This is a genomic window from Lacrimispora sinapis (genome assembly GCF_043633585.1).
GTDB lineage: Bacteria > Bacillota > Clostridia > Lachnospirales > Lachnospiraceae > Lacrimispora > Lacrimispora sinapis.
Map to the genome: position 1 here is coordinate 1,325,014 of NZ_CP141832.1, position 115,343 is coordinate 1,440,356.

Annotated in this window: 104 protein-coding genes and 2 riboswitches (2 of these 106 only partly in view); of the genes, 73 read left to right on the forward strand and 31 right to left on the reverse strand. The window is 44.2% G+C overall.

Annotated elements, in window-relative coordinates; all coding sequences use genetic code 11:
• The 12 genes from VIG27_RS06020 to VIG27_RS06075 all read left to right on the forward strand — a co-directional run.
• A protein-coding gene (locus VIG27_RS06020; RefSeq protein ID WP_394526057.1) for an AGE family epimerase/isomerase crosses the window boundary here: on the forward strand, positions 1–901 show its 3' portion. 272 nt of this gene lie to the left of the window's left edge; 901 of the gene's 1,173 nt are visible here — the last part of the coding sequence; its start codon lies off the left edge, out of view; the stop codon is at positions 899–901.
• A complete protein-coding gene (locus tag VIG27_RS06025; RefSeq protein WP_394526059.1) occupies positions 891–2,081 on the forward strand; it encodes a glycosidase in 1,191 nt (396 codons plus the stop codon). Before VIG27_RS06020 ends, VIG27_RS06025 begins: the two co-directional genes overlap by 11 nt.
• Positions 2,078–3,124: an electron transporter RnfD gene (locus VIG27_RS06030; RefSeq protein WP_394526061.1), complete on the forward strand. Its 1,047-nt coding sequence runs from the start codon at positions 2,078–2,080 to the stop codon at positions 3,122–3,124. Before VIG27_RS06025 ends, VIG27_RS06030 begins: the two co-directional genes overlap by 4 nt.
• Before the next feature lie 23 nt (positions 3,125–3,147).
• Positions 3,148–5,358 (forward strand): glycosyl hydrolase, encoded by a 2,211-nt coding sequence (locus VIG27_RS06035; protein WP_394526063.1) that lies wholly within the window; start codon positions 3,148–3,150, stop codon positions 5,356–5,358.
• 25 nt (positions 5,359–5,383) lie between these two features.
• Positions 5,384–6,493: an SGNH/GDSL hydrolase family protein gene (locus VIG27_RS06040; protein ID WP_394526065.1), complete on the forward strand. Its 1,110-nt coding sequence runs from the start codon at positions 5,384–5,386 to the stop codon at positions 6,491–6,493.
• Between the two features lie 22 nt (positions 6,494–6,515).
• Positions 6,516–8,237, forward strand: a complete 1,722-nt coding sequence (locus VIG27_RS06045) for a phospho-sugar mutase (protein ID WP_394526069.1) — start codon at positions 6,516–6,518, stop codon at positions 8,235–8,237.
• A 146-nt stretch (positions 8,238–8,383) separates the two neighbouring features.
• The gene (locus VIG27_RS06050) at positions 8,384–8,872 is read left to right on the forward strand and encodes a GNAT family N-acetyltransferase (RefSeq protein WP_394526073.1); all 489 of its coding nucleotides are present in this window, start codon (positions 8,384–8,386) and stop codon (positions 8,870–8,872) included.
• 221 nt (positions 8,873–9,093) lie between these two features.
• Positions 9,094–9,558, forward strand: a complete 465-nt coding sequence (gene tnpA, locus VIG27_RS06055; RefSeq protein WP_394524837.1) for an IS200/IS605 family transposase — start codon at positions 9,094–9,096, stop codon at positions 9,556–9,558.
• Positions 9,559–10,026: 468 nt separating this feature from the next.
• Complete coding sequence (locus VIG27_RS06060) at positions 10,027–11,727, forward strand: methyl-accepting chemotaxis protein (RefSeq protein WP_394526075.1); 1,701 nt, start codon at positions 10,027–10,029, stop codon at positions 11,725–11,727.
• 366 nt (positions 11,728–12,093) lie between these two features.
• On the forward strand, positions 12,094–12,834 hold the full coding sequence (locus tag VIG27_RS06065; RefSeq protein WP_394526078.1) for an SDR family NAD(P)-dependent oxidoreductase: 741 nt from the start codon (positions 12,094–12,096) through the stop codon (positions 12,832–12,834).
• A 20-nt stretch (positions 12,835–12,854) separates the two neighbouring features.
• Positions 12,855–14,792: an FAD-dependent oxidoreductase gene (locus VIG27_RS06070; RefSeq protein ID WP_394526081.1), complete on the forward strand. Its 1,938-nt coding sequence runs from the start codon at positions 12,855–12,857 to the stop codon at positions 14,790–14,792.
• A gap of 58 nt (positions 14,793–14,850) precedes the next feature.
• Positions 14,851–16,335: an NAD-dependent epimerase/dehydratase family protein gene (locus VIG27_RS06075; protein ID WP_394526083.1), complete on the forward strand. Its 1,485-nt coding sequence runs from the start codon at positions 14,851–14,853 to the stop codon at positions 16,333–16,335.
• Positions 16,336–16,425: 90 nt separating this feature from the next.
• On the opposite strand, the gene VIG27_RS06080 is transcribed toward VIG27_RS06075, so the two are convergent.
• On the reverse strand, positions 16,426–17,025 hold the full coding sequence (locus VIG27_RS06080; RefSeq protein ID WP_394526085.1) for a TetR/AcrR family transcriptional regulator: 600 nt from the start codon (positions 17,023–17,025) through the stop codon (positions 16,426–16,428).
• A 261-nt stretch (positions 17,026–17,286) separates the two neighbouring features.
• On the opposite strand from VIG27_RS06080, the gene VIG27_RS06085 reads away from it, so the two are divergent.
• The 11 genes from VIG27_RS06085 (at position 17,287) to VIG27_RS06135 (ending at position 29,996) form a co-directional block, all read left to right on the forward strand.
• Positions 17,287–17,916 carry an NAD(P)-dependent oxidoreductase gene (locus tag VIG27_RS06085; protein WP_394526088.1) on the forward strand — a complete coding sequence of 210 codons (630 nt, stop codon included), beginning with the start codon at positions 17,287–17,289 and terminating at the stop codon, positions 17,914–17,916.
• Between the two features lie 210 nt (positions 17,917–18,126).
• Positions 18,127–18,480 (forward strand): winged helix-turn-helix transcriptional regulator, encoded by a 354-nt coding sequence (locus VIG27_RS06090; RefSeq protein WP_394526090.1) that lies wholly within the window; start codon positions 18,127–18,129, stop codon positions 18,478–18,480.
• Positions 18,481–18,528: 48 nt separating this feature from the next.
• Positions 18,529–20,520, forward strand: coding sequence for a methyl-accepting chemotaxis protein (locus VIG27_RS06095; RefSeq protein ID WP_394526093.1), 1,992 nt, complete (start codon positions 18,529–18,531; stop codon positions 20,518–20,520).
• Between the two features lie 371 nt (positions 20,521–20,891).
• On the forward strand, positions 20,892–22,721 hold the full coding sequence (locus tag VIG27_RS06100; RefSeq protein ID WP_394526095.1) for a cache domain-containing sensor histidine kinase: 1,830 nt from the start codon (positions 20,892–20,894) through the stop codon (positions 22,719–22,721).
• Positions 22,696–24,261 carry a response regulator transcription factor gene (locus VIG27_RS06105; RefSeq protein ID WP_394526099.1) on the forward strand — a complete coding sequence of 522 codons (1,566 nt, stop codon included), beginning with the start codon at positions 22,696–22,698 and terminating at the stop codon, positions 24,259–24,261. Before VIG27_RS06100 ends, VIG27_RS06105 begins: the two co-directional genes overlap by 26 nt.
• Positions 24,262–24,270: 9 nt before the next feature.
• On the forward strand, positions 24,271–25,587 hold the full coding sequence (locus VIG27_RS06110) for an ABC transporter substrate-binding protein (protein WP_394526104.1): 1,317 nt from the start codon (positions 24,271–24,273) through the stop codon (positions 25,585–25,587).
• Between the two features lie 114 nt (positions 25,588–25,701).
• Positions 25,702–26,187, forward strand: coding sequence for a PTS system mannose/fructose/N-acetylgalactosamine-transporter subunit IIB (locus tag VIG27_RS06115; protein WP_394526106.1), 486 nt, complete (start codon positions 25,702–25,704; stop codon positions 26,185–26,187).
• Positions 26,188–26,197: 10 nt separating this feature from the next.
• Positions 26,198–27,067, forward strand: a complete 870-nt coding sequence (locus VIG27_RS06120; RefSeq protein ID WP_394526108.1) for a PTS mannose/fructose/sorbose/N-acetylgalactosamine transporter subunit IIC — start codon at positions 26,198–26,200, stop codon at positions 27,065–27,067.
• A complete protein-coding gene (locus VIG27_RS06125) occupies positions 27,064–27,900 on the forward strand; it encodes a PTS system mannose/fructose/sorbose family transporter subunit IID (RefSeq protein WP_394526110.1) in 837 nt (278 codons plus the stop codon). The genes VIG27_RS06120 and VIG27_RS06125 overlap by 4 nt, the downstream gene beginning before the upstream one ends.
• An 80-nt stretch (positions 27,901–27,980) precedes the next feature.
• Positions 27,981–28,820 carry a carbon-nitrogen hydrolase family protein gene (locus VIG27_RS06130; protein ID WP_394526112.1) on the forward strand — a complete coding sequence of 280 codons (840 nt, stop codon included), beginning with the start codon at positions 27,981–27,983 and terminating at the stop codon, positions 28,818–28,820.
• Between the two features lie 171 nt (positions 28,821–28,991).
• Complete coding sequence (locus VIG27_RS06135; protein WP_394527429.1) at positions 28,992–29,996, forward strand: nitronate monooxygenase; 1,005 nt, start codon at positions 28,992–28,994, stop codon at positions 29,994–29,996.
• An 83-nt stretch (positions 29,997–30,079) separates the two neighbouring features.
• Here the strand turns inward: VIG27_RS06135 and VIG27_RS06140 are convergent, their stop codons facing one another.
• Together VIG27_RS06140 and VIG27_RS06145 are read right to left on the reverse strand one after the other, a co-directional pair.
• Positions 30,080–31,126, reverse strand: a complete 1,047-nt coding sequence (locus VIG27_RS06140; RefSeq protein WP_394526115.1) for a sensor histidine kinase — start codon at positions 31,124–31,126, stop codon at positions 30,080–30,082.
• Positions 31,127–31,164: 38 nt separating this feature from the next.
• Positions 31,165–31,854 carry a response regulator transcription factor gene (locus tag VIG27_RS06145; protein ID WP_394526117.1) on the reverse strand — a complete coding sequence of 230 codons (690 nt, stop codon included), beginning with the start codon at positions 31,852–31,854 and terminating at the stop codon, positions 31,165–31,167.
• Between the two features lie 230 nt (positions 31,855–32,084).
• On the opposite strand from VIG27_RS06145, the gene VIG27_RS06150 reads away from it, so the two are divergent.
• A complete protein-coding gene (locus VIG27_RS06150) occupies positions 32,085–33,617 on the forward strand; it encodes an NAD-dependent epimerase/dehydratase family protein (RefSeq protein ID WP_394526120.1) in 1,533 nt (510 codons plus the stop codon).
• A 2-nt stretch (positions 33,618–33,619) separates the two neighbouring features.
• Here the strand turns inward: VIG27_RS06150 and VIG27_RS06155 are convergent, their stop codons facing one another.
• A complete protein-coding gene (locus tag VIG27_RS06155) occupies positions 33,620–34,009 on the reverse strand; it encodes a MerR family transcriptional regulator (RefSeq protein WP_394526123.1) in 390 nt (129 codons plus the stop codon).
• Between the two features lie 224 nt (positions 34,010–34,233).
• On the opposite strand from VIG27_RS06155, the gene VIG27_RS06160 reads away from it, so the two are divergent.
• The 6 genes from VIG27_RS06160 to VIG27_RS06185 all read left to right on the forward strand — a co-directional run bounded on the left by VIG27_RS06160 (position 34,234) and on the right by VIG27_RS06185 (position 40,584).
• The gene (locus tag VIG27_RS06160; protein WP_394527433.1) at positions 34,234–34,551 is read left to right on the forward strand and encodes an iron-containing alcohol dehydrogenase; all 318 of its coding nucleotides are present in this window, start codon (positions 34,234–34,236) and stop codon (positions 34,549–34,551) included.
• Between the two features lie 210 nt (positions 34,552–34,761).
• Positions 34,762–35,400 carry a TrkA C-terminal domain-containing protein gene (locus VIG27_RS06165; protein ID WP_394526126.1) on the forward strand — a complete coding sequence of 213 codons (639 nt, stop codon included), beginning with the start codon at positions 34,762–34,764 and terminating at the stop codon, positions 35,398–35,400.
• Positions 35,401–35,517: 117 nt separating this feature from the next.
• Positions 35,518–36,654: an ABC transporter ATP-binding protein gene (locus VIG27_RS06170; protein WP_394526129.1), complete on the forward strand. Its 1,137-nt coding sequence runs from the start codon at positions 35,518–35,520 to the stop codon at positions 36,652–36,654.
• A complete protein-coding gene (locus tag VIG27_RS06175) occupies positions 36,651–38,216 on the forward strand; it encodes a glycine betaine ABC transporter substrate-binding protein (RefSeq protein WP_394526132.1) in 1,566 nt (521 codons plus the stop codon). Before VIG27_RS06170 ends, VIG27_RS06175 begins: the two co-directional genes overlap by 4 nt.
• Complete coding sequence (locus VIG27_RS06180) at positions 38,213–38,503, forward strand: hypothetical protein (protein ID WP_394526134.1); 291 nt, start codon at positions 38,213–38,215, stop codon at positions 38,501–38,503. The genes VIG27_RS06175 and VIG27_RS06180 overlap by 4 nt, the downstream gene beginning before the upstream one ends.
• Positions 38,504–38,832: 329 nt before the next feature.
• Positions 38,833–40,584, forward strand: coding sequence for an ammonium transporter (locus tag VIG27_RS06185; protein WP_394526136.1), 1,752 nt, complete (start codon positions 38,833–38,835; stop codon positions 40,582–40,584).
• A 100-nt stretch (positions 40,585–40,684) separates the two neighbouring features.
• Here VIG27_RS06185 and VIG27_RS06190 read toward each other — a convergent pair whose 3' ends face one another.
• Positions 40,685–41,329 (reverse strand): potassium channel family protein, encoded by a 645-nt coding sequence (locus VIG27_RS06190; protein ID WP_394526138.1) that lies wholly within the window; start codon positions 41,327–41,329, stop codon positions 40,685–40,687.
• Between the two features lie 14 nt (positions 41,330–41,343).
• Complete coding sequence (locus tag VIG27_RS06195) at positions 41,344–42,768, reverse strand: TrkH family potassium uptake protein (RefSeq protein WP_394526143.1); 1,425 nt, start codon at positions 42,766–42,768, stop codon at positions 41,344–41,346.
• Between the two features lie 412 nt (positions 42,769–43,180).
• Between VIG27_RS06195 and VIG27_RS06200 the strand changes: the two genes are divergently transcribed.
• From VIG27_RS06200 to VIG27_RS06240, 9 genes are read left to right on the forward strand one after another with little or no spacing between them, the layout of a single operon-like run.
• On the forward strand, positions 43,181–43,501 hold the full coding sequence (locus VIG27_RS06200) for a hypothetical protein (RefSeq protein WP_394526145.1): 321 nt from the start codon (positions 43,181–43,183) through the stop codon (positions 43,499–43,501).
• On the forward strand, positions 43,491–45,470 hold the full coding sequence (locus VIG27_RS06205) for a V-type ATP synthase subunit I (protein WP_394526148.1): 1,980 nt from the start codon (positions 43,491–43,493) through the stop codon (positions 45,468–45,470). The genes VIG27_RS06200 and VIG27_RS06205 overlap by 11 nt, the downstream gene beginning before the upstream one ends.
• A complete protein-coding gene (locus tag VIG27_RS06210; RefSeq protein ID WP_394526150.1) occupies positions 45,467–45,952 on the forward strand; it encodes a V-type ATP synthase subunit K in 486 nt (161 codons plus the stop codon). Before VIG27_RS06205 ends, VIG27_RS06210 begins: the two co-directional genes overlap by 4 nt.
• A gap of 28 nt (positions 45,953–45,980) precedes the next feature.
• The gene (locus VIG27_RS06215; protein ID WP_394526152.1) at positions 45,981–46,571 is read left to right on the forward strand and encodes a V-type ATP synthase subunit E; all 591 of its coding nucleotides are present in this window, start codon (positions 45,981–45,983) and stop codon (positions 46,569–46,571) included.
• Between the two features lie 2 nt (positions 46,572–46,573).
• Positions 46,574–47,494 carry a V-type ATPase subunit gene (locus tag VIG27_RS06220; RefSeq protein ID WP_394526154.1) on the forward strand — a complete coding sequence of 307 codons (921 nt, stop codon included), beginning with the start codon at positions 46,574–46,576 and terminating at the stop codon, positions 47,492–47,494.
• Positions 47,487–47,798 carry a V-type ATP synthase subunit F gene (locus VIG27_RS06225; protein WP_394526158.1) on the forward strand — a complete coding sequence of 104 codons (312 nt, stop codon included), beginning with the start codon at positions 47,487–47,489 and terminating at the stop codon, positions 47,796–47,798. The genes VIG27_RS06220 and VIG27_RS06225 overlap by 8 nt, the downstream gene beginning before the upstream one ends.
• A 45-nt stretch (positions 47,799–47,843) precedes the next feature.
• The gene (locus VIG27_RS06230; protein ID WP_415926617.1) at positions 47,844–49,616 is read left to right on the forward strand and encodes a V-type ATP synthase subunit A; all 1,773 of its coding nucleotides are present in this window, start codon (positions 47,844–47,846) and stop codon (positions 49,614–49,616) included.
• Positions 49,613–51,028, forward strand: a complete 1,416-nt coding sequence (locus VIG27_RS06235) for a V-type ATP synthase subunit B (protein WP_394526161.1) — start codon at positions 49,613–49,615, stop codon at positions 51,026–51,028. Before VIG27_RS06230 ends, VIG27_RS06235 begins: the two co-directional genes overlap by 4 nt.
• Before the next feature lie 5 nt (positions 51,029–51,033).
• Entirely contained in the window at positions 51,034–51,660 is a 627-nt protein-coding gene (locus tag VIG27_RS06240; RefSeq protein WP_394526163.1) for a V-type ATP synthase subunit D, read from the forward strand.
• A 93-nt stretch (positions 51,661–51,753) separates the two neighbouring features.
• Here the strand turns inward: VIG27_RS06240 and VIG27_RS06245 are convergent, their stop codons facing one another.
• Positions 51,754–52,638, reverse strand: coding sequence for a LysR substrate-binding domain-containing protein (locus VIG27_RS06245; RefSeq protein WP_394526166.1), 885 nt, complete (start codon positions 52,636–52,638; stop codon positions 51,754–51,756).
• 145 nt (positions 52,639–52,783) lie between these two features.
• On the opposite strand from VIG27_RS06245, the gene VIG27_RS06250 reads away from it, so the two are divergent.
• The 3 genes from VIG27_RS06250 to VIG27_RS06260 all read left to right on the forward strand — a co-directional run bounded on the left by VIG27_RS06250 (position 52,784) and on the right by VIG27_RS06260 (position 56,668).
• Positions 52,784–54,340 carry a nitrite/sulfite reductase gene (locus tag VIG27_RS06250; protein WP_394526169.1) on the forward strand — a complete coding sequence of 519 codons (1,557 nt, stop codon included), beginning with the start codon at positions 52,784–52,786 and terminating at the stop codon, positions 54,338–54,340.
• Positions 54,341–54,513: 173 nt separating this feature from the next.
• Positions 54,514–55,497, forward strand: a complete 984-nt coding sequence (locus VIG27_RS06255) for a D-isomer specific 2-hydroxyacid dehydrogenase family protein (RefSeq protein ID WP_394526171.1) — start codon at positions 54,514–54,516, stop codon at positions 55,495–55,497.
• A 100-nt stretch (positions 55,498–55,597) separates the two neighbouring features.
• Positions 55,598–56,668: a PQQ-dependent sugar dehydrogenase gene (locus tag VIG27_RS06260; RefSeq protein ID WP_394526174.1), complete on the forward strand. Its 1,071-nt coding sequence runs from the start codon at positions 55,598–55,600 to the stop codon at positions 56,666–56,668.
• 207 nt (positions 56,669–56,875) lie between these two features.
• Here the strand turns inward: VIG27_RS06260 and VIG27_RS06265 are convergent, their stop codons facing one another.
• Positions 56,876–57,733 carry an EamA family transporter gene (locus tag VIG27_RS06265; RefSeq protein WP_394527439.1) on the reverse strand — a complete coding sequence of 286 codons (858 nt, stop codon included), beginning with the start codon at positions 57,731–57,733 and terminating at the stop codon, positions 56,876–56,878.
• Between the two features lie 337 nt (positions 57,734–58,070).
• On the opposite strand from VIG27_RS06265, the gene VIG27_RS06270 reads away from it, so the two are divergent.
• Both VIG27_RS06270 and VIG27_RS06275 read left to right on the forward strand, forming a co-directional pair.
• Positions 58,071–61,118 (forward strand): efflux RND transporter permease subunit, encoded by a 3,048-nt coding sequence (locus VIG27_RS06270; RefSeq protein ID WP_394526176.1) that lies wholly within the window; start codon positions 58,071–58,073, stop codon positions 61,116–61,118.
• 87 nt (positions 61,119–61,205) lie between these two features.
• Positions 61,206–62,882, forward strand: a complete 1,677-nt coding sequence (locus tag VIG27_RS06275) for a S8 family peptidase (RefSeq protein WP_394526178.1) — start codon at positions 61,206–61,208, stop codon at positions 62,880–62,882.
• Between the two features lie 7 nt (positions 62,883–62,889).
• Here VIG27_RS06275 and VIG27_RS06280 read toward each other — a convergent pair whose 3' ends face one another.
• Positions 62,890–63,609, reverse strand: a complete 720-nt coding sequence (locus VIG27_RS06280) for a DUF554 domain-containing protein (RefSeq protein ID WP_394526180.1) — start codon at positions 63,607–63,609, stop codon at positions 62,890–62,892.
• Between the two features lie 206 nt (positions 63,610–63,815).
• Here VIG27_RS06280 and VIG27_RS06285 point away from each other — a divergent pair, with 206 nt between their 5' ends.
• The 6 genes from VIG27_RS06285 (at position 63,816) to VIG27_RS06310 (ending at position 70,547) form a co-directional block, all read left to right on the forward strand.
• Positions 63,816–64,031 carry a hypothetical protein gene (locus tag VIG27_RS06285; protein ID WP_394526182.1) on the forward strand — a complete coding sequence of 72 codons (216 nt, stop codon included), beginning with the start codon at positions 63,816–63,818 and terminating at the stop codon, positions 64,029–64,031.
• A 242-nt stretch (positions 64,032–64,273) separates the two neighbouring features.
• Positions 64,274–64,444, forward strand: coding sequence for a cupin domain-containing protein (locus tag VIG27_RS06290; protein WP_394526184.1), 171 nt, complete (start codon positions 64,274–64,276; stop codon positions 64,442–64,444).
• 322 nt (positions 64,445–64,766) lie between these two features.
• A complete protein-coding gene (locus VIG27_RS06295; RefSeq protein ID WP_394526187.1) occupies positions 64,767–66,995 on the forward strand; it encodes a helix-turn-helix domain-containing protein in 2,229 nt (742 codons plus the stop codon).
• Positions 66,996–67,173: 178 nt separating this feature from the next.
• Entirely contained in the window at positions 67,174–68,112 is a 939-nt protein-coding gene (locus VIG27_RS06300) for an ABC transporter permease (protein ID WP_394526189.1), read from the forward strand.
• Positions 68,112–68,990, forward strand: a complete 879-nt coding sequence (locus VIG27_RS06305) for a carbohydrate ABC transporter permease (RefSeq protein WP_394526191.1) — start codon at positions 68,112–68,114, stop codon at positions 68,988–68,990. Before VIG27_RS06300 ends, VIG27_RS06305 begins: the two co-directional genes overlap by 1 nt.
• Positions 68,991–69,047: 57 nt before the next feature.
• Positions 69,048–70,547 (forward strand): extracellular solute-binding protein, encoded by a 1,500-nt coding sequence (locus tag VIG27_RS06310; RefSeq protein WP_394526193.1) that lies wholly within the window; start codon positions 69,048–69,050, stop codon positions 70,545–70,547.
• Between the two features lie 87 nt (positions 70,548–70,634).
• Here the strand turns inward: VIG27_RS06310 and VIG27_RS06315 are convergent, their stop codons facing one another.
• Complete coding sequence (locus VIG27_RS06315; RefSeq protein ID WP_394526196.1) at positions 70,635–71,501, reverse strand: helix-turn-helix domain-containing protein; 867 nt, start codon at positions 71,499–71,501, stop codon at positions 70,635–70,637.
• Positions 71,502–71,732: 231 nt separating this feature from the next.
• A riboswitch (glycine riboswitch) is annotated at positions 71,733–71,830 on the forward strand.
• Positions 71,831–71,978: 148 nt separating this feature from the next.
• On the opposite strand from VIG27_RS06315, the gene VIG27_RS06320 reads away from it, so the two are divergent.
• The 4 genes from VIG27_RS06320 (at position 71,979) to VIG27_RS06335 (ending at position 77,082) form a co-directional block, all read left to right on the forward strand.
• Positions 71,979–73,370 (forward strand): alanine/glycine:cation symporter family protein, encoded by a 1,392-nt coding sequence (locus tag VIG27_RS06320; protein WP_394526199.1) that lies wholly within the window; start codon positions 71,979–71,981, stop codon positions 73,368–73,370.
• A 231-nt stretch (positions 73,371–73,601) separates the two neighbouring features.
• A complete protein-coding gene (locus tag VIG27_RS06325; RefSeq protein WP_394526201.1) occupies positions 73,602–74,996 on the forward strand; it encodes an MBOAT family O-acyltransferase in 1,395 nt (464 codons plus the stop codon).
• 25 nt (positions 74,997–75,021) lie between these two features.
• Positions 75,022–75,957, forward strand: coding sequence for a GDSL-type esterase/lipase family protein (locus tag VIG27_RS06330; protein ID WP_394526203.1), 936 nt, complete (start codon positions 75,022–75,024; stop codon positions 75,955–75,957).
• Positions 75,958–76,065: 108 nt separating this feature from the next.
• Positions 76,066–77,082: an AI-2E family transporter gene (locus VIG27_RS06335; RefSeq protein ID WP_394526206.1), complete on the forward strand. Its 1,017-nt coding sequence runs from the start codon at positions 76,066–76,068 to the stop codon at positions 77,080–77,082.
• Positions 77,083–77,160: 78 nt separating this feature from the next.
• Here the strand turns inward: VIG27_RS06335 and VIG27_RS06340 are convergent, their stop codons facing one another.
• Genes VIG27_RS06340 through VIG27_RS06365 form a run of 6 tightly spaced genes read right to left on the reverse strand, consistent with a single transcriptional unit; the run spans position 77,161 to position 82,209 of the window.
• Complete coding sequence (locus tag VIG27_RS06340) at positions 77,161–77,721, reverse strand: TIGR03943 family putative permease subunit (protein ID WP_394526209.1); 561 nt, start codon at positions 77,719–77,721, stop codon at positions 77,161–77,163.
• Positions 77,722–77,770: 49 nt separating this feature from the next.
• Positions 77,771–78,889, reverse strand: coding sequence for a metal ABC transporter permease (locus tag VIG27_RS06345; protein ID WP_394526211.1), 1,119 nt, complete (start codon positions 78,887–78,889; stop codon positions 77,771–77,773).
• On the reverse strand, positions 78,873–79,796 hold the full coding sequence (locus VIG27_RS06350; protein ID WP_394526214.1) for a metal ABC transporter permease: 924 nt from the start codon (positions 79,794–79,796) through the stop codon (positions 78,873–78,875). Before VIG27_RS06350 ends, VIG27_RS06345 begins: the two co-directional genes overlap by 17 nt.
• 12 nt (positions 79,797–79,808) lie before the next feature.
• Positions 79,809–80,567: a metal ABC transporter ATP-binding protein gene (locus VIG27_RS06355; protein ID WP_394526217.1), complete on the reverse strand. Its 759-nt coding sequence runs from the start codon at positions 80,565–80,567 to the stop codon at positions 79,809–79,811.
• A gap of 25 nt (positions 80,568–80,592) precedes the next feature.
• Entirely contained in the window at positions 80,593–81,525 is a 933-nt protein-coding gene (locus tag VIG27_RS06360; protein WP_394526219.1) for a metal ABC transporter solute-binding protein, Zn/Mn family, read from the reverse strand.
• 33 nt (positions 81,526–81,558) lie between these two features.
• On the reverse strand, positions 81,559–82,209 hold the full coding sequence (locus VIG27_RS06365; RefSeq protein ID WP_394526221.1) for a metal-dependent transcriptional regulator: 651 nt from the start codon (positions 82,207–82,209) through the stop codon (positions 81,559–81,561).
• A gap of 298 nt (positions 82,210–82,507) precedes the next feature.
• Here VIG27_RS06365 and VIG27_RS06370 point away from each other — a divergent pair, with 298 nt between their 5' ends.
• Positions 82,508–82,870, forward strand: coding sequence for a VOC family protein (locus VIG27_RS06370; protein WP_394526223.1), 363 nt, complete (start codon positions 82,508–82,510; stop codon positions 82,868–82,870).
• Between the two features lie 7 nt (positions 82,871–82,877).
• On the opposite strand, the gene VIG27_RS06375 is transcribed toward VIG27_RS06370, so the two are convergent.
• Positions 82,878–84,305 (reverse strand): amino acid permease, encoded by a 1,428-nt coding sequence (locus VIG27_RS06375; RefSeq protein ID WP_394526225.1) that lies wholly within the window; start codon positions 84,303–84,305, stop codon positions 82,878–82,880.
• Positions 84,306–84,512: 207 nt separating this feature from the next.
• Between VIG27_RS06375 and VIG27_RS06380 the strand changes: the two genes are divergently transcribed.
• The 6 genes from VIG27_RS06380 to VIG27_RS06405 all read left to right on the forward strand — a co-directional run bounded on the left by VIG27_RS06380 (position 84,513) and on the right by VIG27_RS06405 (position 89,442).
• Positions 84,513–85,034, forward strand: a complete 522-nt coding sequence (locus VIG27_RS06380; RefSeq protein WP_394526228.1) for a GNAT family N-acetyltransferase — start codon at positions 84,513–84,515, stop codon at positions 85,032–85,034.
• A gap of 56 nt (positions 85,035–85,090) precedes the next feature.
• Positions 85,091–85,510, forward strand: coding sequence for a DUF488 family protein (locus tag VIG27_RS06385; RefSeq protein ID WP_394526230.1), 420 nt, complete (start codon positions 85,091–85,093; stop codon positions 85,508–85,510).
• Between the two features lie 202 nt (positions 85,511–85,712).
• The gene (gene hcp, locus VIG27_RS06390) at positions 85,713–87,350 is read left to right on the forward strand and encodes a hydroxylamine reductase (protein WP_394526232.1); all 1,638 of its coding nucleotides are present in this window, start codon (positions 85,713–85,715) and stop codon (positions 87,348–87,350) included.
• Positions 87,351–87,483: 133 nt separating this feature from the next.
• Positions 87,484–88,020 carry a flavin reductase family protein gene (locus tag VIG27_RS06395; RefSeq protein ID WP_394526234.1) on the forward strand — a complete coding sequence of 179 codons (537 nt, stop codon included), beginning with the start codon at positions 87,484–87,486 and terminating at the stop codon, positions 88,018–88,020.
• Between the two features lie 218 nt (positions 88,021–88,238).
• The gene (locus VIG27_RS06400) at positions 88,239–88,832 is read left to right on the forward strand and encodes an RNA polymerase sigma factor (RefSeq protein ID WP_394526236.1); all 594 of its coding nucleotides are present in this window, start codon (positions 88,239–88,241) and stop codon (positions 88,830–88,832) included.
• Positions 88,825–89,442, forward strand: a complete 618-nt coding sequence (locus VIG27_RS06405) for a DUF4367 domain-containing protein (RefSeq protein ID WP_394527442.1) — start codon at positions 88,825–88,827, stop codon at positions 89,440–89,442. Before VIG27_RS06400 ends, VIG27_RS06405 begins: the two co-directional genes overlap by 8 nt.
• Before the next feature lie 74 nt (positions 89,443–89,516).
• On the opposite strand, the gene VIG27_RS06410 is transcribed toward VIG27_RS06405, so the two are convergent.
• Positions 89,517–89,660 carry a FeoB-associated Cys-rich membrane protein gene (locus VIG27_RS06410; RefSeq protein ID WP_394526239.1) on the reverse strand — a complete coding sequence of 48 codons (144 nt, stop codon included), beginning with the start codon at positions 89,658–89,660 and terminating at the stop codon, positions 89,517–89,519.
• Positions 89,661–90,011: 351 nt separating this feature from the next.
• On the opposite strand from VIG27_RS06410, the gene VIG27_RS06415 reads away from it, so the two are divergent.
• The gene (locus tag VIG27_RS06415; RefSeq protein ID WP_394526241.1) at positions 90,012–90,614 is read left to right on the forward strand and encodes an FMN-dependent NADH-azoreductase; all 603 of its coding nucleotides are present in this window, start codon (positions 90,012–90,014) and stop codon (positions 90,612–90,614) included.
• 64 nt (positions 90,615–90,678) lie between these two features.
• On the opposite strand, the gene citC is transcribed toward VIG27_RS06415, so the two are convergent.
• From citC to VIG27_RS06445, 6 genes are all read right to left on the reverse strand, one after another.
• Positions 90,679–91,725, reverse strand: coding sequence for a [citrate (pro-3S)-lyase] ligase (gene citC, locus VIG27_RS06420; protein WP_394526243.1), 1,047 nt, complete (start codon positions 91,723–91,725; stop codon positions 90,679–90,681).
• A 165-nt stretch (positions 91,726–91,890) separates the two neighbouring features.
• A complete protein-coding gene (ribE, locus tag VIG27_RS06425; protein ID WP_394526246.1) occupies positions 91,891–92,352 on the reverse strand; it encodes a 6,7-dimethyl-8-ribityllumazine synthase in 462 nt (153 codons plus the stop codon).
• Positions 92,353–92,354: 2 nt separating this feature from the next.
• Entirely contained in the window at positions 92,355–93,566 is a 1,212-nt protein-coding gene (locus VIG27_RS06430; protein WP_394526250.1) for a bifunctional 3,4-dihydroxy-2-butanone-4-phosphate synthase/GTP cyclohydrolase II, read from the reverse strand.
• An 8-nt stretch (positions 93,567–93,574) separates the two neighbouring features.
• A complete protein-coding gene (locus tag VIG27_RS06435) occupies positions 93,575–94,201 on the reverse strand; it encodes a riboflavin synthase (RefSeq protein ID WP_394526253.1) in 627 nt (208 codons plus the stop codon).
• Positions 94,201–95,286 carry a bifunctional diaminohydroxyphosphoribosylaminopyrimidine deaminase/5-amino-6-(5-phosphoribosylamino)uracil reductase RibD gene (gene ribD / locus VIG27_RS06440; protein WP_394526256.1) on the reverse strand — a complete coding sequence of 362 codons (1,086 nt, stop codon included), beginning with the start codon at positions 95,284–95,286 and terminating at the stop codon, positions 94,201–94,203. Before ribD ends, VIG27_RS06435 begins: the two co-directional genes overlap by 1 nt.
• 145 nt (positions 95,287–95,431) lie before the next feature.
• Positions 95,432–95,546, reverse strand: a riboswitch (FMN riboswitch).
• A gap of 76 nt (positions 95,547–95,622) precedes the next feature.
• A complete protein-coding gene (locus tag VIG27_RS06445; protein WP_394526260.1) occupies positions 95,623–96,015 on the reverse strand; it encodes a winged helix-turn-helix transcriptional regulator in 393 nt (130 codons plus the stop codon).
• A gap of 252 nt (positions 96,016–96,267) precedes the next feature.
• On the opposite strand from VIG27_RS06445, the gene nirJ2 reads away from it, so the two are divergent.
• From nirJ2 to VIG27_RS06490, 9 genes are all read left to right on the forward strand, one after another.
• Positions 96,268–97,281 carry a putative heme d1 biosynthesis radical SAM protein NirJ2 gene (gene nirJ2 / locus VIG27_RS06450; protein ID WP_394526263.1) on the forward strand — a complete coding sequence of 338 codons (1,014 nt, stop codon included), beginning with the start codon at positions 96,268–96,270 and terminating at the stop codon, positions 97,279–97,281.
• Complete coding sequence (locus tag VIG27_RS06455; protein ID WP_394526265.1) at positions 97,278–98,222, forward strand: ABC transporter substrate-binding protein; 945 nt, start codon at positions 97,278–97,280, stop codon at positions 98,220–98,222. Before nirJ2 ends, VIG27_RS06455 begins: the two co-directional genes overlap by 4 nt.
• Positions 98,182–99,198 carry a FecCD family ABC transporter permease gene (locus VIG27_RS06460; RefSeq protein WP_394526268.1) on the forward strand — a complete coding sequence of 339 codons (1,017 nt, stop codon included), beginning with the start codon at positions 98,182–98,184 and terminating at the stop codon, positions 99,196–99,198. Before VIG27_RS06455 ends, VIG27_RS06460 begins: the two co-directional genes overlap by 41 nt.
• A 30-nt stretch (positions 99,199–99,228) precedes the next feature.
• On the forward strand, positions 99,229–99,993 hold the full coding sequence (locus VIG27_RS06465) for an ABC transporter ATP-binding protein (protein ID WP_394526270.1): 765 nt from the start codon (positions 99,229–99,231) through the stop codon (positions 99,991–99,993).
• A 92-nt stretch (positions 99,994–100,085) separates the two neighbouring features.
• Complete coding sequence (locus VIG27_RS06470) at positions 100,086–100,502, forward strand: YbaN family protein (RefSeq protein ID WP_394526273.1); 417 nt, start codon at positions 100,086–100,088, stop codon at positions 100,500–100,502.
• Positions 100,480–100,785: a DUF4491 family protein gene (locus tag VIG27_RS06475; RefSeq protein WP_394526276.1), complete on the forward strand. Its 306-nt coding sequence runs from the start codon at positions 100,480–100,482 to the stop codon at positions 100,783–100,785. Before VIG27_RS06470 ends, VIG27_RS06475 begins: the two co-directional genes overlap by 23 nt.
• Positions 100,786–100,861: 76 nt before the next feature.
• Positions 100,862–101,425, forward strand: a complete 564-nt coding sequence (locus VIG27_RS06480) for a TetR/AcrR family transcriptional regulator (protein ID WP_394526279.1) — start codon at positions 100,862–100,864, stop codon at positions 101,423–101,425.
• 109 nt (positions 101,426–101,534) lie between these two features.
• On the forward strand, positions 101,535–103,952 hold the full coding sequence (gene lon, locus VIG27_RS06485; protein WP_394526282.1) for an endopeptidase La: 2,418 nt from the start codon (positions 101,535–101,537) through the stop codon (positions 103,950–103,952).
• Between the two features lies 1 nt (position 103,953).
• Entirely contained in the window at positions 103,954–104,154 is a 201-nt protein-coding gene (locus tag VIG27_RS06490; protein ID WP_394526284.1) for a DUF1858 domain-containing protein, read from the forward strand.
• A gap of 75 nt (positions 104,155–104,229) precedes the next feature.
• Here the strand turns inward: VIG27_RS06490 and VIG27_RS06495 are convergent, their stop codons facing one another.
• The 7 genes from VIG27_RS06495 to VIG27_RS06525 all read right to left on the reverse strand — a co-directional run bounded on the left by VIG27_RS06495 (position 104,230) and on the right by VIG27_RS06525 (position 113,909).
• Complete coding sequence (locus VIG27_RS06495) at positions 104,230–104,619, reverse strand: DUF6483 family protein (protein ID WP_394526287.1); 390 nt, start codon at positions 104,617–104,619, stop codon at positions 104,230–104,232.
• Positions 104,620–104,756: 137 nt separating this feature from the next.
• A complete protein-coding gene (locus tag VIG27_RS06500; protein WP_394526289.1) occupies positions 104,757–106,988 on the reverse strand; it encodes a methyl-accepting chemotaxis protein in 2,232 nt (743 codons plus the stop codon).
• A 372-nt stretch (positions 106,989–107,360) separates the two neighbouring features.
• A complete protein-coding gene (gene lgt, locus VIG27_RS06505; protein ID WP_394526291.1) occupies positions 107,361–108,122 on the reverse strand; it encodes a prolipoprotein diacylglyceryl transferase in 762 nt (253 codons plus the stop codon).
• A 90-nt stretch (positions 108,123–108,212) separates the two neighbouring features.
• Complete coding sequence (locus VIG27_RS06510; protein ID WP_394526293.1) at positions 108,213–109,208, reverse strand: SPL family radical SAM protein; 996 nt, start codon at positions 109,206–109,208, stop codon at positions 108,213–108,215.
• 96 nt (positions 109,209–109,304) lie between these two features.
• Positions 109,305–110,978 carry a S8 family peptidase gene (locus VIG27_RS06515; RefSeq protein WP_394526296.1) on the reverse strand — a complete coding sequence of 558 codons (1,674 nt, stop codon included), beginning with the start codon at positions 110,976–110,978 and terminating at the stop codon, positions 109,305–109,307.
• A gap of 94 nt (positions 110,979–111,072) precedes the next feature.
• Positions 111,073–112,749 (reverse strand): S8 family peptidase, encoded by a 1,677-nt coding sequence (locus VIG27_RS06520; protein ID WP_394526299.1) that lies wholly within the window; start codon positions 112,747–112,749, stop codon positions 111,073–111,075.
• 152 nt (positions 112,750–112,901) lie between these two features.
• Positions 112,902–113,909: an ABC transporter substrate-binding protein gene (locus VIG27_RS06525; protein WP_394526301.1), complete on the reverse strand. Its 1,008-nt coding sequence runs from the start codon at positions 113,907–113,909 to the stop codon at positions 112,902–112,904.
• A 360-nt stretch (positions 113,910–114,269) separates the two neighbouring features.
• Here VIG27_RS06525 and VIG27_RS06530 point away from each other — a divergent pair, with 360 nt between their 5' ends.
• Both VIG27_RS06530 and VIG27_RS06535 read left to right on the forward strand, forming a co-directional pair.
• On the forward strand, positions 114,270–115,079 hold the full coding sequence (locus tag VIG27_RS06530) for a Cof-type HAD-IIB family hydrolase (RefSeq protein WP_394526304.1): 810 nt from the start codon (positions 114,270–114,272) through the stop codon (positions 115,077–115,079).
• A gap of 82 nt (positions 115,080–115,161) precedes the next feature.
• Positions 115,162–115,343, forward strand: the 5' portion of a protein-coding gene (locus VIG27_RS06535) for a YerC/YecD family TrpR-related protein (protein ID WP_394526306.1). 118 nt of this gene lie beyond the right edge of the window; the window shows 182 of its 300 coding nt (coding positions 1–182); it begins with the start codon at positions 115,162–115,164; its stop codon lies beyond the right edge, outside the window.

Below are 115,343 nucleotides of genomic sequence, written 5' to 3' on the forward strand. Positions count from 1 at the left end.
CCTGTACTGGTCCCTGACCTATGACGGAAACGTGGAGGAGGGAATTAAGCATACTTATAATCAGGCCTTTGCAATCTATGCACTTTCTTCCTATTATGATGCGTCAAAGGATGAGGAAGCATTAGCGGAAGCCAGAAAGCTGTTTTTCCTGGTGGAAGAAAAATGCACCGATGAATACGGGTATCTGGAAGCCTTTGATGAAGCCTTTCATGCCATTGACAATGAAAAGCTGTCGGAAAACGGAGTGATGGCAGAAAAGACCATGAACACCCTTCTCCATGTGCTTGAGGCTTATACGGAACTGTACCGGGTTACAAAAGAGGCACAGGTGGGAGCCTGCATCAGGAAAATGTTGGATACCTTCTGTCTTCATGTGTACAACGAAGAACAGGGCCGGCAGGAAGTGTTTTTTGACAAGACCTGGAACACGCTGATTGACCTTTATTCCTATGGCCATGATATTGAAGCAGCGTGGCTCATTGACCGTGGCTGCGAAGTTTTACAGGACCCGGTCTATACGGAGCGGATGTCACCGATTACCAAAAAGATCACGAAAAATATTTATGACAGGGCTTATGTGGATTCCTCGGTGTTAAATGAATCCGAGGGAGGGGTTAAGGACACGACCCGCGTCTGGTGGGTACAGGCAGAAGCAGTGGTAGGCTTTTTAAATGGATATGAAAAGTCACCGGACCAGCAGCAGTACCGGGAGGCAGCAGAAGATATCTGGAATTTTATCAGGACCTGTCTGGTAGACAAACGAAAAGGCTCTGAATGGTACTGGGCGTTGGATCAGGACCGCAAGCCCTTAAAAAAGCCCATAGTGGAGCCATGGAAATGCCCTTACCATAACGGAAGAATGTGTTTTGAAGTCATAAGGAGGTTACAGGATGCTTCATAGCCAATACGCAATCGAATCAGAAAAATATGAAAAGCTGATTAAAAGAAAGAACAAGAAATCAGAACGCTGCAATGGAATTTATGACCGGTATGAATACCCGGTGCTGACAAGGGATCATGCGCCTCTCCACTGGAAATATGATCTGGATGACAGAACCAATCCGTTCTTTATGGAACGCTTGGGCATTAATGCGGTCATGAACTCCGGCGCCATTGAAATGAATGGAAAATTTTATCTGGTGGCAAGGGTGGAAGGAAATGACCGGAAATCATTTTTTGCAGTTGCAGAAAGTGACAGCGGAATTGATGGCTTCCGGTTCTGGGATTATCCGGTGCGGCTGCCTGATACTCATAAAGAGGAAACCAACGTATACGATATGCGTCTGACAAAGCATGAGGATGGCTTTATTTACGGGGTATTCTGTTCGGAAGGCAAGGACCCGGATAGCAAGGATTTGTCAGCGGCCGTTGCACAGGCTGGAATCGTAAGAACCAAAGATTTAAAGACCTGGGAACGGCTTGACAATCTGGTGACCGTACATTCTCCCCAGCAGAGAAATGTGGTACTGCATCCGGAATTTGTCGATGGAAAGTATGCATTTTACACAAGACCAATGGACGGCTTTCTAGAGACAGGAAGCGGCGGCGGAATCGGTTTTGGTCTTTGTGATGATATCTGCCATGCAGTCATTGAAGAAGAGAAAATCATCAGCAAACGGGTCTATCATACCCTTACGGAAGTGAAAAATGGGGCAGGTGCAGTTCCCATCAAGGGCAAAAAGGGCTGGATTCATATTGCCCACGGGGTACGGGGGACTGCGGCTGGCCTTCGGTATGTGCTCTATGTATTTGCGACGGATTTAAAAGATCCCTCCAAAGTGATTGCAGAACCTTCCGGCGTGTTCTTAGCTCCTCTTGGGAAGGAACGGGTCGGAGATGTGTCCAATGTGGTATTTACCAATGGGGCAATTGCGCGGGAAAACGGAGAAGTCTATATCTATTATGCGTCCAGCGATACCAGAATGCATGTAGCGACCACAACTCTTGAGAGATTGGAGGACTATGCATTTCATACGCCGAAAGATCCTCTCCGTTCCGCAGACTGTGTGGCACAGCGCTGTGAGCTGATAGAGAAAAATCTAAAACTGTTAAACAGGAGCAAAATGGAGAACAGCATATGAAAATCGAACTGGACCATGAAAAGCTGCAGTACAGCGGCCGGATTGATGACTCCAATCCCAAAAGGCCGGAATTTATCTTTCCGGCCAGTTCTCTGACCTTTGCTTTTTTGGGGACCGGTGCGGCAGTGGTTGTCTGCAACCGGAAGGCTTATTGGGACAATTACGTTGGGATCATCGTGGACGGGGTACAAAAAAAAGTGCTCTTACCGGAGCAGGGAAGTGCAAGGCTCGTGCTGGCAGAGGGACTTCCGGAGAGGGAACACCAGGTGATCCTTTTTAAAAGGCAGGATGCCTGCCATGAGTTTGCCTTAGAGGAGCTGGAGATTTTTGGAAACGGGGTTCTCCTGGAACCGCCAGAGAAGCCTCACCGGAAGATTGAGGTATACGGAGATTCCGTATCCGCCGGAGAAGTGTCGGAGCTTGAGGAGTATGCAGGAAAGCCTGACCCGGTGCACAACGGGGAGTATTCCAACAGCTGGTATTCCTATGGTGCCATAGCGGCAAGAAAATTGAATGCTCAGATCCACGATATCGCCCAGGGAGGAATCGCCCTGCTTGACGGAACCGGATGGTTTTCGGCACCTGCTTATCCCGGGATGGAATCGGTGTGGGATAAAGTCCATTACTGTCCGGAGTTAGGGAAAATGACGGACTGGGACTTTTCAAAATATACCCCTCATGTGGTGATCGCTGCAATCGGGCAGAATGACAATCATCCGGAGGATTATATGAAAGAAGATCCCAATGGGGAAAAGGCACAGTATTGGAAGAAACGGTATGAAGCCTGGATAAAAAAGATCCGGGAAAAATATCCCAAAGCCGCCATTATTCTTGCGACTACCATTCTGGAACATGACCCTAACTGGGATGCAGCCATTGAAGAAGTGTGTCAGCGGCTGGGGGATGACCGGGTGTATCATTTTCAGTATACCAATAACGGCAGGGGGACTCCGGGACATATCCGAATTTCAGAAGCAGAAAAGATGGCAGAGGAGTTATGCCGGTTTATTGAAGCACTGCCGGGAACGATTTGGGAATCATAAACGGAGAAGAATGGGGAGGGTTTATGCTTAACAAAATGAGAGGGAGCCGGGTGATTACCGGCTTATTGGTTATGGCCATGTTAGTAGGATGCACCGCAAAGGTGGAAAGCACGAAGGGGAATACGGAATCACCGTATAAGCGGATCAACGCATTGCCGGGAGAGGCTACCTTGGTATCGGGTCTTTCTCTCCCCGACAGCGTGCAGCTGGCAGATGAGAATGCATTGCCGCCGGCGGCGGAACTTTTTGCTTATTTAAAGGGGGCAGGGGAAGCCGGTTATGTGCTTTATGGGCACCAGAATGACACGCATCACAAAGGGGGAGGAACGTTTGAGGGATCGTCGCCCTCGGATACCAAGGATTTGACCGGTTCCATTGCTGCAATCTGCGGAATTGATACCCTGTCCTTTACCGGAGCAGAATTGCCGGTTGCAGATGGAAAAAAGGATTCGGCAGAGGAAGCGGCGGGCGTATCCATCGAGGCTGCGGCTCAGGGCGGAATCATTACCCTGTCAGCCCATATGCCAAATTTTTCAAAGGTGGCAGAAAAAGGAAAGGATGAGAATGGAACCTATGATTATTCCGGCTATTCGCCCGATGACACCAGCGGAGCGGTCATGGAACAGTTACTGCCTGGCGGAAAGCTAAACCAGGTATATACCGGATATCTGGATTTGATTGCAAAGTATGCCCTGCTCCTTCAGGAGAAAGATATTCCTGTGCTGTTTCGCCCCTTTCATGAAAATAATGGAAGCTGGTTCTGGTGGGGAGCCGCGTACTGTGAGGAGGAGACCTATAAGAATGTTTTCCGTTATACGCAAGAGTATTTGACGGAGGTAAAAGGAGTCCATAATTTTCTGTATGTGTATTCCCCTAATGGCCCGTTTTCGGATGAGGCTGATTATGAAAGCCGTTATCCAGGGGATGGCTATGTGGATGTGATCGCCTTCGATATGTACCATGACAATCCAAAACAGGAGGATGGCTTTATAGAGTCTTTCCGCAATACGGCAAAGCTGGTGGAACAAATCGCGGCAAAACACGGCAAGATACCGGCTGTCTCAGAGACCGGAATGCGGGTGATGACTTCTCTGGGTGACGGAAAGAACTATGGAGGACTTGCGCCCTTTGGAAATACAAGGCTGAACTGGTTTCAAGAAATCCTTGAGGTGGCAGAGGAGTCAAAAATGCCTTATTTCATGGTGTGGGCTAATTTTGATGGAGTAAACAATTTTTTTGCCCCTTATAAGACGGATGCGGTCCACGGCCATGAGATGGCGGATGGATTCATTGACTTTTATAATGACAAACGAACGGTGTTTGCAGATGGAACCAATTTTTACGGGAAAAGTAAGGCACCTTCTGTCGTATCAAAGGAATGTCTGGGATATTTTTTGAGCCCTGTTTCCGGTTCCAGATTGAATGAGACGCAAACAATTACAGCAAGCTTGAGCAAAGATGCGGGGATCGTACAATTTGTACTTGGGAACCAGGATCAGACGGCAGTTGTTGAATTGAAAGCGGAAAAGAAACAGGATTCAGGCGGGCTGAAGCATCTTTATTCGGCCACCGTATCAGGGGAACAGTTAAAGAAATTGGGAAAAAGCCTGGGGACCATTGAACTGAAGGCAGATGGAAAAACCTTAAACCGCATGAATCTGCTCTATAATGTGGAGGAAGAAAAGCAGGACCCCTCAGTGGTTGATTCTTTTGAAGATTATCTTGGAAATCATGAGCTTCTGGCTAAGAACTGGACGGTCAATTCAGCACCCGGATGCAGTGTTTTTCTCCAACTCTCAAAAGAACACAAGGCAGAGGGGGATTATGGGATGGCATTTCAATATCACATCTCGTCCATGAACGGCAGCGAAGGCTGGGCCGGAACCACCAAACCGCTGGACGCGGACTGGAAGGAGTATCAGGCGTTGCAGCTCTTTGTTACACCGGATGGAAAGGGACAGAAACTGGTGATTCAGCTCACCAGCAATGGAGAAGATTTTGAAGTCTTTCTTCCGGAATTTGCTGCAACCACAGAGTCCCGGTATATTACCATTCCATTTTCTGCCATGAAAGGCAAAAATGGAGGAACGTTTGATCCTTCCGCCATTACCAGTTTTGGTATTTGGTGCAATACCATTGGTCAGACGGAGGTGGAATCCGTGATGTATGTGGATGATATCCGCGGGGTGAAAAGTGATGCAACAGAGGTGACCTATAAAACGGAGAGACAATAGGAATCAAAAAAGAGGCAAATAAACGATGATATTACAGGAACCATATGCAAAAGGAATTGTAAACAGAGGAAATTGGAAACGTCTGAAACAGTGCATGGTACGGGCTTTCAGAGGGGAAAGGATTGTGGTGGGCTTTTTGGGAGGCTCCATCACCCAGGGAAGCCTGGCCACAGATGAAAAACGGTGCTATGCATATTTGGTCTGCCAGTGGTTGAAAGAAACATTTAAGCAGGCAGACATCGGGTATGTAAACGGAGGAATCGGAGGGACTTCCTCTCTGTTTGGTGCTGCCAGAGCGGAAGCGGATGTATTGGAAAAGCAGCCGGATATCGTCTTTGTAGACTTTTCGGTCAATGATGAAGCGAACGGGTTTTTCCAGGAAACATTTGAAGGTGTGATCCGAAAGGTGTACCAGTGGCACACCAAGCCGGCAGTCGTGGTTCTAAACAATGTATTTTATGATACGGGAGCCAATGCCCAGGAGTATCACAACCCAGTTGCCGCTCACTATGGAATCCCCTGTGTGAGCATGAAAGAGAGCATTTATGCAGATATCAGGGCAGGAAGGTATCAGGCTCAGGAACTGACGCCTGATAATCTTCACCCCAATGACAGGGGGCATGAGCTGGTGGCCGGGGAGCTGATAAGGCTTTTGGAACAGGTGTGGGAAGAGCGGGACCAGGAAGAGGAGGAACCCGCTTATCCCAGCCCCTTAACAGCCAATGGGTACGAGCATGCAATGCGGTATCAGAATAAAAACTGTATGCCCGGGCTGTCAGGCTTTTGTGCGGATCATCGGGAAAAAGAAAATAAGTATGATCATTTTAAAGGCGGCTGGATGGGAAGCAAAGTGGGAGATCAGATCGTGTTTCATCTGGAATGCAGCAGCCTGGCGGTCCAATACCGGAAATCGGTAAAGCACCCCACACCGGTGGCGCGGTTGGTGGTGGACGGGGACCTGAAAAATGCGGTCCTCTTAGACGGCAATTTTGAAGAGACCTGGGGCGACTGTCTTTATCTTCAGCCGGTGCTGCACCATGCACAAACACGTGACCATGAGATTTTAATAGAGATTATAAAGGCAACGGATCAGGATGCAGAGCCGTTTTATCTCCTGTCCCTGATCCTTGCCTGAGATAGAAAGCAGGGAGAAAACCATGGAAGCCAGGAAGAACTATCAATTGTGGTGTGAAAGTCCTATTTTTGATGAAAATACAAAAAAGGAGCTGAGGGCCATTGCGGATGACCCAAAAGAAATAGAAGACCGTTTTTATAAGGAGCTGGCATTTGGAACCGGAGGGCTTCGGGGAATTCTTGGAGCGGGAACCAACCGGATGAACATCTATACGGTGCGCAAGGCGACTCAGGGGCTTGCCAATGATATAATTTTGAACAATGGAGAGAAAAAAGGGGTGGCCATTGCCTATGACTCCAGGAACCATTCCAAAGAGTTTGCCAGGGAGGCGGCTCTTTGTCTGGCGGCAAATGGAATTAAGGCTTATGTTTTTGAATCCCTAAGACCCACGCCCGTGCTGTCCTTTGCGGTGAGAGAGCTTGGCTGTATTGCCGGAATCGTCATTACAGCCAGCCATAATCCGGCAGAATATAACGGCTATAAGGTGTACTGGGAAGATGGTGCACAGATTACTGCGCCCAAGGACCGGGAAATCATGGCAGAGGTCAATGCCATAACAGATTATGCCTGTCTCAGAACCATGAAGCTGGAAGCGGCACTTGAACAGGGCTTGTACCAATGGATCGGAACAGAACTGGATGACCGTTACATAGAAAAATTAAAAAAACTGGTCCTCCATCCGGAGATCATCAAAAAGCAGGGGAACGGCATAAAGATTGTATACACGCCTCTTCACGGAACCGGAAACCTCTTGGTGCGCCGGATCTTAAAAGAGCTTGGCTTTGAACAGGTTTATACTGTGCCGGAGCAGGAACAGCCCGATGGGGATTTCCCCACGGTCAGCTATCCCAATCCCGAAGATAAAAAGGCATTCTCCCTGGCGCTAAAACTGGCAGAAACGGTGGATGCTGATCTGGTGCTTGCCACAGATCCGGATGCAGACCGTTTGGGCGTCTATGCAAAGGATGAAACCTGCGGGACCTATCGGCCCTTCACCGGAAATATGTCGGCCATGATCATACTGGAGTACCTTTTATCCCAGAAGCAGGCAAGGCAGGAGCTGCCAAAAGACGGGGTCGTAGTGACTACCATTGTTTCCGGCAAGATGGCAAAGGCAATCACAAACGCTTACGGTGTAAAGCTGATAGAAACGTTGACCGGATTTAAATACATCGGAGAACAGATGAAGTTATTTGAACGAAACAACAGCCCCCAATTTTTATTTGGTTATGAGGAAAGCTATGGATGCCTTTTGGGCACTCACGCCAGAGATAAGGACGCAGTCGTGGCGGTGATGGCACTGTGTGAGGCAGCCGCCTATTATCAGTCACAGGGAATCACCCTTTGCCGTCAGATGGACCGTCTGTATGAGAAATATGGTTATTATATGGAAGATCTTTCCACGGTCACATTAAAAGGGAGAGAAGGGGCGGAAAAAATAAAAGGGATTCTGGAAACCATCAGAAAGAACCCGCCCTCATTCCTCGGGAATTATCAGGTAAAGGCCTTTCGGGATTACAAAACAGGGGTAAGAAAGGATATGGAAACCGGCAAACAGACTGCCATGGCACTCCCTGTCTCGGATGTACTGTATTTTGAACTGGAGGAGGAAGCATGGTGTTGCATCCGTCCGTCAGGTACAGAACCCAAGGGAAAGCTTTATATGGGGGTAAAGGGAAAGAGTAAAGCCGATGGAAAAACGAAGCTGGAAAAACTTACTGCGGCGGTCCAAACTTTGATATAAAAAAAAATGTATAAGTTAGCCATTCGTTGTTACCTTGATAGAAAGCAAATGATATTATATAATATAATAGGATGACAAGGGTGTAGTTTATTCAATATTTACACAAAAGTCAGAAATACAAGGTAGAAAGTGGATGGAGAATGAATATGAATGTTACTTTTCGTACATATCAAAAAGAAGATGTGGAATTATTAAAAGAGATTTGGAATGATATTTTGATGGAGGGGAATGCCTTTCCCGGAGAGAAGCTCTGTGAGAAAGAGGAATTTGAAGAGATGCTTGCGAGCCAGTCCGCAGTCACCTGTATTTTGGTGGAGGATCAAGTGGCGGGCTATTATATTCTGCACCCGAACCATATAGGCAGATGCGGACACGTAGCCAATGCCAGCTTTGCAATCGCCAGGGAGTTCCGGGGCAGAAAGCTGGCGGAGCCTCTGGTGCGCAAATGTATCCAGCAGGCAAAAGAGCTGGGGTTTCAGGGAATGCAGTTCAACGCAGTTGTGGTGGGAAACACGGCAGCTATCCATACCTATCAAAAAATAGGGTTTGAGATCATTGGTACCGTTCCCAGGGGATACCGGTTAAAAAATGGAGAATATTCGGATATGCATATTATGTACCTTGCGTTAAATTAAGGAGAGGGAAAAAGCGGAGAATAAGACTGTCAGGAATTTTGGCAGTCTTTTTTTGTTATGGGCTTTAGCCTGTTGAACATGGGTGAGTTTCTTTTTAAGAGAAATGAATCCATGTGAAATAATAAACCACCCGCTATGCGGGTGCGAGTCAGTAAGTTATACAAAAAATCACCTTTCCGATTATAATAGAGGTGTCCAAGCCACTATTAAAGAAAGGAAAGGTGATTTCATTGGCGAAGAAAGCCAATGAACTGGCACATACGAAATGGATGTGCAAATATCATATCGTCTTCACACCTAAGTATAGACGAAAAGTAATTTATAATCAATACAAGGAAGATTTGAGAGATGTTTTGAAGCAACTATGCAATTATAAGGGAGTACAAATCTTAGAAGGCCATATAATGCCAGATCATGTACATATGCTGGTAAGTATTCCGCCTAAAATTAGCATATCTAGCTTTATGGGTTATCTGAAAGGAAAATCCGCCCTTATGATGTTTGATCGCCATGCAAACCTAAAGTATAAATTCGGAAACCGACATTTTTGGTCGGAAGGATACTACGTAAGCACGGTAGGACTAAATGAGGACACCATCCGAAAATATATAAAGGAGCAGGAGAAAGCGGATATTTTACAAGATAAACTAAGTGTAAAAGAATACGAGGACCCTTTTAAGGGTTAGTCGGTATTACAAAGGCCCCTTCAGGGGTGGCAACGAGTCAAAAGCATAGTGGCTTGAACGAAGTGAAAGCCAGCGCCTTGAGACGCTGGCCTAGTATCAAAGGGTTATACCCTTTTCACAAGCCACCCGTTTTACGGGTGGTCTTGACTTCATGTGATCCAATAAGAGATACACTCCCTGGCTTTCTCTATATGTATCTCCGTTAAGGTTTGGAATCATGAAAATGTTTTGCAGTATCTTTATATTAACAGCCTATTTTAAAGTTTATTATTGCAGAAGGTGATTGTCAATCAGCAATGTAAATTCCTATAAATTCTCATTTTACAAAAAATAGGTTGCAGAAGTAATTACACTATGCTAAAGTCTTTGCTGTGAGTAGTTACAACCCACTTTCATCATTTCTATGCAAATCGCTTGCGTCGATTTAGGGGAAATAAAAATATGCGGTTGTTAGAAAGGATAAAGCAGATGAATACAAAAGTGAAATATGTCAGCGTCAGACATAAGATTTTAGTCCCTGTAGTTATTTTAAATATTATTGCATTTGTTTCTATGGGAATGTGGTTAAGCGGTACGATGAAAAACAACATGACAAAAATTGCAGCAGAACAGGCCCAGGTGGCTGCACAATTTGCAGTGCAGGGGATTGATGCTGATGTACTGAAAACCATTGGTCCGGGAGATGAGGGCACTCAGGCTTATCAGCAGATCGCAGAGCAGCTCAATAAAGCCAGAGAACACACTCTGATCAAATATGTCTACACGCTGACAAGTGACGGGACGACCGTTTCTTATGGTGTGGATGCAGATGGAGAAGAGCCGGTTGGAAAAGAATTTACGGATTCTTATGAAGAACTGAAACCGGCCTTTATGGGAAAAGCCATACAGGATCCAAAAATTGATGATACCGAAGATGGGATGCTGATAACTTCTTACGTTCCTGTCTTAAATGATAAAAATGAAGTTGTTGGCGTACTGGGCTGTGATTACGATGCAGCCGATATTATAAATAAGAGCAACAAAACCACATTCCTGGTTTATCTTATTACCCTGGGAGAATTGTTGGTGCTGATCGGTATCTGTACCGTGATTATATCAAAAACCATGGGTCCGGTTAAAACCGCTGTAGCGATTGCAGAAAAAATGTGCAATTGTGATTTGTCGGAAGCTGCCGGAATCCGTATCCCCAATGATGAGATCGGCCAGCTTACCCAAAGCTTTTTAAACATTTCAGACAATCTGAGATTGATTATCTCTGATATAAAAAGCCAGTTGGAGGAAATGGGGAAAGGCAATTTGCTGGTTACAAGTTCCTGCCCTCAAATGTATCAGGGAGATTACGAGGGAATCCAGACAGCGATGAACAAGATCCGCAAGGAACTGAGTCTTACGCTTTCCGGAATCTATACGGCAGCCCAGCAGGTAGATGCAGGTGCGGACCAGATGTCGGCCGGAGCACAGATTCTCAGCCAGGGGACCACGGAGCAGGCGGCATCCGTGGAAGAACTGTCCGGGGCGCTTCAAGATGTGGAGAAACAGGCGAATGACAATTTTGCTAATGTACGTCAGGCCATCACTCAGGTGGAACAGACGACGGAGCGTGTGAATGATGGAACGGCGCAGATGAAAGGCATGCTTCAGGCCATGGAAAGCATCGGCCAATCCTCCCAGCAGATCACAGGAATTATAAAGGTGATTGAAGATATCGCCTTCCAGACCAATATTCTGGCATTGAACGCAGCCGTGGAAGCCGCTCGCGCAGGAGAGGCCGGAAAGGGATTTGCGGTAGTGGCAGATGAGGTCCGCAATCTGGCAGCTAAGTCGGCGGAAGCTGCAAAGCAAACCACGGAATTGATCTTTGACTCCAAGGAACGGGTTTCCGATGGAATAACCATTGCTTCTGATCTGGAAACCATTCTTTTGGGGATAAGCCAAAAGAATGAAATGGTGAATGATCTGATTCTTCAGATTGATAACGTCACCACAGAACAGGCACAGTCTATTTCCCGTATTACGGAAGGGCTGGAGCAGATTTTAACAGTGGTTCAGACCAATGCGGCCACGGCAGAGGAAAGCTCAGCTTCCAGCGAGGAACTTTCGGCTCAGGCAGCCTTGCTTCGGGAGAAGATCACACAATTTAAATTTGATATGGATCAATACGAGATATAAACGATACTTCATGCATCTTGATCATGCTTTTAGGGCCGATCAAGATGCATTTTTTATGATCAATCAGAGAGTTCTTTCGATCACATAGGAAACAATTTCACTTGCCAGGAAACCCGGTCACGGCTGGAAAGTGCAGCAGCAAAAACAGAATTCATCTCATTGGTTTCCGTTAGAAGAAAAGCCCACAGCCTTATCCGGCATTACAGGTGAAGTAAGGGTGTATCTGGAATAATAAAAATGGAATATTATGGTACTTATGTTTCATATGATACAAGATAATTGTTTCATATGAGATGTACCATATTATTTTAAAACAACTAAAATAAAGGTATTAATTACCGTAAAATGGAAGGGGAGACGAATCACATGAATAAAAAAGTAGTGCTTATTACCGGGTCCTCCAGGGGAATCGGAGCCGGGTGTGCGAAAGAATTTGCACAGGCAGGTTATGATGTTGTGATCCATGGAAACCGGAATATGGAACGTGCTGAAAAAGCAGCAGGTGTGTGCAGAAGTTTAGGGGCAGAGGTTTTGATCCATCAGGCGGATGTATCCCAATTTGAGGAATGCGAAAAAATGGTACAGGCAGCACTGGATAAATTTGGACGTATTGATGTGTTAGTCAATAACGCAGGAATAGAAGCCAACGGTTCGATCGCTGAAACCACATTGGAGAAGTTTGATCAGGTCATGAAGGTGAATACATATGGGGCATTTTATATGTCAAAGCTGGTAGTCCCGCATATGATGGAAAGAAAATCAGGAAGTATCATTTTTATGTCGTCCACCAGCGCACAAACAGGAGCTTCCGCCAGTTCTGCATATGCTTCTTCCAAGTCAGCACTTCACGGGCTGACGAAGACTCTTGCAAGAGATTTGGCCCCATTGGGAATCAATGTAAATGCAATATGCCCCGGCCCCATTGATACGGATATGGTTGCTGATTTATCGGAGGAGGTAAAAGACTGGGTAAAAAGCCGTATATATGCAGGACGGTTGGGAAGTCCGGAAGAAATTGGAGCTACGGCTGTGTTTTTTGCCTCGGAAAAAGCCAATTTCATTTCAGGACAGATCATCACAGTGGATGGTATTTTTCAGTCTTTATAGGAAAGGTATGGAGGTAAAGGATGCCATTTGATAAACTATTCACACCGATTCGCATACGCGATTTAAAGCTTTCCAACCGAGTGATCATGGCAGGAATGGGAACTCATATGACCGGTTGGAATGGCAGAGAAGTTACACAGAAACTGATCCATTACCACGCAGCCAGAGCAAAAGGCGGAGTTGGTATGAATACCACAGAAGTCTGTTCCGTTGACCCGGCCAGTTCACCCAATGCATTTTTAGCCATAAGTGAAGACCGGTATATTCCCGGATTGAAAAAGCTCACCTCGGCGGTACATCAGTCCGGAGGAAGCATATGTGTACAGCTATGGCAAGGCTCCCTGGCAGTATCAATGGACCCTGCGGCAGAAGTTCTCGTTCCATCGGATATGGAGGTATCTGCCGGCTTTACGATTCCGGGAATGACCATACAGCGGATTAACAGCGTGATAGAGGCCTATGGAAATGCCGCAAAAAGAGCGGTTACAGCAGGCTTTGATGCGGTTGAATTTCACTGCGGACATACGTATTTACCCCATTCTTTCTTATCTGGCGGAATCAATCACCGCAAGGATGAGTATGGAGGAGATTTTGAGAAACGCACCAGATTTCCGCTGGAATGTATCCGTTCGATCCGGGCCAATATCCCGGAGGGAATGCCCGTCTTTATGCGGATCGACTGCCATGATGATGAACTTGCCGGAGGTCTGACCATGGAAGAGGTGATTGCATTTTGTAAAATGGCGGGGAAAGAGGGGGTGGATGTTCTCAATATTTCCAGAGGCAATATTTTAACCAGTGCAGTGATGTATGAAACGCCCCCGATGGATTTGCCTCATGGTTTTAATGTGGAGAAAGCTGCCCGTATCAGGAAGGAAACTGGTATGCTTACGATGCCGGCAGGACGTATCAATACTCCGGAATACGCGGAGCAGATACTAAAAGAGGACAAAGCCGATTTGATCGTCATGGCCAGAGCACAGCTTGCTGATCCTGAGTTCTGCAATAAAGCCAGAGAAGGGAAATTGTCTTCCATCAAGTACTGCATCGGCTGTGATCAGGGCTGTTATGATTATTTTGTGGACAAGACGAAGGATCATATTACCTGCTTAAGAAATCCGGCCCTTGGATTAGAGGAGGAATTAAAGCTTACAAAAACCCAATCCCCCAAAAAGGTTCTGATTGCAGGCGGCGGGATTGCAGGTCTGGAGGCCGCCGATATTCTTTTTAAAAGAGGTCACATACCAGTGCTCTATGAAGCAGAGGACCATCTGGGAGGCCAGCTTTTGATGGCAGGCGCAGCACCCAGGAAAGAGGATACGGCGATGGCGGTCCGGATGGCCGCAAAAAATATTGAGGAGCTTGGTATTGAGGTACATTTGAATACAGCGGTTACACCGGAACTGATTGAAGGTGTAAAGCCGGATGCAGTCATTGCTGCCATCGGCGCAGAGCCTTTTATTCCGGACCTGGAAGGCATAGAGGAATCCTATGTAACAAATTTTAAGGAAGTATTACAGGGAACGAAAAACTTATCCGGGAATGTGGTTGTGATCGGCGGAGGGCTGGTGGGATTAGAGGCTGCAGAATATCTCCGGGAAAGAGGCTGTGAGATTACGGTAGTGGAAATGCGGGAAGCAGTAGGAATTGATCTGGGAGATATGCGTAAAATTGCTGTCAATAGGGCAATTGCCCAATCAGGCATTAAAACCGTAACCAACGCAGCCTGTAAAGCAGTCCGGGACCATCAGGTAATCGTTGAAGTGAAAGGAAAAGAGATAAGTCTGCCGGCAGATTATGCCGTAATTGCAGTTGGCTCCCAAAAAAGATCCACGGAGGAGATTATAAACGTATGTAAAAAAGAAAATATTCCATATTATGTGGTAGGTGATGCCATAAAAGCGCGCAGAGCCTTAAATGCTATTTCGGAAGCATACGAGGCAGCCAGATGTATTTAGAAAACGATCATAGAATCATAAATAATTAATCGAAGATCCCACAGGAGGTATCGTGCAGATGAAGAAAATTGTATTTTTAACTGGTGCCACAGGACAAATGGGCATGGAAACCGTCAAAAAGTTTATGGAAAATGTGGATGAATTTACGCTTAGGGTGTTAGCAAGAGAATCGGAAACAAATAAAAAAAAGCTGGCGCCTTTTGACGGCAAATTAGAAATCATCTGGGGAGATTTAAAGGATGATGAAAAACTGGCAGAAGGTGTAAAAGATGCGGATTACGTGCTGCATGTAGGTGCCCTCGTATCTCCATTCGCAGATGAGGAGCCGGAAGAAGCAATGAGAATCAACTACGGCTCCACCTTATCCATGCTGAAAAGTATAAAGGATTTTGGTCAGCAGGATAAAACTCATTTTGTATACATTGGAACGGTAGCTATGACAGGGGATCGCATGCCGCCCATTCATTGGGGGCGTGTCGGTGATCCATTAAAGCCTTCCATCTACGATTATTATGCGATCAGCAAATGCTTTTCAGAGCGTGCAGTAATTGAATCAGGGTTAAAGTACTGGACCTCCATAAGGCAGACCGGTATGGCACCTGTGAATCCGTCCAGCGGAGAATATCCTATTATCAGCCATCAGCCCTATAATAATTGTCTGGAGTGGTCCAATGCAGAAGATTCCGGCAATTTGATGCGCAATGTATGCCTGGATACGGTACCGGATCAATTCTGGAGAAGGGTTTACAATTTAAGCGGGGGAGCCGATTATCGTCAGACCTGTTATACCTTCAGTGCTTCTTTAGGCTCGGATTTACGGGATATTTATGAACCGAACTGGATGGCAGCCGGCAATTTCCACGGACAGTTTTATACCGATGCAGACGAATTGCAGGAGCTGGTGCCGTTCCGCACGAAATCCTTTGCAGAGGTGCAAAAAGAGTACCTTCAGAAAATGGCGTCGATGATAGAAGCAGCAGGACCGGGCTTTGCGATGCCCACAAAAGAGCAGCAAAAGGCAAAAACAAAAGAAATTATCAGCCGTCCCGGCGGCGTTCTGCAGTTTGTTGCGGATCATGATGAAGAAAGAATAAACGTGTGGTTTGGCTCGAAGGAAAAGTATGAAGCAATCCCAAAATCCTGGAATGAAATCGTAATTTCCATTCCCTGCGATTCACCAAGAAAGCTGGACCATGGTTTTGATGAGACAAAACCGGCAAAAGAGCTGGATATAGATGATATGCAGCAGGCGGCAAAGTTCCGCGGCGGAGAATGCTTATCCCGATCCATGGAAAAGGGCAGTCTTTATGCACCGTTAAAATGGAAATGTGCCTTCGGACATGAATTTGCAGCAACTCCATATCTGATTTTATTTGCCGGACACTGGTGCAGGGAATGTGACAGTAAGGAATGGAAGTATGGGGAAATTGCTGATGTGAACCCTTTCTTTGCACAGGTATGGAAACCCCTTCATAAAGGGGAGAAAAACTTCCGTGTAAAGATGGCTGCGGATGTAAAAAAGGTAGAAACGTTATATAAATAAGCATTGCTATCCTCGTGGTCCAAAGGAGCGTTATGATCGGATAACGGGTCTGCAAGTGGATCATGAGGATAGGATCAACGCGTTCTTATCTTATAAAAATGCCCGCATTCCGTATTTTATATTATCAATGATAATTTGGGAGACGTCCGCAGAAGACAGGTTGGGTGCATATTCATACCACCATTTCACCGTTGTCATCGCAGAACTGGAAAACAAACGGACAAACAGCTCCTGCTTCTCTGTTAAGTGAAACTCCGTATTTTGTGTTTGATGAAGAAGATTAGAGAAGTTTTCTCTGGTGCGTTGTTCAAAAATGTGAAGCATATCGTCAAAAACATATAATTCTGTATTTTTGTCCCATAATATGAGATACCATTCCTTATGGTCGTACATAAATTGAAGTTGTTTCCTTAAAAGATCCAGTGAAATATTCACTCTGTTATGCTCCAGATGAAATGGCTCCATATTGATTTGGGCAGATAATTCTTCTAAAGTGGAGGTTATCAGAAAATCCCTTAAATCATATTTATCGTTATAATATTTATAAAACGTGGACCGGTTGATCCTGGCAGCAGCAGTAAGGTCTGTTACCGTTAAATTTGAAAATTTTTTCTGCTTTATGCAGAAAGCAAATCCATTTTTTATACTTTCCAGTGTTTTCACAACCCGTAAGTCTGTTCGATCTTCCATTGGACAACCCCTTTCAACCAACAGTGTGCCTGTTAGCCATTTTTTCTTCTTAATCCATTATAATTGAATTATAACCGATTGAAAATACCTGTTACTGACAAAAATAAAAGTAGAAAATCAATGGTGGAAAGCGTTGGCCGGCTTTGGTTCGCTCTCTATTAGTATCTATTAGTAACCTAGGTAACTAAATGGTTCCTACTTTACGATAATACCATTATACACTATAATGAAATCACAATAGAATGAAAGGAGATATACATTATGAAATTAATGATTATCGGAGCATCGGGAAAACAGGGAAGTCAACTCCTTTTAGAAGCACAGCGGAGGGGGCATGAAGTCGCAGCAGTTGTAAGAGATAAAAATAAACTGCCGAATACAGATTGCAAAATCATTGAAAAGGATTTATTTGATCTTACTTTTGATGATTTAAGGGATTATGAGGTTATCATCAGTGCTTTTGGCACCTGGAATGAGGATACTCTTCTTCATAAAAGAGTTGTAACACACCTTACGGATCTGCTCAGCGGCAAAAGCAACCGTTTGCTGTTTGTAGGTGGTGCAGGCAGTCTCTATGTAGATTCTTCCCATACCAAGAGGCTTATGGATACTCCGGATTTTCCTAAGGAGTACTATCCGACCGCTTCCAAAATGGCACTGGCACTGGATGAGCTGAGGACACATGAGGATGTAAACTGGACATATTTAAGCCCTGCCTCTTTCTTTGATGATAAAGGGGAAAGAACCGGAAAATACCGGCTTGGAGGAGAAGAGTACTTTACAAATGATAAGGGGGAAAGCTATATCAGCTATGCAGATTATGCCATTGCAATGATTGATGAAGCGGAAAAGGGAAATCATATCAAGCAGCGCATTTCTGTCATTTCCTGATAGCAGCTCGATAGAAACTATGAAATACCCCCTGTCCATCTTTCCGTGGACAGGGGGTATTGCGTTTTGAGGTTAGGATTATCTAACCATAAAACGCATCAATGTAATCCGCATTGGTCTTAATTATAATACATTTGGAAATAACCGTAAAGCAGGCACCTTTTAGTGCCTAAGATAACAAGGATAAACTATTGAAAGATGAGGACATATATGATAGAACAACTGCCGGCCTGCCCCGTAGAGCTGACCCTTGTACTGATTGGAAATAAATGGAAGGTTTTAATCGTTCGAGATTTAATGGATGGAACGAAACGGTTTGGAGAGCTTCGCAAATCAATTGGTTCTGTTTCTCAAAAAGTCCTGACGGCAAACCTTCGGGAAATGGAAGACTGCGGATTGCTTTACCGCCGGGCATATGCGGAGGTACCGCCCAGAGTGGAATATACCCTGACAGAGACCGGATACAGCCTTGCTCCGGTTCTGGAAGCAATGCATCAATGGGGAGAACACTATAAAAAAGATGTGCTTCATACCGCTGGAGTACCGGAAGCTGACATCGGTTAGATTGAGGCTATTTAGAAGAATGGATTAACAAAAGATAAAGGAGTTTTTATGAAAAGCATAAAATTTAAGCTTACCGTACTCTTTGGTATTTTAATTATAATTGTTTGTGTGGGTCTGAGCACAATTTCTTACTTAAATTCCCTTCATGCACTGAAAGAAAACTTAAAACTGTTTCTGCCTGAGATCGCAGAGCAGACGGCGGGCAATATTCAGGGAAGAATCGAAGGAGAGATCAAGGTATTGGAAGCCATTGCAGCAAGAACTGATATCCAGGACCCCGAAATTCCTTTGAAGGAAAAGCTTGATATTCTTAAGGAAGAAAATAAGAGATTGGGCGGACTCCGCTTTGGAATCGTGGATTTGAACGGAAACCTTGTTAATACCGATGGGTCCACCGCAGACCTGACCCAATACGATTTCTATAAAAAGGCCCTGGAAGGGAAAACTGTGGTTTCCGATCCTGTCGTTACGGCGGAGGGAGATTTGGTAGTGCCTTATGTGGTCCCTATTAAAAAGGATGGAAAGATCGTTGGAGTCCTGTTGGAAACAAGGGATGGAAATTACTTGAGCCAGTTGACCAATCAGGCGAAGATCGGTAAAAACGGGACTGCGTTTATGATCAATAAAGAGCAGGTGTCCATTGCGGACCCTGATGAAACGCTGGTGAGAGAGAAATACAGCGGCATTGAAGCCGCCAAAAAGGACCCCGAGCTTAAAAAAGTCAGTGAGATCCAGTCCCATATGACTGCGGGAGAAACGGGGATCGGAGAATTCCGGTACAATAAGACCGATAAATTCGTAGGGTATGCGCCGGTTCCGGGAACAGAATGGTCTGTGGGAATTACAATGACGAAGGCAGAAGCCCTGGCTGTTCTGGAACAATTAGAAGCGGATGATATAAAATCTTCTGCTATTTTTGTAGTCGTCAGCCTTTTGGTCGTGTACCTCATTGCGGGTGTGTTTGCCCGGGCTTTAAAATCAGCCTCCAGGCATTTAAAGCACATGGAGGAAGGAGATCTAAGCCGGGAGGTACCACGAAAGAGCCTGAAGCTGAGAGATGAGATCGGGGAAATGGCAAACTCTATGAATGCCATGCAGAAATCCCTGGGAGATATTATCGGCGGAATCAAAAAGAATTCCGTGGATATCAATACCCAGTCGGAAAATTTATCTACTGTTATGGAGGAAATATCATCAGGCTCCCATAACGTTTCAAATATGATTACGGAAATCGCTCAGGGTACCAGTCAGCAGTCGGAAAATTTAGCGATGATCAATTCGATTTTAGAGGAGTTCAGCAGCAGGCTCTCTGCTATGGTGCGGGGTATCCATGTGGTTGATTCCAATTCCAGAGAGATCGGTGTCATGGCTACGGACAGCAATGAAGAGATGAAGAGACTGAGCCAGTCTGTGCTTAACATCAGCAGCAGCTTTCAGGAGTTCTTTGGTAAGATTCAAAATCTGGGTAAATCCATGAATCAGATCCATGAGATCACCGGTTTTATCAACTCCATAGCCGCTCAGACCAATCTGCTGGCTTTAAACGCTTCCATTGAAGCCTCCAGAGCAGGAGAAGCGGGCAAGGGATTTTCCGTGATAGCGGAAGAAGTAAGAAGACTGGCCGCACAGTCAAAGGCATCCTCAGAAAATATCAGTCAGGTAGCAGAAGCAATCTTTGCAGAAACGGAAAGCATTGTAAAGAATTCCACGGTAATGGATGAGGAGTTAAACAACCAGTCCCAGGTGGTTGAGACAGCCTTGGAGTCCTATAAAAAGATTATAGAAGGAATCAGCCAAATGCTTCCGATGATAGATACCATAAAGACTTCAGCCCAGGACATTGAACGCGACAAGGATACGATTATAGATAAGATCGAAGGAATTGCGTCGGCTTCGGAGGAAATATCTTCGGAAGCAGAGGAGATTCTGGCCTCCTCTGAGGAAATCAGTTCTTCAACGGAAGAGGTGGCAGCCGCCTCCCAGGTACTTATGGCAGCAACCGGAAACATGTTAAAAAAGGCGGAAAATTTTAAAGTCTGAAAGGTGTACTTTTTTTTAGCAAAATCGGTTGTTTTTTTAGATGAGAGAATCATTTTGTTGAGCCGGTAAAATAGCTGTGCTAAGATTGATGAAAGTATAGAGTCTGAAAATGGATCACTTTAAAGCGGGATTGCGGCTTTTGGACTAAGACTTTTTGATATGGCAGAGCGGTCATTAGATTCGGACACGATCACATATAGTTGTGAGCCTCCTTACTTTATTTATCATTGTGAGGAGGCTTTTTTTAATAATAAGAATGTCAGCATTGTATTTGCGGCAGAATTCTACTATTATTACAATATAAGGGGAAGATTGGTAAAATTTATGTTTGGCATGAAATAACATAAGAATTTGCGGATTGGGAGTGGCATATGGGGAAAAAAAAGCGGTTTATTGGAATATTTACAAAACTTGCAGTAATATTTGCGGTGATCGGTCTGCTCCCCTATCTGCTGATCAGCCGTTTTTTCTTCTCCACGTTAGTGAACAACGTGGAAGAGGTCATGCTGTCCAATGGGCAGACTACGCTGGATTATTTGGTCAGCTATGTGGATGGAGCGGTAGGGGAATGGGAGTCTCAGATTACAAAATTGTATATACAGCCGGTCAACGAGGACCGTTATTTATGGGAAGTTTTAAAAAATCCGGATGTATCGGGGGATTACAGAGATATTTATATCCGGCGCGCACTGTCTAAAATAGATATGGAGACTTATATTACCAGCATACGTTTTTTGGATAACAGCGGGAATGTATATTATATTTCCGGGGAGGTAGGTAAAATTGCGGACCCTCAGGGGATGAAGCGGTGGAGAGAAGAGGAACTGGAACGGGTAAAAACAGAGCCGGTCAGTCATAATGCTGTCATTTCCCCGGTCCATATGGACCGTTATTTTACCAATATCAACACCGGAGTCATCACCATCCGCCGGGATTTTTTTGATATTTCCAGCTTGAGGTCTGTGGAGGAACGGCTGGGTACCCTGTATCTGGATATCAATGAAAAAATGTTTGAGGATATGATCGGCTCTGTCACTCTGGGAAAGCAGAGCGGATTTTATATCGTGAATCAGAAGGGAGAAACGATATACAGCAATCAGGAGCGGGAACGGGACGATCTTATGCCGCTTCTGCTGGAACGGGCCTCCACAGAGCGGCAGGGAGTGATGGAAACCGACGATTCTTATTACCTATACCGGAAAAACCAGGTGGGTGACTGGATCAGTGTTGTAAAGATCCACAGAAACGATGTGTTGGCCAATGTAGCGAAGAACGAGCGTTATATCCTGATCGTGCTGACAGTCAGTTCTGTGTTTCTGATGGCCATTTATATTTTGTTTTCCTCAAGAATCAGCATTCCCATCCGAAGGCTGAAAGACGGAATGGTGAAAATCCAGCAGGGAAACCTAGATACCCGGGTGGAGGTTACCAGCCAGGATGAGATCGGGATTCTGGCGGAAGGCTTCAATCAAATGGCAAGCCAGTTGAAGGACTATATCGAAAAAGTATATGGAGCGGAGATCAGTCAGCGGGAGGCAGAGCTGAAAGCCATCAAAAGCCAGATCAAGCCTCATTATCTTTATAATACTCTGGACGTCATCCGGATGACAGCTGTGACCAATGATGATTTCCAGACGGCGGATATGATAGAAAGTCTTGCCAGACAGCTCCGGTATTTGATCGGAGAGAGCGGTGACAAGGTGAGTCTCATGGAGGAACTTGCCAATGTAAAGGATTATTTTATGCTCATGAAGATACGGTATGAAGACCGCATCCGAATGACCGTATCGGTCCCTGCGTCTTTGTATGATGCCAGCGTATTAAAGCTTTGCCTGCAGCCGATTGTAGAAAATGCAGTAAGCCATGGGCTGAAAATGAAAAAGGAAGAAGGAACGATCAATGTTTCCGCAAAAGTATTGGAGGGGACCCTGGAGATAACGGTTATGGACAATGGAGTAGGGATCGAATCTGCGGAGTTGGAACGGATCCAGAGTCAACTGTCGCAACCGGATGGAATAGGAAGAAAGACCGAGGATTTGGGAGTGGGTCTGTTGAGTGTTCATCAAAGAATCCGCAAAAATTATGGAATGCAGTATGGAATCCAAATTCTCAGCACCTCGGGGACCGGGACCATTGTGATTGTAACGATGCCATATGAACGAAGGGGAGATTCAGATGATAAGAGTACTGCTGATAGATGATGAAGCCATGATTTTAAAGGGATTGAGAAAGCTGATTGATTGGGAGGCACTGGGAGCCGTTATCATCGGTGAAGCAAAGGATGGTAAGGCAGGATTGGAGCTGATTCACAAAGAACAGCCGGATTTGGTCATTTCTGATATTTTTATGCCCAACCTGGATGGGCTTGCGATGCTCCGGTCGTTAAGAGAAGAATGCAGCAGTGTCCGGGTCGTGTTTTTAAGCGGCTATCAGGAATTTGCCTATGCCAGAGATGCGGTCAAATATGGGGCATTTGATTATCTGCTGAAGCCTGTGGGCAGAGAAGATCTGGCGGCTGTGGTGGGAAAGGCAGTCCAGGACATCCGGGAACAGGGCAGGTACCGTGTGCTGAAAAAGGAAGTAAGTCCGGTAGAGCGCCAATTTATGGAGCTTTTGTCTGCCGGAGGAAAACAGGAGGAACTGTTGGAATCAATGGCGCCCCTGTTTCTTACCGATGGAGGGGCCGTATGTGCGGCTCTCCGCATTTTAAGAAAAAAAGGAATGGCAAACTCGGATGAAAATTTTAATATTCTCAAATTTGAAATCTATGACCAGCTGTCCCGGTATCTGGGCGAACAGAAACGGGGCTGTATTCTGAAAAAAGATTTCGGCACCTGTTTCTTTCTTCTATCCGCCCCTGACAACCGCAAACAGATCCGCAAGCTTGTGGATGAGGCAGTAAAATTCTTAAAGGACCACTATCCCATCGAAATTGTCATCGGGGTGGGGGCCTGGGATTCGGAAGCGGGGCGGTTAAAGTATCTTTACACAACCGCAAAATTTTCGTTGGAGATGTATTATTTCAATGAGCAAAAGTACATTGATTATGACGAGATCCAGAAGAATTATTCCCATTCCCTCGATGAATATGAGGAAAATTTAAGGGAATTAAGAAAAATGATAGTTTCAAATGAGAAAACCGAACAGATCAACCAGCTCATCAAAGAGACCGTTACACTTTTGGGCAGCATTTATTATGGGAACCGGAGTGCTGTATCCAATGGGTGTATCGTGTTTTCAGAAGAACTGTACCGGATGCTCATTGATTGCGGTCTCATTGACAACAGTTACCGGCAGGAGCACGAAGAATTCCTTGACGGACTCCGGAATAAGCCTACCTTTCACGGGCTGAAGGAACTGCTGCTGTCTTACTTTGACCAGCTTCTTCTTCGGATCAGGCTGTTATCCATGCAAAAAGAAAGCGGGGCTACTGCAAAAATCAAGCAATATATGCAGGAGCATTTCGGGGACCCTATTACGCTTGATGAGGTAGCGGGGCATATCGGAATGAATCCGGCCTATCTGAGCGCCTTTTTTAAGAAAGAGACCGGACAGAACTTTAAGAGTTATCTGACAGAATTGCGGATGAAAGAAGCGGTACGGCTGATCCATACCACGGATATGAAAAGCTATGAATTGGCAAAGGCAGTGGGGTACAGAGACGACAGACAGTTCCGGGAAAAGTTCCGGGAGTTCTATGGGGTGTCTCCCCAGAATTTCAGGAAGCAGAAGGAGAAGTAGCGGGAAAATATGAACAGAGGTTATCAAAAAGCGGGTGTGATAGGTTTGGCGGTCCTGATCCTTTGCGTGGTGTTAGGGGCTGCAATCCATAAAAAGCAGAACAGTACCGGTGTGATAAAAAAGCAGGAGGAAACGGTTATTCTGCCGGTGCTGATTTCCGGGGGAGATGCCTCCTGGGAAAATTCTGTGGAGAATACAGCGCGAACGTTTATGGAGAAAAATCCGGATATTCGGGTGGTGGTGAAGGCGGCTGTCAACGCAGAGAGCTTTGATTACCAGCAAAGCCTGAATCTGATGGAGGCGTTAGGTGAATTTCAGGGAATTGTGGAAATGAGAAATGTGGAATTATATGCCGGACTTGGAAAGCTTGCGCCCCTTCCGCCCGAGCTGGTCAGGCTGGCAGAGCACACCAAAACGGTGGAAGGAAAGGTGTATTCCATTCCCAGGTTTTACACATGCCAGGGTGTGATTTATAACAAGAAGATTTTTGACCGGTACGGCTTACAGGAACCTTCCACCTATGAGGAATTTCTTCAGATCTGTAAGACACTGAAGAGACATGGAGTCTATCCTTTAACTGCCGGAATGGGAGATTCCTGGCACTGGGACCTTTTCATCAGCGGATTATTTGCCAATGACGTAAAGAAACAGGAGCCTTTGTGGATCGACAAGAGGAATCACGGTCAGGTCCACTGGACCGATGAGGCCCCCATGCAGATGCTCTCAGATATAAAAGAGATTTTTGATTCAGGGTATGTAGATCATGCATATAAAACAACAACGGACAGTCAGACCGTAGAACGGCTGGTGGAGGAGAAAGCTGCCATGCTTTATTCGGGAAATTGGATGTTTTCCCAGATATATAAGGCACAGCCGGATTTTGACATGGGCTGGTTTCCTTTGCCGGCCAGAGAAGGGGATCCCTATCTGGAATTAAATGGAAATGTAGAGTGGTCCATTACCAATGAGTATGCAAAAGATCCGAAATCATATGAAGCAGCGGTCCGCTTCCTCACTTATTTTTATAGTCCGGAGAATTACCGGGAGGTGCTGTTTGAAATGAACGGAATCTCCGCACTGGCTGAAAAAACAGACAACCCCTTTCTTCCGGTCCAGCAAAAGGCAATGAAGTATGCGGCCAAATATGGGGTGATCCAAAATGATGCCATCAGCTCCGGAAAAACGCCGGAAGGTTTTGCATCCCAGATGTATCTTCAAATGACAGAACTTGCAGAAGGCAGGAGTTCGGTTCAGGAAACAGCAGAATTTTTAGACAGGTTATGGGATAAAAAGCTGCAGCAGAACAAAGAATATAAAAAACAGTAAAGAATTTGGGAAAAGGGGTTGAAAATTTAGATAACCCCGTTTTTTCTTTGAATGAATTTGAATGTTTTGGTAGGATGGAAACCAAGAGGAAAAGAAAATGGAGGTAAAAACGATATGATTACAATGTTAAGAATTGATGACCGTTTAATCCACGGGCAGATCGCAGTGCTCTGGACAAAACAGCTTTCCGTAACCCATATTATTGTAGCCAATGACAAAGTAGCAGCCAATGAGATCCAGAAAGCAAGTCTTAAGATGGCAGCTCCGGCTAATTTAAAATGCAATATCATGCCGGTACAGGATGCCATTGATGTGGTCAATGATCCCCGGGCGAAAGATTTGAAGATACTGGTGATTGTCAATAACACGGAAGATGCCAAGACCATCGCTCTAAAGGCAAATGATTTGCAGCTTTTCAATGTGGGAAATTACGGATTGATATCCGAGGATGTCTCCGGTAAAAAGAAGCTGGGAGACACCTTTTATGTGAATGAGGAGGACGAAGAGAATTTAAAAGCCATTCTCCAGACAGGTGTTAAATCCATTTATCAATTGGTTCCTACAAAGCCGGAAAAACCGATCAGTGAACTGATTAAGTAAGGAGGAGAATATGATAGTACAGGCATTATTAGTTGCATGTGTGATGTATTTTGCAAAGTTTTTTGACTGGATCGGACAGATCGGAATCCGTCCGCTGATTCTGGGGCCTCTTGTGGGTCTGGTGTTAGGGCATCCGGTGGAAGGGGTTCTTCTGGGTGCCAGCCTGGAGCTGGTGTTTATCGGGGCCATCATGATCGGCGGCTCCGTTCCCCAGGACTATATGTCAGGAGCGATTCTTGGAGCAGCCTTCTCCATTCTTTTGAATGAGGACGCCAGCGTTGCCATCACTCTTGCGGTTCCCATCTCTCTGGCGGCAACTTTGATTTTCCAGGCAGAAACCATCGTATGGACGGCCCTGGTTCCCATGTATGATAAATTTTTGGAAGAACATGATTTCAAAAAATATTCCATGCTTCATTACCTTACCTGTTTTATCCATCCGCTGCCATACGCTCTGGTAACGTTCTTAGCGATTGCCTTTGGGACCGGAAGCATCCAGACCTTTATCAACGGACTGCCAGAGTGGGTTATGCATGGTTTCTCCATTGCGTCAGGACTTCTTCCAGCACTGGGCTTTGGAATGCTGCTGAAAATGCTGTGGGACAAATCCGTGGTCTGCTTTTTCTTCATCGGTTTCTTTGCAGTAAAATACATGACTTCATTTATGAATACACTGCTTCCTGCCATTCAGTCCGTAAAAGGAGGAGAGGGTGCCACAGGTTTTTCCGCCACTTCCATGACTATGCCGATGGCCATTCTTTCCGCTTGTATTGCTGTATTCTATTTCTTTGAGGATTCTGCACGGAACAAGCAGGCACAGTCCAGGCAAGTGGTGCAGAATGAACCGGCAAAGAGTGAAAAGGAGGATTTCTTCTCATGAGTGAAACAAGAAAAAATAGTATATTAGTATTGAACAAAGAAGAAAAAAAGACGATGAAATCCCTGTTCTGGCGTCATATGTGGATCATGCAGGGCATCAACTGGGTCCGGATGCAGGGAATTGCCGTGGCATGGATCATGCAGCCCTTTCTGAGAAAGCTGTATAAAAATGACGATCAGTATTGGGCCGCTATGAAACGGCACGCTGTGTTTTTTAATACTACTCCTCAGATGGCACCCTTTATCTTAGGACTGACTCTTTCCATGGAAGAAGAAAACGCTAAAAATCCGGAGAAGTTTGATATCGAATCCATCAATGGCATTAAGGTCGGTTTAATGGGCCCCTTTGCCGGCATTGGAGATTCCTTCTTTGTAGGAACCTTCCGTATCATTGCAACAGGGCTTGCCTTAGGGTTAAGTCAGCAGGGAAGTATTCTGGGACCTATCATTTTTCTGGTTGCGTACAACATTCCGTCGGTTATATTCCGCTGGTTTGGAGGTATCCTGGGATATAAGCTGGGCGGGAACTATATTGCAAAGGCTACCCAGTCAGGGTTAATCGCTTCCATTACCAAGTCTGCCGCAATCATGGGACTGATGATGATCGGTGTCATGTCCGCCCAGTCTGTAAACTTCAGCTTTGCAATCAGTCCAACCATTGGCGGACAGGTGTTAAATGTTCAAAGTTATCTGGATCAGATTTTATTAGGACTGATTCCGGTACTCAGTGTTCTTGGATGTTATAAGCTCTTAAAGAAAGGGGCCAATCCTCTCTATATCATCTGCGGAATCCTGGTGGTGTCCTTTGTTCTGGCATTTTTTGGTATTGCATAAATTACGGTTACTTATGAATAGGCAATGGAAGAATTGGATTCCATTGCCTGTGTTTTATCTTTATTTGAAGGAGGATAATTATGCAGAAAGAAAAATTGAAACTTGGACTCATCCAGACCAAACAGAATAGAAACTATGATTTTCATGATACAGAACCTATGGAAACCATAGAAGAGGCATTGGAAAACCAGAAAGCTATGATCGAACAGACCACCCGGCTCATGGAAGAGGCAGGCAGACAGGGCTGTAAACTGATCGTGACCCCGGAAGCAGTTAATTTTCCGGGATTAAAACGTTTTCACGGGGGAAATCTTCCGGATATGGTTCCGGATGAAAGGGACCCGCTCTGGGACCGGTGGGGAAAAATTGCAGAGCAATACGGAGCCTATGTTGTGGCTGGTGCTTACAATAAGCGAAACGGGGAAAGCGGCAGTTGCCCCTGCTTTAACAGTGCGTTCATCTATGCTCCGGATGGCCATAGGATTCATGTCTATGATAAGGTTCATGCAGGAAGAGACGAAAGCATAGAGCCGGGAGATCATTTTTTTGTATGGGACACTCCTTTTGGCACCATCGGTGTTTGCATATGCTGGGATATGCAGTTTCCGGAAACTGCAAGGACTCTGGCTTTGATGGGGGCAGAGCTGATTGTGGTCCCCACCTGGGGGTGGGAGCATCTTTACGCTCAGGCCAGGGCTTATGAAAACGGGATATTTGTGGCTGCCGCCATGGGGATTCCCTATGAGAAGCCAATCAGCGGAGTGCGCAGTCCCAGCCAGGTCATCGGGCCAAACGGTGCGGTGCTGGCGGAAGCTTCCCGTGATCAGGCAGAGGTTCTGGTCTGTGAAATCAGTCTGGAGGAATGCAAAAGCTTCCGGGAGATACGGCTGGGAGACCGAAGACCGAAGCTTTATCTGTGACCGGATGGAAGAAACGTTGTTGAAAAGGAGAAAGAGACGACTAATAAAACAACAAATGTTGGCAGGAGTGTTGCTTAAACAACACTCCTGCCATTCTTTAATGATTTTATTTTTTGCCGTAATTCATTATAATATTCCTATACAGGATTTAAATGTTTATTTATTAACAAAATACATTTTCATGTAAAAAGGAGAAAAATAATGTCTGAAAACCGTCTTTGTAAAGCTTTGGGAATTGAAAAACCGATCATTCAAGGGCCGATGGCCTGGGTTTCCACGGCACCGTTAGTAGCTGCTGTTTCTGAGAGCGGAGGTCTTGGCGTATTAGGGGTAGGCTTTGCTCCATTGGAATTTGTTAAGGAACAGATTGCCGCCACAAGAAGCCTGACTAAAAAACCGTTTGCCATCAATGTGATCATGGTTCCGGATTTACTGGATCATATCACCAAGATTGTCTCTCAGGAAAAACCGCCTGTCATATATGCGGATACGCTGATAGGGCTTGATTTAGAATTGTCAAAAAAATATTTTTCCATATGGCATGAATTAGGAATTAAAGTTGTTGTAAAAGCAGGAACCATTCAGGATGCGATAACGGCAGAAAAGGCAGATGCGGATGCGATCGTTGTAAAAGGCTGGGAAGGCGGCGGACATACGACCTATGAAGCCACCACAGTCCTTGTACCTCAGGCGGTGGATTGCTTAACAAAGCCTGTGGCAGCCTCCGGAGGCATTGCCGACGGCAGAGGAATGGCAGCCGCCATCGCGCTGGGAGCAGATGGGATCGAGATGGGAACCATTTTCATGTGTGCAGAGGAAGCTGTGGTGCATCCCAATGTAAAAGAAGCCATGATTAAAGCGGGTGATATGGAAACCGTTATAACCGGAACTTGTACGGATGAACCATGCCGGCAGTTAAAGAACAAGCTCTCCGATGAAATGACAGAAATTGAAAATAATTACAGCAAAAAAGAGGCGGCGGTGAAGCTGAAAGAAGTAGCGGAAAGCTCTCTGAAAAAAGCGATGCTGGAAGGGGACGTTACAGAAAAAGGTGCTGTTATGGCCGGACAGATTGTACCTTTGATTAAGGAAGTAAAACGGGTGCAGGATATCATAGATGATGTTTTAAAAGAATACCAATCAACAGTAGAAAAAATAGCAGCGTTTAAACTTTAAGGTTTTAAAAAGAAAAATGGATCGTGGAGGAGTGACGGAGTTATCTCTTAGTCCCTCCTCCCCTGTATTTGTAAGACATCTGCTTACTGTTTCGGGAGTCGGATGGTGAATTCACTTCCCTGCCCCGGTTCGCTTTGGACCTCTATGGTTCCGCCGCATAAGCTGACAATACGGAATACCAGGGATAATCCCAGTCCATTGCCCTCCCGGACCCTGGATTTATCAGCCTGGTAAAATTTTTCAAAAATATGCTTTTTTTCATTTGGCGATATCCCTATCCCGGTATCCATAACGGAAACAGAGACGTTTTTTTCATCATGATCAATGGTTATTCGGATCAGCCCTCCTTCCGGAGTGAATTTAATGGCGTTGGATAACAGATTGGTCCAGATCTGCATCAATAGATCCTCATTGCCGTAAAGGTAGGTTTTCGGTAAATGCAGTTCCAGTTCCAGCTTTTTTTCCGTCCAGGAATTTTCAAGCAGCAATATGGCTTGCCGCAGTTGTTCATCCAGACGGTAGGAGACCTGCCCCGTAATTTTTTCCTGATTTTCCAGCTTGGACAGTTTAAGGATATTGGTGGAAAGGCTGCTTAGCTGTCTGGTGCTTTCAAGGATCATCTGGGTATACTGCATCCGTTCTTCTTCATCTAAATCCCCGTCCTGCAGCAAAGCTGCGAAGCCCTCAATGGCTGCGATCGGCGTTTTGAATTCATGGGATATATTGGCGATAAAGTCATTGCGCATCATTTCTATACCGGAAAGTTCCGTGGCCATTTGATTAAAGTTTGTGAACGTTTCTGTGATTTCTTTTATCTGGCTGGCACTATCCAGCCTGACACTGAAATTTCCTTCAGCGATTTCTCTGGAAGCCTTGTTTAAATTGGTTATGGGAGCCAGGATGCGTTTGCCTACAAGAGATGATATTATGGTGCCGATCAATATGCTGATCGCAAGGATGGTGTTGATGGCAAAAGGGAGGCTGAATGACAGCTGGGACAGCAGGCCGGCATTGATAACGAAGTAAATGATAACGTACATGATCACGGAAGTCATGACCAGTATTCCTAAAACGATCATAACAAAGTATTGCCAAAGGCTTGCCTGCCTTTTTATTCTACGTTTTTTCAACTTTTTTCCTTTCTGACGTGCCGTTGCACACGACCGATTCAATCATTTCTTTGTGTTTCCGGTTTTATCATTTTATATCCCAGACAGTGTACTGTGATGATTTTAATATCAGGGTTGTCCTTGAGCCGTTCCCGAATACGGTTGATATGGACATCGACGGTCCTTTCTTCCGAATCCGTATCCATCCCCCATATTTCTTCCATTAATTTCTGCCTGGTAAAGGTTGTCCCCGGATAGGACATCAGTTTATACAGGATGTAAAATTCTTTTTGGGGCAATTGGACCTCTTTACCGTCATAGCATACAACCAGGCTGTCATAAATGAGGGTGGTGCTCCCCCAAAGGATTTTGTGCTCAGAAACGATTTTCGATCGCCGAATCAGAGCATGTATGCGCAGAATCATCTCATTTACATCCACAGGCTTTACCATATAATCGTCGGTACCCACAAGAAAGCCCTGTTTTTTGTCTTCAAAGCGATCCTTTGCCGTTATCATCAAAACCGGAAGGGCAGAGTCATATTCACGGAGAAGCTTTGTCAGTGCATAACCATCCATGTTGGGCATCATAATATCAGTAATTACCAGGTCAATATGTGCCTGTTCCATGATTTTAAGAGCGATTTCACCGTCCCCGGCAGGGAGAGGATTAAAATGATGCTTTTTTAGAACGCTGCAAAACAAGTGCTGTAACTTCGGGTCGTCTTCTGCTACAAGAATATTAAGCATAATTCCTCCTTGTTCTAGTTTAATAAATATATTATATATTCCTAATGTTAACAATTTATAAACGATATATTTAATATATTAGATATAGGCAGTTGTTTTGCAAAATGATTGGAAGACCCGATAACATACGGTCATCCCGCATAAAAAAAGTTAATAAAAAGTTAAAATCAGGTTGGTATAATCTAGGAATAAAAAGAATGGATGCATCAGCTGTGAAAGGAGATTAAGAAATGAAGAAACAAAGGGTTTTATTGACCGGGGCATCAGGCGGTATGGGTTCTCTGGGATTGAAGGAGTTATTAAAGGATACGGATAAACAGGATATTACCGCATTGGTTATGGATACGGAAGCAGACAGACAAAAGATGAAAGAATTTGAAAACAGGAAGGGACTGACCATTTATTGGGGGGATTTGACCAACTATAAGGATGTCTACGAGTGTGTTAAAAATTCGGATATCATACTCCACGTAGCGGCTCTGGTGTCACCTGCAGCAGATTATAAGCCAAAGCTGGCCATGAAAGTTAATTACGGTTCCATGAAAAATATAATAGACTCCATAAGAGAGCAGGGAAGGATGGAAGAAGTAAAAGTGGTATCCATCGGTACGATAGCCGAAACCGGGGACCGGATGCCGCCGATTCACTGGGGAAGAGTCGGAGATCCTATAAAGCCCAGTATCTATGATTATTATGCCGTGTCTAAAATTGCTGCCGAACGTCTTTTGGTCGAATCAGGCTTAAAATACTGGGTCAGTTTGAGACAGACCGGAATTATGGGTCCGGTTATGAGTAATGTAAAGGATGCCATTATGTTTCATAACTGTCTGGATAATGTGCTGGAATACGTATCTGACCGTGATTCGGGAATACTTCTTGGAAATCTTGCACGTTTTCATTATACGGGTGAGCTTTCCCAGGATTTCTGGGGGCATATTTATAATATTGGCGGAGGAGAAAGCTGCAGGGTAGATACCTTTACCATGTACAAAAAACTGTATGGTGCCATCGGATTTAAGGATTTAAACCATGTCATCAATCCGAAATGGTATGCAACAAGAAATTTCCATGGGCAGTATTATCTGGATTCGGATCAATTAGAAAAACATCTCCATTTCAGACATGATTCCATGCAGTATTTTTATGATAGCTATCATAAGAACCTGGGAATGACCGGCACAATGGCACGAATCCTGTGCAAGCTGCCCGGAGGACAAAACTTTATGGGGAATATGATGAAGAAGATGTTTTTAAAGATAGCCAGAACGGAGCATGGAACGGTCCGCTATCTTGAGGAAAATATGGAGGCCCATATTGATGCCTATTGGGGCAGCAAAAAAGCATGGGAGAAGATTCCGGAAAACATCAACGATTTTGAACACTTTAAAAATTGGGATAAGGTCGTGCATATTTACCATGGTTATGATGAATCAAAACCGGAAGAAGCACTTGATTTGGAGGATGTAAAGGGTGCCGCTGAATTTCGGGGAGGGGAATGTAAATCTCTTACCATGAAGAAAGGCGACTGGAAAAGTAAACTTCAATTCAAGTGTGCCTTTGGCCATGAATTTGACGCCAGTCCCCGGCTTATTTTAGAAGGAGGGCACTGGTGTCCCGAATGCGAACGAAAAAGCTGGAATTATGCAGCCAGAGCAAAGGTAGATCCTTTCTTTGCACAGGTTTGGGATCCCTTACATGATAAAAACGAAATAGAAAGAGAGTATAAAAAGGAAGTTACGGAACTGGATGTATCGTTGCGGTAAGATTAAAATTGACAAACCCCTTTTTCCTCTGTGCCATCAATACGCCCTTTTAGATACTTGATTTTATATTCCACAATGTTTTGATAAGTTTTTAATTCCTTGAGCTGGTGCTCAATAACAATTTTTTGAGATTGAAAAAGTGAAAGCCTTTTTTCCAGTGTGGTATCTCCCTGCATACACCAATCCATGTAAGTTTTAATTTGCTTTAAAGGCATTCCTGTATTTTTCAGACATTGTAACACAGCGATCCATTCGTAGTCGCTTTCACGAAATAAGCGGCTTCCATTGGCTGAATGTTCAATAAATGGAAGCAGCCCTTCTCTATCATAATAACGCAAAGTGTGTATGGAGATTCCTGTTTTTTTTGAAGCTTGTGCGATCGTATCGAACATGTTTATCCTCCTGTTTTCCATGACCAATGAAGAAGTACATTTTATACTTTATAGACCAAGCATACACAATGTCAAGATTTTTTTGGAAATTTAAAAAAAACGAAAATACTTCTTGCGTTTGAGTATACTCAAGGGTTTACAGTATGGGTATCAAACGATTGGAGGTAAGAACCTATGGTAAACTTTGAGTATTATGCCCCTACACGGGTTGTTTTTGGGCAGCAATATGGGGAAGCTGGGCAAGATATGTATTCAAAGAAAATTCTTACAGATTCCTGCAATTTGCTTCCCATGTTTTAAATATCCCTTGTGATTATTCCCAACCAGAAAAGGCGGCACTTGAGGGAATCGTAGCTTTGGAAGAATTTTTTATTTCCCTGGGAATGCCTGTTAAAATAAGTGATTTAAATATAGAATTAACGGAAATGCAGATTGAAGAACTGGCACAAAAATGCAGTTTTGATAATCAGAGAACCATAGGAAACTTTAAGGTACTAAATAAAGAAGACATGAAAGCGATTTACCGAATGGCTTCCCGCTAAAAAACTTCCCCGGCAATAAGATTTCCGTAAAAGTGATTGCATTATTTTGAAATATTAAAAGAGCAGAAAATCACAAAAAACAGGGAAACTATAAGGATTAAATGGACATCTTATAAACAAATCCCCTTCTTCATATTGCCTTGTATTACGTTTTAGGCTATACTGAGTTTGTTTTATAAACATTATACCAGAAAAGGAAACGTGAATTGTATGGCAATAGAGTTAAAAAGTAAAACAGCCATTCCCCGCTATCAGCAGATTGCGGTGGAGGTGGCTGCCAGGATCGCCAATGGGGAGTATCCGGAAGGGCAGAAGATTTATGCCCGTTCCTCCCTTGCCGGTCAATATAGCGTATCTCCGGAAACTGCCCGTCGGGCAATCTGCATCCTGAGTGACCTGGGAATCGTTAGTTCTGAAAAAGGCAACGGGATTATTATCAAGTCCCAGAAAAAGGCGGCGGAATATATTCAGCAGAATGGCAATCGGCAGACCATTGATACCATTAAGGAGAATTTGCTAAAAAGCGTTAGCCGTCAGAAGCAGGAGATGGAGTACTTAAATGATTGTTTAAAGGATCTGATTGAGGCTTCCGTACATTTCCGGTCCTTAAATCCGTTTATGCCCTTTGAGATAAGGATTACCAAGGATTGTGTCTATCTGAATAAGACAGTGACGGAAATACAATTCTGGCAGCGTACAGGGGCTACGGTGATCGGAGTCAGCAGAAACAACACCCTGATAAAATCCCCTGGACCCTACGTGGCTCTTTCGGAAAACGATACCATATTTTTTGTGACCCAGGATGATACGTTAGACAGGGTAAAAGAATTCTTATATCCATCAAAATAAACCGGAATGGTTACGCCTGAAGTGGCAGCACTTCAGGTTTTTTTTTGCTCTAATTTGACAAAGTAACAACTTTCCGCTATAATTAAGTTGTTACTTTGTTGAGAAGGAGGGATAAGAATGATACGATTTGAACGCATTTCAAAACGTTATAAGACAAAACAAGTTCTAAATGAAGTTACATTTACGATAAAAAGCGGCAGCCTTGTAGCTGTTATCGGTGAGAGTGGATGCGGAAAGACAACTCTCTTAAAAATGATCAATCGTTTGATCAAGCCTACATCGGGAACGATCTATATTGATGACAAGAGCATCAACAGCATGGATGAGGTGGCCCTGCGCAGGAGCATCGGCTATGTAATCCAGCAGACAGGTTTATTTCCTCATATGACGGTGAAGGAAAATATTGAACTGATTCCAAAGCTTGAAAAAAGATCTGATGAGAATATTTTAAAAAATACAGAAAAGCTGATGCAGATGGTGGGTCTGGACTGCAAGGAATTTTTGCACCGCTACCCTACGGAACTCAGCGGAGGGCAGCAGCAGAGAGTAGGGGTTGCCAGGGCATTTGCCACGGACCCGGATATTATTCTGATGGATGAACCCTTTTCCGCTTTGGATCCTATGACCAGATCGGACCTTCAGGATGAGCTGGTACAGCTTCAGTCCAAACTGAAAAAAACCATTGTTTTCGTTACTCATGATATGGATGAAGCCATTAAAATTGCAGATATGATCTGTATTATGAAAGATGGTAACATTCTTCAATATGATACCCCGGAAAATATTTTAAACAATCCCAAGGATGAGTTTGTATCAAACTTCGTAGGGAAAAACAGGATTTGGTCTTCCCCGGAATTTATAAAGGTGTCCGACATTATGATCGAGAATCCGGTCACTGCATTCAAAGACCTTCCCGTTTTAAAATGCATTGACAAGATGCGTCAGAACAAGGTTGACAGCCTGTTGATAGTAGAGCGGGAAAGCCGGCGTTTGTCTGGAATTGTAAAAGCCGGGAAATTACGAGGCGTGGAAGACCGGGCAAGACCGGCGGAAGAATATATGTATAAAGATTTCCCGTTTCTGTTACCGGATCAATGTATTTTGGATGCGCTGAAAATCGTGACGGAAAACAACGTTTCCACAGTACCAGTGGTGGATGAGGAAAAGCGTCTGGCTGGCCTGATCACACGAAGCAGTCTGGTAACGACTTTAAGTCAGCAGTATTTTGATTATGAAGGGGGAGAGGCACAATGAGTTTTTGGAATTATATAGGAAGCAATTATCCGCAGATCCTTTCTTTAGTGATCGAACATTTAAAGCTGACTGCCGTTTCGGTAGGACTGGCGATTCTGATTGGAGTACCTCTTGGTATCTTCATTTCCTATACATCAAAAGCCGGAAAACCGGTATTATCCCTTGCCAATGTAATCCAGGCAATTCCCAGCATGGCCCTTTTGGGGTTCATGATCCCTCTGTTTGGGATCGGTACGGTACCAGCCGTCGTTGCGGTAGTCCTTTATTCTTTGCTGCCCATCATTAAGAATACTTATACGGGAATTGAGAATATCAATCCGCAGACGCTGGAGGCGGCCAAGGGAATCGGTCTGACACCCCTTCAGGTGTTGACAAAGGTACAGATCCCTCTGGCACTTCCTGTTATCATGGCAGGAGTGCGTATTGCCTCAGTAACCGCGGTGGGGCTTATGACCATGGCAGCCTTTATCGGTGCCGGAGGTCTGGGATATCTTGTTTTTTCCGGTATTAAAACGGTAAATAATAACCAGATCCTGGCCGGAGCCATACCCGCCTGCCTGCTGGCCCTGACGGTGGATTTCCTCATCGGCCTGGTTGAGAAGCTGGTGACCCCGGTAAGTCTTCAAAAGGGAGATGCAGCCTTAAAGAAAAAAAGGCGTACGGCACAGAAGGCAGGACTCAGCGTGGCTGCCCTGTTTTTGGCTGGAATTTTTATATTTACCTCGGTAGGAGGCAAGATGGATGGCTCCAGATCCATTTCCATAGGTTCCAAAGATTTTACGGAACAGGAAATCCTGGGTAATATGATGGCGGACCTCATCGAGGACCGGACGGATATTTCCGTAAACAGACGAATTAATCTGGGAGGGACCCAGGTCTGCTTCGGCGCGCTTCAAGGCGGCGACATTGACATGTATATTGAATATTCCGGAACCGCTTATACGGATATGTTAAAACACCCGCCTGTCAGTGATATGGAAAAGGTGTATGAGACCGTAAAAGCTGAATTGAAAGAGCAGTACGGCCTGAATGTATTAAAGCAGATGAATTTTAACAATACGTATACGCTGGCAGTCACTCAGGAGACCGCCAGGAAGTATGGGCTTGAGACCATCAGTGATTTGGCTTCAAAAGCCGGCAGCATGACCTCCGGTACCACATTTGAGTTCAGTAACCGTGAAGACGGGCTTGCCGGTCTTCAGAAGGCTTATGGGTTCCAGGTAGGGAATCAGCTTACCTTAGACAGTGCACCCCGCTATCTGGCTCTGGAAAAAGGCGAGGTTGATATGATTGATGCCTTTTCCACGGATGGGCTTTTAAAGAAATTCGATCTAAAAACTCTCGTTGATGATAAGAACTTTTTCCCGCCCTACTATGCCATACCGGTCATTCGGGAGGATGCACTGGAAAAGTTTCCTGAAATCCCGGCACTTATGGAGGAATTGGGACAGCTGCTGACAAATGAGGTCATGATGGAGCTGAATTACAAGGTGGATGAGCTGCAGCAGACGCCTGCTGAAGTTGCCCACGACTTTTTAGTAGAGAGCGGAATGATTTCATGATATTCGGTGTTGGGCTGTTTGCAGTCATTTCCCTGATTTTTTCTGTTCCTGCACTTCAAAAGCTGGCTGCCGGAGAGATGGAATTATCCTGGAAAGAGGAAAAAATAGGCACTCTCTTTGGCCATTATATGGGGGTAGCGGCCGCCCTGATGTTTGTTTTGTGGCTTTTAAGGCCCCTGGGAGTTATTTGGCTGTATGCGGCGGCAGGAGGGCTGTATTTGGTTCTCACCCTTTGTTTTTTCTATAAAGCAGTACGAATATTAAATAAAAAAGAGATTGGATCATAGGTATTGGACATAAAGAGGTCGATCATTACACAATTTTTGTGTTTATTGGAGATTTTAAAGTTTATCTCCTTAGAATAGATAAAATTATTGTAAAAAATAAACGATATATGATTATAACTGTAAATTCAATTATAGTTAAAGTATATGATTGACAATATAATAATCTTTGTATATACTATTAGCAGTAGGCAAAGGGGCCAGGGAAGAAATTCTGGTACCTTTGCTTTTTTATTAGCTGGGAATGAAAAGATGCTCTTCCCTGCACAAAGAGGTGTACTCCATAAATGAGGTGGAGTATGCCTTATTTTTATTTAGAGGAGGAAATTGAGATGAATGTAAGCGATATTCTGACACAGGCAAATTCCAATATGTTCAGCATATGGTTTTTGATCGGCGCGGCCTTTGTATTCTTTATGCAGGCTGGGTTCGCCATGGTTGAAACCGGATTCACCAGGGCAAAAAATGCGGGCAACATTATTATGAAAAACCTTATGGATTTCTGCATTGGAACCGTAGTATTTTTGTTTTTGGGATTTGGCCTTATGATGGCAGAGGATATGGTTATGGGATTGGTGGGAATCCCGAATCTTGACTTGTTCACTGATTTTGCAGGCTTTAACTGGTCCAGCTTTGTTTTTAACCTGGTATTTTGTGCAACGGCAGCAACCATTGTTTCCGGTTCCATGGCAGAACGGACCAAGTTCAGCGCTTATTTGATTTACAGTGCTGTGATCAGTGCCGTGATCTATCCCATCGAAGCAGGATGGATCTGGAATGGAAGCGGGTGGCTCCTTAACCTTGGATATGTTGATTTTGCCGGCTCCAGTGCCATTCATATGGTAGGCGGTCTTTCAGCCTTTATTGGAGCAGCGATCCTTGGGCCGCGTATAGGAAAATACACCAAAGATAAAAATGGAAAGACGCTGGTCAATGCCATACCAGGACATTCCATTACCTTAGGAGCTCTGGGAGTCTTTATTTTATGGTTTGGCTGGTACGGGTTTAATGGGGCAGCCTGTACCTCCGTGGAACAGCTGGCTCAGGTATTTGGTACAACGACCATTTCTGCCGGATTTGCTACGGTGACTACGATGCTGTTTACCTGGTTTAAAAATGGAAAGCCGGATGTTTCCATGACGCTCAATGGTTCTCTGGCGGGACTGGTGGCGATTACAGCCCCTTGTGCCAATGTGGATGCTGCCGGTTCTGTAGTTATTGGGATTGTAGCCGGATTTCTCGTAGTTCTGGCTGTAGAATTCATAGATATGAAGCTTCATGTGGATGACCCCGTAGGAGCGGTGGCGGTCCATGGCGTAAACGGCATATGGGGCACATTAGCGGTAGGCTTGTTTGGGATTTATGACACCGGAGCGGTTACAAAAGGATTGTTCTATGGAGGAGGGCTGCGTCAGTTTGGGATACAGCTGCTTGGAGTTTTCTGTATTCTTCTATGGACCGCAGTGACAATTACCATTGCATTTATAATCATTAAGAAAACCGTGGGCCTGCGGGTATCCCCGGAAGAAGAAATGGAAGGGCTTGATATCAAAGAACATGGGCTTTCCAGTTCCTATGCAGATTTTATGCCGGCAGGCAATCTTTATTACGGTGCCGGAACCGGCATGATTTCTTCCGAAATCCCACCGGCGGCTGAAACATCAGTGCCTCTGGCGCCATCGAAGGCTCCGGCTTCTGAAAATGAGGAAGCAGACACGGCTCCTGGGAAAAAGATATTTAAGGTTACCATCATCACCCGCCAGGATAAACTGGAGGAATTGAAAACTGCGATGAATGAAATTGAAGTGAGCGGAATGACAGTCACTCAGGTCATGGGGTACGGGTTACAAAAAGGTCAAATACAGATTTACCGTGGGGTTCCTGTAGAAACCAATTTGCTTCCAAAAGTTCAGGTAGACATTGTTGTGTCTAAGGTGCCGGTGTCCCAGGTTTTAAATGCGGCAAAGAAAGCACTTTATACCGGTAATATCGGAGATGGAAAGATATTTGTATACCGTGTGACAGATGTAGTGAAAGTAAGAACCGGAGAAACTGGTTATGATGCTTTACAAGGGGATGACTGACCGCAGAAAGGCTGAATAGAGAGGATTAAAAAAGCAGCGGGGGAAGAAAACGCCTCCGCTGCTTCTAATGTGCAGAAATTGTTTTAAGCCTGCCAAACTCCTATAACATTCTCAGGACGATAAGATTATCGGTCTCCTTGATTTCGGTTTGGGGACCTAAAACAGCCATGACCTTACTGTCACGTATGATTGCCAGAATATTGATTCCTTCTGTCTGCCTCAGTGCCAGTTTTTGAAGTGTCTTTCCGATCCAGCCATGTTTGGGATGCATCTCTATGATTTCATATTCGTCTGAGCGGTGAATATATTCCATCGGGTCATTTGTGATAAACTGGTATGCAATCCGTTCGCCCATTTCCATTTCGGGTAGAACAACCCGGTCTACACCGATATTCTCCATGATTTTCTTTTGGCGTGTGCCATTTGCTTTTGCAAGAACAAACGGAATGTTCATTTCTTTTGCGATCATGCAGGTGATAATAGCTGCCTCAAAGTCGGAGCTGAAGGCCACAACCACAGCATCAAAATTCCCCAGCCCCATCTTTGATAAGGAGGAGGGGTCCGTTACATCCGCTTCGATTGCGTAGGTACAATATTCCGCAGCTTCCTGGACCAGGGTGGGATTGATGTCACAGCAAAGTACCTGTAATCCATTTTCATGCAATGTAGCAGCAATACTGCGTCCGAACTTGCCAAGACCCAGAACTGCGATCTGTGCATTTTTATCAAATTTTATTTTATTCATATAGCAAGGCTCCTTTAACCGATTAAAATGTCTTCTTTGGGGTATCGAATCGTATTATTTGCTTTTTCCCCTCTTTTGGATAATGAAATCAATATGGAAATAGGACCGATGCGCCCGATAAACATACACAAAATCAGCAAAAGCTTTCCCTGTGAACTGAGAAATGGAGTGATTCCGGTTGTAAGCCCAACGGTTCCAAGAGCCGAGGCTACTTCGTAGAACAGGTCTACTGTCCCATGGGAATAGGCGTTGTTATACTCTGTCAATGTTAAAATGGCAGTACCGGTACAAAGCAATACCGTCATAATGATAATAATCGTAAGAGATTTTTGCAGCAACTGCAAAGGGATATTTTTGTGAAATACGTCTATGGTATATCTGCCTTTTATGACGGACCACACGCTGCATATAACAACAGCCAAAGTGACCGTTTTGATCCCACCTGCAGTACCGCCGGGGGAACCACCAATAATCATAAACAAACTGGAAATAAATTTTGATGTTTCGCCAAGAGCGCCCTGATCTATGGTTGCAAATCCGGCAGTTCTAAGAGTCACAGATTGAAAGAAGGCTTTAAACATCCTTTCTCCAAATCCATCATTCCCCCAAAGCCGGGTGTTATTGTATTCAGCAGTTAAAAAATACAGGAAACCGGTGAATAAGAGAAGACCTGTGGTGATCAAAACCAGTTTTGTATGGAGGGAAAATTTCCATCTCTTTTTTATTTTTAATGAAAAATAATTTTTTATATTGTATATCAAGTCAACCCAAACTGAAAAACCAATTCCGCCGATTATGATGAGCAGCATAATGGGAATACAAATGAGAAAATTGGTCCCATAAGGAATCAGGCTTTTGTCTCCGATCACGTCAAACCCAGCATTGCAAAAGGCGGAGACTGAGTGAAAAATGCCATAGAACAAAGAAGTAAAGACATCATGTCCCTCCATCAGGAATCCAATAAAAAGAAAAACCGCACCAATTCCTTCAAAAATCAGGGTTCCTCTTATTACGAACATCACCATGCGCACCATACCATGAAAATCAGTATGGTTAAAAGCAGTCTGCAGGGTCAGCCGTTCTTTTAACGTGATTCGCTTTCCAAGGTGAATGCCCAGGTAAGTGATAATGGCAACGATCCCCAGACCGCCAATCTGTATAAGAAGTAAAATGATTATTTTACCAAATAAACTCCATGAGGTAGCCGTTGTCACAGTAACAAGCCCTGTAACGCAAACGGCTGAGGTGGCAGTGAACAGGCAGTCAAGGAATGAAACCGTTCCAGCAGAAGCAGACTGGGAAACAGGAAGTTTTAATAAAACAGAACCTATTAAAATAATCATCAGAAAACTAATAGTAACGATTTGAGACGGTGTCAGTGCAGAGCGAAGTTTCTTTGTTAAGATCAGCCTGCCCGTATTTAATTTGTTTATATCCAAAAATTTCCTCCTACACAAAAGACATTACATATTCAACATCCCTTTGTTAAAAAGCCGTTGCTTATATAATGCCCGTCAGTAACAATTTATTTCCGATCAATGTGATTATAGCATGGGAAATGATGAAATACAATATCATTCCTCTTAAAATCATTCCCGTTTAACAGCGGAAATTTCCAATAAAAATTAGAATCCGAGACATAATAATAATATTGACACAAATAAAATTATATGTTATAAACTATCTAATTAGAAATTTGGTTGTTATCGGTTGGACAGGAAACTGTTACAAGTCGTTTGGGTACTCAGGGGGAAGTACCCAGGCTTCTTGTACTCAGTTTCTTTTTTTTATTTAAAATCAGATAACTGTGATCCAAAGGACTAATAATTTTATTACGTTAGGAGTGATTTCATGTCTATTCGTACCCTATCAGCAATTAAAAATGCAGAAGAGCGATCCATTTCCCTGGTGAAAGAAGCGCAAAAAGAAGCGGAGAGGCAAGTCGGTCAAAACAGAAAACAAAAAGAGGAACTGCGGCAAAAGAAAATGGAGGAGACTTTGTTGCGGGAGCAGGAAATCTTATTGAAGGCAAGGGAGAAAGCAAAAGCCAAATGTTTGGAATTGGAAAAAAGCAATCAGCCTATGATGGAAAAATATGAAAATCCTCCGGAGCCAAAGGTGGAGAAGGCTGTAAATTTGATTGTGAATCGGGTGTTTAAGTATGGCAGTTGAAAAAATGAAAAAGGTTTCCATCACCGCCATTCGTGATCAAAGCGACATGCTGTTAAAAGAGATCCAAAAATCAGGTACCATTCATTTCAAAGAGTTGGAATTGCAGGAGCTGCCCGAGGACTATGTCTTCTTATCTAAAACAGCACCGGTGGAGGATTTTGAGCTAATCGAGGAAAAGCAGGTGATTGATGCAACGTTAAAAGCCTTAAAGCCCTATGTGCCTAAAAAATCCATTACCGCCAAACGTCCCCGGCTGACCTATGAAGAATGCTGTAACTATTTGTGTAAGCCGGAATTAAAGGAAACGCACAGAAAGGTAAAGGAGATCCTGGATAAAAAGGATGCTCTGGCTCAGGAAATAAAAAAAGCAAAATCAGAGAATGTACAGCTGGAGCAATATGCCTTTATTGATTTCAGTACCGCAGATCTGAATGATTTAAAAAAGGTGAAAGCCTTTTTGATTGCAGTGAAGGCGGCAAAGGAAGAAACCTTTCTGGCTTGGAAGGAAGCCTTTCCTGAATTGTATCTAGAACCTTTGGGTAAGGTGAAGCAGGATACGGTCTATCTCGCAGTATCGGAACGGGGAAAATACCAGGAGGTACAGGATTCCTTGAATCAGCAGTCCATTCCCATCTTGGATCTCTCATTTGAAAAACCGCCCAGGGAATTGATTGAATATAACGTAAACCGGTTAAAGAAGGCGGAATCCGAACTGGTCCGGTGCAATGATGCATTAAATACTTTGGGACACAGATACGATGATATTTTGATCGAATTGGATGCGGTAAATACGGTTTTAAGCCGAAACCAGGTGATTGAAAATTTTTTAAACAGCAGACACGTAATATATATGGAAGGATGGGTACCGGAAAAGGATATCCCCGGATTATACAACATTTTGGACCGGATGCTTCCTCAAAGCTATTACCTGGAGGCAGAAGACGTGTCCCCCGAGGATGCAGAAACACCAGTCAAGCTGAAAAATAAGGGGATATTTACTTATTTTGAAAGCATCACGGAGATGTTCAGCCTTCCAGCTTATCAGGAATTAGATCCAACCAGTATACTCACTATTTTCTATCTCATATTTTTCGGTATGATGGTAGGAGATGTGGGGTATGGATTGATATTGACACTTGGCTGCTTTTTCGCGTTGCGATGGATTGATTTTAAGGAAAAGACGAGAAGATCCGTCAAGATGTTTTTCTATCTTGGGATATCTGTAATACTTTGCGGATTTTTATACGGAAGTATGTTCGGTATCACCATTTTTGCTCCTGTTCCTGTGAAGGGAGGGGGATTTAAACCCATCTTGGACACCCAGACCGATATCGTATTTATGCTGGTCTTGTCACTTGTGATTGGCGTGATTCATATCTTCAGCGGTCTGGTCATGAAGGGGTTAAACAGTTATATACAAAAAGATTATGCAGGGATCTTCTGCGATTCGGTTCTCTGGATGCTTACCCTGGCAAGCGGTATATTATTGCTTTTAACTGGTGCAGGAATGCTGGATTTGGGCAGTCCCAAGCTCTTTGGCATCATTTTTGGAATCTGCATCGCAGGACTTGCAGCAACCCAGGGAAGAAGCAGCAAAACCCTTGGAGGGAAAATCGGAGGAGGCCTTTATGGTGTATACGGCCTTACCAGTTATATCGGAGATATTGTTTCCTACACCAGAATCGTAGCACTTGGACTTTCGGGGGCCTATATCGCTTTTTCTTTTAATCTGATGTCCGGACTGATTCCGGGAGTCCTTGGTAAGCTGGTGTTTGGCACTTTGATCGCAGTGTTCGGCCAGGCCTTGAATCTGGGTCTGTCTTTGCTGGGTGCGTATGTCCACAGCTGCAGACTGCAATATGTGGAATTCTTCGGTAAATTTTATAAAGGCGGCGGAAAGGCATACCGGCCTTTTCAAGTAGAAAACGATTATATTTCAATTAAGAGTACAAATCAGGAGGATGAATGATGACAATTTCAAGTTATTTCTTAGAATACGGTGGTTTTATCTTTGCGGCTGCGGGTGCAGCTTTGGCAGTTGGTTTGGCTGGTGTGGGTTCCGCAAAAGGCTGTGGGGTAGCAGGACAGGCAGCGGCAGGAATTATCACGGAGGAACCTGAAAAATTTGGACAAGCTCTGATTTTGCAGCTGTTGCCAGGTACCCAGGGATTGTATGGCTTTATCATTGGCTTTCTAGTTCTGCTGCAGATTGGGAATAATCCAAGCTTGGCCCAGGGACTTTATCTTCTGTTTACCGGTCTGCCCGTAGGACTTGCCGGTTTACTCTCTGGTATTGCCCAGGGAAAGGTAGCGGCTTCGGGTATGCAGATTCTTGCAAGAAATCCAGAGCATAATACCAAAGGTATCATTCTGGCAGCCATTGTTGAGACTTATGCGATTCTTGGTTTTGTAGCATCGATCATTATGTTATTTGTGACCTACCCTAAATAATGGATCTGGGTTGAAAGGAAGTGAGGAGTTGGGCAGCTTAGAAGCATTGACTGAAAAAATAATAGAAGACGGACAGAACCAGGCACAAAAGCTGATTGAGAAAGCTGTGGAGAACAGTAAAAAAGAGCTGGAAGAGGAAATCCGTGAGATAGAGCGCATCTGCGAAAACAGAATAAAAGAAGCCGAAGTAAAAGCGGCTGAACTGTATCACAGGATTTGTGCGGAAAAAGAGATTGAGATCAGAGATAAAAATCTGTTAATAAAACAAAACGTCATGGACCGTGTATTCCATGAAGCACTAATGCAATTAAAAAACCTGGATATCATGGAATATAAGGAGCTGCTGACCAGGATGCTTTTAGATAAGGATTTAAGCAATGATATCCTGATTCTGCCGGAAAAGTATCACAGGCCGGAATATGATATGGATTCTTTTCTTAACGGTCTGGTTGGAAAAGACAAGGCTCCCTTAAAAACAGTTTATCAGCCGTTGGCAGGAGGATTTATCCTGATGAGGGACGGGATAGAAGAAAACTATACGTTTGAAGCCTGGATTGATGTGATCCGTCAGGAAATGGAGCGGGAGGTAGTGGATATCTTGTATGGAGAGGAGACGTGAACTTGAAGGATACTGATTTTATAACTGCATCCAGCTTTATAAGGACACTGGAAAGCAGGCTTCTTACAAAATCCAAATTAGACAGCCTTATTTCACTCCAGCATTTTTCTGATATAGCAAAGGGGCTTTCCCAAGATACGGATTATAACTTGACCGCGGTCAGTACTTTAGATCAGGCAGAGGCTGTTTTAAAAGAAGAATGGGAACGGGTGTGCAACTTGCTTTATAAAGTGTCTCCTCATAAAGCGGCGGTTGATATAGTTTTGTTACCCTATGAATTCCATGCTCTTCGCTGTGCCTTGAAAAAAGCTCTGTCAAAGACAAAAAGTACAGAGCCGCTTTCAGAGGATATGGAGAAACTGCTGGCACAGGCTTCTCTCATGGAAGAGGACAGTCAGAGGAAAGAGATTTTTCTGGATAAAAAAATGTTTGAAGCCATGAAAAGGATCGGAAAAGAATTAAACAGTGAGCTTATAGCGGAACAGGTACAGATGAGGATTGATTTTTATAATATAAAAACAATGCTGCGTGCAAGAGAAATGAATAAGGACTCCGCTTTTTTTGAGTATTGCTATGAACCGGGAGGACGTTTGACCAAAGATGTATTTGTTCAGAACTATTCCCTTCCGTTCTCCGCATTGGCAGCTTCCTTTTCCAACAAATATTGCAACACCGAGGTTCAAAAGGGACTGGAAGCCTATGAGACCCATCATAATTTCTCAGTGCTGGAGACGCTTTTTCGTGATAGCCTGATCAAGCACTTAAAAAAAGCCAAGCTGATTTCCTATGGTCCTGAAATTCTGTATGCATATCTGATGGCAAAAGAAAATGAGCTCCGGCAAATCCGGCTGCTGCTTACTTGTAAGTCCAGAAACATATCGGATCATATCTTAATTGGAAAGCTGGGGGAAAGTTATGTATAAAATGGCGGTAATAGGAGATCGGGAATCTATTTTGATTTTTAAGGCATTTGGTGCCGATATTTTTGCAGCAGACGAAGCCGATGTTATGCAGAATAGAAGGCTTGTCAACCAACTGGCAAAGGACGGGTATGCTATCATTCTGATCACAGAGCAGGTTGCAAGTCATCTTAGTGAAGTTTTGGAGCATTTTGGCAGGGAACCGCTCCCTGCAATCTCCGTCATTCCTTCTATGGAAGGTTCCCATGGACTTGCTGAATTGAGAATGAAAAAGAATGTGGAAAGAGCAGTCGGGATGAATATATGATAGGCTTCGGCCTCCTGAGATTTACTATGAGAGGAGAGAGAAAATTTGAGATTAGGTACCGTAATAAGCGTTGCAGGTCCGTTAGTCATTGCCAAAGGCATGAACACTGCAAAAATATATGATATGGTGACGGTTTCCGATCAGCATTTGATTGGTGAAATTATAGAGATGCGCGGTGACAGAGCTTCCATTCAGGTTTATGAAGAGACCTCCATGCTGGGACCTGGGGAACCGGTTTATGGAGAAGGAGAGCCATTAAGTGTTGAACTGGGACCAGGGCTGTTGGAATCCATGTTTGACGGGATTCAGAGACCATTAAACATCATTATGGAAAAGTCAGGAGATTTTATTAACCGGGGCGTTTCCGTAAAAGCTTTAAACCGGGAGATAAAATGGAATTTTGTGCCATGCCTGAAGGCGGGGGACAAGGTTTTAACCGGCGATGTAATAGGAACGGTAGAGGAAAATTCCATCGTTCAGCATAAAATCATGATACCAAAAGGAATCAAGGGCACGATAAAAAGTATTTCCCAAGGGGAATATACCATTGAAGATACGGTTGCTGTTGTGGAGCAGGAGGATGGAACCCAGGTAGATGTCACCATGCTTCAAAAATGGCCGGTTCGACGTGGACGGCCTTATTATAAAAAGAAGACACCTGAAAAACCATTGGTTACCGGCCAGCGTGTCATAGATACCTTTTTCCCGGTGGCAAAGGGGGGAACTGCTTGTGTTCCGGGACCTTTTGGTAGCGGAAAGACCGTTGTGCAGCACCAGATTGCAAAATGGGCGGATGTGGATATCGTAGTTTATGTAGGCTGCGGCGAACGCGGCAATGAGATGACCGATGTATTAAATGAATTTCCTGAACTGATCGACCCGAAGACAGGGCAGTCGCTGATGAAGCGTACGGTCCTTATTGCCAATACTTCAAACATGCCGGTAGCGGCCAGAGAGGCTTCTATTTACACAGGGATTGCGATTGCAGAATATTATAGGGACATGGGCTATTCGGTGGCATTGATGGCGGATTCCTCCTCCAGATGGGCGGAGGCGTTAAGGGAAATGTCCGGGCGCCTGGAGGAGATGCCTGGAGAAGAAGGATATCCGGCATATTTGGGATCAAGACTCGCAGAGTTCTATGAAAGATCCGGAGAAGTAATATGCCTTGGACAGGAGAAACGAATCGGGACCTTGACGGTCATGGCGGCCGTATCTCCTCCAGGCGGAGATTTATCGGAACCGGTCACACAGGCAACACTTCGTATCGTTAAGGTGTTTTGGGGACTGGATTCCAGTCTTGCCTATGCCCGTCATTTTCCGGCGATTAACTGGTTGACTTCCTATAGCCTGTACTCCTCAAATCTTATGAAGTGGATGGATGAAAATGTGGATCAGGATTATTCCGGATTACAGGGAGAAGCGCTGGCTCTGTTACAGGAAGAAAGCCGGTTAAATGACATTGTAAGATTGGTGGGATATGATTCCCTGTCCCAGGAGGACCAGCTGAAGCTTGAAATAGCAAAGTCATTGAGAGAGGATTTCCTGCAGCAGAATGCCTTTGTGGAGGAAGACAGCTATACCCCTTTAAAGAAGCAGTTTTATATGCTTCAGACAATTTTAAAATTTCATGCACAAGCAAAGCAGGCATTAGAGGATGGGATTTACTTAAAGGATCTCTTACATCTGCCGGTTCGTGAAAAACTGGGACGAATAAAAGAAATACCGGAAGATTCCCTGGAAAAGTTCGGGGAACTTCAGGAAGTCATGGAACAGGAGATCAACAGCCTGATACAGGAGAGGGGGAACAGACGATGATAAAAGAATATCGTACCATATCAGAAATTGTGGGACCTCTTATGGTAGTGGAAAAGGTTGAAAATGTCTGCTACGATGAAATGGTAGAAGTCAGGACGCAAAGCGGGGAAATCAGACAGGGCCGTGTTCTGGAAATTAACGAAAGCAGTGCGGTGATCCAGCTGTTTGAACGGGCAGATGGAATCCTTATGGAAAAAAGCTCCGTTCGTTTTCTGGAAAAACCCCAGCAATTGGGAGTTTCCATGGATATGCTTGGCCGTATTTTTAACGGTATGGGCAAGTCCATTGATGAAGGACCAAAATTACTGCCGGAAAAATATATGGACATCAACGGTGTAGTCATCAATCCTGTTGCAAGGGATTATCCTTCCGAGTTTATCCAGACAGGAATTTCTTCCATTGACGGGTTAAATACCATGGTGCGCGGTCAGAAGCTCCCGGTGTTTTCTGCATCGAGTTTGCCCCATAAAGAATTGGCGGCTCAGATCGCAAGGCAGGCCAAGGTGAAAGGCAGCGAGGGGAATTTTGCCGTGGTATTTGCTGCAATCGGCATTACCTTTGAAGAGGCGGAATATTTCATTGAAGACTTCAGAAAAACAGGTGCCCTGCAGAGAACGGTGATGTTTGTAAACCTGGCGGATGATCCGGCGATTGAACGTCTTTCGACTCCGCGTATGGCCCTGACGATGGCGGAGTATCTGGCCTTTGAAAAGGATATGCATGTTCTGGTTATTATGACTGATATTACAAACTATTGCGAGGCACTTCGTGAAGTAGGTGCGGCGCGAAGAGAAGTACCGGGCAGAAGAGGATACCCTGGTTATATGTATACCGATTTGGCCAATCTGTATGAACGTGCCGGCAAAATCAAAGGGCGGAAGGGTTCCATCACTCAGCTTCCTGTTTTAACGATGCCGGAAGATGACAAGACCCATCCGATCCCGGATCTTACCGGTTATATTACGGAGGGGCAGATCATACTGAGCCGGGATCTGTACAGAAAAAAAATCTGGCCGCCGGTGGATGTGCTTCCATCCTTATCAAGACTAAAGGATAAGGGAATTGGAGCAGGAAAGACCCGTGAAGATCATGCGGATACCATGAACCAGTTATTTTCCGCATATGCCCAGGGGAAAAAAGCGAGAGAACTGTCTGCGATTTTAGGGGAATCCTCGTTGTCGGATACCGATAAATTATATGCCAGATTTGCAGATGAATTTGAACTCAAATACATCGCTCAGGGATTTGATGTAAACCGCAGCATTGAAGAAACACTGAATATTGGCTGGAAATTGCTCTCCATGTTTCCAAAATCTGAATTAAAACGAATCAAGGAAAAATTTATAAAGGAATATTTACCAGATGACCAGAGTGAACATTCCCTTGAGGAGCACCCAGAGAAAGAGGGGTAACAGACATGGAAAAGTTGAATGTGAACCCCAATCGAATGGAACTTGCGGAACTCAAATCAAAGCTTGCTGTTGCCAAACAGGGTCACGAACTGCTCAAGGGGAAACAGGATGAATTAGTTCACCGTTTTGTAGATATGGTTCGTGAGAGTAAAGATTTAAGAGCCAGGCTGACCGAACAGTTCTCCGATCTGTATCAGCAATTTGCACTGGTCGGTGCGGAACTGTCTCCGGACTTTCTGGAGGAAGCGTTCCTCTCTTCCGGAAATTCAGCCAATATAACCGGCTCGGAAGCCTCAATTATGGGAGTTCGTGTACCCCAATTTGATTTTCTTCTGCCAAAGGATGAAATCTCTTATCCTTACAGTTTTTCTTATACGAACAGTGAACTTGATGCTTCTCTCAGGAAATGTCATCGTATGATGCAAGACATCATCCATCTGGCTGAACTGGAAAAAAGCTGTGAGCTGTTAGCAAATGAGATTGAAAAAATAAGAAGAAGAGTCAATGCACTTGAGTTTATGACCATTCCTCAGCTGCAGGAGAGCATCCGTTATATACAGATGAGACTTGATGAGAATGAACGGGGTAATTTAGTCAGACTGATAAAAGTAAAAAATAAAATAAAAAAATAATTCCCTGCTTTTAAGTGGTTGGATGATACAAAAACAGGAGCCAAGGGGGCTGAAGAACCTTCTGCTCCTGTTTTTGTTACGTTTTAGACTTAATCACCCATTCCCCTCAGTTTGAGGCAATCGTTCAATAAACAGTTCAACTGCTTTCGGTAAATTATTTTCATGAATGAGATAGGAAAAATATCTGTAATATTGATTTTCCAGTGGAATGATTTTGATTTCTTTGTTCCTTACGGATTCTTCCACCACCAAAGAGGAAATGAAGCTGATTCCCATATTATTTTTTACAGCTTCTTTAATGGAGTAGTTGCTTCCCAGGGTAATTAAGTTTTTGGGGGATATGCCGTAGCTGTTTAAAAAAATATTTAGATTTTCCCCGGTTCCGGAACCCTTCTCCCGATGAATCCAGGTCTGATTGGATAAGGACTGCTTGAGTTGTGCTCCCTGGTCGTAATGAAAGGACGCGGGGGCAACGATGACCATCCGGTCCTTATAAAAATTGTGATGGATATAATTTTCAACCGGCACAGTTCCTTCGATCAAAGCGAGATCAATGTCATAATTTTTGAATTTTTCATAGATATGCTCCGTATTCTCAATGGTTATTTCCAGTTTTATGTTGGGATATAGCTTCATAAATTCACTTAATATAGAAGGAAGAAGAAATTCTCCAATGGTCATGCTGGCCCCCACTCTTAATGTGCCGCTGGGGGAATGGTCTGTTTGTAAAAGCTCCTCCCTGGTTTCTTCCAAAACCGATAAGATCTGCTTTGCGCGTTTGTATAGGATATCTCCCTGAGCAGTGATGAAAATGTTTCTTTGTTTATTAGAGCGTTCGATGAGCCTGGTGTGAAAATAATGCTCCAGATTGGAGATATGAAGGCTTACGCTTGGCTGGGATATATTAATGGCTGCTGCTGCTTTGGTAAAGCTCTTTTTATCAACCACAGCAATAAATGTTTTTAATTCTTCAATCAAAGGTCCTACCTCGTAATTTCTGTATTTCGGTTATAATCCATTAGAAATATAAATAGGTATAATAAAAAATAAATATTATACTTATTGGTTTAAACACAGTATACTATATCCTAAAATAGGATGCAATGTCAAAAAGGAGCGGTGAATGGTGAAAACATTAGATGAAGTACTGTTAGGAGAAATTGAGGGGTTTAAAGAATTAGGATATCAATTTTTAAATGGTGAAATAAGTAAAATGGATTTTAAGGGAGCCTCCGGGGGGATGGGGGTATATGCCCATAGAAATAAAAAAGATTTTATGGTTCGATTCCGGGTACCTTCTGGGATTGTTCAGTGGAATGTGCTTCAATTCATTCATGATTATGCGGTAAAATACGGTGTGGAACAAGTGCATTTAACAACACGTCAGGCCATTCAGCTTCATGGAATCAGTATGGACCAGATCTGCGAAGTCATAGAAGCAGGAATCAAGCAGGGCATATATACAAGAGGTTCCGGCGGAAATTATCCAAGAAACGTTGCCATATCCCCACTGTCAGGTGTGGAAAAAGGAGAGGCATTCGACGTATCTCCCTATGCATTGGCAGTGGGAGATTATTTCCTCCAAAAGATTTATACATATAAGCTGCCAAGAAAATTAAAGGTCGCATTTTCAAACAGTGAAGAAGATGCAGCCAATACCGGCGCAGTTGATCTGGGATTTCTGGCGGTGGAAGAAAAGGGAAAGAAATATTTCAGAGTTTACTTAGCCGGTGGACTTGGTAGAAATTCCAGGCTTGGAGCAGAGTTTCCGGAGCGGATCAAGCCGGAGGATGTGCTGTACCACGTAGAAGCAGCTACCCAGATTTTTATGAGCGAGGGAGATTATCAAAATAAAAACAAGGCCCGCATGAGATATATCCTGGATCGCATGGGAGAAGAAGAATTTATGAAATGCTACAGGGCCCATCTTTTAAAAGTAAAACAAGGCGGGGACCGGACGCTTTTTGTCACCGGGAAGGAATATAACAAGACAGGGATCAAAACAGACGTCAAAAGCAAGCGCTTGATCGAGCAGAAGCAAGAGGGACTATACAGTGTCTATGTCCATCCGGCTGGAGGACAGTTATCACTAAAGGATATGGAACTTTTATTCGACCATGTAAAGGTAATTCCCGAAGCAGAAATAAGACTTGCCATGTCTGAAGGCTTCTATATTAGAAATTTAAACGGACAGGAAGCCGAGAACATTCTGGAGCTGACCAGGCATATCGGAGGAGAAAACCGTCTGGAACGGTCCGTTGCCTGTATTGGTGTGCCAACATGTCAGATGGGTATACTTGACAGCCAGGAGACACTGAAAGAGGTAATTGGCTATTTTAAGGAAAAGAATTTTACAGAGGATGTTTTGCCTGAAATCCATATTTCCGGATGTCCCAATTCCTGCAGCGCCCATGAGATCGGAAAAATCGGTTTTTGCGGGAAGAGAATCAATATCCAGGGAGAAGCAAAGGATGCCTTTGAGCTGCATCTGGGCGGAAAGCTGGGGGTAGGAAAAGCAAGGCTTGCGGATTACTGCGGTGACATATTAAGGGAAAACGTGCCTGCTTTTTTATATGAGATCGCGTTAGAGCTATCAAAGACAAACAAGGACTTTTATGACTGGATCGAGGAGGACCGGCCCCGGCTGGAGGAGATTTTAAGTCACTATACGATACAATAAGCAATGGCCGCAGGCATGGATGTCTGCGGCCTTGATTTGTGGAGATGCAAACCGGGCTGCGGTTCTTGTTTTCCCCCTATAGACTTGACATTTGGCAGGATTTGTGTGATTGTAAGGTTATAGGATCTGTTGCATCGGAAGGCCGGAAAAACCCAAAAAAGGAGTGAAGATTTATGAAATTGCTGGCATACAACGTCCGTACGGATGAATCAATGTTCTTTCAAACATTTGCAGAACAATATGGGGTGGAGCTTCATACACTGCCTTACAGCCCCACCTTAGAGAACGCGGGCAAGACAGAAGGCTGTGACGCGGTCAGCGTTGTGACCACCTCCATTACCAAAGAGATACTTGAAAAATGGAAAGCAAGCGGCATCCGCTGCGTATCCACCCGCTCTGTCGGCTTTGACCATATCGACATAGAGGCGGCGGACGCTTTGGACATTCCTGTCTCCACCGTCAATTATACTCCGGCCAGTGTGGCCGAGTATACGGTAATGCTCATATTGATGGCACTGCGCAAAGTTAAAACGATTATAATGCGGGGATCAGTACAGGATTATTCCCTTACAAGTGTGAGGGGCCGGGAGCTTCGTACCTGCACCGTAGGTATCATTGGGGCAGGAAGGATCGGAGAGGCTGTCATTCAGCGGCTTCGTGGGTTTGGATGTGAAATTCTGGTACACACCCTGAAACCGAACGAAGCACTTGCTCCCTTTGTTTCCTACGTTCCTTTTGAGAAACTCTTACAGAAAAGCGACGTTATTTCCCTTCATGCTCCTGCGACGGCAGAGACGAAACATTTGATAGGGCAAAAGGAAATGGAGAAGATGAAGGACGGTGTAGTTCTCATCAATGCCGCCCGTGGTACACTGATTGATACTCAGGCCCTGATTGAAGGTCTGGAATCGGGGAAAATCGGGGCGGCAGCTTTGGATGTTTTGGAAAATGAAAAAAAGGTATTTTATAAAGATTTGAAATATAAAGTACTTTCCAACCGGGAGCTCGCCCTTTTGCAGTCTATGCCCAATGTCATCCTCACTCCCCACACTGCTTTTTATACCGAAGAAGCGGTGAGTGATATGGTGGAGTATTCCATATTAAGCTGCAAATATGAGTTAGAGGGGAGGGATAACCCCTGGCGGGTAAATGGATAGCAGGAAAGGAAACAGAACTTCTCATGAGATTTTGATTTCTTCCATATAATGCTAGAAGGAACACGGCTGACAATGCCGTTAAAGCAGGAAGGAAGACAAGATGATGAACGGAAACTTTCCAGGTCCCTTATTTGAGGTCCAGACCATCGCAGAAAATCTCTACGTTCCCTGGTCTGTGGAAGTAAGTAAAGACGGAAGAGTTTTTTTTACGGAGCGTAACGGAACTCTGCGTGTCGTGGAAGATGGCAGATTAAATCCGGTGCCGGTGTATACCTTTGAACCGCCTTTTGTCAGTATGGGAGAAGGCGGGCTTATGGGGCTCGCTTTGGATGAGGATTTTTTATCCAATGGTTTTATTTATCTTATGTATAACTATGAAGACGACGATGGGATTTACGGCCGTGTGGTACGCATGACGATCGACGGAAATACCGCATCGGAAGAGACGATTCTTTTGGACCGCATACCGGCAGACCGTATCCATAACGGCGGCAGGATCAAAATCGGACCTGACGGTTATCTGTATATCACTGCGGGAGATGCCGGCAGACGGGAACTTGCCCAGGATATCAACAGTTTGGCCGGTAAGATTCTGCGTATCGCAACCGATGGAAGTATTCCGCCGGATAACCCGTTTCCAGGTTCTCCGGTTTATGCTCTTGGCCTTCGCAATCCCCAGGGCCTTGCATGGGATGACAGAAACGTTTTATATGCCACGGATCACGGGGACAGCGCGCATGATGAGATTAATCTCATACAGCCAGGCGGCAACTATGGATGGCCTCTGGTAAAAGGAGATGAAGAAATAGAGGGGTATGATTTTATTAAGCCTGTCATACACAGCGGACTCAATACCTGGGCTCCTGCCGGGCTTACCTTTGTGACCGAAGGACCCCGAAGCGGTCAGCTGCTTGTATCCACACTTCGGGGGAATGTACTCCTTGCAATTACACTTGATGAATCGGGAACCCAGGTGGTAGGTGTAGAACGGTTGCTGGACGGACTTTACGGACGTTTAAGGGAAGCCTATGAGGCAATGGACGGTTCCATCTATATTAGCACCAGTAACATGGACGGCAGAGGGATTCCCTACAATGGGGATGATAAAATTTACAGACTGGTGCCAAACAATTTTACCCGGTCAGACTTTTGGTCCAGGCAATCACTTTAGAAGCGTTCCCTTCCGGTTTAGTTTTAGGATCAACAAAAGCAATCTCGCCAATAAACTCATTGTCCGGTATTGCTTTTTTCAGCTTTGCAAAGGAACCGGCCCAAACAGGAGTGCCGAGAATGATTGTGTCATACGGGGTCCGGATCAATGGGGGGATTCAAAAGCTCAGTTCCCAAACCATTGAACCTGTTTGGCTCTTTTCTTTGGTTAAATCAATAGCAGTAAGGTACCAATAACAATCAGAATCAAACCGCCAAAGGATTTACGGCTCAGTTCTTCTTTTAAGATGAAATATGAAAATCCGATGGTAAGTAGTATGCTCAGCTTATCAATAGGAACGACAATGCCTGCGGGGCCCTTCTGCAAAGCCTTATAGTAGCAGAGCCAGGACATGCCCGTAGCCAGGCCCGACAAGATCAGAAACAACCAATTCTTTTTATCAATCTCTTTTATCTCAGACTGCTTTTTCGTTATGATAACAAGAATCCATGCCATAAGCAAGACGATGATCGTACGGATTGCCGTTCCAAGGTTGGAATCCACATCCTGAATTCCGATTTTTCCTAAAATGGAAGTAAGACTGGCAAAGACGGCAGAACCCAATGCGTAAATAAGCCACCGATGGTCTATGGCTTTTTTGGCATCTTCTTTTTTCTCTATCATCATCCAGGTACCTGCACCAATAAGAAAAAGGGACAAAACTTTTATTCCGGTAATGGCCTCGCCTAAAAAGACCATGGACAGAAGCATAGTCAGTACCGTACTGGATTTGTCGATGGGAGTTACCTTATTCACATTGCCCAGCTGGAGCGCCCTGAAATAGCAAAGCCAGGACATGCCGGTAGCCAGACCCGATAAAACCAAAAAAATAATTGTTTTTGGATTCAGCGTGTTTATGGTATGCTGGGCACCGGTGATCCAGACCATGAACCAGGAAAAAATCAAAATCACAATGGTCCGAAGTGCGGTTGCCAAGTTGGAATCCGTGTTTTTAATACCTATTTTTGCCAATATGGCTGTGATTCCGGCAAAAAAGGCGGAGCCGAACGCAAACAATATCCACATCATAGTAACCCCATTTTTCTGTAAATAAAATTAAAGATATGCTTTTTTAAGTATAGTCTACACCGTACCAAGGAATAGATCAATCCGTTCACAGAATCATTTTCATAAAATGCGAAAAAAAGTTGTTTATATTTATTTAATCTTTTCATAATGCATTTTATAGCATGTTTTTCTGGACTTGCAGATAAATTATGATAACACCTCATTTAAGACGACGCCTTATTTCCGGCGGAAGCTATCATAGAATCGAAAGGAGTACAGAACAAAAATCTACAAGGGAGGTGTTTCATTGCTGCACAGCGGTAACTTTTGATTTTCTACAGTGAGGAGGTAGTGTATGGGAATTATAAAAGCTGTTTTAAAGCGCCCTGTTACAATGGTTCTGGCCATTCTATGCCTGTTGGTATTTGGTTTGTCTTCCGTATTTACATCTAAGATGGAGCTGACTCCGGAGATGAATTTCCCCATGATGCTGATCAGCAGCGTCTACGCGGGAGCCAGTCCGGAAAATGTCAATGACCTGGTGACAAAACCCGTTGAAGACGCGGTAGGAACTCTTTCCGGTATTAAAAACATCCAGTCCGTTTCCCAGGAAAATGTTTCTATGGTAATGCTGGAATATGAATATGGCACCAACATGGATAAAGCGTATTCTGATTTAAAGAAAAAGATAGATGCAATAAAACTGCCGGATGATGTGGAAACCCCTACAATAATGGAGTTTAATATCAATGACATGCCTGCAGTTGTACTGGCTGTCAATGATCCGACCCAGCACAACCTGTATAATTTCGTCAATGATACCATCATGCCGGAGTTTGAAAAAATACCTTCCGTTGCCAGTGTGGATATAAGCGGCGGTCAGGAAAACTATGTAAGCGTACGCCTGATTCCGGAGAAAATGAATCAGTACCATTTGACCATGAATTCCATTACCCAGGCCATCAAGGCGGCGGACTTCAGCTATCCGGCAGGAAGTACAGGGGTAGGGAAACGGGAATTGTCCGTGGTTACATCGGTGAAGGTGGATGATGTCAATAAGCTGAAAAAGGTTCCTTTAGTCGCAGGGGCCGGAAAGACGATTTATCTAGAGGATGTAGCTGAAATACAAGAAGCATTGAAAAAGCAGGATACCATTGGACGGTATAACGGTCAGGAGACCATAACCTTATCCATCAACAAGCAGCAGAAAAACAGTGCGGTAGAGGTCTCCAAGGGAGTGAAGGAGACCATTAAAAATTTGAAGTCGGAATATCCCAATGTGGAATTTATCGAAATTAACGATACCAGTGACCAGATCCTGTCTGCCTTAAATGACGTAAAGGACACCATGATCACAGCGGTACTCATTGCTATGGTTATTATTTTCCTGTTCTTTGGTGATTTAAAGGCATCTCTGATCGTAGGAAGTTCCATGCCCATATCCATGCTCATTTCCCTGATCATGATGTCTGTCATGGGGTTTTCCTTGAACTTAATCACGATGAGCAGTATCGTGCTGGCGATCGGAAACATGACGGATGACTCTATTGTGGTCCTTGACAGCTGCTTCAAAGCCCAGAAGGGAAAAGGCTTTAAGGCTTATATGTCAGCAGCGGTTGGAGGTACCAGTGAGGTCTTTGCCGCTATTTTAGGCGGAGCCGTAACCAACAGCGTGGTGTTTATTCCCCTTGCCTTTTTGGAGGGAATGTCCGGGCAGCTGTTTATGCCATTGGGCTTTACTCTAATCTTCACGTCCCTGGCATCGGCAATCTCCGGCCTGACCATTGTGCCCATGTGTTACAGCAGACTGCGCCCTGTAGAAAAGAATGACTCACCGGTAGGGGGCATTGTGAGAGTGGTGCAGGCTGGTTACACAGCCCTTGCCGCAAGGCTTCTCCGTAAAAAAGCCCTTGTCATGATCGTGTCGGTCCTTCTTTTGGCGGCCTCCGCAGTTCTGGCGGGAAAGCTGGGCTTTGAGCTCATGCCTGATACGGATGAAGGCACCATTGCCGTCTCCATCGAGGTAAAACCCGGACTAAAGCTGGAGGAGGTGAATAAGATTCTTCAAAAAGCAGAGGCCGTTGTGACCGGTGAAAAGGACCTGGATTCCTATATGGTAACCTATGGGGGAGGAGGATTGAGTTTAACCAGCAAAAATGTAGGCACTTTAACCGCTTATTTAAAGGATGACCGGATTCTTTCCACCAAAGAAATCGTGAATCATTGGAAAAAGAAAATGAGCCAGATTCCTGATTGCAGCATTACGGTAGAATCCTCTTCCAGCGTGAATATGATGAGCAGCAGTTCAGATTTTGAGGTAATCCTGCAAAGCGCCCAACTGGATAAGCTGAAAAAAATATCGGATCAGATGGTAAACCAACTGTCAGGCCGCACCGAGCTGATCAAGGTACATTCCGATCTTGAAAATGCGGCACCCGTCATTAAAATCAGCGTGGATTCCATCAAGGCGGCGGCAGAAGGGGTGGCCCCCATCCAGGTAGGTGCCGCCATAAACGAGATGTTGAGCGGTGTGGAAGCCACAACCATGGACCGGAATGGAGAGGAGATCTCTGTACAGCTTGAATATGGAGAAAATTATTATGATACCCTGGATAAGGTGAAAGGAATTCTGCTTCCCAACAGTTCCGGTGGTTCCGTTGCCTTGACAGACCTGGCAGATATCGGTTACGAAGACAGTCCTACTGCAATCAATCGGAAAAATAAACAGTATCTGGTTACAATTACCGGTTCCTTTACCGATGAGGTGGAGACGGAGAAAGAAAAGGCTGAGGTGATAAAAAACATCAATCATGAGATGGTTGGAAAATATCTGGATGCTACAGTTACACGGGCGAAGAACAGTGAAGAAGAAACCATGGCCGAAGAATTTAAAAATCTGTTTATGGCCATTGTTACAGCCGTTTTCCTGCTTTTTGTAGTCCTTGCGGCTCAATTTGAATCAGCCAGGATGTCATTGATGGTCATGACTTCCATACCGTTTAGCCTGATTGGAGCCTTTGGGTTAATGGTGGCTGCAAATATCAAGATCAATATGCCATCTCTTTTAGGCTTCCTGATGTTGGTTGGTACGGTAGTCAAATCAGGAATCCTGTATGTGGAAACGGCAAACCAATACTGCGAGACCATGGAAAAAACGACTGCAGTAGTAAAGGCAGGAACCAACCGATTCCGTTCTATTTTAATGACGACCCTTATTGCCATCGTTTCCATTGTGCCTATGGCAATGGGCGGGGGCGATAACGGAGAGATCATGCAGGGCCTTTCTCTGGTCAACGTAGGCGGCCTTACTGCTTCCACGGTTTTGACCCTTCTTCTTTTGCCGGTCTACTATATGATCATGAGCGGAAAGAAAAAAACAAAATCAGACCTCGAGTTTGATTGATATTATTGATATTCTTTCCTATATCCACATAATCGAACTGGTTTTGCATATATATTATTGACTTGCTGAGTAATAAGGGGAAACTGTATGGAAAAAATTCTGGATGAGAATTATTATGATCTGATCATTGAAAATATAGTAAGTTCCACATACAATACGGGTGAGAACGTGACCCCTCTGAACGAGACCTATTCCATATTACATGTCAGGACCGCTGAAATCAATACCTGTGATCAAACCCAAAGTCCTTATTCCTATTTCCCTGAAATATACACTTTGGTATCTCAAGTCAGTGAAGGAATTGCCTACAGTGATGCGATACTTATCAATTCGCAATATGATTTTCATGGAAATGGGATTCTCGCAGGAATAATTGGAACCGGTATCAATTATCAGCATCCGGCATTCATAAACAGGAATGGGACCACCTGCATTGCTTCCATATGGGACCAGACCGTACAGGGAGGCACCATACCCCCTGGATTTACATTTGGCAGTGAATATACGAGTGACAGGATCAATCAGGCATTGGATTCTTCCGACCCCCTGCAGATCGTTCCTTCCGTGGATACCAACGGACATGGAACCGCAGTCGCAAGCGTGATTGCAGGCAGGCGTGACTTTACCCGGAATTTCAGCGGGATCGTACCGGAATCGGAACTTGTGATCGTAAAACTAAAGGAAGCAAAACAGAATTTAAGACAGCTTTACAATATTCCGGATGGCTCGGTATGTTTTCAGGAAACAGATGTGATGCTGGGCCTCCGGTATTTGGTGAATATGTCCCTGAGGTTAAAACGTCCTTTAGTCCTATGCATTGCGTTGGGCAGCAGTCAGGGCGGCCATGATGGGATCAATCCTGTCAGTGATTATTTGGATAATATATCTCGGCTGCTCAATATGGGGATCTGTGCTGCGGCAGGAGATGAGGGAGACAAAGGGAGACACTATTTTAACAGCACTTATTCGGAACCTTTTGTCAATGAATTTCAAATGAACGTAGGGAGAAATGACAAGTTGTTTTCCATGGAGATCTGGCCCTATGCACCATCGTCTTTATCCATCGAGATCATATCACCGCTTGGAGAAACCACGCAAGCGGTTCTTCCTTCTCTGGAATGTAAGGAATTTGTTTTTGAACAGAGTCAAAGCGTTGTATTGGTCCATAATTTTATATTCCGAAGCAGGCGCAGGAATCCTTTGATATTAATCAGTTTTCGTAATGCCTACCCAGGAGTCTGGAGTTTTCGGGTGGTAGATGTGGAGGATACTCCTTTTTCTTTTCATACATGGCTGCCGTCGGATGATCTGATCTCCAACGAAACCTATTTTTATGAGTCCAATCCGGATACCACCATAACTTCACCGGGGAACACCATCAATATTTTAACGGTCACTGCTTATGATCCTGTCACTAACAGCATATTAGTGGAATCGGGAAGAGGCTATACCAGGACCGGAGGTATTAAACCTGATATCGCCGCTGCCGGATCCCTGATTCCCTGTGCAATTTCGGGAAGTGGATACGGGGTGTTGAATGGAACCGGTGCTGCGGTCTGTTTTGCAGCGGGTGCCATCGCTATGATCATGGAGTGGGTCATAAGAACCAATAATGCCGCATTGAATGGAAACCAGCTCCATGGTATGCTGATCCAGAGTGCCTGGAGGGATCCTTCCAGATATTATCCGGATAATGTCTGGGGATATGGAATATTGGATATAAGAGCATTGCTTCGTATGTTATCGGACCAATCCCGGTTATAAACGTAAATTATATTGGAAGCGTATGTATGAATACAATTATAATCAGAGAGGGCAGCAGATTGGCTACCTTAATTTTGGTTTTAAACATTAAATTTGTTCCTACGCAAAAAATTAATGCAGAGCCCACAAAGGATAAATGGCTGATTGCCGCCTCTGTCATAAAGGGCTGTACAAAAGACGCCAGCAAAGTAATGGAACCCTGGAAAAGAAAGAGTGGAATGGCAGAAAAAATAACACCTCTGCCAAAAATGGATGCAAACACCATAACGGTAACGCTGTCTAAGGCCGCCTTGACATAAAGCATGGAAGCGTCACCGGTCAGACCATCCTGCAAGGAACCCACAATCGCCATGGCACCGATGCAGATCGTCAGTGAAGTGGATACGAAACCCTCCACAAAATTATTGTCCTCCGCACTTCCGAATTTCTTTTTCAGCCATTGTCCAAAGGTTTCCGTGTGTTTGTTGATGTTGATAAATTCGCCTAAAACAGCACCAAGCACCAAGGAAATCACCAGTTTCATGGTACCTGTTGTTTCGATGCCTGATTCACTGACTAGAAACATCCCTTGTAAAACTCCGGAAATACCGATGAATATGACGGAAAGCCCCAGTGCATGCATAAGAATTTCCTGATATCTCTTTTTTAAGCCTCCTTTCAGTAAGAGTCCGATGATACCACCGGCAATCACACCAATGCTATTTACGATTGTCCCTGAACCTATCATGTTTTTTTCCTTTCTATCATTTTTTCAAAATTTCTTTGCCTTTGAAGGCGAAAGTAATCGAAAAAAATGTTTTTAAGGGGTATTATATCATAGACACGAAAAACGGTAAACAGATGATAACGGCAAAGAGGGTCTTTTTTCGTTTGTTTTCATTGCATAGTTTAGCGGGAAAATACAGAAACTAAAGGCTGACAGGAGGTATCATTATGGCAAAAGCAGGTATGAGAAGACCCGATCCTTATGATTCCAATAACCACGGAACAGAAAATCATGAGAAAATGCACCGCCCAAAAAATGAACAGGCACAGGTGCCGGAGATCCAGGGCCCGGCAAAAAATGGCAATGCAAAAGCTGGTCCCGTCAATGCCCCCAACTGGGCAAGAGATGATTACAAAATGGGAAATAAACACGATGGCGTATAACGCAATCTTTTTATAATCCCGGGTTCTGGAAAGAAGAAAAAACAAAAAATGGGTCCAGTCTTAATGGCTGGACCCTGCGTAAATTACTTGCAGAACTGGGAAATTAATTCCAATAAATCACTAAAGTTGCATGAGCTGAAGTCAAAAAACATGATACCAATCCCCTTCCTTTTATTATATTGTTCTTACTTTTGAACAATTTGATTGTAACACTATTGTAACCTAAATGTAATATATAATAAATGGAACAGCAAACAGGAAGTGGTAAAAATGGATCGGATCTGGTTCCCAAGGGATATATATTTGGTTCTGCGATTAATAAGGAACGTTCTGTGCTGGTTGGCTGTATGGTTTCTCCAGGATTTGATTTCAAAGATTTTGAATTGTTTGACCGGGCGTATTTACTGGACTAGCAGGGAATGCATTAAGATTGACATAGGAAAATCATGTAAAAAAGCTGCAAATCTTCATACAGGAGGTTTGTGGCTTTTTTTGGATCACGATGGTTTCAAATATATGACTTTCTGTAAGCATAAACCGGCTTGTACTTGTCTAAAATGACTATGTATAATCTTTACATGTATAAATATATATATGTATAATAACTATTTTGTCTTGTAAATACACAGAAAAAGATGTACAATTGTCATAATAATGTTGCGTCCTGTACAATTGATCTTGAGAGTTCGGGAATTCAAAGCATTGTTAAAAGTTTTAAGGCAGGAATAGGAGAGTATGAAAAAAATTTGGAAGCTTTATCAAAGAAATTCGATCATCCAATTTCTGATTTCTTACATATTGGTTCTGGTAGTGCCTTTTCTGATTTTAAGTTACGGGTTTTCGCGGTCCTTTTTCATCGTGGAGGAGGAGATCAAGGATTCCCATGTGAAAATGCTGCAGCGCAGCGTTAATATTATTGACAATAATTTAGAGCGTCTGGAAAGCATGGCACTGCAGATTACTGAGAATTCCGCCATAAAGTCCATGGGGCGGTCCAGGAAGACAGATAAGGAATACATTATTACAGCCATTGATGCAGTCAATGAATTCTATGATATTACACATTACCAGACCATTGATCTTTTGGATGAGGGGTACCTATACTTTCAGGGAGTGGATCTGATTTTATACAGCAAAACGTATTACAGACCGGAAATTTTCCAGCGGTATCTGCAAAACTGGGGGACCAGCCTGACCTCGTGGCGGAAAAACGTGGTAGCACCAGAACTGCGGGTTCCGGTATATGAAAAGCAGGGGAATACCATTGAATACCGGAAACCATTTTCCGAGTATCTGGTGGGAGACAATAATGGAGTATTGGTTTACAGGCTGAAGGAATCCGGCTTAAAGGAACTTTTGGATTTTGGCAATGTTTATGCAGGAGAAAAATATGCAATCATGGTTTTTGACCATGACAGAAATCTTTTGTGGTCAGACGGAAGCCGGCAGGAGCCGGAACTGGCAGAACATGCGTTTGATTCTCACGGATATTTTGAAAAAGAGGGCCAAAGTGTGATTCGGGTCACGTCCGGAAGAAACAAGTGGGACTATGTTCTTGTGGTACCCCAAAAGACAGCCCTTTTAAGATTGGGAGCTTTGAAAAATCTGGTATTTTTCCTGGGCGGCTCTGCAATTGTAATCGGTATCCTGGTATCCGTTATGATGGCAGTAAAAAAGGGGAGACCCATTAATGAAATATGGGGAGTCCTGTCATCAGCAGGGAAGAATACGGACAGCTATCAGAAGATGGGGGAAGTGGTGACCGGAATTCTGCAGGATCACCAGAATCTGCTTTCCGAGCTGGAAATGGATAAGACCTCCAGGAAGAAGGAGTTCTTCCATGAACTGTTAAAGGCCGGCTTTGACAGCGAAAACCAGCTGCGGATATCGGCAAGAAAAGCGGGTATTTCCATGGACGATACGGAATACGTGGTCGCATCCTTTGAACTGTTCTCCAACAATGATTTTAATGATATCGACAGCCAGACCCTTGATGAATTAAGGATCATCATAAGGCTGATCCGGAATAAGCTGGAAGAACTCTATCAGGACAGAGTCTGGTTTTATAAGAAGAATTATCGGGATACCTTCGTGATCTTCGCCGTAGAACATAATTATGAGGGGATTAAAAAGACCATTGCAGAGATATATGACTGGCTGGTGGCAGAATATCAGGTGAATACCAGCTGGGGGATTGGAAAAGTTTGTGATGATCTGCTCTATTTATGGAAATCCGGAGAAGAAGCCAGATATGCGTTGGCGCACGCGGACGCTCAGATGCCGGTAGTGGAATATAATGCAAAATTGGTCAGTGACAATGAATGTTACTTCCCCGATATTGCGGAGGAGAAGCTGGAAGTATCCCTGCGCGGGGGCCATTTGGAAGAAGTGAGGGAGCTTCTCAGGATTTTAAAAAGGGAGAATTTTGAGAAACGGAAGGTAAAACGTTCCCTGTTTATTAAATTCAACCGGAAAATGACGGAGCTTCTTTCCAGGTTTTTAAAACAGGACAGTTCCGGAAAGGATTTAATTCTGTGGCTCAATGAGATCGTGATAAACCCGGAGGAAAGCCATGAGGAATATTTTGACCGTCTGGACCGGGTATGTCAGCGGATCTGCCAGGAGACAGGAGAGAAAAAGAAACAGCAGCGGGGGATTATGATTGACAACATCATTGCCTATATGAAAGAAAACTATATGGATTCCGGTCTTGGTCTGGCCCAGGTGGGGACCGTATTCCGGGTGTCGGAGGGGTATTTGTCTTCCGTCTTTAAGGAACAGGCTGGAATTAATTTTGCCGATTATCTGGAAAAGTTACGCATTGACAAAGGAAGTGAATTATTAAAGGATGGCTCTTTGACGGTCAATGAGATTGCGGCTATGGTGGGATATAACAGCGTTCAGTCCTTCCGCCGTGCCTTTAAGCGGGTAAAGGGAATCAGTCCCAAAGAGGCAAGAAGCTGATAGAGGAACGAAAAGGAAAAAGGAAAAAGGAACCATTTTTCAGAAATCAGAAGAATGGTTCCTTTTTCGGTACAATTTTTTAGATGAAAAAAATTGTATCTTATGCTGTGTTTCAAGAACTGTTATGATAAATAAACAGACGGGATGCACAAAAGCCCCAATGATATGGAGGGATGTTATGAATAAGTTTAAGAAAGCAGAAACAGCAGTTTATAAACACAGCAACGTGCCTTTGAAAACGCGTATTTATCACAACCGGTGGTTTTACGTCATGTTCCTGCCGGTCCTTATCTGCATGATTCTGTTCAGTTATCTTCCTATGGTCGGTATTTTATATTCCTTTACAGAATATACGCCGTTTACTGATCCGGTTTTTATCGGACTGGAAAATTTTAAGACCCTGTTTTCCAGTCCCGCTTTCTGGAGGGCATTCAGAAACACTCTTCAGATCAGTTTCATCAACATGGTGCTGGGGCTTGTCTTCAGCGTGGGGCTTGCCCTTCTCATCGACGAAATCACTCTGATTAAATTCAGGAAGCTAACACAGACCATAGTATACATTCCCCATTTTATATCCTGGGTGGTAGTCGCTTCCATATTCACCATGTTTTTATCTCCGAAAAATGGAATCATCAATCAGATCATTACCATGTTTGGGGGAGAACCAATTTATTTTCTGGCCAATGAAGACTGGTGGAGACCGGTTTTTTATGTGGTGAACCGGTGGAAGGAAACCGGATGGGGAACGATTATCTTTATTGCGGCACTGGCAGGTATGGATCAGGAGATGCACGAGGCGGCCCGCATTGATGGGGCCAGCCGTCTGCAGAGGATCTGGTTTATTACCTTACCCGCCATTTCAGGCACGATTCTGGTGGTGTTCATCCTAAATCTTGCCAAGGTCTTAAACCTGTTTGATTCGGTGTGGGTGCTGCAAAATTCCATGGTCCTCGGAGTCTCCGACGTTCTCGGTACCTTCGTATACCGCCTTGGAATCACCAGTGCGGATTATGGGCTGTCCACTGCTGCCGGCCTGTTTAAATCCATCATATCGGTGATACTTGTAACCATTGCAAACAGGGCCAGCAAAAAAATCAACGGGGAGGGAATCCTATAATGGCAGGAAAAACAGGAGAAAAGTTTTCACTAAAAAAAGGGCATCGGGCAAGAGCCGCGTTTCTGATCTTTAATTATCTGTTTTTGAGCATTTTAATGTGTGCGATGGTAATTCCTTTATTAAAAGTATTTGTGGATTCAGTCGACCCATCCACCTATGGAATCCGGCTCTGGCCGAAAATGTGGGATTTCACCGCTTACACCATGATTTTAAAAAATGTTACATTGTACCGGCCCCTATTGGTATCCGTTCTGACAACGGCTTCCGGAACTGCAGTGGGCCTGCTTTTGACCACGTTAGGGGCATATGTGATCATTCAGAAAGAGATGCCGGGAAGAAAAATATTGACCAATTTAATCCTTTTCACCATGCTGTTCAACGGCGGGATGATCCCTGCATATCTGAATATAAGAAATCTGGGTCTGATGAACAATCTTTTGGCAGTGATCATTCCCTGCAGCTTGAGTGCGTACAATATCATTCTGATGAAAAGCTTTTTTGAGACGATTCCCCAGTCCCTGTACGAAGCGGCGGCTCTTGATGGCTGTACGCCAGTGGATACGTTCTGGAAAATCGTGCTTCCCCTTTCAAAGCCTGCCCTGGCGTCCATCGGCCTGTTCATATCGGTGGGACTTTGGAATGAATACATGCATTTCATTCTCTATATCACCAATCCCAACTGGAAGAATTTTCAGGTGAAGGTGAGAGATTTGATTTTAAATGACGGTATCTCAGGAAATGCCGCCACCCTTACCATGTCCCAGGAAATGCTCAAATCAGCGGTAGTCATTGTGGTGGTATTCCCATTTTTGATCATTTATCCCTTTGTCCAGAAATATTTTACAAAGGGGGTCACCATTGGAGCCGTAAAGGGGTAAAGGCGGCAGTTATACGCAGCGGTTTTATTAAAATTTATATATAAGGAGGATTTCATCATGAGATGGATGAGAAAGGCAGCATCGGTCACAATGGCAGCCGTCATGGGAGCCACAGTTCTGACCGGCTGTGTGGGAAGCGGAACGGAAACGGCATCGACAAAGGCACCTGCCCAGAGCCAGGAGGGGAAAACTGGGGAAAGCACAGGGAATACGGCAGAGGCGGAGAAACCGGAAAGCATCCGGTGGATGGTGCATAGCGGCCTAAATGAAGAAAATGGAACGGCTCAGTGGGCAGAAGAATATGAACGCTTGACCGGGATTAAGATGAATCTGGATATAATATCCAATAATGAATATTCACAGATGCTTGAATTGTCCTTTGCTTCGGACACGGTACCCGATATGTTTGACTTGACCGGTGAGAACCTTGCCGTTTATGCAAAGCAGAATGCGGTTGCAGACTTAACGGACCTGGTCAAGAACTCGGAATTATATAAGAAGGTGGATCCTGCTACCTGGGAAGCAATAAGCTTGAACGGCAGAATTTATGGTGTGCCGATGGAGACACCGTCCGGTGCGGTGACGTATGTCAGAAAAGACTGGCTGGACCGCCTTGGAATGGAGGTTCCAACCACGTATGACGAATTTATCGAAATGCTCCGCAGATTTAAAAAGGAAATTCCGGAGTGCACCGTACCCATTACCGCACCGGCACTGAAATCTGCCATGAACCTGCCAGAATTTTTCCAGGGGGCAACACCCGAGTTTAAAAAGGTCGATGGAAAATGGGTGGATGGAATGGGGCAGGAAAATATGGCCCAGGCGCTGACCAATCTGCGTGCTGTTTACGAGGAAGGGCTGCTGGACAGTGAAGTAATTACCAACACCACCTCCAATTGCAGGGATCAGTGGTACAGCGGTTCGGTTGGCGTGTTTAATTATTGGGGCGGCTTATGGGGGCAGACATTGACAGAGCGTCTTAAAATGAATGTTCCTGAGGCAGAAGTCATAGCCATTGAGCCAATAGAAGGGGCTGTATACGAATTTGCCGTACCAAATCTTCTTTGCATTTCAGGAAAGGCAAGCAAAGAGAAGGCAGCTTCCCTCTTCAAGTACATGATCGAATACATGCACGATGGCGGAGAGGGCCAGGTATTGTTCCAAAGCGGTGTGGAGGGCGTTCACTGGGAGCAGGATGGAGACCATTTGAAGCCACTCCCAACCCTGTCAAACCCGGAAGAGACCTTGAAAAAAGCATGGATTACCCCGTGGCTGGCCATCAGCCCGCTTGAGGTTGATGATAAAAAGATGGAGCTGGCACCTGAGGTAGAGAATTCTCTAAAAATCGTAAATGCCCATTGCGTTGCAAAAAATGTTTACCCGGTATCTTCAACTCTTACGAAAATCAAATCGGATCTTGAAATGTTAAAGCAGGAAATTATTGCAAAGGTTATCATGGGCGATATGACGGTGGAGGAAGGCATGACAAAATATAAGACGGAGTCTGAAATGCTGAACGTACCAAAAGTCGTGGAAGAGATGAATGCCAGTAATTGAACAGGCACCATAAAAGAACAATAAATCATAGGGAAAAGAGAAACTGCCGGGACGGTGTCTGCAGCAGTTTCTCTTTTATTACCTGGGTTATTTGATTTCATCCGATTGACTCCGGATACGCTTTCTGTACTCTTGCGGTGAGACTCCAACGGACTGTTTGAAAATCCTGCTGAAATAAAGAGGATCTGAATATCCGATGCTTTGGGCGATTTCATTGCAGCCAAAGGAACTGGAATACAAAAGCTCTTTTGCTTTGTTCATCCGGATGTCCATAATGTATTGCTGGGGTGTTTTACCGGTGTATCGTTTGAAACAGCGGATAAACCAGCAGCAGCTGACATTGTATTTTTTTGCGTAATTGCTGATCCTTAATGGAAGATGGTAGGACTGGTGGAAATCGACGATAGCCTTTTCAATGAAACCGGTGGTGCTCCACCGTCCATTTTCATTTTCGGAAAAATACCTTGCGGTAAGCTCAATCAATTCTTTCATATATAAATTGGTGATAGGGAGATAGCGGCTCCTTTTTACCTGAAGTTCCTGGATCATCGTTTGAAGCAGTAAGACAAACTCGCTTTGAGGACCGGTCCGGTAAATCCCGCTTTTGCCAAAGCCTGCCTGGGTCAAAAGCGTTTCCGCCTGATTGCCTGTAAAATGGACCCAGTAGACCTCCGGCTGGTGGATCAGCTCATAGCGGTAATACTGGCTGTCACCCGGATGATATAAGACCATGTGGCCCTCCCCGACCGGATGGAGCTTTCCTTCCATCTGAAAATACACCCGGCCCTTGGCAACATACAGTAGTTGATAATCCTGACGTCCGTATGGACGGGTAGTCTCAAAACATTGCTGTGTGACCAGCCGATAATGTCCCGCACTGTTGACCAGAATATCATACTTCATATCAGCAGCACCTCGTTCCTCCGTATTGTAATATCCGGAATCGTTAATCACTAAAAATCCCTCCACTTCTCATTTCTGTTTCCACTATACCACCTGATTGGGCCGATGTCTATGAGGAAGCAGGCACATGGAGGCAACCGCATGGATTTGACATTGGTTTCCCAATGTGTTAGTATTAAAAACAATATAATATCAGCAAGTGAAGTTTGTAGGAAAGTGGCGTAAGCCTACCGAAGGAGTAACACTCTCAGGTGCCTGGATATCCGGGTGTGGACTATAAATGGATGTAACTCTGGAGAATCTCATTTCATGAGTGCCGAAGGTGTAAGGAACGAAACGATTCGTTTTAATCTCTCAGGCGAAAGGACAGAGAACCTATAGGTGGAAAATTTGAGTTTATTTGTGGGTTTCCGGAGTCAAATCATGTTATTGTGGTTTGGCTTTTTTATTTGTTGAAAAAACTGCGGATGTTCAAAATTCAATAAAAGCTGGGTATTCGTATAAAAATTTAGGAGGAGATTTTAGAGTATGGAATGGTTTTCAGAATTGGTCGTCAGTATCAACAAGGTGTTATGGGATGTGTTTTTGATCATTGTTCTTTGTGGTGCAGGGGTGTATTTTACCATTCTCACCAAAGGAGTACAATTTCGCAGATTCAAGCAAAGCTTTCAGCTGACCTTTGGCTCGATCACTTTAAGAGGCAAGAAGGCCAGTGAAAAAGAAGGGATGACATCCTTTCAGTCGCTGCTCACCTCCGTTTCCGCGCAGATCGGTACCGGGAACCTGGCGGGTGTGGCGACAGCCATGGTATCCGGTGGGCCTGGTTCGGTGTTCTGGATGTGGGTCAGCGCCATTTTAGGTATGGCCACGATCTATGCGGAAGCCACCCTTGCCCAGCGTTATAAAACCACGGTCAATGGAGAACTGGTGGGAGGACCTGTATATTACATACGTGCTGCTATCAAGGGACCAGCCGGTAAGATAGTTGCAGCCATTTTTTCTGTTTTCATCATAATTGCACTGGGGTTTATGGGAAATATGGTTCAGGCAAATTCCGTAGGCGGTGCCATGGAGGCAGCGTTCGGGGTTCCTTCGGAATCTATTGGCGCAGGTCTGGCAATCCTTTCTCTGCTTGTTTTCCTGGGGGGCGTAAAGCGGATCGTTGCGGTTGCGGAAAAGGTGGTTCCTTTTATGGCGGTTTTCTTCACCCTGTCTTCTCTGGTGGTGATCGGTGTGAATTTCCGGAATATTATTCCTGCATTTTATGATATTTTCGTTGGAGCTTTTCGGCCTCAGGCAGTTTTGGGGGGAGTTTTGGGAGTAAGCGTGCAGAAATCCATTCGTTTTGGGATTGCCCGTGGATTGTTCACCCATGAGGCCGGTATGGGATCGACCCCTCATGCACATGCTCTGGCAAGGGTAAAGCATCCCTGCGAGCAGGGCCTTGTGGCCATGATGGGGGTGTTCATTGATACCATTGTCTTACTGCCTTTGACAGTTCTTGCGATTTTAACTTCTGGTGTTCTTGGCACAACCGATACGGAAGGCGGGTTTGTTACAGGAATCGAACTGACACAGTCAGCGTTTTCCCAGGTCTTTGGGCATTTCGGGTATGTGATCATCGCCATCTGCGTGTTTTTCTTTGCTTTTGCGACGATTATGGGCTGGTACTTTTTTGGACTTGCAAATGTAAAATACTTATTTGGTAAAAAGGCCGTATCCGTCTATGCCATCCTGGTTTCCATATTTGTAGGAATTGGCTGTGCACTTAAAGTCGATCTTGTGTGGAATCTGGCGGATTTATTTAATGGTTTGATGGTCATCCCCAATATTTCGGCTTTGCTTCTTCTTGGCAGTGTGGTAGTAAAGCTTACGAAAGACTGGGAGTCCGGGAAATCAAACAATATGGAACAAGAGTAACCGGTTCAAAACGTAAAAAATGGTTCACACAGCTATCATTTCCACAGGATGGAAGGATAGCTGTTTTTTTATTTATTAAAATTTTGTAAAAATATGTCGAAAAAACTTAAAATTAATTAATGCATAATTAATGGCTTTCTGAAAATAAATGTTTATAATAGGTCTTTGTGGTATGTGTTTCCAGGAAATATCATTGAACCACAGTATAGCAGCGAGAGGGAGGACAACCCGGTGGTTTTCAGCAGTTTAGAATTTATATTCCGCTTTTTTCCGATATTTCTGGTGATTTATTATGCAATGCCTGACAAACATAGAAATAAGATCCTTTTTATAGGAAGTCTTTGTTTCTATGCCCTGGGAGATTTTCGGTATCTTCCTTTGCTTCTCGCGTCCATTGGAATTAATTACTTGGCAGTCAGGCAGATGCTGCAGCACCGGGAGCGTGCAAGGGCATGGCTCACGGGAGCGTTGATTTTTAATATAGGGACGTTGTTTTTCTTTAAATACATTGATTTTCTCATAGAGAATGTGAATCTTTTCTTAAAACTGTTTCATTCCGGTATCAGCATTGCTTCTTTCCACCTGGAATTGCCGCTGGGAATCAGCTTTTATACGTTTCAGATCATTTCCTGCGTTGTGGATGTGTACCGGGGGGACATTGGAGAAGAACTTACCTTATCCGGCTTTGCCACCTATGTGGCCATGTTCCCCAAAATAATATCCGGTCCCATTACTTCCTTTGGGGAACTGGCAAAAGAACTGTCTGTCAGAAAATACAGTTTGTTCAAGCTGGAAATGGGCTTGAGATTTTTTATTCTGGGACTTGGGATGAAGGTTCTGGTTGCTGACCGGCTGGGTCTTTTGTGGAACGATATACAGACCATCGGTTTTGAAAGCATTTCCACGCCCCTTGCCTGGCTGGGATCGGTGGGATACAGCATACAGCTTTATCTGGATTTTCAGGGCTATTCCCTTATGGCAATCGGAATCGGGAGAATGCTGGGCTTTTACCTGCCTTCCAACTTCAGTCACCCTTACATAGCGAAATCTGTAACAGAATTCTGGCGCAGATGGCACAAGACACTTGGAATGTGGTTTAGAAATTACGTCTATATCCCCCTGGGAGGAAACCGCCGCGGCAATGTAAGACTGGCAGGGAATCTTTTCGTGGTATGGCTCCTTACGGGATTATGGCACGGAGCCAGCTGGAATTACGTGTTATGGGGACTGGTGCTGTTTTTGCTTATTTTCCTTGAAAAGCTATTTTTTAAGCCGGTATTGGACAAATCAAGGATTTTATCCAGATGCTATATGCTTTTTGTGATACCCATTACGTGGATGATTTTTGCCATCAATCATCTAAAACAGCTGGGCATCTATCTTGGCAGAATGTTTGGCCTTTATCAGGGAGTGAATGTCAATCCCGGAGATTTTACGAAATACCTCCTACAGTATAAATGGCTGTTTCTGGCCGGGGGATTTCTTTGTCTTCCCTATGGGAAAAAGATATTCAGCAAATATCAGAATCATCTGATCTGTACGGTGTTTCTTCTTGTGATATTCTGGTATTGTGTTTACCTGCTTTCCAATGGGGCGAATAATCCGTTTTTATATTTTAAATTTTAGTATTACATAGGACGAAAGGATAACGATGAAAAATATGGGAGACTTTAAAAGATGCCGTCTGCTGGTTCTGTTATCTGCCAGCACCGTGGCCTTGTCATTGGTTGGATATCTTGGCAAAAATAATGTTTACGCCGAAAATTCTGTGGATCTGATAAAATCTCCCCAGCTGGCAGCGGTTTTTGAAGGAATGGAACAGGGAAAGTACCCCTGGGATATCCTGGCGTTTGGTTCCAAACAGGCAGATGCCAATGTCCCGGAATCCTCCGCATCTGCAGGGGAGGAGACAACCGCCGGCACAGAATCCACAGCCAGTACGGAATCGGCAGCCAGTACAGAAGCAGCGGTCCCTGAAGGTTCTCCACTCTTTACAACCGTGGATCAAAGCTATTTTGATGATGCTTTATTCATCGGAGATTCCAGAACGGTTGGTTTATCCCAGTATTCCGGCTGGAAGAATCCGGTTTACTATGCAGATGTGGGCCTTACAATCTATGATGTTTTTGACAAAAAGATCGCAGAAGTGAACGGGGAAAAACTTACAATAGATAAAGCGTTGGAAAAACAGAAATTTGGTAAGATTTATATTATGCTGGGGATCAACGAATTGGGAAGAGGAACGACCGGGAAATTTGCAGAAAGGTACCGTCAGGTAATTGGAAGAATCAGGGAGCTTCAGCCGGATGCGTTGATATTTATCGAAGGGATCATGAAAGTCTCCAAAAAGAAATCGGATACGGACCCAATCTTCAACAATCAAAACATAAATGAAAGAAATGCTGCCATAGAAACGCTGGCGGACAATACCAGCGTCTTTTATATTGATGTGAATCAGGCCATTGCTGATGAGACAGGTGGGATACCGGCGGAGGATACGTTTGACAATGTTCATTTAAAAGCGGCGTATTACCATCTCTGGACCGATTTTCTGCTGACCCATGGAATTATAAAAACTTCTTCATGACATAAAATGGAACATATTTTATTCAAGGTATTTCCAAAAGTCAATATTTCGACTATAATTTTGTTAATAGTCAGAAAAATTTCTTTTTAAGAACGAGAGGCATAATGGATGGACAGGTTTGATGATTTAATGAATAATACTATAGTTAAAAAGTTAGTCAGTATTCTATTGCTGGTTTTATTTATGTATTTCTTTCGGGGGATGCTCAATCAGCTTTTGCTTATTTTTATCGTAACATTTATCTTTGGACAGCTGCAGAAGTTCATTTATGATAAAGTGAATGCCCATATTAAAGTCAGCCGGAAGCTGGTTACGATTTTGATGTATATGGTGATTCTTTTGTTTTTTACGGTTTTAGGAATCGTGTATATCCCAATGGTGACCCAGCAGCTTCTTGATATCATCGGTCTGCTCTCAACCTTTGATTTGAATCAGGTTCAGTCAAAAGTGAATATCGGTCTTATCAATGCCATACCAAAGGAGGAGATTGATTCCTATATCCGGATGGCAGAGAGCCATCTTCTTGGTTTTGTTGCAACGGCGGGAACATTCAGCATCAATTTGCTGCTGTCTTTTTTAATCAGCTTTCTCTTTTTACTGGAAAAGGAGGAGATTATTGCTTTTTTTAAGCATATGGAACAGAGTAAAGTCTCTTTCTTCTATGAGTATTTCACCTTCTATGGAAAGAAGTTTTTAAACTCATTTGGGAAAGTGATTGAATTGCAGATTTTAATTGCATTCATTAACTCCTTTCTATCCGTAGTGGCCCTTACGGTAATGGGATTTCCCCAGACCCTGGGTCTTGGGGCCATGATTTTCATTCTCGGATTGATTCCGGTTGCCGGGGTGATCATTTCCCTGATCCCTCTTGCCATCATTGCATTTAATATCGGCGGTGCCATTAAGATCATTGAAGTGATTGTGATGATTGTGGTACTTCATTCCCTGGAAACTTATGTGCTGAATCCCAAGCTGATGTCCGCGAAAACAAAGATTCCCGTGTTCCTTGTGTTTCTCATTCTACTTGTGAGTGAACATTATATCGGGGTATGGGGCTTGCTTTTCGGCATTCCGCTGTTTATGTTTTTCCTGGACATCCTGGATATTAAGGTGAGGGAAAATTAATTAGAAAAAAAGGGTGGAGGTCTGGATTTCGTCTGGTGATATAGAAATTTAGGTGCAGTGTGGGATCAGACCAAGGCATCAATAAGCATATACGTATCCGCTCACCTCATTTGCAGGTATGAGCTTTGTCACCTCTATTTCTGGATTTTCATAGGATTGGCGGTTAAATTCCTGTTCTGAGGAAAAAAGAATTCCTTCCACGGTCACCCATGAACCGGCCTTAAGCTGAGCGGTCCTATCATATTTGCAGATCAGTCCCAGTGGAGTAACATCGGCTGCGCAGCAGGTCATAAGCATACGGGAAGCCATGAATTCCTCCTCGTGACATAGGGCAGGGCCGGTGGAGACAAATCCGGTCAATCGTATTTTGTAACCCACATATTTTTGTGGGTTATTGCTTATTTCAAAGACCCAGAAGCCAAAATCATCATTGGAAACCGTGATGGTTTTTAAAGTCTCATTCAATCCTGGCAGCACGTCGCCGAATTCATTTTGGGTAAGTGAGGCTTCTTCACCGGCAGCAGTGGCAGAATCTTTAGAAAACATCAACAGATAACAAGCGATACCGATAAAGTATAAGCATAAAATTAAACGATTCAATATCCTGAATTTGAATGATCTTGACTTTACCCCTGCCATATAATTTCCTCCTAAAAAAAGAGACAGCTAACACTCCTATTTTATGATTCTATTCGGAAAATATAGCTTTATATTCTAAATCGCTTACCTCTCTCCCTTTTGCAGTCAGTTTGATCGTATCTTTTTCAATCACCACATTTCCATCCTTTAATAAAGCATTGACAATTTTATCGGTAAACGCTTTTTCCCAGTGGAAATGTGCGGAAAGCGTATGAAGACCAGCTTCCTGGGTTTCTTCCTCGCTTCCTTCGTGCTGGTATAAATGAAATAAGAGCGTTTTCCTGCTGAAATCCAGTTTTTGCCTCTGATGCCTTCTGATGGAACTTATAAAGCCTCTTTTAGGAGCTGTGATAAATACAACAAAGAATACCAATCCGGTCATGACTGCCATACTGCCGGAGATGGAAACATCGAACCAGGACGCCAGATAAAAGCCTGCGATACCGTTGAAGGCTCCGATTCCCGCACTGAGGATCAGCATGTGCTTCAGGTCATCGGTCAGCAGATAAGCGGTAGCCGGAGGCCCGATCATAAACGCCACGACCAGTACAGAACCAACCGCTTCAAATGCGCCTACGGTTGTCATGGAAACCAGCATCATCAGCCCATAGTGAATCAGGGAAGGAGAGATTCCAAGAACAGCCGACAGCACAGGGTCAAAGGTGACCACCTTTAATTCTTTAAAAAATACAATAATAAAAATGAGATTAATAATTAACAGTGCCAGGGTACTGTAGATTGCTTTGGCACCAATATCATAGCCAAACAGGACCAGCCGGTTAAACGGCGCAAAGGCAAGCTCCCCTAGAAGAACGGAATCTGTATCCAAATGGACGGAACCTGCGTATTTGGTAATCAGGATAATAGCGATGGAGAATAGCAGCGGAAATACAATTCCAATGGAAGCATCCTCAGAAAGCAGTTTGGTCCGGTTCAGCGTTTCCGTCAGCCAAACCGTTGCAAGGCCTATCAAAGCAGCTCCTGCAATCAGGAGAGGGGAAGATAAGTCATGGGTCACGAAAAAGGCAAGGACAATTCCAAGAAGAATGGTATGAGTAATGGAGTCAGACATCATTGACATCTTCCTCAGAACCAGAAACACCCCCGGCAGCGAGCAGGCAACCGCAACAATAACGGCAATCAGCTGAATTTCAAATTGTGGTGACATCCTCATTCCCTCCTTTGTTTTTTATTAATTGTTTTAAGTTTTTTCGATTAAGTATTTTTTGTATAATTCCTCTTCCCGGTGCAAACAAAATGCTGAATATAACAATGGAGCTGATAAAGACTACAATTGCAGGACCCGTAGGAAGTTTAGCTGTCAGGGAGCTGGCAATGGTCCCAAGGATACCGGATACCGCCCCAAAGACAGCGGACAGCATCACCATGATCCACAGGCGGTCGGTCCATTGTCTGGCAGCAACCGCCGGTGCGATCAGCATGGCACTCATTAAGATTACTCCCACCGTCTGTAAGCCGATAATAATGGCCATAACGATCATAAAGGAAAGTAAAAGATTGATTCTGTTAGCCGGAAATCCAAGGCTTCTGGCATATTCCATATCAAAGATAAAAAGCTTGAATTCCTTCCAGAATAAAAGTACCAGGAAGAGCAGGATCACTCCGCACAGCATCATAAAGATAACATCTCTTTTAAGGAGGGTTGATGCCTGCCCAAAGATAAAGCGTTTTAATCCGGCCTGATTGGAATTGGGTATTTTTTGGACAAAGGTCAGCAGTACCAGACCAAATCCGAAAAATACAGACATGACAAGGGCGAGAGCGCTGTCAAATTTAATACGGGTATGTTTTACAATGCTGATGATGAATAAAGTGGCAATTAAGCCTGAGATCAGTGCTCCAAGCAACAGGACTTCTGTATTCTTGGAGCCGGTCAGAACGAATGCCAGTATGACACCGGGTAAGGCGGCATGGGAGACACCGTCCCCCAGAAGGCTTTGCTTGCGAAGCACAGCAAAGCTTCCTAAAACGCCGCTTAATAATCCAAGAATGGCAGAGCCCAGTGCCACGGTCTGGAACGTGTAGTCTTTAAAAAGGGAAAATACCTGTTCCATAGTGTCACCTCCTTACATGGCCCCCTGCAATAAATTTACGGAGCTGCGGTATGCCTTTTTTAAATTGCTCTCATGAAATACCTCTTCTACAGGGCCGCTTGCGATTACTTTGATGTTAATGAGTGTGACCCAGTCAAAGTATTCCTCAACTGTCTGTAAGTCATGGTGTACCACAACCACCGTTTTACCGGACTCTCTTAACTCTTTTAAGAGCTGAACAATTGCTTTTTCTGTCTGTATGTCTACACCCTTAAAGGGTTCATCCATGAAGTAAATATCTGCCGTCTGCATCAAAGCTCTGGCTAAAAATACCCTCTGCTGCTGACCGCCGGAAAGCTGGCTGATCTGGCGGTCTGCAAACGGCTCCATGCTCACCTTTTTTAAGCATTCCATTGCCATTTCCCTGTCTTTTTTACCGGGCCGCCGGATAAAACCAAGCCTTCCGTAACAGCCCATAAGAACGATGTCCTTTACCGTTGCCGGGAAATCCCAGTCAACGCTTCCGCTTTGGGGAACGTAGGCTACCTGATTTTTTAATTTACGAAGATTGTTTTCTTTCTCCTGGAAGAAATGGACCGTACCGGTTACCGGGACCAAAAGTCCCAGCATGGCTTTTAAGAGAGTGGTTTTCCCAGCCCCATTGGGACCGACCACAGCCATCAGCTTGCCCTGTGGAATATCAAGGTCAATATCCCATAAGACCGGTTTGGAATCATATGCAACGGTTAAATCTTCTATATGGACTGCATAATCCGATGGATTCACTTTCATAGGGGGTCCTCCTTTTCCCAATCTGTCATTTTAATGCTTCTACAATGGTGTCAACGTTGGCTTTTACAGTCAGAAGATAGGTTTCCGCTCCGGAATCCACGCCCCCAAGAGAGTCGGAGTAAAGTTCTCCGCCGATGGTTACATCAAATCCTTTCGATTTTACGGCAGCCTGAAGGGCCTCTATGGTTTTCGGGGGCACCGAGGATTCTACAAAGATGGCTTTAATTTTCCGTTGGGTGATAAAATCAGCCAGGCTGCTCACGTCAGCAGTACCGGCTTCCGCATCGGTACTGATTCCCTGCAATCCTCTCACCTCAAGGCCGTAAGCCTTGCCAAAGTATTGAAATGCATCGTGTGCTGTAATCAGAACCCGCTGTTCTTCCGGGATTTCCTTTACCCGTTCTTTAATATATGTATCCAGTGACTCCAGTTCTGACATATAGGCTTCTAAGTTTTTCTTGTAATATGGGGAATGATCAGGATCTGCTTCGGATAACTGGTCTGCCACAGTTTTAGCGGCAGATTTCCAAAGGGAAACATCAAACCAGATATGAGGGTCGTGAACAGAGCTGTCATCCGCCCAGGATAGCAATTGATCTTTTGGAAGACCGTCTTCAATGCAGATGACCTTGCTTCCCCGGTCAGTCAGTGACTCAAAGATCTCACCCATTTTCCCTTCCAGATGCAGACCGTTATAGACGACCACATCGGCATTCTGCATCAAAGTAACGTCTCCGGCACTTGCCTGATATAAATGGGGATCAATACCCGGTCCCATAAGTCCGTCTACATTCACATGTTCCCCGCCAATGACTTTTGTCAGGTCGGCAAGCATGGTGGTGGTAGCTACGATATTTAACGTATCACTTTCGTTTTTCTGGTCAGCTTTTTGACATGCGGTCAAAAATAAGGATGCGATAAGGCTGATGCTTAACATCATGATTAATTTTTTTATCATGTTAATCCTCCATCATTTCAATCGTTATAAATTTCATTCATTTGTAGATACATAAATCTGGCAGGCAGCTTTATGGCTGATCTGTATTGTTTTGTCTCCAAGTACCAGGGTAAAAGGTCCCTCGTAGTCATCAACGGCAAGGACGGTGATCTGGCTTCCGATTTCAATTCCCTGAGTCTGTAAGTAATCAAGAAGTTCTTTTTCTTCCTGTACCTTTTTTATAATGGCTGTTGTTCCGGCAGCCAGGGTGGAGAGAAGAACTAATTCTCCTTCTTTTATCTGTCCGTTCTGATCGGGAATCGCATTGCCGTGAGGGCAGTATGCAGGATAATTCAAAAAGCGTTCCAGCCGGCCCGTCAGCCGGACAGGAGATACGTGCTCCAATAATTCCGCATCTTCATGTGCTTCACTCCAGGAATAACCCAGGTGCCGTATAAGAAACACTTCCCACAGGCGGTGGCCCCGCAAAAGGGAGATTGCGATCCCGATTCCTTCTTTTGTCAACTTTGCTCCTTTATAAGGCTCCGTAATCAGCAATGATTCCTGACTTAACTTTGTCAGCATTTCAGATACTGAAGCCGGCGCTATTTTTAATTTCTGCGATAGCTCCTTGTTGCTTACCAGGTGTTCGGAGCCTCCCAGCTTATATAGTTCTTTTAAATAATCTTCTTTGTTTGGTGTCATAGGACTGCCTCCTGTTTTAGGTATACCTAAATTAATTATATTATATACCTAAAATCAGAAAAGTGCAAGATGCATCCCGGTAAAGAAACGAGTATCTTTATCATTAGAGAGAATTAGCGGAGGCTAAAAAAGTTTCCTGAGACTAATATATTTTAAAACGGAAAAAGTGTTACAATATAAGATGGGATGTATCAATAAGTTTGAAATTTTTTAAAAATAGGTATGACATTAATTGATCCGTTCTGCTATACTTGTATAATCAATGCAATTAAAAAAGTGTAATAAAAGGAGAAAAAATATGAATTTTTGTTGGGTAACACTGCATGTAGGAAATTTTGAAGAATCCCTTGCTTTCTATCATGAAGTGCTGAAGCTTCCGGTCAGCAGCAGACACAGCGGAGGCGGTGTAGAGATGGCCATGCTTGGAAAAGAAGGACAGCCGAAAGTAGAACTGCTCTGTGACGGGAACGCTCAAAGCGGTCAGAAGCAATCCGGCATTTCTGTAGGTATTTCGGTTAATTCCTTGGAAGAGACGATGGAATATTTGGACAAACTGGGAATTCCGGTTCTTAGAGGGCCGATTTCACCGAATCCGTCTACCAGATTTATTTTTATCCATGATCCTGATGGTTATGAGGTTCAGCTGGTGGAAATGAAATAAAAAAGACTTATTTCTTTTTCCTGTCCGGATCATAGATTTCCTCTGAAAATTCAGTTAAGATACGGCGATGCTCCGAGGTTCCTGCCGGATATTGATTTTGCCGATGCAGTTTGTGTTTGTCTGCTTCATGAACAAATGCATAACAGACCGTGAAAAAAGCCACAAGAGCAATTCCTGCAAAAAATCCCAGGGTCTGACTTTTTAAAAACGGCATGCTGAACATGGCGATGATCAGTCCTGCCATTGCAAACAGAGAACTATACGGAAATCCGCACAGCCGGCAGTTTCCTTCCGGTTTCCCGTTCTTTTTCCGAAAGCGGATATGGGTAACCATGAGTACGATATAGGTGAAAAGCAGTGCAAATCCTCCGGAGCTGATCAAAAACACATAGACCTCAGGGAACAATAGCCCCACGTATAAAAACAGGATCATGGAGAAGCCCGAAAAGAGGATTCCCCTGTAAGGAACATCTGTTTTGTCTCTTAAAAATGCAGGCCCAAGCCCGTCTTCCACAAGAGAGCGGAGCATTCTTCCGATTCCAAACATGGCGGCTAACATGGTCGATATGATTGCGGTAATGAGTATGACCGTCATGGCAGTACCTGCCCAGGTCATTTGATAGCGGTAGAGGGCCGTAACCATAGGGCTGACGTCTTCATTTAAGGACCCGGTGGGAACCAGCAGCAAAAGGACTAAAACACACAGAATATAAAGTGTCACGAGCCAAAACACCGTTAGGTGGATGGCACGGGGCACATTTTTTTGCTTGTTTTCTGTTTCGCTGGCAGCCAGTCCGATGATTTCAAAGCCTGCAAAGGAGAACAAAACGATCAGCATGCTTCCGGCCAGGCTTTTTATTCCGCCGGGGAGAAATGGTTCTGAACGAAGGGTGCTGATCCCCAGTGGGGTAGAGCCGGGCAGGACACCGAAGATGATCAGACACCCTAAAAGGATAAATCCTATAATGGCCAGAATCTTGACTGCGGCCAGAACGCTTTCCAAACGGCTCAGCTGTTTGGCTCCCAAAAGGTTTAATAAGGTGACACCGGCAATGAGAAGGGTGCCAAGAAAAGGGATTGAAACGGCCGGAAACCAGGTTCGGAACAATAAGGATACTGCGGTAGCCTCACTGGACATGGAAATGACCATTCCGGTCCAATAGACCCAGCCCACCACAAAGCCAGTTCCTTTGTTGATATACTCCGATGCAAAGGTTCTAAAGGAAGAAGAATCCGGATGAGATACTGTCATTTCCGAAAGTGCAAAAAGGATGAAGTAGACCATAACAGCACAAATCAGATAAGAAAAAATAATTGCTGGTCCTGCCGCCTGAATGGCAACCGTTGAACCTATAAAAAAGGAACCGCCGATGACGGTTCCAAGAGCCATCATTGTCAAACGGCCTGCAGTAAGTCCTTTTGCTTTGTTTTCCATTGGAATCCCTCGCTTTTTTATTTTTGTATTATTATTTCAGATATCAGAAAAGTTATTCAAACCATAGAAACTCTTTGATAATTATAAGCCAGTGCCTTATAATAGAAAAAATAAATTCTCCCAACTACATCGTTAGATGGCTGATTGAAATAAAGTTTTATTAATAATAAGTACTTTACTTATAAAAAGAAAAATCAGGAGGCAATCATGATAAAAAAGGCAGGCAAAGAAGACATTCAGGCAGTGGCCCATACTTACCGGGAGCTGCTGCTTTATGAGAAGGAACATGGAAGTCATTCCAATTGGGTCCTTGATGTGTATCCTACAAAAGAAAATGCTCAAAAAAGCTATGAAGAGGGGACGTTATATGTGCTGGAAGAGAATGGAGAGATCTGTGCCAGCATGGTTTTAAATCATTTGCAGTCCGAAGAATATGCTAAAATTCCTTGGAGATATCCGGCTGATCCGGCTGAGGTGCTTGTCCTGCATACGCTTTGCATCCCGCCTTCAAAGGCGGGAAAAGGCATGGGAATAAAGATGGTTGGTTATGCCTTAAATCAGGCAAAGGAACTGGGCTGTAAAGTGATGAGGCTGGATACTCACGCTGAGAATGAACCGGCGGCCCGCTTATATAAAAAGCTGGGATTCCAGTATGCGGGTACCGCGGACGTTCTGCATGAGGGACTTATACCGGAAAAACAGATATTCTTTGAGCGGATTATTTTATAGTAATAAGAAGTGAAGGAAAAGCAGATTCAAAGCAAGCGGCAAAGGAGGGATTGCAAATGAAAGAGATCTATGCACTCAGTGCCTATGAAACAAGCGCTGAAAATTTTTTTGAAACATTAAAACAATACCAGGTGGATCTGGTGTTGGATATCAGGCAGAAGAATGACTCCCAGTTGTGTGGATTTACAAAGAAAAGAGACTTGGAGTATCTGGTCAGGACCATTGTCCATGCCGACTATGTCCACGACCGGAAGTTTGCTCCGGACAGCGGTCTGCTGGACCCTTATCTCAAGCAATGGATCACTTGGGAGCAGTATAAAAAGGGGTACGAAGCTTTAATGAAGGAGAGAAACGTCATTTCTTATTTTAAGTCTCAGTATGGCACGTATTCAAGGATCTGTTTGATTGGAACGGAAACAAAGAAGAGAAAATCCCATAGTCAGGTACTTTGTTCCATGCTTCGGGATTGTTTCTGAATAAAAAATATCAAAAAGATTTCACTATGTTGTAATAACAACGGACATATCTCTGTGATGATGTTATCCTGTACAAGGATCGAGGACAGAACAGAAAACGAGCAGATGTTCCTTGATTCAACAAATCTCAACAAAGTTGTTGACGAGTACAAACACCCCTCTTATAAAGGGTGTTATGCATAATAATTTACTACAGGAGGTAATGAATATGAGCATGTTTTGTTATCAGTGTCAGGAGACAGCAAAAAACACAGGATGTACGGTTATGGGAGTCTGCGGTAAGACCGAGGAGGTTGCAAAGCTTCAGGATCTGCTTATTTACGCTGTAAAAGGAATTTCTGAGGTGGTTGTAAAAACAAACACGAAAGCCTCCGATATCCTTGCGATTGACCGTGAGGTGGTAAAAAGCCTTTTTATCACGATCACAAATGCAAACTTTGATGCGGACGCAATTGAAGCACAGATTGTAAAGGTACTTGGATTAAGAGACCAGCTTGCAAAAGACGCAGGTTATCATGGGAACAGCGATGCTGCATTGTTTACCGTAGATTCAAGAGAATCCATGCTTGCCAAGGCTGCAAATGTAGGGGTTCTTGCAACTGAGAATGAAGACATCCGTTCCTTAAGAGAACTGATCATCTATGGTATTAAGGGTATGGCTGCATACGTGGAGCATGCATTTAACATCGGAAAAGAGAACAACGATATCTATGCCTTCATGTATGAAGGCTTGGCAGCAACACTGGATGATACGTTATCAGTAAATGACCTGGTTGCATTGACTCTAAAGACAGGCGAAGTTGGCGTAACCGCTATGGCACTTCTTGACGAAGCCAATACTACCCGTTACGGAAATCCGGAGATCACCACCGTTAATATCGGTGTAAGAAAGAACCCGGCGATTCTTATCTCAGGTCATGACTTAACTGACATGGAGCAGCTTTTAGAGCAGACAGCAGGAACCGGTGTGGATGTTTACACCCACGGCGAAATGCTTCCTGCTCACTATTATCCTGCATTCAAGAAATACGATCATTTTGCAGGAAATTACGGAAATGCATGGTGGAAACAGGTGACAGAATTCGAGTCCTTCCACGGACCGATCCTGTTTACTACAAACTGTATCGTTCCTCCAAAGTCTCCGGAAGTTGCAGCAAGAATTTTCACCACAGGGGCTACCGGTTTCCCAGGATGTACTCATATTGAGGCAGATGAGAACGGAAAGAAAGATTTTTCCGCGATCATTGAGCTTGCAAAGAAGCTCCCAAGCCCGGAGGAAATCGAGACTGGTACCATCGTGGGCGGTTTCGCACACAATCAGGTGTTTGCACTTGCAGACAAAGTGGTAGACGCAGTAAAATCCGGCGCAATCAAGAAGTTCTTTGTCATGGCAGGATGCGATGGAAGAGTGAAATCAAGATCTTACTATACAGAATTTGCAGAGAAACTTCCAAAGGATACGGTGATCCTTACTGCCGGCTGTGCAAAGTACAGATACAACAAGCTGGAGCTTGGTGATATCGGCGGTATTCCGAGAGTTCTTGATGCAGGACAGTGTAATGATTCCTATTCTCTTGCACTCATCGCATTAAAGTTAAAAGAAGTATTCGGACTGGATGATGTCAATGAGCTTCCGATCGCTTACAACATTGCCTGGTATGAGCAGAAGGCAGTAATCGTGCTTCTTGCCCTTCTTCACTTAGGCGTGAAAAACATTCACTTAGGACCTACATTACCAGGATTCTTATCTCCAAATGTTGCCAAGGTTCTTGTTGAAACCTTTGGTATTGCAGGAATCGGCAGCGTGGATGATGATATGAAATTATTCATGAATGCATAATTGCTTTATCCGTATAAGCCCGTCAGGGATGTTGCGTGCGCAACGTCTCTGGCGGGCTTTTTTTGATACTATTACAGGGTAAGTGCTGGCTTGCAGATGCAATCAAACATTTTATCATTGAATGGAGGTAAACATGAAAAAGGTAAACGTATATTATGACAAGCTGTATTACGGCTTTCCAATCGTTTTGGTCAGTTACTATGATACAGATGGAACCCCCAATATAACGACCATATCTTCCACGTATTCGTTAAGGGATATGATGGCCATAGGCTTCAGTACAAAAGGATATGCATTGAACCGAATCAAGGAGGTATCTGATTTTGTAGTAAATATTGTGGACAGCAGTCAGGTGGAAGCGGTAAATTTCTGCGGAAAAAATACAGGAGCAGAATGCAAAAAATTTGACAGCCTTTCTCTGACACCGGTACCGTCAAAGGTTGTCAGTGCCCCCATCATCGAAGAGTGTCCTATTTCCATCGAATGCAGAATGACGGATGTGATTGAAAGTGAAAATCATATGGGAATCACAAACATTCTGGCAAAAATCAAAGGACGCCTTGTGTCAGAAGCCTATTTAAATGGTTCCGGACGGCTCAATGTATCTGCGTTTGATGATCTCCTTTATGTGGGTGATGGCGACAGCAAAGGATATCGGAAAATGAAATAGATTTGCTTGTTATCTCATGGAAGAAAATTTAAAGAGAAAACCTGGTTTAAGAAAAAAGACTTGATTGCAGAGCAGCAGTCAGGTTCTTTTTTTATCATTTTTTAAAATGGTCTTGCAAAAATGGCAGTATAACGATACTATCAGTGTAAGTTCCTTTAAGAAGAAAACGGGGAGCAGGCCAATGAAACGAGCCTTCCCCCATACCTGGAGGTGGTAAAATGACAGGTGTATACGAAACACAAAAGAAAGTAAGTATGTTTTTGGCGGCAGCAAAAAAATTGTATTTGCGTTTACTTGCGGCGCCTGCCGTCAGCGAGGCGGACCGCAGAGCTCAGATGGAGAAAAATGCCCAGGAGATGCTTCAGAAGTATGGAAACAGCATTCTGCGCCTGGCCTATTCCTATCTGCATCATTCAGACGATGCAGAAGCTGTTTTGCAGGAAACTCTTGTCCATTACATAAAAACAGCTCCCCAATTTGAATCAGACAGCCAGGTGGAAGCCTGGTTTATGCGTGTGGCCATCAATAACAGCAAAAAGAGAATTTCCTACGATGAACCTCCAAAAACCGATGAATTAAGTGAAGACCTGGAGGCAGCTGAAGAAGAGGATCTGGTCTTTGTGTGGAAGACGGTCAAGGAATTGCCGGAAAAATACAGAGAAATTCTCCATCTCTTTTATCAGGAGGGATATTCAGCCGCACAGATCGCAGAGCTTTTATCAAAGAAAGAAACCGTTGTCCGATCTCTGCTGCTTAGAGTCAGACTTAATCTGAAAGAGGAGCTAAAGGAGGTGTATGACTTTGATGCATAGATACAATCAGATTATGAAACATATCAAAGTAACGCCGGAGATTCAGGACAGGATCATGGAGCACATTCATCAACTGGACTTAAATGAAACAAAACCAAAGCCGGCCACTCCCTTTCCGTTCGGGAAATGCCTGTTGATTGGGGCCTGCTTTGTCATCTTAGTTTTAGGGGGTTCTTTCGCCTTCAATAAAAGGGATTCCCTGTCTGAGCTTTACCAGCAGGTGGTTTCTCATAGCATTGAGTACCGTTCTGTGAAAGAATTATCGAGAGCGGTGGGGTTTAATGTCCGTCAGGTGCAAAAGCTGCCGTTTGAGGCGGAAAAAATCCGGTTTTCATCCTACAGGAAAAAGACCGCTCAAATTGATTACACCGGCAAAGACCAGGCTGTTTCTTTCCGGATGTCTGCCGGTAAGAAGGATGTAAGCGGAGATCATAACCAATACACCAGTGTAAAGGATATTCCCTCAGAGGATATGAATGTGACCATCAAAGGAGATCAGGATCAGTATGTTCTGGCGGTCTGGCAAGTCAGAGGATATTCCTACTCCATAAAACTGACCAATGGGATTTCCCAGGATCAGATGATGGAAATCGTACAGAGTATTCGCTGATGGAAAAAAATACAGAAGGGGACGGTTTTCCGTCCCCTTCTGCAACAACTTCATATCCAGAAATGCATCTATTATTATCGGGTGTCTTCCGGACATTCGGAACAGCCGCAGCCACAGCCGCAGCCGGACTCTCCGTTTTTCCTTTTTTGGATTCCACGTACAACAATGAAACCCACATAAGCAGCAATCAGTGCTGCGACGACAATCGTTGCAATCATGATAAATACCTCCTTATAATTTTAAAATAATTCCAGCCATGAGGATCTTTTAGTTAGAAAAGACTAACCTTTTTGCATATAAAAAGGCCGGACCGGTCAATATATATACGATTTACCCTTATTATAATACTTATATCCCACATCGTAAAGTAGGCACCATTTGGGTACCAAGGTAACAAAAAGAAACCAGGAATTTCCTTGAGGTACCCTTTTGGAAACCACACCACTTAATTGTGCCTACTTGTTAATTTTTTTGGGAATGTTATAATTAAAATATCCAAACGATGACAGGGAATAGAGATGACACCTGCATTGAATCGTCAAAAAAATAACAATAAGGAGACTATCACTATGAGTAAAGTTCTTTATATTAAAGCAAATGCAAAACCAGAAGGCGTTTCCAGAACCTTTCAAATATCCGATGCATTTATTGAGCGTTATCAAAAGCTTCATCCGGAGGACGAAGTAATTGTTCTGGATCTTTATAAGCTTGGAATCCACTTTCTGGAGGAAGAAGATCTTGCCTATCATATGCCGTCCCCGGGAGAGGGCAGGGAGCATCCGGTTTTAAAATACGCCTATCAGTTTGCAGAGGCAGATAAGTATGTTTTTGCAGAACCACTGTGGAATTTAAGCATGCCGGCAATTTTAAAAGCATACATTGACTATATCTGCGTTTCCTCCATTACCTTCAAGTATACGGCTGAGGGTCCTGTAGGATTATGCAAGGGCAAAAAAGCTGTCAATATCACCACACGAGGCGGTGCATACAGTTCCGGTATCACTGCAGAAATGGAAATGGGAGACCGGTACTTAAAAACCATTCTTGGCTTTATGGGAGTTACAGATTATACAACCATAGCGGCTGAACAGCTTGACGTAACGGGAATTGATGTTGATGGAATCATCGCAGAGACCATTGAAAAAGCAGGAGAGTTTGCAAAAACATTTTAATGCAGAAAGAGGCGGTCATTTCTTAGTGAATGGCCGCCTCTTTCTGTGGTTATAAAATAAGGTCTTAATAATGGATTACCTGGTCAGCTTCCCTGATTTTCTGAATCACAGGTTCGGCTTCTTCGCTTTTAAAATAGCGTAAGGTAGTCGGGGGAAGATAGTTGCTTAATTGAGAAAAATCTCCGTCTTTTATCAGCTTTCTCACGGTTGACGCACTGATGACGCTTCCGTCTGTTTCTTTTCTCGGAATGATGATGCAGTCGATGCCGGATTCCGGAAGCCGTTCTTTCATAATTTGATTATAGATCGCTGTTACCTGACTATTGGGTTCTTCTCCCACATACCGTTTGTTGATTCCAAGTGCTTTGGATATTTTAACGAAAATCTCCAGATCCAAAAGCGCATGGCTTTCGATGACAGCTTTCTCGTCCTTTTGGAAATAACTTGGGAAGGTAGAGGTGCTGACGATGTAAGGGCCGCTGTCATGATAGCAGATATTGGGAAGATGAGCGGTCCCTTCCATAATGAGCCGTTTTCTTACTTCAAACGGAACAAGACTCACGTCCTCACTGACAATGAACAGATGAAGCACGTCATTTTCTTTCGCCGCCTTTTCTACAAGGTAAAGGTGTCCCAAGGTAAAGGGATTGCCGTTCATAACAATGGCGGCCACTGTTTTCCCGGTTTTCTTATTCTCACTCAGACGGTCTATATAGTCGTAAAATCCCCTTCTTTTATTTTCCATAAACACCACTTTATTGTCAATGCTCACAATTTCATAAAAGCCCAGGTCAGAGAAAAATCTGGAGGCAGAAGATTTTGTGTACAGGAAAAGGTGAAAATAGCCTCTGCTGAACTGTACCTCTGTCAAATGGGTCATAATCTGGTTCATCAGACCTTCCCCCTGATGTGCGCTGCTTACCGCAAGACACCGCAGCGTGTTGCCGTAGCAGCTTCCGGTGGCGACCACGTTAAAATCTTCGTCAAACATGGCGCAGGTGTAATCGAGGTTCTTGTCTCTGCGGATTCCTTCTCCTGAAAGTAATTCATCAATCAGTTTGTTGGTTCTTTTATCATCGGGGGAAACCCTTGAAATATTGTAATCACTCATGTTTTTTCTCCTTATTGTTGTAACTTTTAACACATCAAAGAAGCCTTGGCCGCTGTCCTTTTTATTATACAAAATATAAGGAGAAAATACCAAATAAAAAACACTTGTTTTAAAAACAAAACATGATATCTGTTGCTTTGTTTGCTTATTTTGCGGTCAGAAGTGTTAAAATGCGCGCATTAAATTTACCATTTCAATGGCACTGACAGCGCAGTCAAAGCCTTTGTTCCCTGCTTTCGTTCCGGCCCGTTCTATGGCCTGCTCGATATTTTCCGTTGTCAGCACACCGAATAAAACGGGGATATCCTGGGTGAGTGCTATCTGTGCGATCCCCTTTGAGACTTCATTGCAGACGTAATCATAGTGGCTGGTGCTGCCGCGGATGACTGCACCCAGGCAGATGACAGCATCATATTTTTTGCTTTTTGCCATTTTTGATGCAATCAGAGGAATCTCAAAGGCTCCGGGAACCCAGGCTACGTCAATGTTTTCATCGGCGACCTCATGTCTCTTTAATCCGTCCAGCGTGCCGGAAAGGAGCTTTGAAGTGATAAATTCATTAAAACGGGCGGCAACGATCCCGATTCTCATATTATTTGATACTAATTTTCCTTCCAATACATTCATGCTTACATCTCCTTTTTATAATTGAATAAATGTCCCATTTTGACCTGCTTGGTTTTCAAGTAAAATAAATTTTGGGCGGTAGCATTCATCTGGATAGGGACCCGTTCTACGATTTCCATCCCGTAATCAGAAAGCTGGTATACCTTATCCGGATTGTTTGTCAAAAGCCGCAGGGTCTTTGCTCCCAGATCCCTCAGGATCTGAGCACCTATGTAATATTCCCGCATATCACCGGCAAAGCCCAAAGCCAGATTTGCTTCCAGTGTATCCATGCCCTGATCCTGCAATTCATAGGCCCGGAGCTTATTGATGAGGCCGATGCCCCTTCCTTCCTGCCGCATATAAAGAAGGATGCCCCGTCCCTCCTGTTCGATCTGGGTCATTGCTGCCGCAAATTGCTGGCCGCAGTCGCAGCGGAGGGAACCAAAGGCATCTCCGGTCAGGCATTCGGAATGGACGCGGCACAGGAGATTGGTTCCGTCACCGATCTCTCCGCGAACCAATGCAACGTGATGCTCCCCGGTTAGCTTGTTCACATAACCGTAGGCTTTAAAATCCCCATATTTGGTGGGCATCTTTGTTACTGCGGCGCACTCTACCAGTTTGTCATGCTTTTTCCGGTAATTTTGAAGTTCTTTAATGGTGATAAAGGTCAGTCCATGAGTCTCTGCCAGTTTGATCAGTTCAGGGGTGCGCATCATGGTTCCGTCTTCCCCCATGATTTCACAGCATAACCCGCATTCTTTCAGACCGGAAAGACGGAGCAGGTCCACGGTTGCTTCCGTATGGCCGTTCCGTTTTAAGACTCCCCCTGCTTTGGCAGTCAGGGGAAACATATGGCCGGGACGGCGAAAGTCCTCCGGCTTTGCATCCTCCATCACACAGGCGCGGGCCGTGATTGCCCGTTCTTCAGCGGAAATTCCGGTGGTCGTACGGATGTGGTCAATGGAGACCGTAAAAGCGGTTTCATGGTTATCGGTACTTTCCGAAACCATTTGAGGGAGCTGCAGCTTCTGACAAAGCGCAGCGCTCATGGGCATGCAGATCAGCCCTTTTCCGTGGACTGCCATAAAATTCACATGTTCCGTCGTGGTAAATTGGGCGGCGCAGATGAAATCCCCTTCATTTTCCCTGTATTCATCGTCGGCAACCAGTATGATCTTTCCCTGGCGAAGATCCTCAAGTGCTTCTTCAATGGTATTAAATGCAAACATATTTCCTCCTATTCCAGACCGTATTTGGGAGTGCCCTTTGACGGGACTGCTGCTCCCAGGAATTTTTCAATATATTTTCCTACACAGTCATTTTCCAGATTTACAGTATCTCCGACCCGTCTGCCGGACAGAGTGGTTTGTTTGGCGGTATGAGGTATCACGGATACGCCAAAATCATTTTTTGACAGTCTGGCAACGGTCAGGCTGATGCCGTCAATCCCAATAGAGCCTTTTTCGACGATGTAACGCAGGATTCCGGGAGTCGTCCGTATGGTGTACCAGATGGCGTTGTCATCCCGATCAATGGAACGGATGATGCCGGTACCGTCGATATGTCCGGTAAGAATATGACCGCCAAACCGCCCATTGGCTGGCATTGCCCGTTCCAAATTGACGGTGGAACCGGAACAAAGCCTTGCAAGAGAGGAGCGGCGCAGGGTTTCGTGCATCACATCTGCGGTAAATGCTGTGGCGGTAAAGGAAGTCACGGTCAGGCAGATACCATTTACACAAATGCTGTCCCCCGCCTTGATATCCTTCAGTATCAAAGAGGCACCAACGGTCAGAACCGCAGAATATGCCCCCTTTTTCACGCCCCGCACCGTACCGATTTCTTCAATTATGCCTGTAAACATCAAAGCACCTCGCTTTCTAAAAGAATATCCTCTCCAAGCACAGTGATTTGGGGAGGTGACAGTGAGACCCCATTGTCTGGAGATTCCATGCCGATTCCACCAACGGGGGATTTTGCATGGATGCCCCCAAACAGCTTTGGTGCAATATAGACCTGGACTTTATTTACGATTCCATCGGTTAATGCGGACCAGTTTAATGTACTCCCTCCTTCCAAAAGAATGCTGTCTACGTTCCTTTTCCCAAGCTGTATCATCAGTTCCTTTAAATCCACCTTTCCCTCCTTTTGAGAAACCGTAAGGACCTCACAGCCGGCTTCCTCATAAGGCTTTATTTTGGCTTGGTCGGTACAGCAGGCAGCCAGAATGGTCTTGTACTGATCGGCAGTCTGAACGACACGGGAGGAGAGAGGTGTCCTCAGGCTTGTGTCGCAGACGATGCGTTGAGGGCTTTTGCAGCCATTGAAGCGGCAGGTCAGCATGGGATCATCGGTGAGTATGGTACTTACGCCAACCATGATTCCGGAATAGCGGTGTCTGTCCTTTTGCACTTGCAGACGGGCGGCTTCTCCCGTAATCCATTTGGACTTTCCGGAATAAGTGGCAATTTTTCCGTCCATGGTCATGGCGTATTTCATTACCACATAAGGGGTTTGATGCTTAATGAAGTGGAAGAAGACTCTATTGAGCTTCCTGCATTCTTCGGATAAAACCCCTTCTGTAACTTCGATTCCATGGTGACGCAAAATGCTGGCCCCTTTGCCTGCAACGACAGGGTTTGGGTCAAGGGAGCCGATCACAACTCTCCGGATGCCGCTTTTTAAAATTGCATCGGTGCATGGCGGTGTTTTTCCGTAATGGCAGCAGGGCTCCAAAGTCACGTAAAGGGTTGCGCCCTGAGGGGATTGCCTACAGCCCGAAAGGGCTTCACGCTCCGCATGGGGCATACCAAACCTCTGATGGAACCCCATTCCGATGATAGTGCCATCTTTTACGATAACAGCTCCTACCATTGGATTGGGATTGACCCAGCCAATCCCTTTTTTGGCAAGTTCCAATGCTTGTTTCATGTAATCAATATCAGTCAACCGGACACCTCCTGAAAAATAAAATGCCTTGAACCGATATCGTTCAAGGCATGGAGTCACAGAATGGAGGGAAGCTGTATCAAAAATAAAAAAACTCCGAAATCAAAACGATTTCAGAGACATTTACAATACACACAACATGTGTTTTCATCTTCTTTCATCCAGACTATACTGTCGGCTTCGGAATTACACCGAATCATGCCTTGCGGCTCGTGGGCTTTACCACCGGTAGGGATTTTCACCCTGCCCTGAAGATATTTATTCAATTACGGTTAATATAGCACCATGCCAAAGCGTTGTCAAGTGCTTGGGCGCATTTTCATTTATTGCTCCCTTTTATGGATTGCCTGGGTCGGGTTCCGTACTTAAATACTGGCTCCCAAACGCGTGCATCAGTTCCAGAATAGGGATGATTTTTGTACCCAGTTCGGTCAAGCTGTATTCCACGCGGGAAGGGACCACCGGATAGACCTTCCGGCTCACCAGCCGGTCTTCTTCCAGACTCCGCAGCTGGGAGGTCAGCATTTTCTGGGTCACCTGAGGAAGCCTTTTTTTGATTTCGCTGAATCGCAGGGTCTTGCTGCTTAAATACCATAGAATCAGAATTTTCCATTTTCCAGAAAGCAGTTCCTGCACAAGGGCCATGGGGCAGACATTGTATTTTAAGCACTGGTCTTTCATATAGCATTCTTCGTGCATGGGCTTATTGCAGATCATATTGGCTGACATGGGACCACCTCTTTCTGGTATATAAAATATAGGAAGTATCAAATGAAGCTATGTATGTTAAAAAGATATCTTACGATCCATTATACCATTTACTGACTTAAATTGTAAATATGTATATTCTGCCGCTTACTATTGTGCCGTTGTTTTTCAACAACACTGGAAAAGCCCTGATTCTATGGAACAGGCCGCCCACATATAATAGGCATATACTTTTAATCCTTATGGCAAAATGCATATGGAAGGAGAACATGGATGATCGTATCTTGGCTGACCACAAATCAGTGTAATTTAAAATGCAGGCATTGCTATCAGGATGCCGGAGGCAGAAGTGCAGAGGAGCTTAATACAGACGAAGCAAAAAAAATGATCGGAGAGATCGCAGCGGCCGGTTTTAAAATTATGATATTCAGCGGAGGAGAGCCGCTCATGCGTCCCGATATCTATGAACTGGTTTCTTACGCAGCTTCCTTAGGACTGCGTCCGGTTTTTGGAACCAACGGAACGCTGATCACAGAAGAAACAGCTGTGAAGCTGAAACAGTGCGGTGCAAAGGCCATGGGCATCAGTCTGGACAGCTTAATAGAAGAAAGGCATAACTTTTTCAGGGGAAAGGAGGATGCATTCCAATTGACCCTGAAAGGCATTGAAAACTGCAAAAAGGCAGGTCTTCCCTTTCAGATCCATACCACTGTTATGGACTGGAATCAGGAGGAGGTATGCGGCATCATAGATTTTTGTGTGGAAACAGGAGCAATTGCCAGCTACTTGTTTTTCTTGATTCCTGTGGGAAGAGGAAAGTTTTTGGAGAAAACCTCCCTTGAGGTGATGGAATATGAAAAACTGTTGAGAACCATTATGGAAAAGCAAAAACACGTTCCCATTGATATCAAGCCCACCTGCGCGCCTCAATTTATCCGGGTAGCCAGGCAGATGGAGGTAAAAACCCGCTTTCAAAAAGGCTGTCTGGCCGGATTGAGCTACTGCATCATCAATCCGGTAGGGACGGTCAGGCCCTGTGCCTATATGGTAGAGGAAGCAGGCAATGTCCGGGAACAGCCCTTTGACCAGATCTGGGAGAACAGCGGGTTATTCAAGCATCTGCGTACTCAGCAATATAAAGGGACATGTGGTGATTGTGTCTATCAGATAGAGTGCGGCGGCTGCCGGGCAAGAGCCGGGTATTACCATGAAGGCGACTATATGGCAGAGGACAGTTACTGTGCTTATGGAAAACAGTTGGAAACAGGAGGGCTTCTGGTCAATTGAAAGGGAAAAAAATCGTATATGGGGCAATTATTTTCATCCTTGCAAGCCTTTTAGCAGGCTGTAACCATAAGCAGACAAAGCTAGCTCCTTCCAGAGAGGGATACCAATTTACAGATGCCCTTGGTCAGGAGATTACCGTTCAAGAGCCAAAAAGAGTGGTGGCACTTATGGGCAGCTTTGCAGAGATCTGGCTGGACGCAGGCGGGAAGCTGACGGCAGTTACGGACGATGCATATGAGGAAAGAGGGCTGACACTTCCCAAAGACACAGTAACTGTGGGAACCTACAACCGTCCCAATGTGGAACAGATCATCGCCTGTGATCCGGACTTAGTGCTCCTGTCTTCCGAAACCAAGGAACATGTGGCCTTAAAGGATACGTTAAAACAGGCAGGTATTACCGCCGCATATTTTCAAGTGACTTACTTTGAGGATTACTTAAAGATGCTGAAACTATGTACGGATATCACAGGCCGCGGGGATCTCTATGAAAAGAACGGTCTGGCGGTAAAAGAGCAGATTGATACCATTATTACAAAAACCAAGGGTCAAAAATCCCCCGCCGTTTTGTTCCTCATTACCTATTCAGGGGGAGCCCTCGTTAAGAATTCCCAGTGCATGACCGGGAAGATGTTAAAGGATTTAGGCTGTGAAAACATTGCGGATCAAAACCAGAGCCTTTTAAAGGAATTTAATATAGAATCCATTATGAAAGCCGATCCTGATTATATTTTTGTTGTTGCTATGGGAAATGATGAAGAACTGGCAAAGAAAAATTTAAAAGAGGCCGTAGAAAACAATCCGGCCTGGAATGGCCTTAGTGCAGTGAAAAATGGCCGGTATATTGTGCTGCCAAAGGAAAAGTTTCTATATAAACCAGATGCGAAATGGGGAGATAGCTATGCATACCTTTTTGAAATCCTGTATGGGAACAAACCGTAAGGCGTGGCTTCTTTTGCTGTGTTCCGCCGCCGGTCTTTTGGTTTCGGTGGGGGCAGGCTTGTGCCTGGGAGCCAATCCCATTGGAGTGCCGGTATTTTTTGACACCCTTATCCGGAAAAACCCGGATGACTTTTTATACCGGATCATTCGGACCGTCCGTTTTCCAAGAGTATTTGGTGCACTGTTGGCGGGAAGCGGACTTGCGGTATCGGGAACCATCATACAGTCTGTGCTGAACAATCCCCTTGCAAGCCCAAACATTATCGGAGTCAATGCAGGGGCCGGATTTTTCGTTCTGCTGGCCTCCGCCTTGTTCCCGGCCCAGCCCGGCCTTCTTCCGGTTTGGGCATTTCTTGGTGCACTGTTGGCCTCCCTGCTGATCCTTTTAGCCGGAGCGGGGAGACAGATGTCCCAGTTATTGCTGGTACTGACCGGATTTGTGGTCAACAGCATTTTCACCGCCGGAATGAACACCATCATGATCCTCAATCCCGATGCCTATGTGGGAGCAGGCAATTTTCTGGCAGGGGGTCTTTCCTCTCTGACGGGTAAGAACATTGCTTTTCCGGCCGCATTGATTCTTCTGGGTCTGATGCTTGCAATGCTTTGCTCCCATGGATTGAATCTTCTTCATCTGGGGGCTGATTGTGCCAAAACACTGGGAATGAATGTTTTGGTCAGCCGCTTTCTGTATATTGCAATAGCGGCCGTACTTGCCGGAGCAGCCGTAAGCTTTGCCGGACTGATTGGATTTGTGGGACTTTTGGTTCCCCATGGGGTGAAATTGCTCATTGGGTCAGACAACCGTTTTGTGATTCCCGCCAGTGCGCTGATGGGAGGAATGTTTGTCATATTGTGCGATCTGCTTGCCAGGACTATTTTTCTTCCTTATGAATTGCCGGTCGGGATCTTGATGTCCTTTCTTGGCAGTCCCTTTTTCCTGTATCTGATCCTGAAAAGCAGAGGCACCGATTGAAGCCGCTCCAAGTAAAAGGGAGGAATCTAAATGATCCAATTGAAAAATGTGACTTATTCCTACAATCATCAGCCGCTGATACAGGATATGGACGTGACCTTTGAAAAGGGGAAAGTTACGGCGATCATCGGCCCCAACGGATGCGGGAAAAGTACCCTATTAAAGCTGGCTTGCCGCCTGCTGCGTCCCCAGAAGGGAAACGTGTTTTTAGAGGACCAGGAAATCGGCACATTTAAGGGAAGAACCTTTGCCAGAAAGGTGTCCGTACTTCTGCAAAATAATCCCATCCCCGATATGACTGTAGAACGCGCGGTCCTGTCCGGAAGATATCCTTATCAGTCCCCATTTAAAACTTATGGGCAAGAGGACAGGACCATCACGGAATATGCCATGAAAGTGACAGGCTGCCATTCTCTCAGATATAAAAATATGCATCAGCTGTCAGGCGGGGAACGCCAGCGGGCATTTCTTGCCATGCGGTTGGCCCAGGATACGCCGGTTATATTTCTCGATGAACCGACCACCTATCTTGATATCAATGTATCCTATGAAATGATGGAACTGCTCCGAGAACAAAATCAAAAACTGGGTAAAACGATAGTCATGGTTCTCCATGATATGACTCTGGCCTTAAACTACGCAGATTACATCATTCTAATGGAAAATGGAAAAATCAAAGCCTGTAATTCTGTACTTGATGATGAACTGCATCATTGCATCGGAGAAATCTTTCACGTAAAAATCCAAAGCTTTTCAGAAACAGATAGATCTCAATTTTATTTTGTCAAAAGGTAGAAACAGTCTTGTTTTATCAGGCATTTTTTGTATATATTTCTTCAACCAACAATAGAATAAAAAAAAATGAAAAAGAATTTGGAGGTGTTTGAATGGGAAAGATTCTGCTGCTTGTTTTAGGAATCCTGTCTTTGGCTCTGGGAACGGTTGGAGTTGGAGTGCCGGGGCTGCCGACAACACCGTTCTTTCTGCTGTCTTTGTTCTGCTTTACGAGAAGTTCCAATCGACTGGACCGCTGGTTTCGTGGTACAAAACTTTTTGAAACCTATGTAAAGCCCTTTGAAGAGGACAAATCCCTGCCCCGCAAACAGAAGCTTGTCATTCAATTAACGGCTGGAACCATGATGCTTTTCGCTTTTTTGTTTCTGGATAACCGGGCGATACGCCTGTTTCTTATCGTCGCGTTTATCCTCCATAATTATGTTTTTCTATTTGTAATTAAGACTAGGAAAGGGGAAGCTCCTGATACAAAAACAGGAAAATCTAATGGTAAAACTTATGAATTATGAGGGAATTATAATAGGAATGGGAACGTTTCTTCTGATTGGATTGCTGCATCCGGTTGTCATTAAGGCAGAGTACTATTTTGGAACAAAAATATGGCCGGCATTTCTGGCTGCGGGAATTGTGTGCATTGTGCTTTCCCTATTTTCATCGGGAAGAGTGCTGTCCCCGCTTCTGGCAGTTCTGGGTTTTTCGCTTTTATGGAGTATCAAGGAACTTTTTGAACAGAAGCAAAGGGTAGAAAAAGGCTGGTTTCCCCGGAATCCCAATAAGAAGATTTTTGAATAGCATAACAGCATACGATAAAAAAATAACTTGACAATAAGTGAATGATCATTTATTATAGAATCACAGAGGTGATGGAATGAGAAAAAAAGACGACGAAAAAGTGAGAAGCATAAAAGAAGCAGTAATTAAGCTGATCCTGCAGGAGGGGTTTCATGGCACTTCTGTCTCCAAAATCGCCAAGATGGCAGGGGTTTCGCCGGCAACAGTATATATCTATTTTGAGAATAAGGATGATATGCTTCATGATATTTACATGGAGTATTCAGAAGAGATTTATACCTATCTGTTAGACTGCGTTGACCGAAAGATGGAAGGACAGAGGCAGATTGAGGCCCTCATTAGAAGCTATTATAACTATATTTTAGAGAACAAAGAGATTTTCAGTTTTGTAGAGCAGTTTTCCAATTGTCCCTCTCTGGCAGGGAAGTGTACCGGAAAGCAGGGAATTTGTAAAATTTATAATCTGATGACAGAGATGAAGAATGCCAACGTTATAAAAGATTACAGAGAAGACAATTTAATTGCGATCATGTTCCAGCCGGTAAAGGCGATTGCAGTGGATAACCGGAAGAGTGAAGCACAGAAGGAAGATTTGCTGCAGGAGATGATAAAGATCATACAATATGCAATATTACGATAGATATATGCGGGATTATAATACAGAGAAGATCTGTAAAAGATCTCGCAAAAAAAATAATAGATTATAAATGAACATTCACTTTAGAAATACGCACAGAAAGGATAAAACGATGAAAAATAACAACAATAATCAAACAGGGATTGTTTTTCCAGTCTCATACAAAGTTTTATTGCCGGATGTGGTAACTTCGATTCATATGGAGCTTTTTGACGAAGCGCAGATAGAATATCTGAAGAGCGATGAAGTTGTAAAAATCGCATTGCCGCTGAAACAGAATTTCGGCAGAACAGAAAAGATAGAGGAGGATTTCTTCCGTACCGGTGTGATATTTGAAGTGAACAGCCTGGAAAAGACGGAAAAAGGTATCCAGGTCTCCGTTAAATTAACAGAACGGGTCGACGTAAAGGACTTTAAGAAAGAAGATGACCTTTTGTGGGCGGATTATGACCTTTCTCCGGATCTTGATGACCTGGATGAAAAAAGCCGGGAAGAGATGCTTGGTTATATCAAGAAGATCAGCGGTGAGGTCAGCTCTAAATTCACGGGAGGGCAGCAGTACCAGAAGATCATAGAAGAATTTCATGATTTAAACGCGCTGATCGTATACTTATCCCAATTCCTTCAGCTGCCGGTCAATGAACGGTATGAATTACTGGAAATGCGGTCCGTCAAAGAGAGAAGCCTCCGTTTTCTGGATCATATGTTAAAACATAAGGAAATGATTCAGCTGCAGATGCAGATTTCTGAAAAGTTTTCCGAGAGAGCCAACCGTTACTACAGAGAATCGGTTCTCAGGGAACAGTTAAAGGCCATTCAGGAAGAACTGAACGAAGGAAAAGAAGAAAACAGCAAGAAAGAGCCGGATTATTTGAGTAAAATCGAAGAAGCAGGAATGCCGCCTGAGATTAAAGAGGCAGCTCTTGAAGAATACCGCAAGCTGGAGGATCAGGGCCCTAATAAGTTCGATTATAATATAATCCGCAATTATCTTGACCTGTTGGTTCAGCTTCCATGGAAAAAGGAAGAGGCAAAAGCCACGGATCTGGAAGAAGCCAGGAGAATCCTCAATGAACGCCATTATGGCTTGCAAAAGGTAAAAGACAGAATCATACAGCATTTGGCCGTAATGCAGCTGAATAAAAATAAGAAAGGTTCCATACTCTTACTGGTAGGCCCGCCAGGAACCGGTAAAACAAGTCTTGGTAAGAGCATCGCAGAGGCACTTGGAAGGGAATATACCCGCATAAGCTTAGGTGGTGTAAGAGATGAATCCGAAATCAGAGGGCACCGGAGAACCTACGTTGGCGCCATGCCAGGCAGAATCATTCAAAGCATCCGGAAAGCGGGACATTCCAATCCGGTCATGGTCCTTGATGAAGTGGATAAGCTGATGTCCGGGGGCTTCCATGGAGATCCCTCCAGCGCATTGCTAGAGGTGCTGGACCCGGAGCAGAATGCAACCTTTACGGATCATTATCTGGATCTGCCTTACGATCTGTCCGATGTGTTCTTCATTGCAACGGCCAACTCTTTAGAGAGCATTCCGGGTCCTTTGCTGGACCGTATGGAAGTGATTTCCATTTCCAGTTATACCATGGAAGAAAAGTTCCATATTGGGAAGGATCATCTGCTGCCGGCTGTTTTAGAAGAACATGGACTAAAGGCAGACCAGCTTGTGCTGGAAGATTCTGTCCTTAAAAAGATCATCAGTGACTATACACTGGAGGCCGGAGTCAGAGGCTTGAAAAAACAGCTGGCTGCCCTGGCCAGAGTTACAAGTGAGAAAATTGTTTCAAACAAAGGAGAACAGCCCTTTAAGGTCCGGGAAGAGGATTTGGAGGAGGTACTTGGCAGACAGGTATCCCGTCATGAAAAAGCCCAGTCAGACAATCCTCCCGGGGTTGTTACAGGACTTGCCTGGACACCGGTGGGCGGTGAAATCCTCTTTATTGAGGCCACAGATATGCCGGGGAATGGAAACGTGATCCTCACAGGAAAGCTGGGAGAGGTAATGAAAGAATCTGCAAGGATCTCTTTAAGCTTATTAAAATCCAGACTTCCGTTAAATACCTTTAATTTTAAGGAAAAGGATTTACACATCCATGTACCGTCCGGAGCCGTACCAAAAGATGGTCCCTCCGCAGGAATTGCATTATTTACGGCATTGGCCTCTCTGGTTACAGGCAATAAGGTGGATTCCAGGCTGGCAATGACGGGTGAAATCACGTTAAGAGGTGCCGTTCTTCCGATTGGAGGATTAAAAGAAAAACTTTTAGGTGCACAACGGGCAGGTATAAAAAAAGTGTTAATACCAAAAGATAATCTGGTTGACTTAAAAGAGGTACCGGAAGAAGTAAAAGAACAGCTTTCCGTGGTTGCAGTAGAGACCATTGAAGATGTACTGAAAGAAACTCTTGGAATTTCCCTCCCAAGACTGGAGCAGATGCTCTTGCAGAAAGATGGAAATGCAAGGATGCTGGAAGCTATTGAACCCCCAAAAAATAATTTGAGAAGAGAGGTAATTTAATATGACAGTAACAAAGGATACTTTGATCGGAGAAATTTTAAGAGAGGACCAGTCCACCGCACCGTTCTTTTTTGAAATGGGAATGCATTGCCTTGGATGCCCTTCCTCAACAATGGAAAGCCTGGAGGAGGCATGTATGGTTCATGGCGTTTCCGTAGAGGAACTGGTAGAAAAGCTGAACGGCCATATGGCAAGGCAGTAACTAAGCGGTCATAAGAAAGGAAAGGGCTGCTGCAGAATCGAGTGAGTCTGCAGCAGCCTTTCTATGGGATAAAATTTATTCTGCAGCATGTCCAAGAAGAGCCACTGCCATGCTCTCATAGCCGTACAGTGTTGATACGTGTCTTAATCCATCCGTAATCTCACTTTTCGAGTAATTATGTTCTTCCAGAAATTGTGCGTCTTTTTCATTCATATAATAATAAACCATCAGAGATAATTTGAAAATCTCCATGTTATCAGGGTCCAGAAGATCAAACATCTGGTTTTCTGCGCCGTTTAGGTCCCCATCGTCTATCAGCTGTGTAAGCTCCAGATACTTGTCCTTCATTTCCTCATCCGAAAAGGCACGATCGTCATTTTTTCCCAGTTCTATATGAAAAATCAATTTTAATAAAGTACCGACCACACTACTTGTCATTTTTGTTGCATAATCATCAGTCAGCATTTGTTTCTCCTTTTGCAATTTATCAAATAATATAGAAAATACTTTATCACAAGTGATGAAAAATGTAAAGAAGAGGGCTGCCGCAGTATCCTTATGGGATATTGGGGCAGCCCTTAACTTTCTATGGAAGAAAGTGATTAATATTTGCTGTTTGAATGTTCTTCCACAGGTGTTTCATAAGTCTCTGCTGGCTCTGTCTGCTCCGTTTGGACGGAATTCGTGCCAAATACATCAGACTGGGTATCCATCAGCTGGAATTTTCCTACCAGTGTTTTTAACGTTACTGCCTGAGCGGATAATTCCTCGGAGGTAGCAGCACTTTCTTCTGAGGTAGCAGAAGTGGTCTGGACCACAGCAGAAATCTGGTCGATACCGGTTGTAACCTGCATGATTGCATCGGACTGTGCGGTAGATGCTTGCGCAATTTCAGCGATACGGACAGCGGAAACATTGGATTTTTCAACCACAAGGCGAAGTGCATCTGCCGTTTCCCCGGCGATTTTTGTACCGTTTCCGATGGCTGCTATGGCATTTTCAATCAGTGTTGTGGTATTCTTTGCTGCTTCTGCAGATTTACCGGCTAAGTTGCGGACTTCATCCGCGACAACGGCAAAGCCTTTTCCTGCAGCACCGGCTCTTGCGGCCTCTACGGCAGCATTCAGCGCCAGAATGTTGGTCTGAAATGCAATGTCATCAATAGTCTTAATGATTTTGCCGATTTCATTTGATGTGTTGGCAATATCATTCATGGCAGCAATCATATCATTCATCTTCTGATTGCCGGCCAGTACGCCTTGACTTGCCTCCTGGGATAAGGAATTTGCTTCAGAAGCATTGGAAGCATTTTGTTTCACTCGTTCTGCAATTTCTGTAATTGTTGCAGATAATTCTTCGATGGAGGAAGCCTGTTCCGTAGCACCCTGGCTTAAAGCCTGTGCCGCATCGGAAACCTGAGAAGCGCCGGTAGAAACCTGATCCGAAGCACGGTCGATCTCTAAGAGAGCATCACTGAGCGTAAAACGGATATTGCGCATTGCTTCCAGGAGGTAGCGGTAAGCACCAACGTATTTATCTTCGTTCTCTGTCATTACTTTAAAATTACCGCTTCCCATTTCACCAAGAAGATAGTGGATGTCCCGAATGATCAGCTTTAAGTTATCTGCCATACCAACAAAGGTCTTTGAAAGGGCACCGATCTCATCATTGGATTTTATATCCAGTTCGATGTCTAAGTTTCCTTGGGCAATGTTTTGCGCAGCGGTGACGACACCATTGATTGGACGGAGTGTTTTGGTCATAACAATGGTAACAATGGTCACGATAACACCAATGGCAATTACAGCCATGATGATCATAATAATGGCGATGCTGAAAACGTCTTTGTTCAAATCGGACTTGTCAAGACTGCTGGAAGCCCACCAGGTCTGTGATTCACAGGTGATCGGATAGTAATGTCTGGATTCGTAGGTACCGTCGGATCGTTTGGTATCTACATGAAACTCCTGCTTATTCTTTTGCATGGAAACAATTTTGTTATACTCGGAAGCAGGTATTATATCCTCCAGCTTTTTTCCAATGTTATCGCTTGACTTGCTGTCAAAGGTAATGATATTTCCTTCTGTGTAAATATCAACATACATGGTTGGATATTTGGAATCCGTTGTTTTGATCTTGGAAAAATTTGAAAGACTAATATCCGCCAGAACGACTCCGATTACATTGTCGCCTTTCATGATAGGAAAGGCAACCGTACTCATCATTGTGCCTTTGTAATCAAAGGGATCGGTGATAAATGGAGCTTTGGTATCCCTTGCAACTTTATAGTAATCATTTTGGGAATATTCACTGTATGCGCCGAGAGACTGGGCTGTTTTGTTTTTCATATTATCTCTGTCCACATAGACCGAGTAATCTTTGACGGAAGAATCAAACTGTCCCGGTTCAAAGAATGCGCCAACGCCGTAAAGGTCTTCGCTGTTGTTCAGCGCAGCCCAGGCCGTATTCATGATATAGGTTTCAATGGCATAATTGGATTCTGTCAGCTCCGCATTATAAATGTGGCTCTTTTTTCTTTCACCAGTCCAGTCACCGGCAGCAGACTGGTTTCCGTTATAAACGTTGTTTAAATAGTCCTGCAGTTCTTTGGTCGTATTTGTTGCACTGTTAATGATGGACTGAACCATGAGTCCATTTTTTGCAGCGATTCCGGAAAATTCCCCGTTGATTGCTTTTGACAATGCGCTACTCGCCTGCACTGCAGAGATAGCAATCAGCAAAATTAAACTTACAGAAAGAATTACGCCCGTAATAATGGACATCTTTGTTGCAAGCTTAAAATCGTTGAATTTTATTTTTTTCTTGTTTTTCATAATGTGTTATGCTCCCTTAATCAAGTAATCAGTAAAAAAGCAAACCTTCTGTGCAGCTTAACAGTGTTATTGCATATAGGAAATTTTTACCAATTAACAGACAAAAATTTACTGCATGGATTGCAGCAGATATTTGGTGTGAATATAAGAGAATAACCTCCTTCCTTTGCTTTTGGATAGTTTATGTCTGTTCAACAACTGTATAATCGACATGAATCGACATAAAAATAATAGAATTTGCAAAAAAAAGGTTGCTATAATTATGTATATTCCATATATAACTACTAATTACAGCGGTTTTTTATTTGATTTTGAATTAAAAATAAAAATATACCCGGAAAAATTCCCGGGCATATCGGTTTGTTTTATAATTTATTTGTTTTTGTTGATTCTGTTCCGTGTCTTCCATAAAAGAAAGAAACCGGCGGCGGCAGCAAACAGCGAGATAAACTGGGACGTTGAAAGCACTCCCACCGATCCACGGATTAAATCCCCGCGATAGAATTCAATTAAAAATCTTCCTATGCTATAGAAAATCAGATAAAAAGCGGTAACTTTTCCTTGGGTACGGTTTTTTCCTGCGATGACCGATAAGATGAGGAAAAGCAGAAAGTCGTATCCGCTTGAAATGACCTGGGAAGGGAACAGAGAGACCTCATTTGGCGCAAACTGGGAAGTGTGAAAGACAATGGAAAATGGTCCTTTGTATGGAGTTCCATAACAACACCCGGCCAGCAGGCAGCCAAGCCTTCCGAATCCCTGAGCCAGGGAAATCGAGGGAACGATCTGGTCAAGATAGGTGAAAAAACCGATTTTTTTAATTCGGCAGTAAACATAGCCTGCGGCAACTCCTCCGAATATTCCGCCATACACCACAAAACCTCCGGAAAGGTTTAATAAAAGGCTGGGGTCCTTTTTTATATCTTCAAAGATAGTAATAAAATAAAGAAGCTTGGCACTTACAAGGCCAAATCCGCATCCCCACAACAGAAGTGGGAATACATGTTCGGAATCCAGTCCTGATTTTTTGACACGGTTTTCTGCAGTCAGATAGGCAGCCAGGATTCCGATGCCGATCATAAGGCCATAGCCGTGAAACGTAATGTTTCCGATGGAAAATAAGTCATTATACATAGTGGTTTTCCTTTGTTATCATTGGTATTTAGAAAAAGTATATTATAGCATATCTTTTTACCAATTGCAAAAAACAATCGTATAACATGGTCAAACTACATATAAAATCGTCATATCGCTTAACTTGTCCTCGATCTGCTGTCTTAAAAACACTTCTCCGTCAGCTCTTAAATCCGTCCGGTAGCAATATTTGCCGCGGCCTCTGCCTGTCATTAATTCCTTGGAATAAAGTTGATCGGAAAGGGGGAATGCTTCGGTATTAATGGCATTATGAACGTAGCTGTAGGTCATAAAGATGATTTCAATGGGGGCGCTTTTCCTGGTTTTTTCTGTCAGCTGCTCTGAAAGTACCGTAATTAGGTCCGAGTACAGTTTTTTCCAGTCCTCTGTCAAGATCACAGGTGCAATCAACAGACCGGCCCGGTAACCGGCATCACACATTCGGTTCAGCGCCGTAATCCTGGCATTCAGGCTGGAGGTGCCTGGTTCAAAGCGGCTGATGATGGATTGAGGATTTACGCTCATCCGGAAGATGACACGCCCCCCGTGATTTAAGTCAAGCAGCGAGTCCACCTTATCGAACTTTGTGGGGAAGGTAAGAGAGCCGTACTGGCTTTTGGTAAAATTTTCAATGGTCCAGCATAAATTTCCGGTTATGGTATTTTCCAGAACCAGATCACTGTTGCTGCCGATCTCATAAGTGAAATCCTTCTGGGAACGGGTTCCGTGGTCCATGATTTTTTTCAGCATCTTTTCCCTGTTTACGAACAAACGCAGGTAAGAGCATTTATTGTAATTGCAGACCAGATAGCAGTAGTGGCACATGGCGGTACAGCCGGAAGAAGTATAGGGCACAAGAAAATCGGAGACCTTATGGTTGGGTACAAAATTATGGGTTTTGCGTACGCCGATGACCATATGCTGTTTCAGAGAAGGAAACTCCTTATTAGGACGGGTTCTTAACTCGTCGATCTTGTTGTGGCTTTCAATCGCAATCCAGGGAACGTCACTGTATTTTTCTTTTAAAAACTTGCCCAGCTCATAATCGAGGGAAGCGGGTTCATAGTAAATTTTATCGGGAAACATGACATACCTCCTATTCTTTTGTAGTATGTGTGAAAGATTAAAATGCATTTATGAAATATTGCACAAAAATAAAAAAGTAACGGTCTTGCAAAACGATCAGATGTTGGTGAGCTGTTCAAATAAGTTGTTAATATCGATCTGACCGTATCCCCATACATTATTGGGATAAACTTCTGTAGTGGTGCGTCTTGCCCCTCGAATGATAAGCCGGTTTACATCGTTTCCGGTCATAGAAATGTAATTTCCTCTGGGAATTGCCCACTCCATAACCATTGCCACGATGCCGGCAGCATGGGCGCAGGCCGCTCCGGTGCCCGTAGCAGTTCCATACAGGTTACCTGGAACCGCACATGGGAGCTGGAACCCGGGAGCCCCAATATCAGGTTTTACCAGACCGTTTCTCGTATATCCTCTGCTGGATTCCCCAAGAATGCTGTCATTGAGATGATTGTAAGCGGTCACGGTAAGCTGGTTTGCACCGTTTCCCGGAGAGGTGATGGTGGTATCAGGATTCGGGTTTAGAAAAAAGGTGTCGTCGGAAATGATATCTCCGTTTGGCAGCCAGCAATGAAAAGAAAAAGGTTCTTCTTCCACGCTTTGCGCCCGGAAATACCAGATTCCGGGAGCCGGATTTTGAAAACGGATCAGGATGAGCTGATCGCCGGTTTCTTCCTCTAAAACAATGTTGTTCACCCAGATGACACTCTGAGTGAATATAAAGTCGAATCTTCTGCATTCCCCGATGGTAGGATAGACTCTCAGTGTGGATTCCCGATTGGGAGAAGAAACATCTATGGTAATTCTTTCCGGGGCATACGGCCAAAGTTCCATCCATAAAAGCTTATCATTTTCTCCGATTCTCAATTCAAAATCATTGTAAAAGGGAGTGACTGCTGTGCTGTTAAAGTAATGCCTTCTTTTGTTGCCTTCATTTCCGGCAGAAACGGAAACCCCAATTCCCGGAAGCTGGACGATATAAGTCAAATAGCTGCTTAAAAGCCCTCTGCCGTCATGCCCGCCCTGACTGCTTCCCAAAGCGATACAGATGACTACCGGACGGCCCAGTTTCTGGGAGGCCAGAAGCATATACCTGGCCCCAAGCTGAATGTCCGATTCCTGAAAACATAACGCATCTTCTTTTACAAAGAAGATATCTTTTAAATTCTGTTTGGCTTCCTTCAGCTTCACAATAATAAGTTCGGATTCCGGAACGATTCCGGAAAATGACACTTCATCATTTTGATTTCCCGCAATGATGCTGGCAATGGCAGTTCCATGACCGTTGGTATCCACAGAGGGCACCACCGAAAGAGGGTCTTCAGAGCTCAATGCCTGGTTGATTGCTTCTCTGGTGTATTCGGTGCCAAAGGTAAAGCCTTCCGGGACCGGACCGGTTTGAATGGACTGATCCCATATGGAAACGATCCGGGTGGTTCCATCGTTATTAAGAAATGCCTGATGCTGGTAATCAATGCCGGTATCAATGACCCCAATGACGATTCCACGGCCGAACAGACTAAGAAACGGATTCCTCTGAACGGTGCCGATACCGGATTTTTCAATGCTCACGGTAGATTCAAGGGTATAAAGAGATGGAAAGGAGTTATATGGCTGGCTGCCTAAATCGCATGGCTCGATTTGAGATCTGAGCACATGCAGCAAAGAATTGCGTTCGCTCAGTAAAGTGATATTATCTCCCGTATCATAGGACGGAGCGGTTATGTTACTTATGATTAAGTCATAGTAATTATTGTCAATAATTTTGCTCAAAATCCAGCCTCCTGTCTATCCTGATGAAGCGTATAGTATATATTATGCACAGTAAATGCCTTTATGAGCATGGAAAAAAGCAGATGATGGCACATTAAATATTTGCCAGCCTTAAAAATAAGTTGTTCACATCTAACTGTCCATATCCCCAGATGTTATTCGGATAGATTATGGAGCTGTCACGTCTAGCCCCTCTTATAATAAGCCGGTTCACATCGTATCCCGTTATATAGGTAAGATTTCCCCTCGGAATGCCCCATTCCATAACCATGGCAATTGCCCCTGCCGTATGGGCAGCCGCAGCCCCTGTTCCTGTCAGTGTTCCATATTGGCTGACACCGGGTAAAGCACACGGGATCTGATAACCTGGGGCGGCAATGTCCGGTTTCACAAGGCCGATTCTTGTATAGCCTCTGCTGGATTCCAGCAGAATGCTTTCGTCAAACTGATTGTAGGCGGTAACCGTCAGCTGGTTGATTCCATTGCCCGGAGAGGTGATGGTGGTATCCGGGTTCGGATTGAGAAAAAAGGTCTCATCTGAGATCATATCTCCGGAAGGCAGCCATACATGAAACGACAAAGGGGCATTATCCAGACTTTGGATCCGGATTCTCCATACGCCCGGAAGCGCATCCTGAAAACGCACCAGCATAAGCTGGTCGCCGGTCTCTTCTTCAAAGATAAAATTATTGACCCAGATCTGACTGGGGGTGAAAATAAAATTAAACATTCTGCAGTCATTGATTGTGGGATAGACTGGATTCGTAGATTCCCGGTTTGGAGAGGAGATATCCACAGAAAGACGACCCAGGGCATATGGCCAGATTTCCATAGAAAAAAGTTTGTCATTTTCCCCAATCCGCAATTCAAAATCATTATAAAAGGGAGCATTGGTTGTACTGTTGAAATAATGTCTGCGGCGGTTGCCTTCATTGCCTGCGGAAACAGAAATCCCAACTCCTGGAAGTCGTGCAAGATAGTTTAAATAATTGCTTAAGGCACCGCTGCCGTCATGGCCTCCCTGGCTGCTTCCCAAAGCGATACAGATGACGATAGGCCGGCTGACACTTGACGCGTAGATTTCCAGATAGCGGAGTGCCAGTATAATATCGGATTCCTGGTAACAAAGTACATTTTCCGGAACAAAAAATACTTCCTTTAGGTTGGGCTTTGCTTCTTTGAGCTTTACAACCACTAACTCCGATTCCGGTACGACCCCCGAAAAAGAATTATCTGCATTTGGCCTGCCGGAAATGATGCTTGCAATGGCCGTACCGTGCCCGTTTGTGTCGTTGACAGGGACCATGGAAAGAGGATTATCCGAACGCAGGGCAATGTTTATCATTCCTGCGTTGTATTCTGTGCCAAAGGTAAAGCCCGCGGGAGGCGTGCCGGTTTGAATGGACTGGTCCCAGATGGAAAGGATTTTGGTGGTGTTGTCATTATGAAGAAAGGCCTCATGGGTATAATCGATTCCGGTATCTACAATGCCGATAAGAATCCCTCTTCCAAGTAAATTTAAAAAGGGATTTCGCTGGACCGTGCCAATCCCTGATTTTTCGATACTGATGGTTGAGGTAGGGGTATATAAAGTTGGAAAGTTATTGTAAGGATATTGTCCCAGGATACACGGATCAAACTCTGTTCTGGGTATATTTAAAAGAGAATGCCTTAGATTCAGCAATGTAATGTTATCCCCCGTATCAACCTGGGGGACGGACACATTATTGATAATAAGATCATAATAATCATTATCCAGAATTTTTTCCAAATTTGCCTCCCGGACTTATTCAAAAGAAGCATTTGTTCTATATTATGCACACCTAAATTTAATATGAGCGACTGCAGGGATTGTTTCACCCCAGATACCTGTCATTAGAAAAAATGCAGGCATCCTGCTTTATTACAGAATGCCTGCATAGTTTATTTTGCAGCTTTTTCTGAATACACGGTAGTCACAAGGTTTTCATAAGGGACCCGTTCCTTTAGCTGACCGGATTCTTCCAGGATATTCTGAAGAAGATCAAAGCTTTCCTTCTCAAAAATGGTATCCTTTTTCCAGGTATCCTGCGCTTTATAGCGGTCCACGATTGCAGCAATGGTCTCTTCATCGGTCTCTTTGAACTGGGGCTGGATCACTTTCGCAATTTCCTTAGAAGAGTGGGAGTTTACATATTCCAATCCTTTTTGGATTGCATTGGTGAACTTCTGAATGGTTTCCGGATTCTTTTCCAGATAGCTTTTCTTTGCACTGTAAGCGGTATAAGGGACATAGCCCGAATCAACGCCCAGAGAGGCCACAACAACCCCGCTGCCTTCCTTTTCCAGTCCGGTTGCAAACGGTTCAAATTCCACGGTATAGTCTGCATCGTTGCTTGTAAAGGCGGCGGCAGTTAAGCCAAAGTTAATGCTCTGATCAATGGATAAGTCCGTAGCCGGGTCCATGCCATTCTTCTTTAAAATATACTCAAATACCATCTGTGGCATTCCGCCGGCTCTTCCTCCAAGTACCTTTTTTCCTTTTAAATCCGTCCATTTAAAATCCGGCTGGCTGTTTCTTCCTACCAGGAAGTTCCCTGCACGCTGGGTCAGCTGTGCAAAGTTTACGGCATAGTCCTCAGAGCCGTTGGCATAGGTATAGATGCTGGCTTCAGACCCCATAAATCCAATATCCGCATCGCCGGAAATCAAGGCAGTCATGACTTTATCCGCCCCTGCTCCATTGACAAGGGTCAAATTGATGCCCTCATCTTCAAAATATCCAAGCTCGATGGCGGCATATTGGGGGGCATAAAAAATGGAATGGGCGACTTCGTTTAAGGTGACCGGAGTTAAATTTGATGCTTTTGCTTGTGAACCGCAGGCTGTCAGGCTGAGTATGGCAGTCCCGGTAAGTATGGCAGTCAGAAAAGAGTGTAAAGCTTTTCTCATACAATCCTCCTTAGGGAATCTTAATACTACATATTATTAATCCCTGACCAATTGGTACCTTGTCTCAAAAAAAATTATAATCTCATGGTTTCAGATGTAATATGGAAGAAAAGAGGCTGGATTTGTTTCCTGGCCGTATGTTTGCAGCTTGTTAAGGACGCGGCCGCCATGAAAGCCGCCAATAATAAAATAAATGCACGATTCACATGGTTCCTCCTTCTTTGGTTGTTCTGTTAGCATTGTATGAGAAGGGACAGGCATCTGTTACGATCATTTTTCCGATTCTTCATTTTACAATGGATTAAGAAGATAAACTGTGTTATACTGCTATGGTAAATTAACAAAAGCAGGAGAACTATCATGGACTATCGAATGATTGTGCTGGATTTGGATGGGACGCTGACGAACCGGAACAAGGAGATCACCCCCAAAACAAAAGAGGCACTTTTTGAATTAAAACGTCAGGGCGGTGTTATTGTTCTGGCTTCCGGCCGCCCGACCTATGGAATCATGCCGCTTGCCAGAGAACTGGAGCTTGACAAGACCGGAGGCTATATTTTATCTTTTAACGGCGGCCGGATTCTTGACTGCAGCAGCGGACAAACAGTTTTTGCAAAGGAACTGCCGGTGGAGTCTAATAAAACCATTTTAAGACTTTCCAAAGAACATGGAGTGAACATCCTTACCTATGAGGATGACTTGATCATCACTCCGGATGCTTCAGATGAATACGTGAAGAAAGAAGCTGCCATCAATAAGCTGGAAGTCAAAGAAGTGAAAGATATGGAAGCCTACCTAAAGTTCCCGGTCGTAAAGTTCTTAATGCTGGAGGATGGGGAGATTCTTCAGAAGGTGGAACCAAAGGTAAAGGCATCTTTGGGCAGTGATTACAGTGTTTACCGTTCAGAACCGTTCTTTTTGGAGATTCTTCCAAAAGGAATCGACAAAGCGGCCAGCTTAGAACGTCTGCTTGCCCGCCTGGGCATGAGCAGGGAGGAGATGATTGCCTGCGGAGATGGATATAACGATTTATCCATGATCGAGTATGCAGGACTAGGGGTTGCCATGGAGAATGCAGTCCTTCCGGTAAAAAAAGCGGCGGACTATGTGACCTTTTCCAACAACGAGGATGGGATCGCCCATGTGGTGGAAAAATTTATGCTCTCCTGATGCGCCGGGGGTGGATTTTACAACTTTAGTATGTTAAAATATTTTTAGAGTAAAAGTTTAATAAAGGGGATTGAATAATACTATGAATAAAAAGATTAAGACAGATGCGGTGGATCATCTGTTTGAAGCCATTTTGACCATAAAGACACCGGAAGAATGTTACACTTTTTTTGAGGATGTCTGTACGGTCAATGAGCTGTTAAGCTTATCTCAAAGGTATGAGGTGGCGAAGATGCTGAGGGAGGGCCGTACTTATCTGGAGAT

What these genes read in the sequence shown, in the direction of transcription:
- VIG27_RS06025 (WP_394526059.1), top strand. Translation starts at nt 891, where the DNA reads ATGCTTCATAGCCAATACGCAATCGAATCAGAAAAATATGAAAAGCTG.
- VIG27_RS06030 (WP_394526061.1), top strand. Translation starts at nt 2,078, where the DNA reads ATGAAAATCGAACTGGACCATGAAAAGCTGCAGTACAGCGGCCGGATT.
- VIG27_RS06035 (WP_394526063.1), top strand. Translation starts at nt 3,148, where the DNA reads ATGCTTAACAAAATGAGAGGGAGCCGGGTGATTACCGGCTTATTGGTT.
- VIG27_RS06040 (WP_394526065.1), top strand. Translation starts at nt 5,384, where the DNA reads ATGATATTACAGGAACCATATGCAAAAGGAATTGTAAACAGAGGAAAT.
- VIG27_RS06045 (WP_394526069.1), top strand. Translation starts at nt 6,516, where the DNA reads ATGGAAGCCAGGAAGAACTATCAATTGTGGTGTGAAAGTCCTATTTTT.
- VIG27_RS06050 (WP_394526073.1), top strand. Translation starts at nt 8,384, where the DNA reads ATGAATGTTACTTTTCGTACATATCAAAAAGAAGATGTGGAATTATTA.
- VIG27_RS06060 (WP_394526075.1), top strand. Translation starts at nt 10,027, where the DNA reads ATGAATACAAAAGTGAAATATGTCAGCGTCAGACATAAGATTTTAGTC.
- VIG27_RS06065 (WP_394526078.1), top strand. Translation starts at nt 12,094, where the DNA reads ATGAATAAAAAAGTAGTGCTTATTACCGGGTCCTCCAGGGGAATCGGA.
- VIG27_RS06070 (WP_394526081.1), top strand. Translation starts at nt 12,855, where the DNA reads ATGCCATTTGATAAACTATTCACACCGATTCGCATACGCGATTTAAAG.
- VIG27_RS06075 (WP_394526083.1), top strand. Translation starts at nt 14,851, where the DNA reads ATGAAGAAAATTGTATTTTTAACTGGTGCCACAGGACAAATGGGCATG.
- VIG27_RS06080 (WP_394526085.1), bottom strand. Translation starts at nt 17,025, where the DNA reads ATGGAAGATCGAACAGACTTACGGGTTGTGAAAACACTGGAAAGTATA.
- VIG27_RS06085 (WP_394526088.1), top strand. Translation starts at nt 17,287, where the DNA reads ATGAAATTAATGATTATCGGAGCATCGGGAAAACAGGGAAGTCAACTC.
- VIG27_RS06090 (WP_394526090.1), top strand. Translation starts at nt 18,127, where the DNA reads ATGATAGAACAACTGCCGGCCTGCCCCGTAGAGCTGACCCTTGTACTG.
- VIG27_RS06095 (WP_394526093.1), top strand. Translation starts at nt 18,529, where the DNA reads ATGAAAAGCATAAAATTTAAGCTTACCGTACTCTTTGGTATTTTAATT.
- VIG27_RS06100 (WP_394526095.1), top strand. Translation starts at nt 20,892, where the DNA reads ATGGGGAAAAAAAAGCGGTTTATTGGAATATTTACAAAACTTGCAGTA.
- VIG27_RS06105 (WP_394526099.1), top strand. Translation starts at nt 22,696, where the DNA reads ATGATAAGAGTACTGCTGATAGATGATGAAGCCATGATTTTAAAGGGA.
- VIG27_RS06110 (WP_394526104.1), top strand. Translation starts at nt 24,271, where the DNA reads ATGAACAGAGGTTATCAAAAAGCGGGTGTGATAGGTTTGGCGGTCCTG.
- VIG27_RS06115 (WP_394526106.1), top strand. Translation starts at nt 25,702, where the DNA reads ATGATTACAATGTTAAGAATTGATGACCGTTTAATCCACGGGCAGATC.
- VIG27_RS06120 (WP_394526108.1), top strand. Translation starts at nt 26,198, where the DNA reads ATGATAGTACAGGCATTATTAGTTGCATGTGTGATGTATTTTGCAAAG.
- VIG27_RS06125 (WP_394526110.1), top strand. Translation starts at nt 27,064, where the DNA reads ATGAGTGAAACAAGAAAAAATAGTATATTAGTATTGAACAAAGAAGAA.
- VIG27_RS06130 (WP_394526112.1), top strand. Translation starts at nt 27,981, where the DNA reads ATGCAGAAAGAAAAATTGAAACTTGGACTCATCCAGACCAAACAGAAT.
- VIG27_RS06145 (WP_394526117.1), bottom strand. Translation starts at nt 31,854, where the DNA reads ATGCTTAATATTCTTGTAGCAGAAGACGACCCGAAGTTACAGCACTTG.
- VIG27_RS06150 (WP_394526120.1), top strand. Translation starts at nt 32,085, where the DNA reads ATGAAGAAACAAAGGGTTTTATTGACCGGGGCATCAGGCGGTATGGGT.
- VIG27_RS06155 (WP_394526123.1), bottom strand. Translation starts at nt 34,009, where the DNA reads ATGTTCGATACGATCGCACAAGCTTCAAAAAAAACAGGAATCTCCATA.
- VIG27_RS06165 (WP_394526126.1), top strand. Translation starts at nt 34,762, where the DNA reads ATGGCAATAGAGTTAAAAAGTAAAACAGCCATTCCCCGCTATCAGCAG.
- VIG27_RS06170 (WP_394526129.1), top strand. Translation starts at nt 35,518, where the DNA reads ATGATACGATTTGAACGCATTTCAAAACGTTATAAGACAAAACAAGTT.
- VIG27_RS06175 (WP_394526132.1), top strand. Translation starts at nt 36,651, where the DNA reads ATGAGTTTTTGGAATTATATAGGAAGCAATTATCCGCAGATCCTTTCT.
- VIG27_RS06180 (WP_394526134.1), top strand. Translation starts at nt 38,213, where the DNA reads ATGATATTCGGTGTTGGGCTGTTTGCAGTCATTTCCCTGATTTTTTCT.
- VIG27_RS06185 (WP_394526136.1), top strand. Translation starts at nt 38,833, where the DNA reads ATGAATGTAAGCGATATTCTGACACAGGCAAATTCCAATATGTTCAGC.
- VIG27_RS06190 (WP_394526138.1), bottom strand. Translation starts at nt 41,329, where the DNA reads ATGAATAAAATAAAATTTGATAAAAATGCACAGATCGCAGTTCTGGGT.
- VIG27_RS06200 (WP_394526145.1), top strand. Translation starts at nt 43,181, where the DNA reads ATGTCTATTCGTACCCTATCAGCAATTAAAAATGCAGAAGAGCGATCC.
- VIG27_RS06205 (WP_394526148.1), top strand. Translation starts at nt 43,491, where the DNA reads ATGGCAGTTGAAAAAATGAAAAAGGTTTCCATCACCGCCATTCGTGAT.
- VIG27_RS06210 (WP_394526150.1), top strand. Translation starts at nt 45,467, where the DNA reads ATGATGACAATTTCAAGTTATTTCTTAGAATACGGTGGTTTTATCTTT.
- VIG27_RS06225 (WP_394526158.1), top strand. Translation starts at nt 47,487, where the DNA reads ATGTATAAAATGGCGGTAATAGGAGATCGGGAATCTATTTTGATTTTT.
- VIG27_RS06235 (WP_394526161.1), top strand. Translation starts at nt 49,613, where the DNA reads ATGATAAAAGAATATCGTACCATATCAGAAATTGTGGGACCTCTTATG.
- VIG27_RS06240 (WP_394526163.1), top strand. Translation starts at nt 51,034, where the DNA reads ATGGAAAAGTTGAATGTGAACCCCAATCGAATGGAACTTGCGGAACTC.
- VIG27_RS06250 (WP_394526169.1), top strand. Translation starts at nt 52,784, where the DNA reads ATGGTGAAAACATTAGATGAAGTACTGTTAGGAGAAATTGAGGGGTTT.
- VIG27_RS06255 (WP_394526171.1), top strand. Translation starts at nt 54,514, where the DNA reads ATGAAATTGCTGGCATACAACGTCCGTACGGATGAATCAATGTTCTTT.
- VIG27_RS06260 (WP_394526174.1), top strand. Translation starts at nt 55,598, where the DNA reads ATGATGAACGGAAACTTTCCAGGTCCCTTATTTGAGGTCCAGACCATC.
- VIG27_RS06265 (WP_394527439.1), bottom strand. Translation starts at nt 57,733, where the DNA reads ATGTGGATATTGTTTGCGTTCGGCTCCGCCTTTTTTGCCGGAATCACA.
- VIG27_RS06270 (WP_394526176.1), top strand. Translation starts at nt 58,071, where the DNA reads ATGGGAATTATAAAAGCTGTTTTAAAGCGCCCTGTTACAATGGTTCTG.
- VIG27_RS06275 (WP_394526178.1), top strand. Translation starts at nt 61,206, where the DNA reads ATGGAAAAAATTCTGGATGAGAATTATTATGATCTGATCATTGAAAAT.
- VIG27_RS06280 (WP_394526180.1), bottom strand. Translation starts at nt 63,609, where the DNA reads ATGATAGGTTCAGGGACAATCGTAAATAGCATTGGTGTGATTGCCGGT.
- VIG27_RS06285 (WP_394526182.1), top strand. Translation starts at nt 63,816, where the DNA reads ATGGCAAAAGCAGGTATGAGAAGACCCGATCCTTATGATTCCAATAAC.
- VIG27_RS06290 (WP_394526184.1), top strand. Translation starts at nt 64,274, where the DNA reads ATGGAACAGCAAACAGGAAGTGGTAAAAATGGATCGGATCTGGTTCCC.
- VIG27_RS06295 (WP_394526187.1), top strand. Translation starts at nt 64,767, where the DNA reads ATGAAAAAAATTTGGAAGCTTTATCAAAGAAATTCGATCATCCAATTT.
- VIG27_RS06300 (WP_394526189.1), top strand. Translation starts at nt 67,174, where the DNA reads ATGAATAAGTTTAAGAAAGCAGAAACAGCAGTTTATAAACACAGCAAC.
- VIG27_RS06305 (WP_394526191.1), top strand. Translation starts at nt 68,112, where the DNA reads ATGGCAGGAAAAACAGGAGAAAAGTTTTCACTAAAAAAAGGGCATCGG.
- VIG27_RS06310 (WP_394526193.1), top strand. Translation starts at nt 69,048, where the DNA reads ATGAGATGGATGAGAAAGGCAGCATCGGTCACAATGGCAGCCGTCATG.
- VIG27_RS06320 (WP_394526199.1), top strand. Translation starts at nt 71,979, where the DNA reads ATGGAATGGTTTTCAGAATTGGTCGTCAGTATCAACAAGGTGTTATGG.
- VIG27_RS06330 (WP_394526203.1), top strand. Translation starts at nt 75,022, where the DNA reads ATGAAAAATATGGGAGACTTTAAAAGATGCCGTCTGCTGGTTCTGTTA.
- VIG27_RS06335 (WP_394526206.1), top strand. Translation starts at nt 76,066, where the DNA reads ATGGACAGGTTTGATGATTTAATGAATAATACTATAGTTAAAAAGTTA.
- VIG27_RS06340 (WP_394526209.1), bottom strand. Translation starts at nt 77,721, where the DNA reads ATGGCAGGGGTAAAGTCAAGATCATTCAAATTCAGGATATTGAATCGT.
- VIG27_RS06345 (WP_394526211.1), bottom strand. Translation starts at nt 78,889, where the DNA reads ATGTCACCACAATTTGAAATTCAGCTGATTGCCGTTATTGTTGCGGTT.
- VIG27_RS06350 (WP_394526214.1), bottom strand. Translation starts at nt 79,796, where the DNA reads ATGGAACAGGTATTTTCCCTTTTTAAAGACTACACGTTCCAGACCGTG.
- VIG27_RS06355 (WP_394526217.1), bottom strand. Translation starts at nt 80,567, where the DNA reads ATGAAAGTGAATCCATCGGATTATGCAGTCCATATAGAAGATTTAACC.
- VIG27_RS06360 (WP_394526219.1), bottom strand. Translation starts at nt 81,525, where the DNA reads ATGATAAAAAAATTAATCATGATGTTAAGCATCAGCCTTATCGCATCC.
- VIG27_RS06365 (WP_394526221.1), bottom strand. Translation starts at nt 82,209, where the DNA reads ATGACACCAAACAAAGAAGATTATTTAAAAGAACTATATAAGCTGGGA.
- VIG27_RS06370 (WP_394526223.1), top strand. Translation starts at nt 82,508, where the DNA reads ATGAATTTTTGTTGGGTAACACTGCATGTAGGAAATTTTGAAGAATCC.
- VIG27_RS06375 (WP_394526225.1), bottom strand. Translation starts at nt 84,305, where the DNA reads ATGGAAAACAAAGCAAAAGGACTTACTGCAGGCCGTTTGACAATGATG.
- VIG27_RS06380 (WP_394526228.1), top strand. Translation starts at nt 84,513, where the DNA reads ATGATAAAAAAGGCAGGCAAAGAAGACATTCAGGCAGTGGCCCATACT.
- VIG27_RS06385 (WP_394526230.1), top strand. Translation starts at nt 85,091, where the DNA reads ATGAAAGAGATCTATGCACTCAGTGCCTATGAAACAAGCGCTGAAAAT.
- hcp (WP_394526232.1), top strand. Translation starts at nt 85,713, where the DNA reads ATGAATATGAGCATGTTTTGTTATCAGTGTCAGGAGACAGCAAAAAAC.
- VIG27_RS06395 (WP_394526234.1), top strand. Translation starts at nt 87,484, where the DNA reads ATGAAAAAGGTAAACGTATATTATGACAAGCTGTATTACGGCTTTCCA.
- VIG27_RS06400 (WP_394526236.1), top strand. Translation starts at nt 88,239, where the DNA reads ATGACAGGTGTATACGAAACACAAAAGAAAGTAAGTATGTTTTTGGCG.
- VIG27_RS06405 (WP_394527442.1), top strand. Translation starts at nt 88,825, where the DNA reads ATGCATAGATACAATCAGATTATGAAACATATCAAAGTAACGCCGGAG.
- VIG27_RS06410 (WP_394526239.1), bottom strand. Translation starts at nt 89,660, where the DNA reads ATGATTGCAACGATTGTCGTCGCAGCACTGATTGCTGCTTATGTGGGT.
- VIG27_RS06415 (WP_394526241.1), top strand. Translation starts at nt 90,012, where the DNA reads ATGAGTAAAGTTCTTTATATTAAAGCAAATGCAAAACCAGAAGGCGTT.
- citC (WP_394526243.1), bottom strand. Translation starts at nt 91,725, where the DNA reads ATGAGTGATTACAATATTTCAAGGGTTTCCCCCGATGATAAAAGAACC.
- ribE (WP_394526246.1), bottom strand. Translation starts at nt 92,352, where the DNA reads ATGAATGTATTGGAAGGAAAATTAGTATCAAATAATATGAGAATCGGG.
- VIG27_RS06430 (WP_394526250.1), bottom strand. Translation starts at nt 93,566, where the DNA reads ATGTTTGCATTTAATACCATTGAAGAAGCACTTGAGGATCTTCGCCAG.
- VIG27_RS06435 (WP_394526253.1), bottom strand. Translation starts at nt 94,201, where the DNA reads ATGTTTACAGGCATAATTGAAGAAATCGGTACGGTGCGGGGCGTGAAA.
- VIG27_RS06445 (WP_394526260.1), bottom strand. Translation starts at nt 96,015, where the DNA reads ATGTCAGCCAATATGATCTGCAATAAGCCCATGCACGAAGAATGCTAT.
- nirJ2 (WP_394526263.1), top strand. Translation starts at nt 96,268, where the DNA reads ATGATCGTATCTTGGCTGACCACAAATCAGTGTAATTTAAAATGCAGG.
- VIG27_RS06460 (WP_394526268.1), top strand. Translation starts at nt 98,182, where the DNA reads ATGCATACCTTTTTGAAATCCTGTATGGGAACAAACCGTAAGGCGTGG.
- VIG27_RS06465 (WP_394526270.1), top strand. Translation starts at nt 99,229, where the DNA reads ATGATCCAATTGAAAAATGTGACTTATTCCTACAATCATCAGCCGCTG.
- VIG27_RS06470 (WP_394526273.1), top strand. Translation starts at nt 100,086, where the DNA reads ATGGGAAAGATTCTGCTGCTTGTTTTAGGAATCCTGTCTTTGGCTCTG.
- VIG27_RS06475 (WP_394526276.1), top strand. Translation starts at nt 100,480, where the DNA reads ATGGTAAAACTTATGAATTATGAGGGAATTATAATAGGAATGGGAACG.
- VIG27_RS06480 (WP_394526279.1), top strand. Translation starts at nt 100,862, where the DNA reads ATGAGAAAAAAAGACGACGAAAAAGTGAGAAGCATAAAAGAAGCAGTA.
- lon (WP_394526282.1), top strand. Translation starts at nt 101,535, where the DNA reads ATGAAAAATAACAACAATAATCAAACAGGGATTGTTTTTCCAGTCTCA.
- VIG27_RS06490 (WP_394526284.1), top strand. Translation starts at nt 103,954, where the DNA reads ATGACAGTAACAAAGGATACTTTGATCGGAGAAATTTTAAGAGAGGAC.
- VIG27_RS06495 (WP_394526287.1), bottom strand. Translation starts at nt 104,619, where the DNA reads ATGCTGACTGATGATTATGCAACAAAAATGACAAGTAGTGTGGTCGGT.
- VIG27_RS06500 (WP_394526289.1), bottom strand. Translation starts at nt 106,988, where the DNA reads ATGAAAAACAAGAAAAAAATAAAATTCAACGATTTTAAGCTTGCAACA.
- lgt (WP_394526291.1), bottom strand. Translation starts at nt 108,122, where the DNA reads ATGTATAATGACTTATTTTCCATCGGAAACATTACGTTTCACGGCTAT.
- VIG27_RS06510 (WP_394526293.1), bottom strand. Translation starts at nt 109,208, where the DNA reads ATGTTTCCCGATAAAATTTACTATGAACCCGCTTCCCTCGATTATGAG.
- VIG27_RS06525 (WP_394526301.1), bottom strand. Translation starts at nt 113,909, where the DNA reads ATGAGAAAAGCTTTACACTCTTTTCTGACTGCCATACTTACCGGGACT.
- VIG27_RS06530 (WP_394526304.1), top strand. Translation starts at nt 114,270, where the DNA reads ATGGACTATCGAATGATTGTGCTGGATTTGGATGGGACGCTGACGAAC.